This is a genomic window from Sphingomonas insulae (assembly GCF_010450875.1).
Taxonomy (GTDB): domain Bacteria; phylum Pseudomonadota; class Alphaproteobacteria; order Sphingomonadales; family Sphingomonadaceae; genus Sphingomonas; species Sphingomonas insulae.
In genome coordinates this window covers 1,452,672-1,566,711 of the sequence record NZ_CP048422.1, presented here as the reverse complement: position 1 = coordinate 1,566,711, position 114,040 = coordinate 1,452,672, and the positions used below count along the sequence as shown (strand labels likewise).

The 114,040-nt window shown below is 67.2% G+C and carries 104 protein-coding genes, 2 tRNA genes and 1 pseudogene (2 of these 107 only partly in view); 57 read left to right on the top strand and 50 right to left on the bottom strand.

Going from position 1 to position 114,040, the window contains the following annotated elements; translation table 11 throughout:
* The 3 genes from sufC to GTH33_RS08925 form a co-directional block, all read right to left on the bottom strand.
* On the bottom strand, positions 1-14 hold the 5' portion of the coding sequence (gene sufC, locus GTH33_RS08935; protein WP_163958115.1) for a Fe-S cluster assembly ATPase SufC. The gene continues 745 nt to the left of window position 1, outside the view; 14 of the gene's 759 nt are visible here — the first part of the coding sequence; the start codon lies at positions 12-14; the stop codon falls past the left edge of the window.
* Positions 15-124: 110 nt separating this feature from the next.
* A complete protein-coding gene (gene sufB / locus GTH33_RS08930; RefSeq protein ID WP_163958114.1) occupies positions 125-1,609 on the bottom strand; it encodes a Fe-S cluster assembly protein SufB in 1,485 nt (494 codons plus the stop codon).
* A 2-nt stretch (positions 1,610-1,611) separates the two neighbouring features.
* Complete coding sequence (locus GTH33_RS08925; RefSeq protein WP_163958113.1) at positions 1,612-2,067, bottom strand: SUF system Fe-S cluster assembly regulator; 456 nt, start codon at positions 2,065-2,067, stop codon at positions 1,612-1,614.
* Positions 2,068-2,375: 308 nt separating this feature from the next.
* Here GTH33_RS08925 and GTH33_RS08920 point away from each other — a divergent pair, with 308 nt between their 5' ends.
* From GTH33_RS08920 to GTH33_RS08910, 3 genes are all read left to right on the top strand, one after another.
* Entirely contained in the window at positions 2,376-3,404 is a 1,029-nt protein-coding gene (locus tag GTH33_RS08920) for a quinone-dependent dihydroorotate dehydrogenase (RefSeq protein ID WP_163958112.1), read from the top strand.
* A 46-nt stretch (positions 3,405-3,450) separates the two neighbouring features.
* Positions 3,451-5,223, top strand: a complete 1,773-nt coding sequence (gene ggt / locus GTH33_RS08915) for a gamma-glutamyltransferase (protein WP_208404190.1) — start codon at positions 3,451-3,453, stop codon at positions 5,221-5,223.
* A 98-nt stretch (positions 5,224-5,321) separates the two neighbouring features.
* Complete coding sequence (locus tag GTH33_RS08910) at positions 5,322-7,073, top strand: AMP-dependent synthetase/ligase (protein WP_163959797.1); 1,752 nt, start codon at positions 5,322-5,324, stop codon at positions 7,071-7,073.
* A gap of 435 nt (positions 7,074-7,508) precedes the next feature.
* Here the strand turns inward: GTH33_RS08910 and GTH33_RS08905 are convergent, their stop codons facing one another.
* Together GTH33_RS08905 and GTH33_RS08900 are read right to left on the bottom strand one after the other, a co-directional pair.
* The gene (locus tag GTH33_RS08905) at positions 7,509-7,874 is read right to left on the bottom strand and encodes an ArsC family reductase (RefSeq protein WP_163958111.1); all 366 of its coding nucleotides are present in this window, start codon (positions 7,872-7,874) and stop codon (positions 7,509-7,511) included.
* A gap of 133 nt (positions 7,875-8,007) precedes the next feature.
* Entirely contained in the window at positions 8,008-8,238 is a 231-nt protein-coding gene (locus tag GTH33_RS08900; protein WP_163958110.1) for a hypothetical protein, read from the bottom strand.
* 110 nt (positions 8,239-8,348) lie between these two features.
* On the opposite strand from GTH33_RS08900, the gene GTH33_RS08895 reads away from it, so the two are divergent.
* Genes GTH33_RS08895 through GTH33_RS08875 form a run of 5 tightly spaced genes read left to right on the top strand, consistent with a single transcriptional unit; the run spans position 8,349 to position 13,649 of the window.
* The gene (locus GTH33_RS08895) at positions 8,349-10,397 is read left to right on the top strand and encodes an NAD(+) synthase (RefSeq protein WP_163959795.1); all 2,049 of its coding nucleotides are present in this window, start codon (positions 8,349-8,351) and stop codon (positions 10,395-10,397) included.
* A 54-nt stretch (positions 10,398-10,451) separates the two neighbouring features.
* Positions 10,452-11,312 (top strand): CDP-alcohol phosphatidyltransferase family protein, encoded by an 861-nt coding sequence (locus GTH33_RS08890; protein ID WP_163958109.1) that lies wholly within the window; start codon positions 10,452-10,454, stop codon positions 11,310-11,312.
* Positions 11,309-12,400, top strand: a complete 1,092-nt coding sequence (locus GTH33_RS08885) for an inositol-3-phosphate synthase (protein ID WP_163958108.1) — start codon at positions 11,309-11,311, stop codon at positions 12,398-12,400. The genes GTH33_RS08890 and GTH33_RS08885 overlap by 4 nt, the downstream gene beginning before the upstream one ends.
* On the top strand, positions 12,400-13,104 hold the full coding sequence (locus GTH33_RS08880; RefSeq protein ID WP_163958107.1) for an NTP transferase domain-containing protein: 705 nt from the start codon (positions 12,400-12,402) through the stop codon (positions 13,102-13,104). Before GTH33_RS08885 ends, GTH33_RS08880 begins: the two co-directional genes overlap by 1 nt.
* A gap of 5 nt (positions 13,105-13,109) precedes the next feature.
* Positions 13,110-13,649 (top strand): pseudouridine synthase, encoded by a 540-nt coding sequence (locus GTH33_RS08875; protein ID WP_249055051.1) that lies wholly within the window; start codon positions 13,110-13,112, stop codon positions 13,647-13,649.
* Positions 13,650-13,726: 77 nt separating this feature from the next.
* On the opposite strand, the gene GTH33_RS08870 is transcribed toward GTH33_RS08875, so the two are convergent.
* The gene (locus GTH33_RS08870; RefSeq protein WP_163958106.1) at positions 13,727-15,202 is read right to left on the bottom strand and encodes a M61 metallopeptidase family protein; all 1,476 of its coding nucleotides are present in this window, start codon (positions 15,200-15,202) and stop codon (positions 13,727-13,729) included.
* A gap of 527 nt (positions 15,203-15,729) precedes the next feature.
* Between GTH33_RS08870 and otsB the strand changes: the two genes are divergently transcribed.
* Genes otsB through otsA form a run of 3 tightly spaced genes read left to right on the top strand, consistent with a single transcriptional unit; the run spans position 15,730 to position 19,693 of the window.
* On the top strand, positions 15,730-16,476 hold the full coding sequence (gene otsB, locus GTH33_RS08865; protein WP_163958105.1) for a trehalose-phosphatase: 747 nt from the start codon (positions 15,730-15,732) through the stop codon (positions 16,474-16,476).
* On the top strand, positions 16,473-18,281 hold the full coding sequence (locus tag GTH33_RS08860; RefSeq protein ID WP_163958104.1) for a glycoside hydrolase family 15 protein: 1,809 nt from the start codon (positions 16,473-16,475) through the stop codon (positions 18,279-18,281). The genes otsB and GTH33_RS08860 overlap by 4 nt, the downstream gene beginning before the upstream one ends.
* Positions 18,278-19,693, top strand: a complete 1,416-nt coding sequence (otsA, locus tag GTH33_RS08855) for an alpha,alpha-trehalose-phosphate synthase (UDP-forming) (protein WP_163959791.1) — start codon at positions 18,278-18,280, stop codon at positions 19,691-19,693. Before GTH33_RS08860 ends, otsA begins: the two co-directional genes overlap by 4 nt.
* Here otsA and GTH33_RS08850 read toward each other — a convergent pair.
* Positions 19,623-20,735 carry a mechanosensitive ion channel family protein gene (locus tag GTH33_RS08850; protein WP_163958103.1) on the bottom strand — a complete coding sequence of 371 codons (1,113 nt, stop codon included), beginning with the start codon at positions 20,733-20,735 and terminating at the stop codon, positions 19,623-19,625. The two genes, otsA and GTH33_RS08850, sit on opposite strands and share 71 nt — an antisense overlap.
* 274 nt (positions 20,736-21,009) lie before the next feature.
* Here GTH33_RS08850 and GTH33_RS08845 point away from each other — a divergent pair, with 274 nt between their 5' ends.
* Entirely contained in the window at positions 21,010-21,384 is a 375-nt protein-coding gene (locus GTH33_RS08845; protein WP_163958102.1) for a hypothetical protein, read from the top strand.
* Between the two features lie 76 nt (positions 21,385-21,460).
* Here the strand turns inward: GTH33_RS08845 and GTH33_RS08840 are convergent, their stop codons facing one another.
* From GTH33_RS08840 to GTH33_RS08830, 3 genes are all read right to left on the bottom strand, one after another.
* Positions 21,461-22,549, bottom strand: a complete 1,089-nt coding sequence (locus tag GTH33_RS08840; protein WP_163958101.1) for a PepSY-associated TM helix domain-containing protein — start codon at positions 22,547-22,549, stop codon at positions 21,461-21,463.
* A 26-nt stretch (positions 22,550-22,575) separates the two neighbouring features.
* Positions 22,576-24,609: a TonB-dependent receptor gene (locus GTH33_RS08835; RefSeq protein WP_243848433.1), complete on the bottom strand. Its 2,034-nt coding sequence runs from the start codon at positions 24,607-24,609 to the stop codon at positions 22,576-22,578.
* 69 nt (positions 24,610-24,678) lie between these two features.
* Positions 24,679-25,113, bottom strand: a complete 435-nt coding sequence (locus tag GTH33_RS08830; protein WP_163958100.1) for a DUF2946 family protein — start codon at positions 25,111-25,113, stop codon at positions 24,679-24,681.
* A 113-nt stretch (positions 25,114-25,226) separates the two neighbouring features.
* Between GTH33_RS08830 and GTH33_RS08825 the strand changes: the two genes are divergently transcribed.
* The 5 genes from GTH33_RS08825 to GTH33_RS08805 all read left to right on the top strand — a co-directional run bounded on the left by GTH33_RS08825 (position 25,227) and on the right by GTH33_RS08805 (position 30,985).
* On the top strand, positions 25,227-26,129 hold the full coding sequence (locus GTH33_RS08825; RefSeq protein ID WP_163958099.1) for an ATP-grasp domain-containing protein: 903 nt from the start codon (positions 25,227-25,229) through the stop codon (positions 26,127-26,129).
* On the top strand, positions 26,129-27,145 hold the full coding sequence (locus GTH33_RS08820) for an LLM class flavin-dependent oxidoreductase (RefSeq protein ID WP_163958098.1): 1,017 nt from the start codon (positions 26,129-26,131) through the stop codon (positions 27,143-27,145). Before GTH33_RS08825 ends, GTH33_RS08820 begins: the two co-directional genes overlap by 1 nt.
* 171 nt (positions 27,146-27,316) lie before the next feature.
* Complete coding sequence (locus GTH33_RS08815; RefSeq protein WP_163958097.1) at positions 27,317-28,954, top strand: inorganic phosphate transporter; 1,638 nt, start codon at positions 27,317-27,319, stop codon at positions 28,952-28,954.
* 151 nt (positions 28,955-29,105) lie between these two features.
* A complete protein-coding gene (locus GTH33_RS08810) occupies positions 29,106-29,960 on the top strand; it encodes a UDP-2,3-diacylglucosamine diphosphatase (RefSeq protein ID WP_163959787.1) in 855 nt (284 codons plus the stop codon).
* Complete coding sequence (locus tag GTH33_RS08805; protein ID WP_163958096.1) at positions 29,960-30,985, top strand: glycosyltransferase family 4 protein; 1,026 nt, start codon at positions 29,960-29,962, stop codon at positions 30,983-30,985. The genes GTH33_RS08810 and GTH33_RS08805 overlap by 1 nt, the downstream gene beginning before the upstream one ends.
* A gap of 39 nt (positions 30,986-31,024) precedes the next feature.
* Here GTH33_RS08805 and GTH33_RS08800 read toward each other — a convergent pair whose 3' ends face one another.
* Genes GTH33_RS08800 through GTH33_RS08790 form a run of 3 tightly spaced genes read right to left on the bottom strand, consistent with a single transcriptional unit; the run spans position 31,025 to position 36,955 of the window.
* Complete coding sequence (locus GTH33_RS08800; protein ID WP_208404192.1) at positions 31,025-32,527, bottom strand: efflux transporter outer membrane subunit; 1,503 nt, start codon at positions 32,525-32,527, stop codon at positions 31,025-31,027.
* Between the two features lie 6 nt (positions 32,528-32,533).
* Positions 32,534-35,758 carry an efflux RND transporter permease subunit gene (locus GTH33_RS08795; protein ID WP_163958094.1) on the bottom strand — a complete coding sequence of 1,075 codons (3,225 nt, stop codon included), beginning with the start codon at positions 35,756-35,758 and terminating at the stop codon, positions 32,534-32,536.
* 6 nt (positions 35,759-35,764) lie between these two features.
* The gene (locus GTH33_RS08790) at positions 35,765-36,955 is read right to left on the bottom strand and encodes an efflux RND transporter periplasmic adaptor subunit (protein WP_163958093.1); all 1,191 of its coding nucleotides are present in this window, start codon (positions 36,953-36,955) and stop codon (positions 35,765-35,767) included.
* Between the two features lie 97 nt (positions 36,956-37,052).
* Here GTH33_RS08790 and GTH33_RS08785 point away from each other — a divergent pair, with 97 nt between their 5' ends.
* Complete coding sequence (locus GTH33_RS08785; RefSeq protein ID WP_208404193.1) at positions 37,053-37,700, top strand: TetR/AcrR family transcriptional regulator; 648 nt, start codon at positions 37,053-37,055, stop codon at positions 37,698-37,700.
* Positions 37,701-37,794: 94 nt separating this feature from the next.
* Here GTH33_RS08785 and GTH33_RS08780 read toward each other — a convergent pair whose 3' ends face one another.
* From GTH33_RS08780 to GTH33_RS08760, 5 genes are all read right to left on the bottom strand, one after another.
* Positions 37,795-38,016 (bottom strand): hypothetical protein, encoded by a 222-nt coding sequence (locus GTH33_RS08780; RefSeq protein ID WP_163958091.1) that lies wholly within the window; start codon positions 38,014-38,016, stop codon positions 37,795-37,797.
* Between the two features lie 223 nt (positions 38,017-38,239).
* Positions 38,240-38,851, bottom strand: coding sequence for a TetR/AcrR family transcriptional regulator (locus GTH33_RS08775; protein ID WP_163958090.1), 612 nt, complete (start codon positions 38,849-38,851; stop codon positions 38,240-38,242).
* Between the two features lie 60 nt (positions 38,852-38,911).
* Positions 38,912-40,567 carry an NAD(P)/FAD-dependent oxidoreductase gene (locus GTH33_RS08770; protein ID WP_163958089.1) on the bottom strand — a complete coding sequence of 552 codons (1,656 nt, stop codon included), beginning with the start codon at positions 40,565-40,567 and terminating at the stop codon, positions 38,912-38,914.
* Positions 40,568-40,608: 41 nt separating this feature from the next.
* Positions 40,609-40,908, bottom strand: coding sequence for a putative quinol monooxygenase (locus GTH33_RS08765; protein ID WP_163958088.1), 300 nt, complete (start codon positions 40,906-40,908; stop codon positions 40,609-40,611).
* A 55-nt stretch (positions 40,909-40,963) separates the two neighbouring features.
* Entirely contained in the window at positions 40,964-41,425 is a 462-nt protein-coding gene (locus GTH33_RS08760; RefSeq protein ID WP_163958087.1) for an NUDIX domain-containing protein, read from the bottom strand.
* A gap of 89 nt (positions 41,426-41,514) precedes the next feature.
* Here GTH33_RS08760 and dcd point away from each other — a divergent pair, with 89 nt between their 5' ends.
* Positions 41,515-42,069, top strand: coding sequence for a dCTP deaminase (gene dcd, locus GTH33_RS08755; protein ID WP_163958086.1), 555 nt, complete (start codon positions 41,515-41,517; stop codon positions 42,067-42,069).
* Between the two features lie 50 nt (positions 42,070-42,119).
* Here dcd and GTH33_RS08750 read toward each other — a convergent pair whose 3' ends face one another.
* The gene (locus GTH33_RS08750; protein WP_163958085.1) at positions 42,120-42,464 is read right to left on the bottom strand and encodes a tetratricopeptide repeat protein; all 345 of its coding nucleotides are present in this window, start codon (positions 42,462-42,464) and stop codon (positions 42,120-42,122) included.
* A gap of 179 nt (positions 42,465-42,643) precedes the next feature.
* Between GTH33_RS08750 and GTH33_RS08745 the strand changes: the two genes are divergently transcribed.
* Both GTH33_RS08745 and GTH33_RS08740 read left to right on the top strand, forming a co-directional pair.
* Positions 42,644-43,633 (top strand): acyltransferase family protein, encoded by a 990-nt coding sequence (locus GTH33_RS08745; protein ID WP_163958084.1) that lies wholly within the window; start codon positions 42,644-42,646, stop codon positions 43,631-43,633.
* Positions 43,630-44,862, top strand: coding sequence for an alpha/beta hydrolase (locus GTH33_RS08740; protein ID WP_163958083.1), 1,233 nt, complete (start codon positions 43,630-43,632; stop codon positions 44,860-44,862). Before GTH33_RS08745 ends, GTH33_RS08740 begins: the two co-directional genes overlap by 4 nt.
* A gap of 696 nt (positions 44,863-45,558) precedes the next feature.
* Here the strand turns inward: GTH33_RS08740 and GTH33_RS08735 are convergent.
* The 4 genes from GTH33_RS08735 to GTH33_RS08720 form a co-directional block, all read right to left on the bottom strand.
* A complete protein-coding gene (locus GTH33_RS08735; protein WP_208404194.1) occupies positions 45,559-45,987 on the bottom strand; it encodes an ExbD/TolR family protein in 429 nt (142 codons plus the stop codon).
* A 30-nt stretch (positions 45,988-46,017) separates the two neighbouring features.
* On the bottom strand, positions 46,018-46,503 hold the full coding sequence (locus tag GTH33_RS08730) for an ExbD/TolR family protein (protein WP_163958082.1): 486 nt from the start codon (positions 46,501-46,503) through the stop codon (positions 46,018-46,020).
* 94 nt (positions 46,504-46,597) lie between these two features.
* Positions 46,598-47,392: a MotA/TolQ/ExbB proton channel family protein gene (locus GTH33_RS08725; RefSeq protein ID WP_163958081.1), complete on the bottom strand. Its 795-nt coding sequence runs from the start codon at positions 47,390-47,392 to the stop codon at positions 46,598-46,600.
* Between the two features lie 91 nt (positions 47,393-47,483).
* The gene (locus GTH33_RS08720; RefSeq protein ID WP_163958080.1) at positions 47,484-48,155 is read right to left on the bottom strand and encodes an energy transducer TonB; all 672 of its coding nucleotides are present in this window, start codon (positions 48,153-48,155) and stop codon (positions 47,484-47,486) included.
* Between the two features lie 217 nt (positions 48,156-48,372).
* On the opposite strand from GTH33_RS08720, the gene GTH33_RS08715 reads away from it, so the two are divergent.
* The gene (locus tag GTH33_RS08715; RefSeq protein WP_243848434.1) at positions 48,373-49,245 is read left to right on the top strand and encodes a hypothetical protein; all 873 of its coding nucleotides are present in this window, start codon (positions 48,373-48,375) and stop codon (positions 49,243-49,245) included.
* 22 nt (positions 49,246-49,267) lie between these two features.
* Here the strand turns inward: GTH33_RS08715 and GTH33_RS08710 are convergent, their stop codons facing one another.
* On the bottom strand, positions 49,268-49,639 hold the full coding sequence (locus tag GTH33_RS08710) for a dihydroneopterin aldolase (RefSeq protein ID WP_163958079.1): 372 nt from the start codon (positions 49,637-49,639) through the stop codon (positions 49,268-49,270).
* A gap of 117 nt (positions 49,640-49,756) precedes the next feature.
* Here GTH33_RS08710 and GTH33_RS08705 point away from each other — a divergent pair, with 117 nt between their 5' ends.
* Genes GTH33_RS08705 through GTH33_RS08690 form a run of 4 tightly spaced genes read left to right on the top strand, consistent with a single transcriptional unit; the run spans position 49,757 to position 52,706 of the window.
* Complete coding sequence (locus GTH33_RS08705; protein WP_163958078.1) at positions 49,757-50,269, top strand: GNAT family N-acetyltransferase; 513 nt, start codon at positions 49,757-49,759, stop codon at positions 50,267-50,269.
* Positions 50,270-50,317: 48 nt separating this feature from the next.
* Positions 50,318-50,884: a DUF1285 domain-containing protein gene (locus tag GTH33_RS08700; RefSeq protein WP_208404196.1), complete on the top strand. Its 567-nt coding sequence runs from the start codon at positions 50,318-50,320 to the stop codon at positions 50,882-50,884.
* The gene (locus tag GTH33_RS08695) at positions 50,881-51,477 is read left to right on the top strand and encodes a CoA pyrophosphatase (RefSeq protein ID WP_163958077.1); all 597 of its coding nucleotides are present in this window, start codon (positions 50,881-50,883) and stop codon (positions 51,475-51,477) included. Before GTH33_RS08700 ends, GTH33_RS08695 begins: the two co-directional genes overlap by 4 nt.
* Complete coding sequence (locus GTH33_RS08690; RefSeq protein WP_163958076.1) at positions 51,468-52,706, top strand: CCA tRNA nucleotidyltransferase; 1,239 nt, start codon at positions 51,468-51,470, stop codon at positions 52,704-52,706. The genes GTH33_RS08695 and GTH33_RS08690 overlap by 10 nt, the downstream gene beginning before the upstream one ends.
* Here GTH33_RS08690 and GTH33_RS08685 read toward each other — a convergent pair.
* The gene (locus tag GTH33_RS08685) at positions 52,622-54,316 is read right to left on the bottom strand and encodes a putative bifunctional diguanylate cyclase/phosphodiesterase (protein WP_163958075.1); all 1,695 of its coding nucleotides are present in this window, start codon (positions 54,314-54,316) and stop codon (positions 52,622-52,624) included. The two genes, GTH33_RS08690 and GTH33_RS08685, sit on opposite strands and share 85 nt — an antisense overlap.
* 83 nt (positions 54,317-54,399) lie before the next feature.
* A complete protein-coding gene (gene parC / locus GTH33_RS08680) occupies positions 54,400-56,652 on the bottom strand; it encodes a DNA topoisomerase IV subunit A (RefSeq protein WP_163958074.1) in 2,253 nt (750 codons plus the stop codon).
* A 147-nt stretch (positions 56,653-56,799) separates the two neighbouring features.
* Between parC and GTH33_RS08675 the strand changes: the two genes are divergently transcribed.
* Together GTH33_RS08675 and kynU are read left to right on the top strand one after the other, a co-directional pair.
* Complete coding sequence (locus GTH33_RS08675; RefSeq protein ID WP_163958073.1) at positions 56,800-57,630, top strand: alpha/beta hydrolase; 831 nt, start codon at positions 56,800-56,802, stop codon at positions 57,628-57,630.
* A complete protein-coding gene (kynU, locus tag GTH33_RS08670; protein WP_163958072.1) occupies positions 57,627-58,841 on the top strand; it encodes a kynureninase in 1,215 nt (404 codons plus the stop codon). Before GTH33_RS08675 ends, kynU begins: the two co-directional genes overlap by 4 nt.
* A gap of 49 nt (positions 58,842-58,890) precedes the next feature.
* On the opposite strand, the gene GTH33_RS08665 is transcribed toward kynU, so the two are convergent.
* The 5 genes from GTH33_RS08665 to GTH33_RS08645 all read right to left on the bottom strand — a co-directional run bounded on the left by GTH33_RS08665 (position 58,891) and on the right by GTH33_RS08645 (position 65,048).
* Complete coding sequence (locus GTH33_RS08665; protein WP_163958071.1) at positions 58,891-59,823, bottom strand: hypothetical protein; 933 nt, start codon at positions 59,821-59,823, stop codon at positions 58,891-58,893.
* A complete protein-coding gene (locus GTH33_RS08660) occupies positions 59,820-62,510 on the bottom strand; it encodes a fimbria/pilus outer membrane usher protein (RefSeq protein ID WP_243848435.1) in 2,691 nt (896 codons plus the stop codon). Before GTH33_RS08660 ends, GTH33_RS08665 begins: the two co-directional genes overlap by 4 nt.
* A gap of 47 nt (positions 62,511-62,557) precedes the next feature.
* The gene (locus tag GTH33_RS08655; protein WP_163958070.1) at positions 62,558-63,400 is read right to left on the bottom strand and encodes a fimbrial biogenesis chaperone; all 843 of its coding nucleotides are present in this window, start codon (positions 63,398-63,400) and stop codon (positions 62,558-62,560) included.
* A 100-nt stretch (positions 63,401-63,500) separates the two neighbouring features.
* Positions 63,501-64,301, bottom strand: coding sequence for a hypothetical protein (locus GTH33_RS08650; RefSeq protein WP_163958069.1), 801 nt, complete (start codon positions 64,299-64,301; stop codon positions 63,501-63,503).
* Positions 64,302-64,481: 180 nt separating this feature from the next.
* A complete protein-coding gene (locus GTH33_RS08645) occupies positions 64,482-65,048 on the bottom strand; it encodes a hypothetical protein (RefSeq protein WP_163958068.1) in 567 nt (188 codons plus the stop codon).
* Between the two features lie 341 nt (positions 65,049-65,389).
* Here GTH33_RS08645 and GTH33_RS08640 point away from each other — a divergent pair, with 341 nt between their 5' ends.
* Complete coding sequence (locus GTH33_RS08640) at positions 65,390-65,803, top strand: hypothetical protein (RefSeq protein WP_243848436.1); 414 nt, start codon at positions 65,390-65,392, stop codon at positions 65,801-65,803.
* 28 nt (positions 65,804-65,831) lie between these two features.
* Here the strand turns inward: GTH33_RS08640 and GTH33_RS08635 are convergent, their stop codons facing one another.
* Positions 65,832-66,773, bottom strand: a complete 942-nt coding sequence (locus GTH33_RS08635; protein ID WP_163958067.1) for a helix-turn-helix domain-containing protein — start codon at positions 66,771-66,773, stop codon at positions 65,832-65,834.
* Positions 66,774-67,140: 367 nt separating this feature from the next.
* Positions 67,141-67,216, bottom strand: a tRNA-Thr gene (locus GTH33_RS08630).
* Positions 67,217-67,383: 167 nt separating this feature from the next.
* On the opposite strand from GTH33_RS08630, the gene GTH33_RS08625 reads away from it, so the two are divergent.
* Together GTH33_RS08625 and GTH33_RS08620 are read left to right on the top strand one after the other, a co-directional pair.
* Positions 67,384-68,661, top strand: coding sequence for a PAS domain-containing protein (locus GTH33_RS08625; RefSeq protein WP_163958066.1), 1,278 nt, complete (start codon positions 67,384-67,386; stop codon positions 68,659-68,661).
* A 100-nt stretch (positions 68,662-68,761) separates the two neighbouring features.
* Positions 68,762-73,366 (top strand): NAD-glutamate dehydrogenase, encoded by a 4,605-nt coding sequence (locus GTH33_RS08620; protein ID WP_163958065.1) that lies wholly within the window; start codon positions 68,762-68,764, stop codon positions 73,364-73,366.
* 456 nt (positions 73,367-73,822) lie between these two features.
* On the opposite strand, the gene GTH33_RS08615 is transcribed toward GTH33_RS08620, so the two are convergent.
* The 11 genes from GTH33_RS08615 to GTH33_RS18360 all read right to left on the bottom strand — a co-directional run bounded on the left by GTH33_RS08615 (position 73,823) and on the right by GTH33_RS18360 (position 83,862).
* Positions 73,823-74,926 carry a PepSY-associated TM helix domain-containing protein gene (locus tag GTH33_RS08615; RefSeq protein ID WP_163958064.1) on the bottom strand — a complete coding sequence of 368 codons (1,104 nt, stop codon included), beginning with the start codon at positions 74,924-74,926 and terminating at the stop codon, positions 73,823-73,825.
* The gene (locus tag GTH33_RS08610) at positions 74,923-75,228 is read right to left on the bottom strand and encodes a ribbon-helix-helix domain-containing protein (RefSeq protein ID WP_163958063.1); all 306 of its coding nucleotides are present in this window, start codon (positions 75,226-75,228) and stop codon (positions 74,923-74,925) included. The genes GTH33_RS08615 and GTH33_RS08610 overlap by 4 nt, the downstream gene beginning before the upstream one ends.
* Positions 75,221-75,904: a Fe2+-dependent dioxygenase gene (locus tag GTH33_RS08605; protein ID WP_163958062.1), complete on the bottom strand. Its 684-nt coding sequence runs from the start codon at positions 75,902-75,904 to the stop codon at positions 75,221-75,223. The genes GTH33_RS08610 and GTH33_RS08605 overlap by 8 nt, the downstream gene beginning before the upstream one ends.
* A 55-nt stretch (positions 75,905-75,959) precedes the next feature.
* A complete protein-coding gene (locus GTH33_RS08600; protein ID WP_163958061.1) occupies positions 75,960-78,425 on the bottom strand; it encodes a TonB-dependent receptor in 2,466 nt (821 codons plus the stop codon).
* Between the two features lie 64 nt (positions 78,426-78,489).
* Positions 78,490-79,455 (bottom strand): phosphatase PAP2 family protein, encoded by a 966-nt coding sequence (locus GTH33_RS08595; protein WP_163958060.1) that lies wholly within the window; start codon positions 79,453-79,455, stop codon positions 78,490-78,492.
* Positions 79,456-79,579: 124 nt separating this feature from the next.
* Complete coding sequence (cobT, locus tag GTH33_RS08590; protein WP_163958059.1) at positions 79,580-81,406, bottom strand: cobaltochelatase subunit CobT; 1,827 nt, start codon at positions 81,404-81,406, stop codon at positions 79,580-79,582.
* The gene (locus GTH33_RS08585; protein ID WP_163958058.1) at positions 81,406-81,747 is read right to left on the bottom strand and encodes a HepT-like ribonuclease domain-containing protein; all 342 of its coding nucleotides are present in this window, start codon (positions 81,745-81,747) and stop codon (positions 81,406-81,408) included. The genes cobT and GTH33_RS08585 overlap by 1 nt, the downstream gene beginning before the upstream one ends.
* The gene (locus GTH33_RS08580) at positions 81,737-82,042 is read right to left on the bottom strand and encodes a nucleotidyltransferase family protein (protein ID WP_163958057.1); all 306 of its coding nucleotides are present in this window, start codon (positions 82,040-82,042) and stop codon (positions 81,737-81,739) included. The genes GTH33_RS08585 and GTH33_RS08580 overlap by 11 nt, the downstream gene beginning before the upstream one ends.
* 7 nt (positions 82,043-82,049) lie before the next feature.
* Positions 82,050-83,069, bottom strand: coding sequence for a cobaltochelatase subunit CobS (gene cobS, locus GTH33_RS08575; protein WP_163958056.1), 1,020 nt, complete (start codon positions 83,067-83,069; stop codon positions 82,050-82,052).
* Between the two features lie 110 nt (positions 83,070-83,179).
* Positions 83,180-83,656: a transcriptional regulator gene (locus tag GTH33_RS08570; RefSeq protein ID WP_338054410.1), complete on the bottom strand. Its 477-nt coding sequence runs from the start codon at positions 83,654-83,656 to the stop codon at positions 83,180-83,182.
* Complete coding sequence (locus GTH33_RS18360; RefSeq protein WP_338054409.1) at positions 83,602-83,862, bottom strand: winged helix-turn-helix transcriptional regulator; 261 nt, start codon at positions 83,860-83,862, stop codon at positions 83,602-83,604. Before GTH33_RS18360 ends, GTH33_RS08570 begins: the two co-directional genes overlap by 55 nt.
* Before the next feature lie 67 nt (positions 83,863-83,929).
* Here GTH33_RS18360 and GTH33_RS08565 point away from each other — a divergent pair, with 67 nt between their 5' ends.
* From GTH33_RS08565 to GTH33_RS08540, 6 genes are read left to right on the top strand one after another with little or no spacing between them, the layout of a single operon-like run.
* Positions 83,930-84,361: a VOC family protein gene (locus tag GTH33_RS08565; protein WP_163958055.1), complete on the top strand. Its 432-nt coding sequence runs from the start codon at positions 83,930-83,932 to the stop codon at positions 84,359-84,361.
* Positions 84,362-84,367: 6 nt separating this feature from the next.
* Positions 84,368-85,075: a glutathione S-transferase family protein gene (locus GTH33_RS08560; RefSeq protein ID WP_163958054.1), complete on the top strand. Its 708-nt coding sequence runs from the start codon at positions 84,368-84,370 to the stop codon at positions 85,073-85,075.
* Positions 85,072-85,788, top strand: coding sequence for a DUF1428 domain-containing protein (locus GTH33_RS18415; RefSeq protein WP_163958053.1), 717 nt, complete (start codon positions 85,072-85,074; stop codon positions 85,786-85,788). Before GTH33_RS08560 ends, GTH33_RS18415 begins: the two co-directional genes overlap by 4 nt.
* 23 nt (positions 85,789-85,811) lie before the next feature.
* On the top strand, positions 85,812-86,603 hold the full coding sequence (locus tag GTH33_RS08550) for a VOC family protein (protein ID WP_208404197.1): 792 nt from the start codon (positions 85,812-85,814) through the stop codon (positions 86,601-86,603).
* Positions 86,600-87,091: a VOC family protein gene (locus tag GTH33_RS08545; protein ID WP_163958052.1), complete on the top strand. Its 492-nt coding sequence runs from the start codon at positions 86,600-86,602 to the stop codon at positions 87,089-87,091. Before GTH33_RS08550 ends, GTH33_RS08545 begins: the two co-directional genes overlap by 4 nt.
* On the top strand, positions 87,088-87,540 hold the full coding sequence (locus GTH33_RS08540; protein WP_163958051.1) for an SRPBCC family protein: 453 nt from the start codon (positions 87,088-87,090) through the stop codon (positions 87,538-87,540). Before GTH33_RS08545 ends, GTH33_RS08540 begins: the two co-directional genes overlap by 4 nt.
* Positions 87,541-87,700: 160 nt before the next feature.
* Here GTH33_RS08540 and GTH33_RS08535 read toward each other — a convergent pair whose 3' ends face one another.
* On the bottom strand, positions 87,701-88,255 hold the full coding sequence (locus tag GTH33_RS08535; protein ID WP_208404207.1) for a J domain-containing protein: 555 nt from the start codon (positions 88,253-88,255) through the stop codon (positions 87,701-87,703).
* A 94-nt stretch (positions 88,256-88,349) separates the two neighbouring features.
* On the opposite strand from GTH33_RS08535, the gene GTH33_RS08530 reads away from it, so the two are divergent.
* The 6 genes from GTH33_RS08530 to GTH33_RS08505 all read left to right on the top strand — a co-directional run bounded on the left by GTH33_RS08530 (position 88,350) and on the right by GTH33_RS08505 (position 92,407).
* Positions 88,350-88,646: a BolA family protein gene (locus GTH33_RS08530; RefSeq protein WP_163958049.1), complete on the top strand. Its 297-nt coding sequence runs from the start codon at positions 88,350-88,352 to the stop codon at positions 88,644-88,646.
* A 3-nt stretch (positions 88,647-88,649) separates the two neighbouring features.
* Positions 88,650-89,363, top strand: coding sequence for a glutathione S-transferase (locus GTH33_RS08525; protein ID WP_163958048.1), 714 nt, complete (start codon positions 88,650-88,652; stop codon positions 89,361-89,363).
* Between the two features lie 78 nt (positions 89,364-89,441).
* Complete coding sequence (locus GTH33_RS08520) at positions 89,442-89,888, top strand: NUDIX hydrolase (RefSeq protein WP_163958047.1); 447 nt, start codon at positions 89,442-89,444, stop codon at positions 89,886-89,888.
* The gene (locus GTH33_RS08515; protein WP_163958046.1) at positions 89,881-90,780 is read left to right on the top strand and encodes a pirin family protein; all 900 of its coding nucleotides are present in this window, start codon (positions 89,881-89,883) and stop codon (positions 90,778-90,780) included. The genes GTH33_RS08520 and GTH33_RS08515 overlap by 8 nt, the downstream gene beginning before the upstream one ends.
* Positions 90,781-90,920: 140 nt before the next feature.
* Positions 90,921-91,805 (top strand): alpha/beta fold hydrolase, encoded by an 885-nt coding sequence (locus GTH33_RS08510; RefSeq protein ID WP_163958045.1) that lies wholly within the window; start codon positions 90,921-90,923, stop codon positions 91,803-91,805.
* 119 nt (positions 91,806-91,924) lie between these two features.
* Positions 91,925-92,407, top strand: a complete 483-nt coding sequence (locus GTH33_RS08505) for an RcnB family protein (protein ID WP_163958044.1) — start codon at positions 91,925-91,927, stop codon at positions 92,405-92,407.
* A gap of 31 nt (positions 92,408-92,438) precedes the next feature.
* Here GTH33_RS08505 and GTH33_RS08500 read toward each other — a convergent pair whose 3' ends face one another.
* Both GTH33_RS08500 and GTH33_RS08495 read right to left on the bottom strand, forming a co-directional pair.
* Positions 92,439-93,707: a DUF2254 domain-containing protein gene (locus GTH33_RS08500; RefSeq protein ID WP_208404198.1), complete on the bottom strand. Its 1,269-nt coding sequence runs from the start codon at positions 93,705-93,707 to the stop codon at positions 92,439-92,441.
* 170 nt (positions 93,708-93,877) lie between these two features.
* Positions 93,878-94,969, bottom strand: a complete 1,092-nt coding sequence (locus GTH33_RS08495; protein WP_163958043.1) for a DUF2332 domain-containing protein — start codon at positions 94,967-94,969, stop codon at positions 93,878-93,880.
* A gap of 82 nt (positions 94,970-95,051) precedes the next feature.
* Here GTH33_RS08495 and hisG point away from each other — a divergent pair.
* The 6 genes and pseudogenes from hisG (at position 95,052) to GTH33_RS08465 (ending at position 102,239) form a co-directional block, all read left to right on the top strand.
* Positions 95,052-95,686, top strand: a pseudogene (hisG, locus tag GTH33_RS08490) (ATP phosphoribosyltransferase).
* Positions 95,683-96,978 (top strand): histidinol dehydrogenase, encoded by a 1,296-nt coding sequence (gene hisD / locus GTH33_RS08485; RefSeq protein WP_163958042.1) that lies wholly within the window; start codon positions 95,683-95,685, stop codon positions 96,976-96,978. The pseudogene hisG and the gene hisD overlap by 4 nt, the downstream one beginning before the upstream one ends.
* 730 nt (positions 96,979-97,708) lie before the next feature.
* Positions 97,709-98,263: a fasciclin domain-containing protein gene (locus GTH33_RS08480; RefSeq protein ID WP_163958041.1), complete on the top strand. Its 555-nt coding sequence runs from the start codon at positions 97,709-97,711 to the stop codon at positions 98,261-98,263.
* A 179-nt stretch (positions 98,264-98,442) separates the two neighbouring features.
* Positions 98,443-98,901: a transcription antitermination factor NusB gene (gene nusB / locus GTH33_RS08475; RefSeq protein WP_163958040.1), complete on the top strand. Its 459-nt coding sequence runs from the start codon at positions 98,443-98,445 to the stop codon at positions 98,899-98,901.
* A 42-nt stretch (positions 98,902-98,943) separates the two neighbouring features.
* A complete protein-coding gene (thiL, locus tag GTH33_RS08470; protein WP_163958039.1) occupies positions 98,944-99,849 on the top strand; it encodes a thiamine-phosphate kinase in 906 nt (301 codons plus the stop codon).
* Between the two features lie 221 nt (positions 99,850-100,070).
* Positions 100,071-102,239, top strand: coding sequence for a sodium-translocating pyrophosphatase (locus GTH33_RS08465; protein ID WP_163958038.1), 2,169 nt, complete (start codon positions 100,071-100,073; stop codon positions 102,237-102,239).
* Between the two features lie 197 nt (positions 102,240-102,436).
* On the opposite strand, the gene GTH33_RS08460 is transcribed toward GTH33_RS08465, so the two are convergent.
* Entirely contained in the window at positions 102,437-103,069 is a 633-nt protein-coding gene (locus tag GTH33_RS08460; protein ID WP_163958037.1) for a hypothetical protein, read from the bottom strand.
* A 1,041-nt stretch (positions 103,070-104,110) separates the two neighbouring features.
* On the opposite strand from GTH33_RS08460, the gene infA reads away from it, so the two are divergent.
* From infA to GTH33_RS08430, 6 genes are all read left to right on the top strand, one after another.
* Positions 104,111-104,356 (top strand): translation initiation factor IF-1, encoded by a 246-nt coding sequence (infA, locus tag GTH33_RS08455; protein WP_017977808.1) that lies wholly within the window; start codon positions 104,111-104,113, stop codon positions 104,354-104,356.
* A 32-nt stretch (positions 104,357-104,388) separates the two neighbouring features.
* On the top strand, positions 104,389-104,958 hold the full coding sequence (locus GTH33_RS08450) for a Maf family protein (protein WP_163959771.1): 570 nt from the start codon (positions 104,389-104,391) through the stop codon (positions 104,956-104,958).
* Positions 104,951-105,892 (top strand): ribonuclease, encoded by a 942-nt coding sequence (locus tag GTH33_RS08445; RefSeq protein WP_163958036.1) that lies wholly within the window; start codon positions 104,951-104,953, stop codon positions 105,890-105,892. The genes GTH33_RS08450 and GTH33_RS08445 overlap by 8 nt, the downstream gene beginning before the upstream one ends.
* Positions 105,889-106,062 (top strand): DNA gyrase inhibitor YacG, encoded by a 174-nt coding sequence (locus tag GTH33_RS08440; RefSeq protein ID WP_163958035.1) that lies wholly within the window; start codon positions 105,889-105,891, stop codon positions 106,060-106,062. The genes GTH33_RS08445 and GTH33_RS08440 overlap by 4 nt, the downstream gene beginning before the upstream one ends.
* Positions 106,063-106,102: 40 nt before the next feature.
* A tRNA-Phe gene (locus GTH33_RS08435) sits at positions 106,103-106,178 on the top strand.
* An 86-nt stretch (positions 106,179-106,264) separates the two neighbouring features.
* Positions 106,265-107,509: an NAD(P)/FAD-dependent oxidoreductase gene (locus tag GTH33_RS08430; protein ID WP_163959768.1), complete on the top strand. Its 1,245-nt coding sequence runs from the start codon at positions 106,265-106,267 to the stop codon at positions 107,507-107,509.
* Here the strand turns inward: GTH33_RS08430 and GTH33_RS08425 are convergent.
* Positions 107,506-109,344, bottom strand: coding sequence for a YhjD/YihY/BrkB family envelope integrity protein (locus tag GTH33_RS08425; protein WP_163958034.1), 1,839 nt, complete (start codon positions 109,342-109,344; stop codon positions 107,506-107,508). The genes GTH33_RS08430 and GTH33_RS08425 overlap by 4 nt on opposite strands.
* Positions 109,345-109,550: 206 nt before the next feature.
* Here GTH33_RS08425 and GTH33_RS08420 point away from each other — a divergent pair, with 206 nt between their 5' ends.
* Positions 109,551-110,900, top strand: coding sequence for a DUF418 domain-containing protein (locus GTH33_RS08420; protein ID WP_163958033.1), 1,350 nt, complete (start codon positions 109,551-109,553; stop codon positions 110,898-110,900).
* Between the two features lie 7 nt (positions 110,901-110,907).
* Here GTH33_RS08420 and GTH33_RS08415 read toward each other — a convergent pair whose 3' ends face one another.
* Positions 110,908-112,842, bottom strand: coding sequence for a rhamnogalacturonan lyase (locus tag GTH33_RS08415; protein ID WP_478050869.1), 1,935 nt, complete (start codon positions 112,840-112,842; stop codon positions 110,908-110,910).
* A 341-nt stretch (positions 112,843-113,183) separates the two neighbouring features.
* Here GTH33_RS08415 and GTH33_RS08410 point away from each other — a divergent pair, with 341 nt between their 5' ends.
* A protein-coding gene (locus GTH33_RS08410; RefSeq protein WP_163958032.1) for a TonB-dependent receptor crosses the window boundary here: on the top strand, positions 113,184-114,040 show its start. 2,371 nt of this gene lie beyond the right edge of the window; only the first 857 of its 3,228 coding nucleotides appear in the window; the start codon lies at positions 113,184-113,186; its stop codon lies off the right edge, out of view.

The following is a 114,040-nucleotide window of genomic DNA, read 5'->3' as shown; positions in this document are numbered from 1 at the left end:
TCAATCTTGAGCATCTTTGATCCGTCTTAAATCGATAAACTGTCGCGGCCTTCGGACGCCTGCCCTCTTGACCTCGTCATTCCCGCGAAGGCGGGAATGACGGAGGACAGCGGGGCGGCGGCGGTCACCCCACGCTGCCTTCAAGTGAAATCCCCAGCAGCTTTTGTGCCTCGACGGCGAATTCCATCGGCAGCTGTTGCAGCACTTCGCGGGCGAAGCCGTTGACGATCAACGCCACCGCGGCTTCCTGATCGAGGCCGCGGCTCATGGCGTAGAAAAGCTGGTCTTCGCTGATCTTCGACGTCGTCGCCTCGTGCTCGATCTGCGCGCTCGGGTTCTTGACCTCGATGTACGGCACGGTGTGGGCGCCGCACTGGTCGCCCAGCAGCAGGCTGTCGCACTGGGTGAAGTTGCGGACGTTCTCCGCGGTCGGGCCGACGCGGACGAGGCCGCGATAGGTGTTGTCGGAGCGGCCGGCGCTGATCCCCTTCGACACGATGGTCGACCGGGTGTTCTTGCCCAGATGGATCATCTTGGTGCCGGTGTCCGCCTGCTGGCGGTTGTTGGTGACGGCGACCGAGTAGAATTCGCCGACCGAGCCGTCGCCCGCCAGCACGCAGCTGGGGTATTTCCAGGTGATCGCGCTGCCGGTTTCGACCTGCGTCCACGACACCTTGCTGTTCTTGCCCTGGCAGAGCGCCCGCTTGGTGACGAAATTGTAGATGCCGCCGACGCCGTTTTCATCGCCCGGATACCAGTTCTGGACGGTCGAGTACTTGATCTCGGCATCGTCCATCGCGACCAGCTCGACCACGGCGGCGTGGAGCTGGTTCTCATCGCGCATCGGGGCGGTGCAGCCTTCGAGGTAGCTGACATAGCTCCCCTTGTCGGCGACGATCAGCGTGCGTTCGAACTGGCCGGTGTTTTCGGCATTGATGCGGAAATAGGTCGACAGCTCCATCGGGCAGCGAACGCCCTCGGGAATGTAGACGAAGGTGCCGTCGGAAAAGACCGCGCTGTTGAGCGTGGCGAAGTAATTGTCGCGCTGCGGCACGACCTTGCCCAGCCACTTGCGGACCAGATCGGGGTATTCGCGGATCGCCTCGCTGATCGAGCGGAAGATGACGCCGGCAGCCTCCAGCTCCTTGCGGAAGGTGGTGGCGACGCTGACGCTGTCGAACACCGCGTCGACCGCGACGCGGCGCTTGGGGTTGCCGTCCGCATCGAGGTCCTCGACGCCGGCGAGCATCTTCTGCTCGGCGATCGGGATGCCGAGCTTTTCGTAGACGCGCAGGATCTCGGGGTCGACCTCGTCCAGCGACCCCAGCTTGGGCTTCGCCTTGGGTTCGGCGTAGTAATAAGCGTCCTGATAGTTGATCGGGGGCACGTTGAGCTTGGCCCAGTCCGGCGCCTCCATCGTCTGCCACAGGCGGAACGCCTTAAGCCGCCAGTCGAGCATCCATTCGGGCTCGTCCTTCTTGGCGCTGATGTAGCGGACGGTGTCCTCGCTCAGCCCCTTGGGCGCGAAGTCCTGTTCGATGTCGGACGAAAAGCCCCATTCGTAGGTCTTGGAGACGGCCGCATAGGCCTCTGCGTTCTTGGTCGCCATGGTTACACCTGTTCGCCGATAGGGGCGGGAATGGGATCGTGAGTGGGGGTAGGCGCCCGGGACAGGCGGGCGAGCGATACGCCGGCAAGCGCGCCGCGAACCGCTTCGTTGACGACGCCCCAGTGCGGGCGGACCTGGCAACTGCCCTCGATAGCGCAATCGTGACGGCTGCCCTCGACGCACGAGGTCATCTGGATCGGCCCTTCGACCGCCTCGATGATGTCGGCGAGGCTGATCGCCGCGGCGGGGCGCGCGAGGCGGAAACCGCCGCCGGTGCCGCGCGCGCTTTCGATCAGGCCGGCGCTCGACAGGCGACTGACCAGCTTCTGCGCGGTCGGCAGCGGCACACCGGTTTCCTCGGCGAGCAGGGTCGCATTCAGTCGTGCCGCGCCACCGCAATGGCGCGCGGCGGCGGACATCATGACGACCGCATAATCGGCTAGGCTGCTGAGGCGCATCGGCTCCGAACTGGGTTGTCGCGGCCGGCCTGTTGAGAACGGCTCGCAAATCGGATCAATTCGATCCGATTGCCAGATAGGCTTTTGTGCGCTGCGGTCAATGGGGAGCGTAACGCTACACCTGTTCCGTCATCCCGGCGAACGCCGGGACCCATGGATACGATCGGCAAATGACAGCGCCACTCAGCAGCCGTGTGCGTCCATGGGTCCCGGCGTTCGCCGGGATGACGGTTGTAGGTATGAGCGTATGTGCGCATGCGGGACGCGCGCTTTGACCTTCGCCGGCCGCGATGCGATGGGCGATCGCCATGTCCTATGCCCTTCGCCCGCTACTCTTCGCCCTCGATGCCGAGCGTGCGCACGCCCTGACGCTGAAGGCGCTGGGCGTGCGGGCGACGCTGCCCTACCCCGCCGCGAAGGCGAATGCCCGCCTCGCCACCCGGATCGGCGCGCTGACGTTCGCCAATCCGCTCGGCGTCGCCGCCGGCCTCGACAAGGACGGGGTGGCGATCGCGGGGTTGTTCGGGCTGGGCTTCGGCGCGGTGGAGATCGGGACGCTGACGCCCCTGCCCCAAGCCGGCAACCCCAAGCCGCGGCTGTTCCGGCTGGTTGCGGATCGTGCGGTCATCAACCGGATGGGGTTCAACAACGGCGGGCTCGAGGCGGGACTGGCGCGCGCGCGGCGCGCGACGCGCGGCACCGGCCGGCTGGGCATCAACGTCGGCGCCAACAAGGATGCGGCCGACCGCGTCGCCGATTACGTCGCGGGCGTCACCGCCGCCGCGCCGATCGCCGACTATGTCACGATCAACATCTCATCGCCCAATACGCCGGGGCTGCGCGACCTGCAACACGGCGCGGCGCTGGACGACCTGCTGGCCGCGTGCACAGCGGCGCGGGGAGACACGCCCCTGTTCCTGAAGGTCGCGCCCGATCTGGATACGGCGGCGATCGACGGGATCGCACGCGCGGCGATCGCGCATCGGCTGGATGCGATCATCATGGGCAACACCACCGTCTCGCGCCCGCCGCTGCGATCGCCGCACGCCGACCAGACCGGCGGGCTGTCGGGAGCGCCGCTGGCGGTGCTGGCGCGGCAGCGGCTGGCCGACGTGCGCAGCGCGACTGGCGGCGGCATCGCGCTGATCGCGGCGGGCGGGATCGACAGCGGGGCGGAGGCCTATGCCCGCATCCGGGCGGGCGCGAGCCTGGTGCAGCTGTATTCGGCGCTGGTGTTCGAGGGGCCGGGCCTCGCGCGGCGCATCCTCGCCGCCCTCGACGCCTGCCTCGTCCGCGATGGCCATGCGAGCATCGCCGATGCCGTAGCGGCGGGGTAGCACAAGCGGGTTGCCCTCGCCGGACCAGCCGTTAGGCTTTGCGGCGATGAAGACACTGTTGATCGCGATCGCCCCCCTGCTGGCGAGCGTCCCGCCCGCCGCCCATGCGGCCGGCAGCCCGCCCGTCGCGCGCCAACATGCCAAGGCGGCCGCCGGGGCGCCGGGCATGGTCAGCGCCGCCGATCCGCGGGCGGCCGCGGCGGGGGTCGAAATCCTGAAGGCGGGCGGCAGCGCCACCGATGCCGCGATCGCGACGATGCTGGCGCTGAACGTCGTCGAGCCGCAGAGTTCGGGCATCGGCGGCGGCAGCTTCTGGGTCAGCCATGCGGCGAAGACGGGCAAGGTCACGACGATCGACGCGCGCGAAACCGCCCCCGCCGCCGCCGACGGCAAATGGTTCTACGACGCGAGCGGCCAGCCGCTGAGCCATCCGAACGCGGTGCCGGGCGGGCGCAGCGTCGGCGTGCCGGGCGCGCTGCGCGGCATGGCGCTGGCGCATCGACAGGCGGGCAAGCTGCCCTGGGCCAGATTGTTCGAACCGGCGATCCGGCTGGCCCGCGACGGCTTTCGCGTCAGTCCGCGTTTCCGGCATTCGGGCGAATCGTTCGGCGACCATTTGACGCCGGAGGCGATTGCGACCTTCACCGTTCCCGCCGACGGCATCCTGCGCAATCCGGCGCAGGCGGCGCTGCTCCAGCGGATCGCCCGCCAGGGGCCGGACAGCTTTTATGTCGGGCCGCAGGCGGCGAAGATTGTCGCGGCGGTGAACGGCGCGGCGCGCAACCCGTCGAAGATGACGACCGACGACCTTGCCAGCTACGACGCCCGCCCCCGCGACACGATCTGCGTGCCGTACCGCAGCTACAGGATCTGCGGCATGGGGCCGCCGTCGTCGGGCGGGATCACGGTGATGATGATCCTGAAGCAGCTCGAACGGTTCGACATGGGCAAGCTCGGCAAGGAATCGCCCGTCGCCTGGCACCTGTTCGCCGAATCCTCGCGCCTCGCCTATGCCGATCGCAACCTGTACGTCGGCGACCCCGACTATGTCCGCGTGCCGGTGAAGGGCATGCTCGATCCCGCCTATCTCGCGTCGCGATCCGCGCTAATCTCGCCTGATGCGACGATGGCGAACGTCACCGCCGGCACGCCGCCGGGCGCGCCGGCCCGCACCCCCGCCCCGGTCAGCGAGGTGGCGGGCACCACCGACCTTGCCGTCGCCGATCGCGACGGCAACGTGGTCGAGGTGACGACCACCGTCGAAGGGCCGTTCGGATCAGGCCTGGTGGTCGACGGCACGGTGCTGAACAACCAGCTGACCGATTTCGACATCGTGCCCGTCGCCACGGGACCCGCCGGCGCGCCGTATCTGGTCGCCAACCGGGTGGAGGGCGGCAAGCGGCCGCGCAGTTCGATGGCGCCGACGATCGTCTACAATGCCGACGGCAGCGTGCGGCTGGCGGTGGGCGCGGCGGGCGGATCGACGATCATCGCACAGATCGCCAAGGCGCTGGTCGGCGTGCTCGACTGGAATTTGTCGGCCGAGGACGCCATCCGGCTGGGCCTCGTCTACGCCCCCGGCGCGGTCGCGACGCTGGAGGCGGGGACGCCCGCGGCGACGTTGCAGCCGGCCCTCGTCGCGCTTGGCGAACGGGTGCAGGTCGCGCCGATGGGGCTGAAGGCCAATGCGATCGAATGGCGGCAGGGCCGCTGGATCGGCGCCGCCGACCCGCGCAGCGAGGGCGTCGCGATCGGCGAGGATGGCGTCATCGCCCGCCCGACGCCGATGGCGCCGGTCGCCAACCGCCCGTCCGAATGACATGACGACGGCGGCCCGATGAGCGCCGCCGCATCAGGAGAGCCCCGTTGACCCAGTCCCCCGCGCGCAGCCTCGAACCCTTTCCCAACCTCGTCACGATGTTCTTCACGCGCGCGCGGGAAAAGGGCGATGCGCCGTTCCTGTGGGCGAAGATCGGCGGAACGTGGACGGCGACCAGCTGGGCGGAGGCGGCGCGACAGGTCGCCGCCCTCGCCGCCGGGCTGAAGGCGGCCGGCATCAAGCCCGGCGACCGCGTGATGCTGGTGAGCGAGAATCGCCCGGAATGGTGCATCAGCGACCTTGCCATCATGGCGGCGGGCTGCATCACCGTGCCGACCTACATCACCAACACCGAACGCGACCACGCGCATATCATCGCCGATTCGGGCGCGTGCGCGATCATCGTGTCGACCGAAAAGCTCGCCAAGACGCTGTTGCAGGCGGTGCTGCGCTCCAACCGCGGACAGACGGTCATCGGCATCGATGCGATGCGGGCGCCGCAGGGCAGCATCGACTTCCACGACTGGCGCACGCTGATCGCCGACCATCCGACCGACCCGGCGGTGGCCGAGGCGCAGGCGACCTTCCAGCGCGACGACCTCGCCTGCATCATCTACACCAGCGGCACCGGCGGCGCGCCGCGCGGGGTGATGCAGCACCATGGCGCGATCCTGCACAACGCCAAGGGCTGCGCGGCGGTGATATCCGAGGATTTCGGTTGGGACGACGAGGTGTTCCTGTCGTTCCTCCCCCTCTCCCACGCCTATGAACATACCGGCGGGCAGCATTTCCCGATCGGACTGGGCGGCCAGATCTATTATGCCGAGAGCCTCGACAAGCTGGCGGCGAATATCGAAGAGGTGCGCCCGACGATCATGTTCGTCGTGCCGCGCTTGTTCGAGGTGCTGCGCACGCGGATCAGCAAGGCGATCGAGAAGCAGGGCGGCATGTCGTCCTATCTGCTGGCGAGGGCGCTCGATATCGGCGCAAAGGAAAACGACGGCCGTGTGCGGCTGGTCGACCGGCCCGCGCAGCTGCTGGTGCGCACGCTGTTCCGCCCTAAGATCGCGAAGAAATTCGGCGGGCGGATGAAGGCGATGGTGTCGGGCGGTGCGCCGCTGACGCCGGAGGTCGGGCTGTTCTTCCAGTCGCTGGGCGTCACCTTCCTGCAGGGCTATGGCCAGACCGAGGCGGCACCGGTGATATCCTGCAACCGGCCGCGGGCAGGCATCCGCATGGATTCGGTCGGCCCCCCGCTGGACGATACCGAGGTGGTGATCGCGCCCGACGGCGAAATCCTGGTGCGCGGCGAGCTGGTGATGCACGGTTACTGGCGCAACGAGGCGGAGACGGCGCGCGTCCTGAAGGACGGCTGGCTGCACACCGGCGACATCGGCGAGATCGACGCCAAGGGGCGGATCAGGATCACCGATCGCAAGAAGGACCTCATCATCAACGACAAGGGCGAGAACGTCGCGCCGCAGAAGGTCGAGGGCATGCTGACGTTGCAGCCCGAGATCGTGCAGGCGATGATCGCCGGCGACCGCCGCCCCTATATGGTCGCACTGGTGGTGCCCGACCCGGACTGGACGCAGGAATGGTGCGCGGCGAACGGCACGTCGTGCAAGTTCGAGAAGCTGGCCGAAAACAGCGCCTATCGCACCGCGATCGGCCAGGCGATCGAGCGGGTCAACAAGGACCTGTCGGTCACCGAGCGCATCCGCCGCTTCGTGCTGGCCGATGCGCCGTTCGCGATCGAAAACGAGCAATTGACGCCGAGCTTGAAGATCCGCCGCCATGTGATCCGCGGCGTGTACGGCGAGCGGCTGGAGGCCTTGTACAAGGCGTAGTGCGGCGCGGGATGACGGGATTGGTGCGCGTGAAGGTCGCGAGGAAGGTTCGGTTCACGCGGAGGCGCGGAGGCGCGGAGAAGAAGTAAGAGGGCTGGCGATGGGGCGCCGGGCGCCGGGCGCCGGGGCGTGGCCGCGGGAGTAAGCCGGGCGCCGATCACGCACGCCATTTTTCGTCATCCCGACGTACGTCGGGACCCATGGTCGCGGTGCGGTCGGAGGGTCGGGACCGACGCTGCCGTCAGCGTGCCCGTGGGTCCCGACGTACGTCGGGATGACGGATCAGGAGTGAGCGCACCGAGGCCACGGGTCCGACATGCGTCGGATGACGGATCAAGGGTGGGCGCACCACACCCCCCGAACGCGACACCTCCGCGCCTCCGCGCCTCCGCGTGAACCAAACTGTAATCGACGAGCGCGCGAGAAGGCCCGGTCCTATTCCACCGATCCGGACGGCGCCTGGAACCGCTCCGCCCATGCGTCGGGCTTGAAGCCGACCAGCAGGACGTCGCCCCTTTCGATTACCGGGCGTTTTACCATCGACGGCTGCGCCAGCATCAGTGCGATCGCCCGATCTGCGTCGAGTCCCGTTTTGTCGGCATCGGGCAGCTTGCGGAACGTCGTGCCGGCGCGGTTGAGCAAGGCTTCCCAGCCGAGGCGGTCGACCCAGCGCCGCAGCCGCTCCGCATCGATCCCGGCGGTCTTGTAATCGTTAAAATCATAAGTGACGCCCGCCGCATCCAGCCAGGCCCGCGCCTTCTTCACCGTGTCGCAATTCCTGATCCCGTACACCGTCGTCATCGCCACGCTCTCCCTCGCCCCGGACTTGTGCCGGCGTCCGCTGCGCCGCGGGCGTGCGGCCGGCGGTGCGCGCGATGCCCTTGCCGGCCGGTGGCCCCCGGCACAAGTCCGGGGCGGCGCCCCCCCCCCTGCCTCAGCCCATGCCTTGCGTTCGCGCCCCGGCGATCATGCGGCGGGCGATCGCACGGACCGCATCGTCGTCCTTGGTCCCGTCGCGTGCAGGATCGCCGAGGTGGTCGAGGCTGCCCTCCAGATGATCGAGCAGGCCGGGGTGCTGTGCCTCGACATATTCGATCGTCTTAAACAGCAGATGCTCGACCGCGATTTCGCGGCGGCGGGCCTGGATGGCGGTGTCGTCGGTCATGCTATGCTCCCGTGATGAGCATGGTGGAACGCGCGACGACGCGGATCGCACCGCGGCGCCTGCACGTTGCCCGTGGCACCGGCCGGCCAACCCGGCTAGCAAGATACGCGATGACGCACGCCTTCCACTCGATCCACCGCCACCAGATGGTCCGCGTCGCCGCCGCGACCCCGCTCGCCAGCGTCGGCGACATCGCCGCCAATGTCGCCGCGACGGTGGCGATGGCGCGCGATGCGGATGCGCGCGGGATCGACCTGGTCGTGTTTCCCGAACTCAACCTGACGTCCTACGCGATCGACGACCTGCACCTGCAATCGGCGCAGCAGCGGGCGAGCGAGGCGGCGCTGCTGGCGGTGGCGGAACAGACCGCCGCGCTGGCGCCGGTGCTGCTGGTCGGCGTGGCGCTGGTCCGCAACGGACGGCTGTACAATTGCGCCGCCGCGCTCGCCCGCGGTCGCATCCTTGGCGTGGTGCCCAAGAGCTTCCTGCCCAATTACCGCGAATATTACGAGAAGCGCTGGTTCGCCCCCGGGCTGGGCCTGCGCGACCTGACGATCGGCATCGGCGATGCGCAGGTGCCGTTCGGCCCCGACCTGATCTTCGCCGCCGACGACGTGCCGGGGTTCGTCGTCCATGCCGAGATCTGCGAGGATTATTGGGCACCGACGCCGCCCTCCACCGCCGGCGCGCTGGCGGGGGCGACGGTCTGCTGCAATCTCAGCGCGTCCAACATCGTCATCGGCAAGGGTCGCGAGCGCATGCTGCTGGCGCAGGCGCAGTCCGCACGCACCGCCTGCGCCTATGTCTATTCCGCCGCGGGGCCGGGGGAGAGCACCACCGATCTCGCCTGGGACGGACAGGGCCTGATCTACGAATTGGGCGATCTGCTGGTCGAATCGCGGCGCTTCGAGCAGGCGCCCGAACTGGTCGCCGCCGACATCGACCTGGAACGCATCGTGCAGGAACGGCTGCGCAACGGCACGTTCAACGATGCGGCGGCGGCGGCGGGGCATCCGGAAACGCGGTTCCGCCGCATCGGCTTCGCGCATCGCCCCGCCCTGGCCGACGTCGGGCTGGAACGGCCGGCGCAGCGCTTTCCCTTCGTTCCCGACGATCCCGGCCGCCGCGACGAGGATTGCTACGAAGCCTTCAACATCCAGGTCGAAGCGCTCGCCAAGCGCCTGTCCGCGACGCAGTCGAAGACGCTGGTCATCGGCGTGTCCGGCGGCCTCGATTCGACGCATGCGCTGATCGTCGCGGCAAAGGCGATGGACCGGCTCGACCGGCCGCGCAGCGACATCCTCGCCTTCACCATGCCCGGCTTCGCCACCGGCGAGGCGACCAAAGGCAATGCCTGGGCGCTGATGCGCGTGCTCGGCTGTACCGCGGCGGAGATCGACATCCGCCCCGCCGCGCGCCAGATGCTCGCCGACATGGACCACCCCTTCGCCAGCGGCGAACCGGTGTACGACGTGACGTTCGAGAACGTGCAGGCGGGCCTGCGCACCGATTACCTGTTCCGCCTCGCCAACCAGCGCGGTGGCATCGTGCTCGGCACCGGCGACCTCAGCGAGCTGGCGCTCGGCTGGTGCACCTATGGCGTCGGCGACCAGATGAGCCATTATGCGGTCAACGCGGGCGTGCCCAAGACGTTGATCCAGTTCCTGATCCGCTGGTGCATCCGCGAACGGCAATATGACGCGGCGACCAATCAGGTGCTGTCGACCATCCTGTCGCAGGTGATTTCGCCCGAACTGGTCCCGGCCGATGCAGAGACCGGCGCGATGCAGAGCACCGAATCGATGATCGGGCCGTATGCGCTGAACGACTTCTTCGCGCATCACGTCGTGCGCCACGGGCTGGCGCCGTCCAAGATCGCGTTCCTCGCCTGGCATGCGTGGCGCGATGCGGCGGCGGGCGCATGGCCAGAGGATTGTCCGGCCGAGGCGCGCGTCGCCTACGACCTGCCGACGATCAAGCATTGGCTGGAGCGCTTCCTCGTCCGCTTCTTCCAACTCAGCCAGTTCAAGCGGTCCGCCATTCCCAATGGTCCGAAGGTGTCGGGCGGCGGCGCGCTCAGCCCGCGGGGCGACTGGCGGGCGCCATCGGACGGCACCGCCGCCATATGGCTCGACGAGTTGCGGCGAAACGTTCCCTAGACCGTCCGGTACAATATTGCGTTTGCGTTCTTAAAGGCGCAATATGAACGCCTGATGACACCGCCTCCCCGGGATGGCTCGCGCGATCGCCGGATCGAGGACCCATCGAATCTCTATCTGATTCATCCCGCGTCGCACGCCTTGCTGCCGTATGCCCTGCGGCACGGTGTGTCGGCGAATGCGGTGTCGGTGATCGGGCTGGGTTGCGGCACGATCGCCGCGGCGGCCTATTCCCACTGGCACGCCCCGGCGATGGCGCTGGTCGGCCTCGTCTTTTCGGTCGCGTGGCTGATCGCCGACGGCCTCGACGGCATGATCGCGCGCGCCACCAAGACCGCAAGCGCCCTCGGCCGCACGCTCGACGGGCTGTGCGACCATGGCGTCTTCGCGCTGATCTACCTCTCGCTCGCCTGGACGGTCGGCACGCTGGACGGGTGGGTGCTGGCGCTCACCGCCGCGGCCGCGCATGCCGTACAGTCGAGCCTGTACGAGGGCGAGCGCGCCCGTTTCCATCGCCGCACCCGCGGGCTGCCGCTCGCCGCGGTGCCGACGCCGACCGGCATGATCCTGGTGCGCCTGTACGACAGCGTCGCCGGCAGCGTCGACCGCCTGTCGATGCCGTTCGAACGCCGTTTCGGCGCCGCCGAGGACCGCCCCGCGTTCGCCGCGGCCTATGCCGCTGCCGCGGTGCCGGTGATGCGGCTCCAGTCGCTGCTGACCGCCAACGTCCGCGTCTGGGCGATCTGCTTTGCCTGCCTGATCGGCAATCCGCGCATCTTCTGGTGGTTCGAGATCGTACCACTGACGCTGGTCACCGCGATCGGCCTCTATCGTCACCGGCGCATCGAGCGCCGTTTCGTTCACGGCATTATGCCGCAGTCCATTCTTTATCAAAGCGAACAGGGTCATTCATGAAGAGCATCAACATCGCCATCGTCGGCATCGGCAACTGTGCGAGTTCGCTCGTCCAGGGGCTGGAGCATTATCGCGAAGGCGCCAACGATCTCGTCGGCCTGATGCACTGGGACCTTGGCGGCTATAAGCCGTCGGATATCAAGGTCGTCGCCGCCTGGGACGTCGATGCGCGCAAGGTCGGCAAGGATGTCGCCGAGGCGGTGTTCGCCAAGCCGAACTGCACCGCCGTGTTCGCCGCGAACCTGCCCGCGACCGGCACCATCGTGAAGATGGGCGCGGTGCTGGACGGCGTCGCCGACCACATGGCCGACTATAAGGACGACCGCACCTTCATCGTCGCCAACGACACGCAGGCCTCGAAGGCGGAGATCGTTGCCGAGCTGAAAGCGTCGGGCACCGACGTGCTGATGAACTATCTGCCGGTCGGCAGCCAGGAAGCGACCGAATTCTACGCCGAATGCGCGCTGGAAGCGGGCGTCGCCTTCGTCAACAACATCCCCGTCTTCATCGCATCCAACCCCGTCTGGGCGAAGAAGTTCGAGGATGCCGGCGTCGCGATCATCGGCGACGACATCAAGGCGCAGCTGGGCGCGACGATCGTCCACCGCGTGCTGACCGACCTGTTCGCCAAGCGCGGCGTCAAGCTGGACCGCACCTACCAGCTCAACACCGGCGGCAACACCGACTTCCTCAACATGTCCAACCACCGCCGCCTCGAATCCAAGAAGATCTCGAAGACCGAAGCGGTGCAGTCGGTGGCGGCGGAACGGCTCGACGACGACAACGTCCACATTGGCCCGTCGGACTATGTGCCGTGGCAGAACGACAACAAGGTCTGCTTCCTGCGCATGGAAGGCCAGATGTTCGGCGGCGTGCCGATGAACCTCGAACTGCGCCTGTCGGTCGAGGATTCGCCAAACAGCGCCGGCGTCGCGATCGACATGATCCGCTGCGCCGCGATCGCCAAGGACCGTGGCATCGCCGGCGTGATCGACCCCGCATCGGCGTATTTCTGCAAGCACCCGCGCCACCAGATGACCGACGACCTCGCCCAGATCGCGGTCGAGGACTTCATCAAGGCCGCCTGATGATCGCCACGGGCCTGCTGCTCGCCGCCGGACAGGGCAGCCGGCTTCGTTCGGTGACGCCGTTCAAGCCGCTCTGCCCGGTCGCTGGGCGCGCGCTGATCGACCATGCGCTCGACAGCATGGCGGCGGCGGGGCTGACCCGCGTCGTCGTGACGCTGGGCTATGGTGCCGACGCGATCGCCGCGCACCTCGCCGCCCGCAGCTGGCCGGTCGAGGTGCTGACGGTGATGGCCGACTGGCACCAGCCCAACGGCGTCAGCGCGCTGGCGGCACGGGCGCTGATCGGGCCGGAGGGCGCGGTGATGGCGATGTGCGACCACCTCGTCCTGCCGCGCCATTATCGCCGGCTGGCGAAGGCCGGCGCCGGCGACGGGCTGCGCCTCGGCATCGACCGTCGCCTCGGCCATGCCTGGGTCGACCCGCTCGACGTCACCTGCGTCGCGACGCACGGCGATGCGATCGTCGGCATCGGCAAGGAGCTGGAGCCGCACGATTGCTATGACACCGGCGTCTTCGCGATCTCGCATCGCTTTTTCGATGCGCTGGAAACGCTCGACAGCCCGTCGCTGACCGAGGGCGTCCGCATCCTCGCCGCGGAAGGGTCGGCGAAGATCGTCGATTGCAGCGATCTCGACTGGCTCGACGTCGACGATGCACCCGCGTTCGCGCATGCCGAGGGCTGGATGACGAAGCTCGCGGCCTAGCCGCCGTGCTGATCCTGTTCAACAAGCCGTACGACGTCCTCAGCCAGTTCACCGATCGCGGCAGCCCGACGACCCGCGCGACGCTGTCCGACCATATCGCCGTACCCGATGTCTATCCGGCCGGGCGCCTCGATCGCGACAGCGAGGGGCTGCTGCTGCTGACCGACGACGGCCGGCTGCAGGCGCGTATCGCCGATCCGCGGTTCAAGCTGCCCAAGACCTATTGGGTGCAGGTCGAAGGGACGCCGGACGACGACGCCCTCGACCGCCTGCGCCGCGGCGTCACGCTGAAGGACGGCCCGACCCGCCCCGCCACAGCCGCGCGCATTGCGCCGCCGACGATGCTCTGGCCCAGGACGCCCCCCATCCGCGTCCGCCAGTCCATCGCCGACACCTGGCTATCGCTCACCATCACCGAAGGCCGTAACCGCCAGGTCCGCCGCATGACCGCAGCCGTGGGCCACCCGACCCTGCGCCTGATCCGCTGGAGCATCGGCGACTGGACGCTGGACGATCTTGCACCGGGCGCGTGGCGTCGGGCCTAGGCCGGTTGAGCTGACGGGGGGCGAACTCCCTGCGTTGAACCGTTGCCAAGGGTTTTGGCGGAAGGGCGGCTTCCGGGTCAAATCGCTTGCCACTCGTAACCGTCGTAGGTCCGGCCGCCGCTCGTCGAGCGAGTCGGACGAGCCCGCAGCCGATCGCCAAAGGCGTTCGGCGCTGGCACAATCATGCTGCCTTCCAGCACTGTGTCGCGGAACGAGGCGACCGCGTCTGGTCCTCGTTCGCGTTTCAGCCAAGCCTCCCAGCCTTGCATCGTCAGCGGCTGGCCAGCGCGGCGGTCTTCGAACAACGGGCGCAGCGCCGTCAGCAGTGTCCGACGTCCGTCGGAGGCCGCCCGGATCTGCGCGTCGAGGTTGGCGAAGTACATCATGCCGCGTCCATAAGGCACCCGTCGTACGTCCTCGCAAGCGAAGGGTGTCGCCTCGATTCTGTCCATGGTCCAGTTCCGTGCCTCGCTGCCGTAATAGTCCTTGGCCCATTTGCCGATTTCACCAGCGCAATCGCTCCATTGTCGAAGGCCGACCTCACATGGCAGCGTAGCCGAGACGTAGACGGTGAGCCCCTCGTTGAACCAGGGAGCTGGTCGATCGCCAAACTGCCCCACCCAGTTGTGCGTCATCTCGTGAGCGATGGTTCCTTTTACCCGCTCCACGTCTTGTCCCGGCAGATAAGTCGGTGATCCCACCGTGATGAGGCTCGCGCCATTGGCGACCGACGCCGTGCCAGTGGCGAACGACGGCGCATCGAGCGCGCGGATCGCGAGAAGGTAACGAGGTTTGCCGAGATAGCCGAAGGTGTCCGCGAGCGACGTGTAGACCCGGCGTGACCAGGCCATCATTGCCGTCGCATCGAAGGGCGGGGCGCCGAGCGTAAAGGCGTTGAAGCTTTCGCCGGGTCGCTTCTGCCCTGCCTTCAGCGGTCCTGCCATTATCCATCGATCGATCAGGGCCTCGGGCGACCCATGCACGATCAGCATATCCGTGCCGCCGGCGATGACGCCGCTGGATCCGGAGGCCATGCGCGACAAATCCCAATGCAGGGTCGATCGGCGCAGACCCTGAATCTCGGGCAGTACAAGCAAGCTGCCGCTATTCCCCGCGACGCCCAGACCGGCCGCCTTCATGCCATAGGGCGGCCCGCCTTGCGCGAACGGCGTCAACGGCAGTCGATAGCGGACGATCACGTCACCGTTCAGATCGCGGTCACTCGTCCAGCGTCGAGCTGGACCGGCAGGGGTCGCCACCTCGCTGGTGCTGGTGCTGGCTCGTCCGCCGGCATCCGCGACCGTGAAGTCAGAGACGACCGAGCCGACTGGCACCATGCCGGCAAACCGCACGGGTGCCGACAACCTCAATCGCTGAGGTGCCCCGGCCATGGTGATCCGTTCCTCGATGCTAATGCCGATAACCCGGTGAGATGCGTCCGTCTCCGGACGTAGCACGATCGCCAGCGCCGGCTCGGTGGTCCCAACATCAGGCCGACGCGAAGACGCCCAGGTGGGAAGCGTGGCCGTCACAATCAGCGATGCGCCCGCCAACCATGCAGCGAATATCGATCGTACACTCATGTGACAGCGCTCCTCGAACACCCAGGTGACATCAGCAGCTTATTTTCTCAACGGCCGACAAAAGCCGTCCCGCATCAGCAGCTGCTAGCAATGACGACGAGCAAGTTGAGCAAGACCGCTGCCGCGGGCGTGATCGCCGTGCGCGATGAGAATATTGTGCATGCTTGCGCTTCACCGAATGTGCCGTCGAGCGCTGGCGATTAGAGGAACGAGCGGCCGCAACTGGGCGTAAGCGGAAGTAACCCTCGATCTGGCATCAGCCCCACCCCTCAATCCACCAACGGCAGGACAAACCGCTGTCCTACACGCCGCCGCCACGATATCTTCCGCCGATGCCCATTCCCGCCGCCCCGTCGCCCCGCTTCGTCGGCGGGACGGTGCGGGGGCGCGTTCCGGACGACACGTGCCGTCAACTTCGGCAACTTCCGCGCCGGCCGACTCGGCGCGGCCCATGCACCGCCTTGACCCTCCCCGCCCGATCCCCGACACGCCGCTGCGTGACGCACCTCCCCCCGCCCCCCGCCGACCTGCTGCGCGACGCCGCGCTGTTCCTCGATTTCGACGGCACGCTCGTCGAATTGCAGGACCATCCCGATGCCGTCGCGGTGGATGCCCGGCTGGGCGGGCTGATCGATCGGCTCAGTGCGGCGCTCGATGGCCGGGTCGCGATCATCTCCGGGCGTCCGGTGGCGGGCATCCGCGCGCTGTTCGGCGATCCGCATTTCGCCATCTCCGGCAGCCACGGGCTGGAGGTCGCATGGCCCGACGGTCGCCACGACCGCGCGGAACGACCCGCCGCCCTCGACCGTATAGTCGTGCAGATGAAAGCGTTCGCAACTGCAACAAACGGCGTCCTGGTCGAGGAGAAGCCGCTCGGTGCCGCGCTCCACTATCGCGCCGTCCCCGCCGCCGAGGGCGCCGCGCGCGACCTTGCGACCGGGCTCGCCGCCGACGCGGGGCTGCACTTGCAGACCGGCAAGATGATGATCGAGGTGCGCGTCGCCGGCGCCGACAAGGGGACCGCGCTCAACGCCCTGATGCAGGCGCCGTTGTTCGCCGGACGCACGCCGGTGTTCCTGGGCGACGACGACACCGACGAACCCGCGATGATCGCTGCGCGCGACCTCGGCGGCGCGGGCGTGCTGATCGGCGCGCCCCGCGCCACCGCGGCGACATGGCGGCTCGACGGCGTCGCGCAGACCCTCTCCTGGCTCGAAGCCGCAACCGAAAGCCTTGGCCAATGACCGTCGGTCCAGTCCCTGAATCCGCCGTTTCCGTGGATCTCTGGCCGATCGGCAATTGCCAGGTCAGCGCCCTGGTCGATCGCGCCGGCCGCTTCGTCTGGGCCTGCGTCCCGCGCGTCGATGGCGATCCGCTGTTCTCGGCGCTGGTCGGCGGTGCGGAGCCCGATGGCGGCTATTGGTCGATCGCGATCGAAAATTCGGTCAGCGTCGAACAGCATTACATCCGCAACACTCCGATCCTGGTCAGCACGCACACCGACAACGCCGGCAACGTGCTGGAGGTGGTCGATTTCTGCCCGCGCTTCGCCCGTTCGGGGCGGACGTATCGCCCGGTCGCCTTCGCGCGCATCGTCCGCCCGGTGCACGGTTCGCCGCGGGTAACGGTCCAGCTGCGCACCACGTGCGGCTGGGGCGGCACCTGCCGCGAACAGATCGGCGGATCGAACCACCTGCGCATCCTGCTCGATTCGATGCAGCTGCGCCTCACCACCACCGCACCGATCGGCATGGTGCAGGAGGAGCGCACGTTCCGACTGGAACGGCCGCTGCATTTCTTCCTCGGTCCGGACGAAAGCTTCAGCGGCGACCTTGCCGAAACGCTCGATGCGATGCTGGCGCAGACCACTGCCGAATGGCAGGAATGGGTCCGCGGTCTCGCCATCCCGCTGGAATGGCAGGATGTCGTCATCCGCTCGGCGATCACGCTGAAGCTGTGCCAGCATGAGGAGACCGGCGCGATCGTCGCGGCGCTCACCACATCGATCCCCGAACATGCGGGGTCGGAACGCAACTGGGACTATCGTTACTGCTGGATCCGCGATGCCTATTATACGGTGCAGGCGCTCAACCGGCTGGGTGCGCTCGACGTGCTGGAGGGCTATCTCGGCTACCTCCGCAACATCGTCGACAGCGCCGCGGGCGGGCACATCCAGCCGTTGTACGGCGTGCTCGGCGAAGCGACGCTGGAGGAACGCTTCGCGCCCGCGCTCGCCGGCTATCGCGGCATGGGACCGGTGCGCGTCGGCAACCAGGCCTATGAACAGATCCAGCACGACGCTTATGGCCAGATCGTGCTGTGCAGCGTTCACGCCTTCTTCGACCAGCGGTTGTTCCGCCAGTCGGGGCGCGAGGATTTCGAACGGCTCGAACATGTCGGCGAGCGTGCCTGGCAGTTCCACGACCAGCCCGATGCCGGGCTATGGGAGCTGCGCACACGGCAGAGCGTCCACACCTATTCCTCGGCGATGTGCTGGGCGGCGTGCGACCGGCTCGCCAACGCCGCGCACGCCCTCGACCTGCCGGAACGTCGCGACTTCTGGCAGGATCGCGCCGATCGCATCCGCAACCAGATCGAAGCGAGCGCCTGGCGGCCGGACACCAACCGCATGTCCGCGACGTTCGCGGGCGACGACCTCGACGCCAGCCTGATCCAGCTGCTCGACCTGCGCTTCTTCGAACCGGGCGATCCGCGTTTCATCGGTACGCTCGATGCGGTCGAAAAGGGCCTGCGCCGCGGCAGTCACATGCTGCGCTACGACACCGAGGACGATTTCGGCCTGCCCGAGACCGCGTTCAACGTCTGCACCTTCTGGCTGATCGAGGCGCTGCACTTCACCGGGCGCGAGGCGGATGCGCGCGCGCTGTTCGACGAGATGCTGGCACGTCGCACCGCAGCGGGCCTTCTTTCCGAAGACATCGACCCGACATCGGGGGAATTGTGGGGAAATTACCCGCAGACCTATTCGTTGGTGGGCATGATCAATTGTGCCGCCCTGTTGTCCAAACCCTGGAGTTCGATCCGCTGAGCCGTCTCATCATCATATCCAATCGTGTGTCCGCGCCGACCGGCTCCAACTCCGGCGCGCAGGGCGGGCTGGCCGTCGCCCTCGCCTCCGCGTTGCGCGAATATAAGGGGATGTGGTTCGGCTGGTCGGGCGAACAGACGGACGAATATACCGGCCAGATCACCTTCCAGCGCAACCAGGGCGTCACCACCGCGACCGTCGACCTCGAAGAACAGGATATCGAGGAATATTACAACGGCTATGCCAACCGCACGCTGTGGCCGCTGTTCCACTATCGCGTCGACCTGGCGGAATACGAACGCGAATTCGCCGGCGGATATCAGCGGGTCAACGAACGCTTCGCCGACACCGTCCAGCCACTGATCGAAGAAGACGATGCGGTCTGGATCCAGGATTATCACCTGTTCCCGCTCGGCGAGGAGTTGCGCAAGCGCGGGTCGAAGAACCGTCTCGGCTTCTTCCTCCACATCCCGTGGCCGCCGCGCCGATTGCTGTCGATCCTGCCCGAGGCGCAGGCGCTGGTGCGCAGCCTGTTCGCCTATGACGTCATCGGCTTCCATACCGAGGAATGGCTCCAGTCGTTCTGCGACTATGCCGAACACGAACTGGGTGCCGCGATGATCGACGGCAACCTTCACCTCGGCGATCGCCAGGTGAAGGTGATGGCCTGTCCGATCGGCATCGATGCGCAGGAATTCGCCGGCCTCGCCACCAGCACGCGCGGCCGGCTGTCGTTCCGGCAGATGCGCGATGCCGCCGTGGGCCGCGACATGATCGTCGGCGTCGACCGGCTCGATTATTCCAAGGGGCTGGAAGAGCGTTTCCTCGGCTATGAACGCTTCCTCGTCGAGCATCCCGAAGAGCGGAAGGAGGTCACCCTCCTCCAGATCGCGCCGCCCAGCCGCGCGACGGTGGGCAGCTACCAGAAGATCCGCAGCAACCTGGAAGGGCTCGCGGGCCGGATCAACGGTGCCTATGCTGATATCGACTGGGTTCCGATCCGCTACGTCAACCAGGGCTATCCGCGCGATGTACTCGCCGGCATCTATCGCGCCGCCAAGATCGGGCTGGTGACGCCGTTGCGCGACGGCATGAACCTCGTCGCCAAGGAATATGTCGCGGCGCAGAACCCGGAGGACCCCGGCGTCCTCATCCTGTCGCGCTTCGCCGGCGCGGCCAGCCAGCTTGCCGATGCGGTGCTCATCAACCCCTATTCCGCCGAGGAGATGTCCGACGCGATCATGATGGCGCTGCGCATGCCGCGCGAGGAACGGATCGAGCGCTGGCGCAAGATGATGGACGTCATCAGCCGCGAGGATATCGGCTGGTGGCGCAAGACCTTCACGGATGCGCTGATGGCAAATCCGCTGGAGCCGGAGCAGCAGGACGAGGATCAGCCGGCGCACGCATGAAGCGGTCGCGCGGCAGCGCCTCCGGCATGTCCGCGCGGATGAACGCATAGATCGCCTCGCGCACCTCGCAGCGCAGGTCGAAGGCGGTCGAGGCGTCCTTGGCCGTCATCAGCCCGCGCACCTCCATCGTCCCGTCGGGCTTGGAATCGGTGACCTGGAGATTGAAGAACCTCTGGTCCCAACGCGGGCTGGCGCGCACCACCTCCGCCAGCTTGTCGCGAATGCGCGGCACGTCGGCGGCGGGGTCGAGATACCAGAACACCGACCCCAGCAGCGCGCTCGTCTCCCGCGTCCAGTTCTGGAAGCTGTTCTCGAGAAATTTGGACACCGGCACCACCAACCGGCGATCGTCCCAGATGCGCACGACGACATAGGTCAGCCGGATATCCTCGATCCGTCCCCATTCGTTGTCGATGATGACGACGTCGTCGATCCTGATCGGCTCGGTGAAGGCCATCTGGATACCGGCGATCAGGTTCTTCAGCGCCGGCTGGGCCGCGGCACCGATCGCCAGACCGGCGACGCCCGCCGACGCCGCCAGCGTGACGCCGATCGTGCGCACCGATGGAATGCTCATCAGCATCATCATGACGGTCAGCATCACCAGCAGGAATACGCCGATCCGGTGCAGGATGCCGATTCGCGTCCGCCGGCGCCGCGCCCGCAGATTGTCCGCCGCGCTGATGTCGAACCGCACCTCACTGAGGTCGCGATAGGCGGTCAGCGCCGCCAGCAGCATCCAGCCGAATATCGCCGGCATCGCAAGGCCGAGCACCCGCTGCCAGATCGTTTCCCAATAGCGCGGCAGATCCAGCCCCGGCCCAGACGCCGCCAGCGCGATGCCGATCACCAGCCAGAACGTCGGCCGGCCCAGCCGGGCGATCAGGATGTCGTCGGTCCGGGTCGCGGTACGCGCGGCAAGGCGCCGCAACACCACGAGCATAACGCGGTGCAGCAGCGCGAGCGCGAGCACGAACGCCGCGACCCCGCTGAGCCGCTGCGCCCAGCCGGGCAGGTCGAGATCGATGTCGAAAATGGTCATGCGCCTAACACGCGCCACGCTTCGGAAGGGTCCGTGTGGCCGACGGAATGCTGCACCGGCGAGACAAATGTCGATTGGTGGAAAGCCAGCATCGTACGGTGATGGGCCAGCGGGCGTGCCACTTTGTCCATCCCCCCATCATGCGAGCGACGGCATTCCTGCGGCAGACCTGTGCGCACCGTTTGGCAAAAGTCATTACGTTCTCGGGCGGAATGAGGAATATCCAATTCGTCTTGGAACGGCATGCTGTCAAATTCGAGCGCTACCGCGGGGGTTGTCGCGACGAGGACCTGTTCAAGTCCTGTCGGGCTTCGCACCCGGCGGCCGTATCTACACAGGCGATCAGACGTTCAGCGACAACACCGGCTCGCTGGTCAATTGCACTGGCGTGAGCTGCGGCGGCTTCGACCGTTGCGACTTCCGCTATCTCGCCGTGCCGGTCGAGCGCTACGTCGCGGCCGGTCGTGCGAACGTCGAAGTGTCCGATGCCGCCAACCTCTGGCTGGACGGCAATTACGTCAAGACCAAGGTTCAGACGGTCATCGAGTCGTTCCCGCTCAACTCCGACCTGGTGGCGATCGCTTCGGGCGGGCAAGTGCCCATCCAGACGGATGCAGGCACGTATGACGCGCTTGGCCGCCGTTATTAAGCGGGTGTCCGCATCGGACTGTAACACGCCGGATCGCACTAAACGGGCCGCCCGATTTCTGCCGGGCGGCCTTTTTTTATGATTGGCGGGTTCGCCGCCGCCCCCACCATCGCCACAGGCCGGTGGCGAACAGTAGCGCGGGCAGCAGTCCCGACACGAACACCAGCCACCGCCCGGCCAAGCCGAACGCCTCGCCATCGTGCAGGGGGTGCAGCCAGGTCAGCAGGGTATCGCCGCCGCTGTCCCGCCGCGCGTCGCGCACCGCCAGCACGCGGCCGTCATAGGGGTCGAGCCAGACGTTGCTGCGGGGAAAGCGCCGGCTCGGCTCGCCGGGCGCCGCCAGGTTGATCCGTACCACCCCGTGTGCGTCGGCGGGCGTTTCGATCCAGGCGAGCGATGATCCCGGCAAAACCGCCTGCGCCCGCGCTACCAGACCATCCAGGGCCAGCATACCGCCCGGCCGGGGCGCGCTTGTCAGGACCGGCGTGGCGAACAGCGGCGACGCGCGCGGGACGATCGGCCGGACCTGATCGGGCAGGTCCAGCAGCACGCCGGTCACCGTTAACACGATCAGCACGATCGCCCCGCCGATGCCGGTCCATTTGTGAAGGTCGTACAGCCGGCGCGATCGCGATGCCGCCCGTTTCCAGGCGAGCGATCGCCGCCAGCCGCCGGTACGTGGCCACCATGCCCACAGCCCGCTGACCAGCATGGCGGCCATCACGATGCCGGCGATCCCCATCGCGATGGCGCCGGGCTTCTGCATCAGCAGCCGGTAATGCAGGTCATAGATCCACGTCGTCCAGTAATCGCCCCAATAACCGCGACGGACGGCTTGGAGGCTGACCGGATCGAGCCACAGCATCAGCGGCGCGAAGTCCCGCGCCCGCGTTTCGGCCGGGTGGTAATACCGGATCGGGATCGGTCCGCCGCCTGGCGTCACCTCGATCCGCCACGCGCCCCCGCGGGTCGGATTGTCGCGGCGCAGGGCATCATAGACCGCCTGCCATGACGGCGGTCGTCCGCCGGTCGCGACGCGGGCAAGGCCGGGGTGCAAGGCCTCATCGATCGTCGGGTAGAAGACGAGGATGCTGCCGGTCAGCCCGGTGACGGCGAACAGCAGGCCGACGCCCAGCCCCAGCCACAGGTGCATGCGCCGCACCATGACGCGTATCCGCTGCGCCGGCGTCGTCACAGCGTCAGCCGCACGCTGCCGTACAAAGCACGTCCGTCGGCTGGCGAATGCAGCACCTGGCTGCCGTCGAACCAGACATATTCGTAGCGGCGGTTGCCGATGTTCTTCAGTTGCGCCGCCACTTCCAGCGTCGGCAACACCCGCCACGCCACCTCGCCCGTCGCGACCACATAAGCGCCGTAGCGCGGCAGTGTGTTCGCCGGCGTCAGTTCGTAGCGCGACTGGCCGTTGCCCCATAGCGACACCCGCCACCGTTCGGCCGGCACCACGTCGAGCCCGCCTGAAAACAGGTTGCGGGGCACATGGTCGACCCAGTTGCCGGCCTGCGACGGGGTCGCCGGATCGGGCGTGACGATCCGTGCGCGCTGATACGCGTAGGCGCCCCACAGGTTGACCGCCCGCGCCGGTCGCAGGCTGACCTGCACGTCCAGTCCCGACCGCCGCGTCGCGCCCAGATTGTCGCTGTCACCGGAGGGATCGTTGAGACGCCGCTTGATCTCGCCACTGGCGGTCTGCGTCCAGAAAGCGACGCGCGATTCCAGCCAGCGACCGCGCGCGAACTTGACGCCAGCCTCCCATCCTTCGTTGATCGACGGATCGAGGTCGGTAGTCCGCGGCGGCACTTTGTAGGCGCCAGCGCCAACGCCGATCTGGAAGGTCCGCCCATAATTCCCATAGACGGTGAGGCCCGGCACCGGCGTGATCGCCACGCTAACCTTGGGCTGGTTGATCGTACCGTAAGCGTTGATCGGATAGCGCTGGCCGTTCAGCCGGTTGCGCAGCGTTCCCGAGACGGTGTCGATACGCCAGGCCGGCGTGATGCTCAGCCATCCGGTCGGCTCGACGACCGCCTGCGCATACCCCCCCGCCACGGTCAGGCCGAATGCCTGATCGCGGGTCTGGCTGGTGATCCGGCGATCGGCAGTCAGCCAGCGCAGACTGGCGTTGTCCTGCACCTGCACGTCACCGCCCGCCTCCAGCATCAGGCGATGCAGGAACGCGACCCTGGGGTGGTAATGCAGCGTGGCCATCACGCCATATTGGTCCTCGCGCGTCAGCCGCCGTTGCTGGGCGACGGTGGCGGAAAACCGGACGTAACGGTCATCGTTCATGCCATTGGCATAGCCCTTCGCACTCAAGGCCAGATCCTCGGTAAGGTCGGCATCGAGGTGCAGACTATATTGGCCGAGCCTACGTCGACCGCCGTCGCTCGCGGAAATGGCATAGGATCGCCGACGGTCGCGATAGGCGTCGACGTCCGTCAGATAACCCGGCTCCTCCGCCTCCGCCTGTGCATAGCGAGCGATCCCTCCAAGCCGCACCGATCCCCAATCATAGAACCACTTGCCCGCCAGGCTGATGCGATCGAGATCGGCATGGTCGCGAAAACCGTCGCTGCGGCGGTAACCGACGAAGTAATTCTGGCTGAACCGGCCCGTCTCCACCCCGGCGGATACCTGTCCCTCGGCGGTGCCGAATGCACCCGCCAACAGCCGCGCGTCGAGGTAATCGCCGCCGATCCGCGTGGCGATGTTGGCGCTGCCGGCGATCGCATGCAGACCATAACGCGGATCGGAGGTGCCCCGCACCAGCTCGACCTGCGCGATGTCGAGCGGCATTACCGCATCGATGAACGCCATGCCGCCGTCGTTTGCGTTGCTGGGAATGCCATCGATCAACAGCTTGACCGCATTGATCTCACCCTCCCCATTGAAGCCGCGGATCGAGAAGCGTCCCGATGTCGTCCCCTGATTGAAGTCGGTCAGCGACACGCCGGGCAGGCGCGCGAACAATTCCCAGGAATTGTCGACGCTTTGCCGCTGGGCGATGTCGCCGCCGAGCCGGTCGACAGAGGTCAGCACGTTGCTGGTCGATTGTGCCATGTCGCGTGCGGTGACGACGATGTCGCCGACCGAAAAGCTGGTGTCGCGTTGATCGTGGTCGCGATCGTGGGTGGCGGTCTGCGCCGCCGCCGTCGTGCAGACGGCAAGCATCATGCCTGCCGCTGCCACGGTCTTGAAATAGGTCATGCAAATGTCCCGATCCAGGCGCACGTCTGCGAGGTCGCAAACGGCGCCGTCAATGTCGTGTTGGGCGGATCAGGCGGAGAACGGTGGTCCACGCAAAAATGGCCGCAGGAACGGCCGGGTTCGCGGCATAACCCGCCGTACGGCAGCGAAGCCGAGCGCGAGGACGAACGCCAGCGCGACCGCGAGCAGCACCGCATCGACCGGCATGGCAACGCCATGCGCCAGCGCGGTGAACGGACAGGGCATGTCGGCGGCGGGATGCCCGTCCGCCTTGCCATGGGCGCCGCTCATATGGTCCGGCATGGCAGCGGGCGCCATCGCGTGATGCGGCATCGGCGCCGCAGTGACCGGACCGAAACCGCTGCATATCTGCAGGCTGACGCGGCCGTCGACCACGCCCACCATGAAGCCGGCCGGCACCAGCAGCTTCACCGCCAGCACCACCAGCGCCAGCCACAGGGCCAGCGTGCGATGCTGCAGCGACAGGCGGCGAATGGCGGTCACGCGGCCGTGTTAGCCGCGCTCAGTCGCCATGTCATCGACCTGTGTCGCACCCGACGGCGACAAAGCACGTCCCCCTCCCGCATGCCGTCACGATCGGCTAAGTCCCTGCGGACATGATCGATCTCGCCATCCTTTACGAACACCCCGCGTGGTTCGTCCCGCTGTTCGCCGCGCTGGACCGCCGCGGCATCGCCTATTCGGCGCTCACGCCCGATGGCGACTGGAACCCCGCAGATCGCCACCCGCCGGCACCGCTGGTCTTCAACCGCATCGCCATGTCGAGCTTCCTGCGATCCGGCGAACACCCGATTTTTCACGCCGCCGCGCTGCTCGACCATTGGCGCCGGTCCGGTGCCTCGATCGTCAATGGCCCGGAGGTGCTGGCGATCGATTCGTCGAAGGCGCGGCAATTGTCGCTGATCGCCAGCCTGGGCCTCGACATCCCGGCGACCCGCGTCGTCCACCGCGCCGCCGACGTCGCCGCAGCGGCAGGCCAGATCGGATTCCCGCTGGTGGTCAAGGCGAACATCGGCGGTTCGGGCGCGGGCATCGTCCGCTTCGATTCGATGGATGCATTGCGCGCCGCCGTGGCCGATGGCGACCTGCCGGCCAGTATCGACGGAGTGCTGCTGGTGCAGGACTATGTTCCCGCCCGCGACGGCATCATCACCCGCATCGAGACGCTCGACCGCCGGTTCCTCTATGCCATCGACGTGGCGGGTGGTGGCGCGTTCAATCTGTGCCCGGCCGATGCCTGCATCGTGCCGGGCAGTGGTATCGCGATGACCGCGGTGACGCCCGCCGCCCATCTGATCGACGGGGCGGAGCGCATCGCCCGCGCGATCGACCTCGACGTCGGCGGGGTCGAGGTGATGATCGACGATCGTGACGGCACTGCCCGCTTCTACGATATCAACGCCTTGTCGAACTTCGTTGCCAGGCCACACGAGGTGCTGGGCTACGACCCGCACGACGCGCTGGTCGACTATCTGCTCACCCGGACGAAAGGCACCTGATGCGTTACGGTTACTGGATGCCGGTGTTCGGCGGCTGGCTGCGCAACGTGCCCGACGAAGGGATGGAGGCAAGCTGGGATTATGCCAGGCGGCTGACACAGAATGCCGAGCGGTGGGGCTATGACCTGAGCCTGATCGCCGAATTGAACCTCAACGATATCAAGGGAATCGAACAACCCGCGCTCGATGCATGGTCGACCGCCGCAGCGCTCGCCGCGGTCACCGAGCGGATCGAACTGATGGTCGCGGTACGTCCGAATTTTCACCACCCCGCCCTGTTTGCCAAGGCGGCGGCGAACATCGACCGCATTTCCGGCGGCCGGCTGGCGCTCAACGTCGTCTCGTCGTGGTGGGCGGACGAGGCGAGGCAATATGGCCTGCAATTCGACCGGCATGACGACCGCTATGCACGAACCGAGGAATGGCTGACGGTGATCGATGGCCTGTGGACGCAGGATCGCTTCAGCTTCACGGGGCAATTCTATCGCACCGAGGACGCGATCTGCTCGCCCAAGCCGGCCAAACGCCCCACCGTCTACGCCGGCGGTGAGAGCGAGAAGGCCAAAGCGATGATCGCGGCGCAATGCGACGCCTATGTCATGCACGGCGATCCGGTCGAGGCGATCGCGCCCAAGATCGCCGACATGGCCGCCCGGCGCGAGGCGACGGGCGGCGCGCCGATGCGCTATGGCATGGCCGCCTATGCCATCGTCCGCGACACCGAGGCAGAGGCGAAGCGCGAACTGGCGCGCATCACCACGATCAGCGACCTGCCCGCGGGCTATGCCAATTTCGACCAATGGCTATCCGGCACCCAGCTGGAACGCGAGCTGAAGATCCAGGAATATTCCGTATCCAACCGCGGTTTGCGGCCAAATCTGGTCGGCACGCCCGAACAGCTGAAGGAGCGCATTGCAGAATACGAAGCCGCCGGCCTCGACCTGTTGCTGCTTCAGATGAGCCCGCAAGAGGAAGAGATGGAGCGGTTCGCCGTACAGGTGATGGGCACGGCATAAGCGACCACCGCTCTGGCGAGCCCCCCTCGCCGTCTTCCCGGGACGACCGGCCGCGCAAACATACGGATCGCGGTACGGGCGATCGGTTCCAGACGATGCCCGATGGCTCTTGATCCACGATAAGCCTCTGCTGTCACGAACTCGTCACATTGCGGGTCCACCGGCGATGATATGGCTACCATGGTCTCCGCAGCATCTCCCGCCCCGGCTGCCCACGGCCCGCGGCTCGATGGACACCTGCATCCTGCGGGACGCTGGATCTTCCTCGCCGTGCTGGTCGGTGCGCTCGGCTATGCCGGCGTCAGCATTATCGCCGATACCGCAGAGGTGGGCGAAACGCTCGCGACCGGCGTATTCCTGTTCCTCGGCCTCGCACTGCTGATCGCGCTGGGGTTCGAATTCGTCAACGGCTTCCACGACACTGCGAACGCGGTCGCCACGGTGATCTATACGCATGCCATGCCCGCGCCGCTGGCCGTGGTGTGGTCCGGCTTCTTCAACTTCCTCGGCGTGCTGCTGTCCTCAGGCGCGGTCGCCTATTCTATCATCACGCTGCTGCCGGTCGAACTGATCCTGCACATCGGATCGGCAGGCGGATTCGCGATGATCTTCGCCCTGCTGCTGGCCGCCGTGCTGTGGAACCTGGCGACCTGGTATGTCGGCCTACCCAATTCCTCCAGCCACGCGCTGATCGGGTCGATCCTCGGCGTCGGCGTCGCCAACCAGATGCTGTCGAACACCGGCGGCACATCGGGCGTCGACTGGCATCAGGCGGAAAAGGTGCTGTCGGCGCTGATGGTCAGCCCGCTGATCGGCTTCGGCGGTGCGCTGCTGCTGCTGCTCGTCATGAAGCGCTTCCTGCGCGATCCCAAGCTATACCGGGCACCCGACACCAACGCGCCGCCGCCCAAGGGCATCCGCGCGACGCTGATCCTCACCTGCACCGCGGTCAGCTTCGCGCACGGCGGCAACGACGGACAGAAGGGCATGGGCCTCATCATGCTCATCCTGATCGGCTGCGCCCCCACCGCCTATGCGCTCAACCGTACAGTGCCGGAAAGCGCCACGCCGGCGTTCGTCCAGCAGGCGCGCGCGGCGGAGGTCATCTTCGCCCGCCAGCCGGGGCCGGAGCCGACCTCGATCGACGTTGCCCGCGCGACGGTGACGCAGGGTCTCGCCGCCCGCCGCGTCGATACGCAGGCGATGTACGGCGCGCTGTCGTCGCTGTCGCGCGACGTCGGCGACCGGCTTGCCAGCTACGGCTCGCTCGGCAAGGTCCCCGCCGCCGCCACGCCCAATCTGCGCGGCGACATGTACCTCGTCCTCGATGCCAGCAAGATGGTCGTCGCCGACGAAGGCGCGCAGGCCCGTTTCACCGCACAGGAAATCCAGGGCATCAAAGGCTATGGCCGCGCATTGGAACAGGGCACGCGCTACATCCCGTTGTGGGTGAAGGTCACGGTGGCGATCGCGCTCGGCCTCGGCACGATGGTCGGCTGGCGGCGCATCGTCGTCACCGTCGGCGAACGGATCGGCAAGACGCATCTCACCTATGGCATGGGCATGTCGGCCGAGTTGATGACCGCCGCGACGATCCTGCTCGCCGAACGCTTCGGCATGCCGGTGTCGACGACGCACATCCTGTCGTCCGGCGTCGCCGGGGCGTCCGTAGCGAACGGCGCAGGCCTGCAGTGGCGCACCATCCGCAACATGGCGCTCGCGTGGGTAATGACCCTGCCCGCGGCGATGCTGCTGGCCGGCACGCTGTACTGGATCCTGCTGACGGTGTTGCGAACCACGATGGGGTGATCCCGACCACGATCCTGCCGATGCGGGATCGCGGGATCGTCGACCGCAACACATCCGTCACGCGTTCGTGACCGCGCCGTAACATGCCGCGGGCATAGGCTTTCCCAGGAACAGCGCGTTCCGGGGGGCCGATATGACCACCACCGATTGCATGGGCGACCTGACCGCTGACATCCTCGCCTTCGTTCCCCAGCGGCCGATGGCGCCGGAACGGACCGACAGCGCCCGCCGCCGCTTCCGGACGATCTGGATTTCCGACGTCCATCTCGGCACCCGCGGCTGCAATGCCGAAATGCTCATCGACTTCCTCGACCATGTCGACAGCGAACAGCTCTATCTGGTCGGCGACATGATCGACGGCTGGCGGCTCAAAAAGCGCTTCTACTGGCCGGCGGCGCACAACGACGTCGTCTGGCGGATCATGAAGCGCGCGAAGCGTGGTACCCGCGTCACCTATATCCCCGGCAACCATGACGAGATGTTCCGTCAGTTCGCCGGCATGGACTTCGGCGGGGTGAAGGTCCGGCGCAAGGCGATCCATATCACCGCCGACGGCCGTCGCCTGCTGGTCCTGCACGGCGACGAATTCGACGCGATCACGCTCGCCCACCGCTGGGTCGCGTTCATCGGCGACAACGCCTACACCGCGCTGATGGTGGTCAACCAGTGGCTGAACGTCGCGCGCCGCCGGCTGGGCATGCCTTATTGGTCGCTGTCGAAGCACGCCAAGGCCAAGGTCAAGAACGCGGTCGCTTTCATCTCGCACTTCGAAGAGGTAGTCGCCCATGCCGCCGGGTCGCGCGGCGTCGACGGCGTGGTGTGCGGACATATCCACACCGCCGAGATCCGCCAGATCGGCGACGTCGCCTATTACAACGATGGCGATTGGGTGGAGGGCTGCACCGCGCTGGTCGAGCATTTCGACGGTCGCATGGAATTGCTCCACTGGGCGGACGAGATCGCCAAGCGCGAAACGACCGAGCGCGCCGCCGCGATCGCCGCCTGATGCGGATCGCGCTCGTCACCGACGCCTGGGCACCGCAGGTCAATGGCGTCGTCCGCACGCTCACCTCGATCAAGCGCGAGCTGGAAGCGCAGGGGCATGAATTGCTGGTCGTCTCGCCCGATCGCTTCGCCAGCCTGCCCTGTCCCAGCTATCCGGAAATTCGCCTGGCGCTGGCAAGGCGCAGCACCATCGGCCGGCTGATCGCCGCCTTTGGCGCCGAAGCGATCCACATCGCCACCGAAGGGCCGCTGGGACTTGCCGCGCGCCGTTGGTGCCTGGCGGAACGGATGCGCTTCACCACCGCGTATCATACGCAATTTCCCGATTACGTCGCCGCGCGCACGGGCGTGAATGCGGAATGGATCTGGCGCTACATCCGCTGGTTTCACACGCCCGCGGAGGCGATCCTCACCTCGACGCCCTCGGTCGACACCGTGCTGCGCGGGCATGGTCTCGCCCGGCTGCGCCGTTGGGGACGCGGCGTCGATCTTGCCACCTTCTCCACCGACGGCCCTGCCGACCAGACGATCAAGGCGCTTGCTGGCCCCATCCTGCTCTACGTCGGTCGCGTCGCGGTGGAGAAGAACATCGAAGCCTTTCTGGCGGCCGGTACCGCCGGCACCAAGGTCGTCGTCGGCGATGGCCCGGCGCGCGCATGGCTTGCCGCGCGCTATCCGGAGGCGCATTTCCTCGGGCCCAAGTTCGGCGACGCGCTCGCGGCCGCCTATCGCAGCGCCGACGTGCTGGTCTTTCCCAGCCTCACCGATACGTTCGGGCTCGTGATGATCGAGGCGCTTGCCTGTGGCACCCCGGTAGCGGCGCTGCCCGCGCCGGGACCGGTCGATGTCCTCGACGCGACGGTCGGCGCGATCGACCGCGATCTGGATGGCGCGATCCGCCGGGCGTTGACCCTCGATCGCGCCACCTGTGCCGCTTACGCCGCGCGCTTCACCTGGGCGAACAGCGCGGCGCAGTTTCTCGACAGCCTCGCGCCGATCCGCACCTGGAGTGCGCAGGCCGCCTGACGCGATGCCCGCCCCGGCCAAGGCCGGGGCGGTACAGGCTCAGTCCAGCCCGCCACCCAGCGACCGGTACAATTCGACGAGATTGCTGCCGCGCGACAGCCGGGTCGTCACCAATTGCTGCTGCGCCGTGTACAGATTGCGTTGCGAATCCAGCGTGGTCAGGAAGGAATCGACGCCGGCACGATAGCGCGCGTCCGAAATCCGGAACGCGACATTGGCGGCATTCGCCCGTGCCGTCTGCGCGGCGATCTGTTCATCGATGGTGCCGCGCTGCGCCAGCGCATCGGCGACCTCGCGAAAGGCGGTCTGCACCGTCTTTTCATAGGTCGCGACCGCCCCCTGCTGCTGCGCGCGTGCCGAATCGAGGTTGCCGCGCAGGCGGCCGCCGTCGAACAGGGGTAGCGAAACCGATGGCGATCCGGTGTAGGTGAAGCTGCCACCCGCGAACAGACCGCTGAGCGCGGTGCTGATCGTGCCCAGCGTCGCGGTCAGCGAAATGCGCGGGAACATCGCCGCCCGCGCCGCGCCGATGTTGGCGTTCTGCGCGATGAGCTGATGCTCGGCCTGCAACACGTCCGGCCGGCGTAACAGCACATCGGAAGCAACCCCGGCGGGCAGCACCTGCAACGCCGCATCGCCATTGCCCAGCCCCTGCGGTAGCAGATCGGACGTGACCGATGCACCGACGAGCAGGTCGAGCGCATTCTTGTCCTGTGCCACCCGCGTCTTCAGGACGGCGATGTCGTTGCGTGCGGATTGATAGGTGGTTTCCGCCTGCCGCGCCTCCAGTTCTGAGGCGACTCCGATGCGGAATTGCGCACGGGTCAATTCCAGCGTCTGCTCGAACGACTTCAGCGAATCCTGCGAAATGCGCAACTGGTCCTGATCGGACGCCAGCGTCAGCCACGCCGTCGCAATCTCCGCGATCAGGCTGATCCGCGTCGAGCGCTGCGCCTCCTCGGTCGCGAAATATTGTTCGAGCGCGGCGCGGTTGAGGTTGCGTACGCGGCCGAACAAGTCGAGTTCGAACGCCGAAAAGCCGGCATTGACCGAATAGAATTCGAGGTTGGACGACGCACCGCCGACGCCGGCACCGGTGCCGGTACCGCCGCCCGTTCCTGCGCCCGTGCCCGTGCCCGTACCGCCGCTGGTGCCGCCGCCGGCCGCCCCGCCCAGTGCACCTGCGGCGCCCTGGATATTGTTGGTATAGGTTCCCGATCCCGAGACGGTCGTTGACGGCACCAGGTCCGCACGCTGCACCCGATATTGGGCGCGGGCCTGCAACACGTTCGCCGCGGCAAGGCGCAGGTCGCGGTTGTTCTCAAGCCCCAGCACGATCGTCTTGCTCAGCCGATCGTCGGTGAAGAACGTCCGCCAGCCGATCTTGGTGACGTCCGGCGCATCGGTGGCCGCCGCCGGATAGACGCCGCCCTGCGGCAGCGCCGCGGGTACCGCGCCGACCGGTCGCACATATTTGGGCGCCAGGTTACACCCGGCGAGCGCGGTCGCCGCGAGCAGACCCAGGACACACTTGCTGTTCATCACCACTCAGGCTCCCTGCGGCGCGGGACGTGACCCGTGCTCGCCGTCATCATGTCGCCGCCGATCGTCGCCGCCGTCGTCATCGTCGTGCGGACGATCCTCGCCCGCCGGCTTCGCCTCGCCGCCGTGGCCGAACAGCCGCAGCACGACGACGAAGAACATCGGCACGAAGAAGATCGCGAGCACCGTTGCCGACAGCATGCCGCCGACCACCGCACGACCGATCGCATTCTGGCCACCCGCGCCCGCTCCGGTCGAGATCGCCAGCGGCATCACGCCGAAGATGAACGCGAGACTGGTCATCAGGATCGGACGCAGGCGCAGCTTGGCCGCCTGCACCGCGGCATCGAAAGGCTTCATGCCTTCGTTGATCCGCTCCTCGGCAAATTCCACGATCAGGATCGCGTTCTTCGCCGACACGCCGATCGTCGTGATCAGGCCGACCTGCAGGTAGATGTCGTTGTTGAGGCCCGTCATCCACGCCGCGAGTACCGCGCCGAGCACGCCGAGCGGCACGACCAGCAGCACCGAGATCGGCACCGACCAGCTCTCGTACAACGCGGCGAGGCAGAGGAATACGATCAGCAGCGACAGGCCGTACAACGCCGGCGCCTGACCGCCCGACAGCCGCTCTTCGAACGACAGGCCGGTCCATTCCAGCGCGGTGCCCGGCGGCAGCTTGTCATGGATCTCCTCCATCGCCGTCATCGCCGCGCCGGTGCTCTGCCCAGGCCCCGGAGACCCCTGGATCTGCATCGCGGGCTGGCCATTGTAGCGGGTCAGCTGCACCGGCGCATTCGCCCATTCCAAGGTCGAGAATGCGGTGAACGGCGCCATCTGGCCGCTGCTGCTGCGCACGTACAGGTCGCCGACGTCATCGGGCGCCAGGCGGTACGGGGCGTCCGCCTGCATATAGACGCGCTTGACGCGGCCACGGTCGATGAAGTCGTTGATGTAGCTGCCGCCCCAGGCGGTCGAGATGGTCGAATTGACATCCGACAGGTCGAGGCCGAGTGCGCGCGCCTTGTCCTCGTCGACCTTCACCTTCAGCTGCGGCGCGTCGTCCAGGCTAAGCGGGCGGACCTGCGCCAGATTGGGGTTCTGCGCCGCCATGCCGAGCATCATGTTGCGTGCCTGGAGCAGCTTTTCGTGACCGATGCTGCCGGTGTCGACCAGCTGCGCATCGAAGCCGGTCGCGTTGCCCAGTTCCTGCACGGCGGGCGGCACCAGCGCGAAGATCATGCCGTCCTTATACTGGCTGAACGCCCCCATCGCACGCCCGACGATCGCCTGCGCCTTGTTCTCGGCACCGCCACGATCCTCCCAGGGCTTGAGGTTGACGAAGACCAGGCCGGCATTCTGGCCCTGGCCTGCGAAGCTGAAGCCGTTGATCGTGAACACGCCCGCGACGTTGGCGCTTTCCTGCTTCAGGAAATGGTCGCGGACGAGGGTCAGGCCCTTGTCGGTGCGCGCGCTGGTCGCGCCGGCCGGACCCTGGACGAGCGCCAGCACGGTGCCCTGGTCCTCGTCGGGCAGGAAGCCCGACGGCAGGCGCGTGAACACGAACACCATGCCCGCAACGATCAGCACGTAGACGAGCAGCGAGCGCTTCCAGCTGCGCGCCGTCCGCTTCACCCCGCCCTCATATTTGTTCTGCGCGGTGTCGAACTTGTCGTTGAACCAGCGGAAGAAGCGCGCGAACAGGCCGTTGCCCTCCCGCTTGGCAGGATCGTGCCGCTTCAGGATCGTCGCGCACAGCGCCGGAGTCAGGATCAACGCGACCATGACCGACAGTACCATCGCCGAAACGATCGTGATGGAGAACTGGCGATAGATGACGCCGGTCGATCCGCCGAAGAACGCCATCGGCAGGAACACCGCAGACAGCACCAGACCGATGCCGACCAGCGCGCCGCTGATCTCGTCCATCGACTTGCGCGCCGCTTCCTTGGGGCTGAGATGCTCGGTGACGATCAGGCGCTCGACGTTCTCGACCACCACGATCGCATCGTCGACCAACAGGCCGATCGCCAGCACCATGCCGAACAGCGTCAGCGTGTTGATGGTGAAGCCGGCCATCGCCATCACGCCGAACGTGCCGAGCAGCACGACCGGGACCGCGATGGTCGGGATGATCGTCGCCCGCCAGTTCTGCAGGAAAAGGAACATGACGAGGAAGACGAGCACCACCGCCTCGATCAGCGTGTGGATCACCTGCTCGACCGACAGGCGGACGAACGGCGTCGTGTCATACGGATAGATGACCTTGACGTCGGACGGCAGCGTCTTGCCGATCTCCTGCGCACGCTGCTTGACCAATTCGACCGTGTCGAGCGCATTGGCACCGGCGGCCAGGCGGACGCCGAAGCCGGAAGCGGGCTTGCCGTTGTACTGGACGTCGAAGCCGTAGTTCTCGGCGCCGAGCTCGACGCGCGCGACATCGTTCAATCGCACGACCGCGCCGCTGGTGGTCGTCTTCAGGCGGATGTTGCCGAACTGCTCGGGCGTCTGCAACCGCGACTGTACCGAGACGGTCGCGTTGAGCATCTGCTCCTTGGGCGCCGGCTGCGCGCCGATCTGACCGGCGGACACCTGGGCGTTCTGCGCCTGCACTGCCGCCGAAACATCGCCGATGGTCAGCTGATAGCTGTTGAGCTTTACCGGATCGAGCCAGATGCGCATCGCATATTGCGCGCCGAACACCTGCAATTCGCCGACGCCCGAGACGCGGCTGACCGGATCCTGGAACTTCGACACGACCATGTCCGACAGGTCGGTGTTGGTGTGCGAGCCATCAGTCGAAACGAGGCCGACGACCAGCAGAAAGCTGGCGGCGGACTTGGTCACCTGGATACCCTGGCGCTGCACTTCCTGCGGCAGCAGCGGGGTGGCGGCCTGCAGCTTGTTCTGCACCTGGACCTGGGCGATGTCCGGATCGGTGCCCTGTTCGAAGGTGAGCGTGATCGTCACCGTCCCCGCCGAGGAGGACGAGGACGAGAAATAGCGCAGGTTGTCGATGCCCTTGAGCTGCTGCTCGATGATCTGCGTCGTCGTGCGCTCAAGCGTTTCCGCATCGGCACCGGGATAGGTGGCGGTGATCGCCACCGCGGGGGGCGCGATTTCGGGGAATTGCGCGACGGGCAGGCTGCGGATCGCGATGACGCCCGCCAGCATGAGCACCATGGCGATGACCCACGCAAAGATGGGTCGATCGATGAAATAGCGAGACATCAGCGGTTACTTCGCCTGTGCTGCGGGTGCGCCCGCACCATTGCCCTGCTGGGCTGCTGCGGCGGGCGCATTCGGGTTCCAAGGTTTGCCCTGCACGGCCATGCCGGGACGCAGCATCATGCCGCCCTCGACGATCACCTTGTCGCCCGGCTTCAGCCCGTCGGTGACAAGCCAATTGTCGCCGATCGTCCGGCTGGTCTGCAGCATGCGCGGCTGGACCTTGTTGTCCGCACCGATCACCATCGCGGTCGCATTGCCCTTTTCATCGCGGGTGACGGCACGCTGCGGCACCAGCATCGCATTCTGGTCGACCCCCTGGGCCAGCGAAGCGCGAACGAACATGCCGGGCAGCAGCAGGCCATTGTGATTGGGGAACAGCGCGCGGATGACCTGCGACCCCGTCGTCGGATCGACGGTCACGTCGGCGAAACGCAGCGTGCCCTCCGGACCGTAATCGCTGCCATCCTCCAGCTTCAGCTTGACGCGCGCATTGCCGTCGCGGGTCAGCTTGCCGCTCATGATCTGCTGGCGCAGCTTGAGCAGGTCGGAACTCGACTGCTGGATATCGACATAGATCGGGTCGATCCGCTGGATCGTCGCCAGCGCGTCGGTCTGTGCTGCGGACACCAAGGCGCCGGTGGTGAACACCGATCGGCCGATCCGGCCGGTGATCGGCGCGCGAATGGTTGTGCGCGCCAGATCGATCTGGGCGGTGCGCAACGCGGCCTGCTGCGCCGCAACATCGGCCTGCGCCTGCTGCGCCGTCGTCTGCGCATTTTCGAGGTCCTGGCGCGAGATCGCGTTGATCTTCACCAACTCGCCGTAGCGCCGGGCAAGCGCGCCGCTGGATGCGATGCTGGCCCGCGCCCGCGTCAGCGCGGCACGCGCGCTGGCGACCTGCGCCTGATACGGCGATGGATCGATGCGATACAGCGGCTGACCCTTGCGGACCACGTCGCCCTCGACGAACAATCGCTCGAGCACTAGGCCGTTGACCTGCGGGCGCACCTCCGACGTTTCGAAGGCGGTGGTGCGACCGGGCAGCTCGCTGGTCAGCGTCACCGGCTGCTGGCGCACGACGACATAGCCGACGCTGGGCGGACCCTGCGGCGCCTGCTGCTGCTCCTTGCCGCCCCCGCACGCCGCCAGAGCCAGTGCCAACGCGAGCACCGCCACCCCGTGTCGCTTATTCGCCATGCAATTATGTCCGCTTAAAAATTGTGAGTGATCGATCACTCACGCCCTGCTACAACCGTTCCGGCTGGAGCGTCAAGGCTCCGGGCACGAGGATGGAATGATCGAAAGCGAAATTTGTTGCGGCGCACCAAAAAACAGGACGGCTGTTCGACGCGAGCGGGTGATTGACGCTGCACGCAAGTTGTTCATCGAAAACGGATTTCACGCTACCGGCATTGCTCAGATCGCCAAGGAATCCGGCGTCGCGGTCGGCCAATTGTACCGCGACTTCTCCGCCAAGGAGGACATCGTCGCTGCCATCGTCAACACCGATTGCCGTACGTTCATGGCGGCCGACTCGCTGCGACTCGCGATCGACGAAGGCAACGAGGTGCAGGTCCGCGACTGGATCCGCCAATTCGTCCAGCCCGAGGACGAGCCCGACGACGGACGCCTGTTTGCCGAGATCATCGCGGAATCCGGGCGCAACGAACGCATTGCGGCGATCTTCGACAGCACGCACCACGATGTCCGCACGCTGATGCTCGCCGCACTCGATATGCTCGCGCCCGGTGCGGCGCTGTCCGAGCGCCGCTCTGCGCTGGCCGACGTGATCCTGACCATGTCGCTGGGCCTGCTGCACCACCAGCTGGTACGCCCACGGGCGCCGTTGACCGCGCTGGTCCATGCCATGACCGCGATCGTCGACCGCGATATCGACGCGATCAGCCGCGAGGCACAGGCGCTGACGCTAGCCGACGCCTGACGTCAATCGACCGTCGGCGGCGGGCGAAACGCATCGGGATCGATGCCGTAGCGACGCAGCTTGTAAACAGCGTCTTGCGCAGCATGCCGAGCCGCTAGACCACCTTGCCGCCGCTGGCTCGCAGCGCATCGATGATGACGGCCGTCTCGAATTCGGCGACCCGTGCCGGCAGGTCCTGGATGTCGGACGCCGTCGCATCGCCATCCGACCCCGATACGCATTCCAGGGCATAGTCGCGCGACTCCCGCACGTTGGCCGGCCAGCCATGATCGAGCGCATGACGCCGCTGCCCTCCCCAATGATATGATCGGGTCAATCCAGCGCAATGCGCGCCTGCTCGACGAAGGCGACGACCAACAGCATCCGGTCCTGTTCACACGCGGTCGCGGCAAGCCGATGATACAGGTCGGCACGGAACCGGCCTGCCGGCGATCAGCGCGACGACAAGCAGCCATCCGATCCGGGGCGAGCTCCTCATCGCAACGGATGCTGGCAAGCTTCCTGGCGACAGGGTCGCGAAATCCGCCCTCCGTGGGCGATCAGCGGCTTGGCCAGACCGCCATGCTCGTCTCCACCAGCCGCTCCAGGTCGGCGCGGCTCGCGCCAGATCCAGCCTGCACCGCCATGCCCTGCAACAGCGCATACAGATAGCTGGTGAGCCCCAGCACATCGACGTGCGCGGGAAGGTCACCGTCGCGCTTGGCCTGTTCGAACCGCTCGACCAATGCGGCCTGCGACGATGCGCGGCGGGCGATCACGTCGGCCTTGATCGAATCGGCCTCGGCCCCGCAGGCCACCGCGCTGATGACGCCCAGGCAACCCTTCGGATCGCACTGGCTGGTCTGCATGGCCAGCGCGCCGCGCATGAAATATTCGGCAACGCCGCGCGCCGTCGGCTGCTCCAACGCCACCCGCGTGTAGTCCAGTTTTTCCGATTCGTAGAGGTCCAGCGCCTTGTGGAACAGCGCTTCCTTGTTCCCGAATGCGGCGTACAAGCTGGGTCGTGTGATCCCCATCGCCTCTGTCAGGTCGGCAAGCGAGGTACCTTCATAGCCCTTGCTCCAGAACACGCGCAGCGCCGCCGCCAGCGCCGCTTCGGTGCAGAATTCCCGCGGACGCCCTTTCGAGGGATGTGTAGCGATCATTTCCATATCGCTCAGTATAGAATTTTTGCCGGAATAAACAAGATCGTTGCTGACTGAAACCCATCGTCATGCCGCCAGCGCCTTGCGCCCCGCCCCCTGCGCGCCCGCCAGCAGGTCACGGGCAACCGCCTCCGCGATCTTGATGCCATCGACCGCCGCCGACAGGATGCCACCCGCATAACCCGCGCCCTCGCCGGCCGGATACAGGCCGGCGGTGTTGACGCTCTGAAAGTCATCGCCGCGAGTAATCCGGACCGGCGACGACGTCCGCGTCTCGACCCCGGTCATCACCGCGTCGGGATGGTCATAGCCGGGAATCTCGCGCCCGAACGCCACCAGCGCCTCACGCATCGCCGTCACCGCAAAGTCCGGCAGGCACTCGGCCAGGTCGGTCAATTGTACGCCGGGGCGATAGGAGGGGATGACGCTGCCCAGCCTGGTCGATGGCCGCCCCGCCAGGAAATCGCCGAGCCGCTGCGCCGGCGCCTTGTAATCACCGCCGCCCACCTCGAACGCCCGTGTTTCCCAATATCGTTGCAGCGCGATGCCGGCGAGCGGATCACCGGGGTAATCGCGGGCGGGATCGATGCCGACGACGATGCCCGAATTGGCATTGCGCTCGTTACGCGAATATTGACTCATGCCGTTGGTCGCGACCCGGCCCGGCTCGCTGGTCGCGGCGACCACCGTGCCGCCCGGACACATGCAGAAGCTGTAGACGGTGCGACCATTCTTGCAGTGATGCGACAGGCTGTAGGCGGCGGCGCCGAGATCGGGATGGCCGGCACAGGGCCCGAAGCGCGCATCGTCGATCCAGCTTTGCGGATGTTCGATCCGCACCCCGATCGAAAACGGTTTGGCTTCGAGATGGACGCCGCGCTCGTGCAGCATGTGGAACGTATCGCGGGCGCTGTGGCCGAGGGCCAGCACGACCGGCCCCGTGTCGATCCGCTCGCCGGTCTGCAAGGTAAGGCCTGTCAGCCGGCGACGGCCATCCGCCGCGATATCGACATGCACGTCGTCGACCCGCTGCTGGAAGCGATATTCGCCGCCGAGCGATTCGACCGTCGCCCGCATCGCCTCCACCATCGTCACCAGGCGGAACGTCCCGATATGGGGATGCGCCTCGGTCAGGATTTCCGGCGGCGCGCCCGCCTTGACGAATTCGGTCAGCACCTTGCGACCGAGATAGCGTGGGTCCTTGATCTGGCTCCACAGCTTGCCGTCGGAAAAGGTGCCTGCCCCGCCCTCGCCGAACTGGACGTTCGATTCCGGGTTCAACTCGCTGCGCCGCCACAGCCCCCAGGTATCCTTGGTCCGCTCGCGCACCAGCTTGCCGCGATCGAGGATGATCGGCCGGAACCCCATCTGCGCGAGGATCAGTCCCGCGAACAGCCCGCACGGTCCCGCCCCCACGACGATCGGCCGCGGTCCACTGTAATCGGCCGGCGCCCTGGCCACGAACCGGTATCCCGTGTCCGGCGTCGGATTGACGTGCCGATCGCGTTTGAACCGCGCCAGCACCGGCGCCTCGTTCTTGACGACCACATCGACCGAATAGACGAAGTGGATATCCATCTTGTCGCGCGCGTCATGCGCCCGCCGCGCGACCGTATACCGCACGAGGTCCCGCGGCGTGATCCGAAGCCGGTCGCGGATCGCCGCCGCCAGGGCCTCCTCGGGATGGTTGAGGGGCAGCTTCAACTCGGTGATACGCAGCATGACCGTGCCTTAGCCGCTACGATGGTCAGCCACCAGCCGGGTCAGGGCGCGACGTCCACCGCCTGTGTCGCGATGATCTGCGGCCGGGCAGCGGCAAGGTCGCGGGCGGCGAGGCCGAACGCCTTGAAATGATCGGACCCCATGTGCGCCTGGACCGCGGCGTCGTCGGCATAGAGTTCGTTGAACACGAAGCGCCGCTCGCCCTCGGTCTCGCGCCACAGGTCATAGTGCAATACGCCCGGCTCCGCCCGCGATGCCGCGACGCAAATCCGTGCCGCGGCGACGAAGGCATCCTCGTGGCCAGGCTTCACCGTCACGAACGCAATCACCTTCACCGTCATGCCGCTCTCCATCGATTTTGCGTCAGTCTGGCCGGGAACCGATCGCACGACAAGCCTACCAGCTGGAGTCGATCGGCCGCGGCCCGCGCCATTCCTCGATCCGCCGCCGCGTCGCGGCCGACGCCGCATCGGGCAAGATATCGACCGGCCAGAAGCGCGCTTCGGCCAGTTCCACGCCGTCCACATGCGGCTCGTCGCCGGTCGTGCCGCTGAACAGGTGCACGGTATCGCGTCGCCCTTCCGACCGCGCCTCGAAGGTCGCGATCGGCACGACGTCGCGCAACACGCAGCCGGTTTCCTCGCGCAACTCGCGCACCGCAGCATGATCGGGTGCTTCGCCGCGCGCGATCCCGCCGCCGGGCAGCATCCACAGGTCCGATCGGACGTAGCGATGCCGCACCAGCAACACGCGGCCGGCGGCATCGAACGCCATCACCTTGACGCCGCGCGTCCGCCAGCCGACCATCGCCATCAAACGCCGTCGCAGGTGGTAGGCAAGGTCGATCAGCCGCCGCATCGGCGATACGCTAACGGCCGGGCGCCCGCGACGCCAGCCTTGCCCTCCCCCGCCGAACCGGCGAAGAGGCGATCCGAAGGGGAGCCGCCATGTCCATCCTGTCCGATCGCTGGATTCGCGAAGCCGCGCTGAGCCAGAACATGATCGAACCGTTCGTCGAGAGCCAGCGCAACGCCGGCTGCATCAGCTATGGATTGTCTTCCTATGGCTATGACGCGCGCGTCGCCGATGAATTCAAGATCTTCACCAACGTCGACAATGCCCTTGTCGACCCAAAGGACTTTGCGTCGAACAGCTTCGTCGACCGCAAGACCGACGTCTGCATCATCCCGCCGAACAGTTTCGCCCTGGCGCGGACGGTCGAATATTTCCGGGTGCCGCGCGACGTGCTGGTCATCTGCCTCGGCAAATCGACCTATGCGCGCTGCGGAATCATCGTCAACGTGACGCCGCTGGAACCGGGTTGGGAGGGGCATGTCACCCTCGAATTTTCCAACACGACGCCATTGCCGGCCAAGATCTACGCCAACGAAGGCGCCTGCCAGTTCCTGTTCCTCCAGGGGAACGAACCGTGCGAAACCAGTTATGCCGACCGCGCGGGCAAATATATGGGACAACGCGGGGTCACGCTTCCCCGTCTCTGACATGCCAACGGCCCGCTCGTCGAGCGGGCCGCAGCAACCATATCACAATATCAGCGGGTCGCGAGCGTGGTCGTCAGACGCGACAAGCCCCGCGTCGCGACATCGTGCGACGATATGACCGCACCATCGGGCATGTCCATCGCCACCACGGGGCGCTGCAACACATCGCTGTAGAGCGCGCGCGCTTCGCCCGTGCGTCCGGTCCGCGCATAGGCAGCCGCCAGGTTCAGCATCAATTCGGGGCGATCGGGGAAAATACGCCGCTCCGCCTCGATCCGTTTCGCCGCCTGGACGTAATCGCCTGCGGCAATTGCCTGATAACCGGTCCGGTCCTGAGCCAGCGCTGGCGTCGTCAGGCATGCACCCGCCAGCATCGTCGCTACAATCAATCGCATCGCATCGTCTCCTTTCCCGGCCTTCACGGCAGGTTTCACTTTTGTGACATTGTTGTGTCACTTCGAAGACAGTCATGCAAGCGGAATGCACGATCGCGAGCGAGAGAGCGAAGGGGTGTCGTTAACCCGCTGATGAGGAACGTCGGGCTAACGCCTGGACGATCTGGGTAGGGCGGACGATGCAATCGACGACGGAGGCAAACGGCAGCCGCAGCACCGGCATCGACACGGTGCGGGGGCTGCTCGTCCTCGGCGTGATTCTCGGCCACTATTTCGAGATCACGCAGGGCGAAGGCTTTCCGGCGTGGATCGGTGCCGGCGTGCGGATGCCGTTGTTCATCGGACTGACCGGCTATCTGTTCAACCTGGAACGCGCGCGCGCCGCATCGCTGATGACGTTGCTGCGCCGCCAATATCCGCGCCTCATCCTGCCATGGGCCGTCGCTTGCGTGGTTCACACGACGGTGACGAACGAACTCCACGTCGGCACGCCCTTGTCGCTGCTGCTATGGCCGCCGTTCCACCTTTGGTTCGTGCCGGTGATGATGGCCTTCATCGTCATGGCGACCGCCAGCCGCCTTTCTCCTGCGACGATGCTGGCGATCGCGATCCCGGTCAGCATTGCGGCGATGTATCTGCTGGGCGTTGGTCACGTGCCCACGTCGCTGTACGGCTGGCTGCCCGATCGACGCTTCTTCATCTATCCCATCTATTTCTTCTACGGATTGTACGTGGCGGTGCGACGACCCGACGCGATCCGCCGCGCCGCCGCCATGGTCCTCGCCCCGCTCGGGTTCCTGTGGTGGTGTTCGCTGTACGACACGCCGGGCATCGCAGCTGAGGCTGCGGCGGAGATCATCGGCTGCCTGCCGATGATCTACCTGCTTCCCGTCGTCCGCACGATCCGCATCCCGTTGCCCGGCATCGCAACGATCGGACGCAACAGCCTGTTCTTCTATCTCTGGCACCCGATGGCCTTCGCATTGTGGCGGCTGTGCAGCGTAGAGGGTGCGGTGTTGCTCGCACTGACGATCGCGACGCTGGTGATACTGTTGCCGCTGCTCGCCCGGCACGTTAGCATCGCGCGCATCCTCGGCATCGCGCAACGCCTTCCGCCCGCCGTTCCGCTGCCACCGGCCTTCGATACACCGGTACGAAAGCCGGCATGATGTCCGTCGTCCGTCAGCTGCTGCGCACCGGCCTGCTCACCGTCACCTGGCTCGTCCTGCTGCCATGCCTCCTGCTTCTCTGCTCGGTGATTGTCCCGATTGTTCCCTGGCTGCGCATCCAGGCCGTCGAACTCGTCCCGAACCGGGCAACCTGGTTCCTGCTGCTCGGTGGCGCTGGCCTGGCCATCGGCTGGGTCGCCCATCGCCGGCATAGGTCATGGGTGACGCGCATGCTGATCGGAATTGCACTGGCCACCGTATCGTGCGCCGGCTTGATCGTCGGGCGCTTCGTCGCGCTCGCCCATGCGAACGGCGTCGCGATCGACTGGGTCGCAAGCCTGTCGAACCGACATTTTAGCGCGGATGCCGCGCCGGACGAAACTCATGTCTATGCTGCGCCCGATGGTGAGCCACTCTTGCTCGATATCTATCGGGCGGGACCGACGGCGCAAATTCCACGGGGGACGGCGCTCAGCCCGGTACTGGTTGTCGTCCATGGCGGCGGATTTACCGGGGGCGACCGCCGGATCAGCGCCGCGAACATGCGCCGCTATGCGCGTTCCGGCTGGGCCGTCATCAGCATCGACTACCGGCTGGCAAGACCCGGACGACCGACTTGGAACCTCGCCATCGCCGACGTGCATTGTGCGCTGGCCTGGACGGTGGCGCATGCGCCCGCGTTGCGGCTAGACCTGAACCGTGTCGCGATGAACGGCGCTTCGGCAGGTGGCAGCCTCGCGATCGCCGCTGCCTACACGGCCGACACAGCCCACGCCGACCGCCGTTGTGGCCCGCGCTTGCCCCGTATCGCCGCCGTCACGGCGCGGGTGCCCCTTATCGATCCGGCGGGATCGTGGAACAATCCCGGCGAGATGCAGGCGGTCCAGCGGGCGTATATGGCCGCGTATATCGGCGGGTCGCCGCGTCAGTTCCCGGAGCGCTATGCCGCACTCGACCTGCGGCGGCTGCTACGCCCGTCCAACCCGCCGACGCTCATCCTGGCAGGGATCGAAGACCCCCTGCTGCCGATCGCTGCGGTGCGCGATTTCACGCGTTTGGCCCAAGCCAAAAGCGCACCGGTCAGGCTGGTCGCCTTCCCTTACTCGGGTCACGATTTCAATACGACCTATCACAGTCTGACCAACCAGATCATCACCGGCATCGTACCGCGCTTTCTCACCCGGGCCACGCAGGAAGCCAGCAACTCCCGCAAGCCGTTGCCGCGCTGATCGTCGGAGGGCGCCGCATTTCGGGCGGTCGCAATGCGGCGGCCGGCCGGCGAACGGCATATGCGCCCATCACTGCCCGCTCGACGGGCTAAACCGACTGGCTCGGCGCTATCGGCGAGCATGCCATGGCGTGGTGGCTGACGCAGCCACCACCCCCGTCCGGGCGTGTCGACGATCGTTCACGCCCGCAGCGAAGATAGCATCGCCCCTCAACGGCCAGCTGGCGAAGGCATAGCCGGCGTCGGGCCCTTCGTCGGACCGAGCGAAGAAGATGGCTCGGGCGGAGAGGTGGAGAGGCAGAGGCGTAACTGGGTGCAGCGGACGCGGAGGACGCAGAGGCGATGCGTGAGCGTCGGCGATCGAGAGAACCCACCAAGCGCGAGGCCTGTGGCAGCGTTTTCGTGTCCGCCACGAGTTCGTGCGAACCGTTCGATTAGCTCGAATGCCGCCCTCCAGTGCTATGCTCGACCAGATGCTGAGCCGCGAATCTCCCAAAAGGCCAGAAAATGCCTCACGCGGATCGCCGCCCGAGAAGCGGCGATAACTCGACATGCCGCGAACGTCGGTCACGAGCAGTCGCCACGAGCGGCGAGCGGCGAGTGGCGCAACGCTCCGTTAACCTCGGAAACGGCGGACGTACGAAAAGAGCGGCTCCTCGCGGAACCGCCCCTGTCGTTCACATATCGATCGATCGACTTAAAAGTCGTTGCGATATTGCTCGTTGCCGATGAAGCCGAGCTTGGTCACTGCCGAACGCTTGATCACTGCCAGCGTCTGGTCGACCTTGTCATACTTTGCCGCCGGGTCGGGCTGGAAGTGCAGCTCCGGCTCGGGGTTGATCGCCGCCGCGGTGTCCAGATACTGGCGCAGCGTCACTTCGTCGACCGGCGCCCCGTTCCAGGACACCGTTCCTGCCGCGTCGATGATGATCTTGTTCTTCTGCGGGTCGACCGGCGGTGTCTGATTCCGCGGGTCGTTGACCGGCAGATCGACCTTCACCGCGTGGGTCGGGATGGGAAGCGTAATGATGAACATGATGAGGAGCACGAGCATGACGTCGATCAACGGCGTCGTGTTCATTTCCATCATCGGCTCACCGTCTTCCGAGCCACCACTCATTGCCATGTCAGATACTCCTGGGTCGGCCGGTACGGATTAGGACGCGCCGCCCGCGGGCGGCGGCTGCGAGATGAAGCCGACCTTGGCGAACCCGGCCTGCTGCATCGTGTACACCGTACCGCCAATGCACTTGTACGGCGTGTTGACGTCGCCGCGAATGTGGACTTCCGGCAGTTCGAGGTCGGGGTTGCCTGCGCCGCCCTGACGTTCGATCTCCAGCTTCAGCTTGTCGACCGCGCGGGTCAGCAGGTCCTTGCTGGTGATCGGGGACGTGCCCCAATATACCGCGCAATTGCCGTCCGGGCCGGTCGTGACCGAGAGCAATACGTTCTCGGGCTTGGTCGTCGTCGGATCGAAACGCACCTTGGGCAGAACGATGCCCTTGACCGTCTGAATTGCGACCGGAACGGCGATCAGGAAGATGATCAGAAGCACCAGCATCACGTCCACGAGGGGCGTGGTGTTGATGTCCGATAGTGGTTTTTCGGAGGAACCTCCTCCTCCGCCAGCGCTCATCGCCATGTGCGAGCTATCCTATCCATTCCTCTTGCCGGTGACTTGACGCCACCGACCGGTAGCGGGGCCGCCGCCATGGCGACCCCGCAGCCTTTGGTATTTACGGGCGGGTCTGCACGCCACCGGCCTGACCGGCAGTCGTTGTGGCCGCTGCCGGCTTCACCGGTGCCTTCGTCGGCGCAGCGCCGGCGAGGGTCGGCTTCACGGCGCCGTTCGAAGCGAGGAAGCCCAGCACGTCGTTCGAGAAGGCCGACAGGTCTTCCGCGATCGACTTGTTGCGGCGCTGCAGCCAGTTGTACGCGAGCACGGCCGGCACGGCGACGACGAGGCCGAGTGCGGTCATGATGAGCGCCTCACCGACCGGGCCTGCGACCTTGTCGATCGAGGGATCGCCCGACGCGCCGATCTTGATCAGCGCGCGGTAGATGCCGACCACGGTACCGAACAGGCCGATGAACGGCGCGGTCGCACCGACCGTCGCGAGGAACGCGAGACCGCCACCCAGCTTCGAGTTGATCGCCGCTTCCGAACGCGCGAGCGAACCGTGCAGCCAGTCATGCGCCTCGACCGGATCGGTCAGCTTGGCGTGCTGGTCCTGCGCCTGCAGGCCGTCGTCGACGAGCTGCTTGTAGGCCGAGTTCTTTTCGAGCTTGGCGGCGCCTTCGCGCAGGTTGCTCGACTGCCAGAAGCCCTGACGGACGCGCTTCGCCTGGTTCATGATCTTCTGCTGCTCGAACAGCTTCGAGAACAGGATGTAGAACGACACGATCGACATGAGCACGAGGATCGTGAACACCGACTGCGAGATCAGGCCGCCTTCCTTCAGCGCGGCCTGAAGGCCGAACTGGTTTTCGGCTGCCGCGGTGCCGCCGGCCGCGAGAATGGTGGTGAGCATGATGAATTGAGTCCTTATCAAACGGTGTAGAAGTTCGGGGAGGATCCGCCTGCCCGCCCGGCCAATTCCGGGCAGACAGGCGGAGACCGCATCATTCCTTCGGGATCTTCCAGACCACGCGACGCGACGACGACGTGGCGATCGGGTTGCCCGAGGCGTCCTGCGCCGGGGTGTAACGACCCCGCCGCGTGATCGCCGCGCATGCCGCACGGTCCAGAGCGGACGAACCGCTCGACGCCGTGACGCGGCAATTCTCGACCCTGCCCTGCGTGTTGATCGTCCACGCGATCGCGCTGGTGCCTTCCTCGTTACCGCGCAGCGAACTGGGCGGGTAATCGTCCTGCGAGATCCATTCCGCGGGATTGCCCTTCGCGCCTGCCGCCTTGCTGACGACGGGAGCGGCGGGTGCCGGAGGCGCAGGCGGAGCCGGCGGCGCGGCGATCGGCGTCAGATTGACGGCGGGCGGCGGCGTCGAAACCGTCTGAATCACCACGGGCGGGGGATTCGGATTCTGCACGATCGGCGGCGGCGATACCACCGGCGGCGGCGTCATCGGCGTGTCGGGCGGAGGGGGCGGCGGCTCGTCCGGCGGCGGGGGAGGCGGCTCCTCCACGTCGAACGTGTTAAGTTTTTCTTGGGCCTTCTTCACGTATTGGTACGCGAGCCCGGTGACGAAGGCATAGCCCAGCGCCGCATGGATGAGCACGACGATGACGATCGCGACCACCCTGCCACCGGACATCTTCTGGTCAGCATAGGCCATTCAGCAACGACACTCCCTAATCTCGTGGTCCTCGCAGCGCCCGGGGGAAGAACGCGCGTAGGCCCCTGCCCCGGCTGAAGCCGTGTGTGGCAGTGGGGATACACTATCGCCCCGTTCACCTGCACGCAAACGCTTTGTCGGACGCAACAAACGTACAATCGCTTGAAGACAGAATTATTTCTGTATCGTTCAGGCGCACTCGGCTAGCGAAAGCGGCATGACACCGGGTTCCCGTTTCACCCCGCCTGCCGGCCTCACGCTGGCCCTTGCAGTCGCGTTGCAGCTTGCCGCAGCTCCCCTTGCGGCGCAATCCTCTCCACCGCCCGCCAGCGGCGCCGTGGCCACCGGCTATGCGGACCTGGCCGATCTTGTGATTGCTGCGCCGATCATTGCGGATGCGACGATCCGGTCGGCAGTGAAGCTCAAAGGGGCGGATGCCGCGGGGGTTTCCCCCGGGATGACCCGCTTTTATGTCGAGGCGGACCTCGTCGCGCTGGTTCGCGGTGCCGGCGGACTGCCACCGCGAATCGGCTATCTGCTTGACGTAGCGCCCGATTCGGCCGGTCGACTGCCCAAACTCAAGAAGCTGCGCGTGCTGCTGTTTGGACGCCCGGTCGCGAGCATGCCGGGCCAGATCCAGCTGGTTGCTCCCGATGCGCAGATCGCCTGGACGTCTGCCGACGACCAGCGCATCCGCGCCATCGCGCAAGGGATCGTCGCCACCGACGCGCCGCCGGTCATCACCGGCATCGGCAACGCCTTCCACGTCCCCGGCGCGTTGCCCGGCGAGGGAGAAACGCAGGTGTTCCTGACTACCGCCAACGGGGCGCCGGTATCGCTGACCGTCCTCCGCCGCCCCGGCGAACAGCCGCGCTGGGCGGTGGCCCTGTCCGAGATCGTCGACGAAGCCGCCGCGCCGCCCGCCCGCGACACGTTGCTGTGGTACCGCCTCGCCTGCGCCTTGCCCGACACGCTGCCGGAGCGCAGCACCGCCTCGCTGGATCCGGCAAACGCCGCGATCGCGCGCGAGGATTACGCCTTCGTCGTGCAGCAACTGGGCGCATGCGGCCGGACCCGACAGCTGCGCTGACGCTCCTGCGGCCAAAGCGACGTCAGCGGCGATGGCGGACCAGCGTGATCCCGATCGCCTCGCCGGCTTCCGCGATCGCCAGCTTCACGATCTTCACCTTGACCCGCAGCACGCGTGGATCACCCAGGAACAGCGTTTCGCAGATGTGATCCGCCACCGCCTCGATCAGGGTGAAGTGCACGCCCTCCGGCAGAGCGGTGGTCGCCGCATGCTTGAGGTCGAGATAGTTCTTCGACGCGCCAAGCGGCGTGTCTGGCGCGAAATGATCGGGACAGCGCAGATCGACGGTCAGGTCGATCCGCAACGGCTGCGGCAGGTGCGTTTCCTCGGAATAGATACCGGTGAGCACCTGCACCTCGAGGTCGTGGACTTCCAATTGTAGACTGTCTTGCATGGCCGGCGCCCTAGCAAGCCGAGCGAGCGCGCGCGAATCGCATTCCGCTTGCGTTCGCCGCCCCCCGCCCCATGCGCGCGGGCCCACATCGGCCATCGGGCCGCAGAGGAACCTGCCGTGATCGCATTCGTGCCGCTCAGCACCGTCGATGGAGCCGCCGTGGAGGCGCTGCTCGACCGCGCGTTCGGGCCCGATCGGCATACCCGTACTGCTTACAAGGTGCGCGGGGCCACCAAGCCGATCGCCGCACTCAGCCTAGCGGCGCTGAGCGACGGCGCCCTGATCGGCACCATCCAATGCTGGCCCGTCCAACTGGACGGCGACGACGGCGCCGCATGGCCACTGGTGATGATCGGCCCGGTCGCCGTCGCGCCCGAACGCCAGCGCGATGGTATCGGCCGTGCGTTGATGACCCGTGCGCTGCACGCCGCCCATAGCGAGGGCTTGGACCAATCGCTGATGCTGATCGGCGATCCCGAATATTACGGCCGCTTCTTCGGCTTCGATGCAAGCCGCACCGCGGGTTGGCGTCTGCCCGGCCCGGTCGAACGGCACCGCCTGCTCGCCCGCGGCGGCGCCGTCCCCGCCGCTGCCGGCCTGCTCGGCCAAGCGGTCGCACCCAACGCCTGAACCGTCACGCGCCTTTACCCGCCCTGCCATAGCCCCTACCTCGCCCCCATGCCGATGGAGGACCTTCCCGATCTCGCCAGTCTCAGCCTGCCTGAGATCGCCACCCTTATCGAACAGCGGCGCCTGCCGCCGGTCAAGCAATGGAACCCGACCCATTGCGGTGACAGCGAGATGCGGATCGCCCGCGACGGCACGTGGTATCATCAGGGATCGCCGATCGGCCGTCCCGCGATGGTACGGCTGTTCTCGACGATCCTGCGCCGCGAGGCCGATGGCCGGCACGTCCTCGTCACGCCGGTCGAAAAGCTCGACATCGCAGTTGAGGACGCACCCTTCGTCGCGGTCGAGATGAAGGCTGAGGGCGAAGGCGCCGCAGCCCGGCTCGCCTTTCGCCTGAACACCGGCGACCTCGTAACCGCGGGGTCCGACCACCCGCTGCGCTTCGTCGCGGGCGAAGACGGTCCGCGCCCCTATCTGCACGTACGTGATGGGCTGGAAGCGCTGGTCGCTCGCGCCGTCTATTATGACCTGGCCGAGCGCGCCCTTGCCGGCGATGCCGATCGTCCGGGCCTGTGGAGCGACGGTGCATTTTTTCCGCTGGAACCTGCGGCATGACCCTGGTCGAGCGGCTTGGAGCCGCGCTCGAACGTGGTCGTGCCACGCAACCGGTGCTGCTGACCGGCGACCATCGCGATCTCGACGAGCGTGACAATGCCGACCTCACCCCGGCCGCGGTGCTGGTCGCGGTCACCGACCGCGCGCGGCCGGGCGTACTGCTGACCCAGCGGACCGATACGCTGCGCAACCATGCCGGGCAGGTCGCCTTTCCCGGTGGCCGCATCGATCCCGGCGAGAGCGCGATCGCCGCCGCCCTGCGCGAGGCGGACGAGGAGATCGCGCTCGCGCCCGCATCGGTCGTACTGGTCGGCGAGGTTGACCGCTATCGGACTGTTACCGGTTTCAGCGTGACGCCGGTGCTGGCCGTCGTCCCCCCCGACCTGCCACTCGTCCCCAGCGAGGCAGAGGTGGCGAGCGTGTTCGAGGTGCCGCTCGACTTCCTGCTCGATCCCGCCAATCAGGTCGAGGCGAGTGCGCAGTGGCAGGGCCGCACCCGTCATTATTACGAAATCCGCTGGGCCGACCGCCGCATCTGGGGTGCCACCGCCGCGATGATCGTCAACCTGTCACGACAACTCGCATGGCATTGAGCCCGGCGCCCGTCCTGCCGCTGGACCAGATCGCGGGGCGCGAGGGGTTCGCCGCGTTGATCGCCGCGTTGGGTGGGGCGGAACAGACGCGTCTGGTCGGCGGGGTGGTTCGAGATACGCTGCTCGGCCTCGACCCCGCCGACATCGATCTCGCGACGCAACTGCTGCCCGACATCGTGCTGGACCGGTTGCGCGACGCCGGCATCCGCGCGGTGCCGACCGGCCTTGCCCATGGCACAATCACCGCGATCCTGCCCGACGGCCCGATCGAGGTGACGACGTTGCGCCGCGACGTGACGACCGATGGACGCCATGCCGTCGTCGCCTTCACCGATGCGTGGGAAGAGGATGGCGCCCGCCGCGACTTCACGATGAACGCGCTCTACGCCGATCCGGAGACGGGCGCGGTGATCGACGCATTCGGCGGGCTTGCCGATCTGGCCGCAGGCCGGGTCCGCTTCATCGGCGATCCCTATCGGCGCATCGCCGAGGACCACCTGCGTATCCTCCGCTTCTTTCGCTTCCACGCACGTTTCGGCACGGCGGACCAGTCGAGGATCGATGCCGATGGGCTGGCCGCCTGCGCCGCCCGCGCCAACGACCTGATGGCGCTCTCGCGCGAGCGGATCGCCGCCGAACTGCTCAAGCTGCTTGTCGCCCGCCATGCCGTCCCGGTTATCGCATTGATGATCGATGCCGGCATCTTCCGCGCCGTCCTGCCGGAAATCACCGATGCGACCGTGCTTGCGACGCTGGCCATGCGGGAGGCCGCGGCCGGCGTCGCACCCGATGCGATCCGGCGACTGGCGGCATTGCTGCCGGCCGCCGCGGCCGAGCCGGTGGGCGCGCGGCTGAAGCTGTCGAATGCCGATCGCAAACGGCTGGTCGCCGCCACGCAGGGACCGGGGGACGCGGATGCGCGAGCGCTCGCCTATCGCGTCGGCACGGCCAGTGCGATCGACCGGCTGCTACTTGCCGGTTGTGCCATCGCCGACATCACGGACTGGACGCCGCCGGTGCTCCCGATCGGTGGTGGCGCGCTGGTGCAGCGGGGCCTGCGCAAGGGGCCGGAGGTGGCGCGCGTGTTGCGCGCGATCGAGGATCGTTGGATCGCCGGGGGATTCCCCGACGCCGCGCGAGTCGATCAGTTCGCCGACGACGCCGTCGCCGCCGCCCTGGCTGCGACGATCATCGACAGCGCATCCTCCGCCTCCAGCGGCCGCGCATAAAGATAGCCCTGGCCGTAGGTGCAGCCAAGCGCCGCCAGCGTTTGCGCCAGTTCGTTGCTCTCGACCCCTTCTGCCGTGGTCCGCATGCCCAATGCCTGCGCCAGACTCAGGATCGCACGCACGATCGCGATCTTGTCGCGGTCGGCGAGCATGCCCGACACGAAGCTGCGGTCGATCTTGAGGATGTCGATCGGCAACTTTTGCAGATAGGCGAGGTTGGAATAGCCGGTGCCGAAATCGTCCATCGCCAGGCTGGTGCCCAGTGCCTTCAGCGCGTGCATGATGCCGGCGATACGGTCGGGATCGCTGACGATCGCGCTTTCGGTCAATTCCAGGTTGAATCGGTCGCCCGCAAGATCGTGGCGGATCAGCGCCGCCTCGACCACCGGCGCGATGTCGTCGCGCTGCATCTGGATCGCGGACAGGTTGACCGCGACGCGCATGCCGCAATGGCCGCCGCACGCATCGTCCCACCAGCGCAGCGTCCGCGCCGCCTCGTCCATCGCCCATCGGCCCAGCGGGACGATCAGTCCCGATTCCTCCGCGACCGGAATGAAGTCGCTGGGCTGATGCTCGACCCCGCTCGAATCGCGCCAGCGTGCCAGCGCCTCGAACGACACGATCGCGCCGCTCGCCAAGTCGCAGATTGGCTGAAACGCCAGCCGCAACTGCCGCTCCTCGATAGCGCGGCGCAACGCCGTCTCCATCGCGAATTGTTGGCGGGCGAGGGTGAAGGCTTGGGTCTGGTAGTTTTCGACGTGGCGGCCGGTTTTCGCGCGCTTCACCGCAAATTGCGCGTTGCGGATCAATTCCTCGACGTCCTCGACCGCATCGTCGCCATGCGCGATGCCGATCGAGCATTCGACGCCGATCTCGTAATCGCTTAACCGGAACGGCGCCGACAGCGCGCGCTGGATCCGTTCGGCGAGGCGGCTCGCCTCGTCCGCATCGTCGTCCACCGCCATGAGGATGCCGAATTCGTCGCCGCCGATCCGCGCCAGCGCGTCGCGCGCGCGCAGCACGCCCTTGATCCGGCGCGCGACGGTGATGAGCAGTTCATCGCCCGCCAGTCCGCCGAGGCAGGCGTTCAGCCGACCGAATCGATCGATGTCGATGACCAGTACCGCGTGCCGGCCGCGATCGGCCTGCACCGCCTCGATCATGTCGCTGAAGCCCTCGCGATTCGGCAGGCCGGTCAGACTGTCGGTGGTCATCTCGCGGCGGAGCGAGCGTTCGGTATGGACCTGCGCGGTGAGGTCGATGAAGGCGATCTGGCACCGGTCGCGCAGCGTCGGCGACGGGCGCGCGAGCGTCACGCGGTAATAGCGCGAATCGATCACCTGTCCGATCGACCAGTCGAAATCGCTGCGCACGTCGGTCGATCGCAGAAAGGCATCGATCCGGCTGCCGAGCAGCGCCAGCATCGGCGACCGGTCGGCGATCACGCCCAGCCCGGCCAGGCGATAGGCCCGGTTTACCGCCAGAAAATCGAATCCGCTGCCATCGCGCACCACCTGCACCGTCGGGATCGGGATCAGTTCCAGATCCCGCGCGAACAGCTCCAGTTCGGCAAGCGGCAGCGAAACCAGGTCGGACGAGGCGGTGGCCATGCCGTCCTGCCTAGGGTCCGAACGTTAAGAGCCGCTGAAAGACGCAACCGAATAACGCGGGCACCGACGCGGTCGTCGCCGCCCTAGCTGCCGAACCGGTTGTCGCGCGGGAAGCCCGTCGGCGGCGTCCGCCCCGCTGCGCCGCGCGCGGTGCGCCACAACGACAGGTCGCTTTCCGTACGCGTCCGCCCCGATTCGCCACCCATCGTCCAGCTCATCCCCTCGGCAAAGACGAAGGTCGTCGCATCGGACAGGCTGCCTTCGCGGAACCGCTGGATCTGCACCCCCTGCCCCCGCGTCATCACCGGCAGTTCGGCGATGGGGAAGACGAGGAACTTGCGATTGTCGCCGATCGCCGCGACGTAATCTGCAGCCGGCACGACGGGACGCACGATCAGCAGCTTCGCGCCGATCCGCGGCGTCATCACCGTCTTGCCCTTGCGCGTTTCGGCGATGACGTCGGCCACCGGCACGCGGAAGCCCCGTCCGTCGGTGGCAGCGATCAGCAATTGTTCGACGCCACGCGCGTTGAGAAAGGCGGTGACGCCGATCGCGCCGTCGAGGTCGATCATCGCCCGCACCGGCTCGCCAAAGCCGCGCCCGCCGGGCAGCTTGTCCGCAGCCAGCGTATAGAACCGCCCGTTTTCCGCCGCCAGCAGCAGCTTGTCCGTCGTCTGCGCGTGAAAGGCGAAGGCGGGGCCGTCGCCCTCCTTGAACTTCATCGTTTCGGGAGAGGACAGGTCGACATGCCCCTTCATCGCGCGGATCCAGCCGCGCTGCGACAGGATGACGGTGATCGGCTCGCGCTCGATCATCGCCTCCAGCGGGATGTCGCGGGTCGGGGCGGCTTCCTCGACGGTCGTGCGCCGCGCGCCCAGCGCCGTCTCCGGTCCGTAGCGGTCGCGTATCTTCTTGAGGTCGCGCTTCATCCGCCGCTTCTGCCGGGCCGGATCGGCGAGCAGCGCCTCCAGCTCGCCGCGTTCCTTGTCGAGCTTGTCGCGCTCGCCGCGAATCTCGAATTCCTCGAGGCGGCGCAGGGATCGCAGCCGCATGTTGAGGATCGCCTCCGCCTGCCGGTCGGTCAGGCTGAATTCGGCGATCATCACCTGCTTGGGTTCGTCCTCGGTCCGGATGATCTCGATCACCCGGTCGAGGTTGAGGTAGGCGACCAGATAGCCTTCGAGCAGTTCGATCCGGTCGGCGATCTTGCCCAGCCGGTGGCGTGTCCGCCGGTCGAGCACGACGAACTGATGCTCCACCCACGCCTTCAGCGCGCCGCCGAGCGACATCACCCGTGGTGTGCGATCCTTGTCGAGCACGTTGAGATTCAGGCTGACCCGCGTTTCCAGATCGGAAAAACGGAACAGCCCGTCCATCAGCACCTGCGGATCGACCGTGCGGCTGCGCGGTTCGAGCACGATCCGCACCTCCGCGTCCGATTCGTCGCGCACGTCGGCGAGGATCGGGAACTTGCGGTCGTTGATGAGGCCGGCGATCTGCTCGATCAGCTTGCCCTTCTGCACGCCATACGGGATCTGGCTGACCACGACCTGCCAGCCGCCGCCCTTCTCGCGCTCGATCGCCCAGCGCGCCCGCACGCGAAAGCTGCCGCGGCCGGTCGCATAGCTTTCCGCGATCACCGCCGGGGGATCGACGACGAGGCCGCCAGTGGGGAAGTCCGGCCCCTTCACATAGTCCAGCACCGCGGTGTCGGGCGCATCGGGCTTGTCGACCAGCATGATCGCCGCATCGAGCAGTTCGGCGGCATTGTGCGGCGGAATGCTGGTCGCCATGCCGACGGCGATGCCCGCCGCGCCGTTCGCCAGCAGGTTGGGGAACAGGCCGGGGAACAGTTCCGGCTCCTGCTCCTCGCCGTTATAGGTCGGGCGATAGGCGACGGCATCCTCGTCCAGCCCATCCATCAGGTCGATCGCGACCTGCGTCAGCCGCGCCTCGGTATAGCGATAGGCGGCGGCGTTATCGCCGTCGATGTTGCCGAAATTGCCCTGCCCGTCGACCAGCGGATAGCGCAGCGCGAAATCCTGCGCGAGCCGGACCATCGCGTCGTACACCGACTGGTCGCCATGCGGGTGGTATTTGCCGATGACGTCGCCGACGACGCGCGCGCACTTCTTGTAGCCCTGGCTGGGATCCAGCTTCAGCAGCCGCATCGCCCACAGCAGCCGCCGATGCACCGGCTTCAGGCCATCGCGCACGTCCGGCAGCGACCGCGCGGTGATCGTCGACAGCGCATAGACCAGATAGCGGTCGGACAGAGCGGTATCGAACGGCGCATCGAGTATGCCGATCGGCGGTTCCTGAAAGTCGGTGGCCATATCGGGAACACACTAGGCGGCAGGGCCGGAAACGGCAACGCCCCCTCCGGCAGCGCCCCCGGCGGCCGCTTCCCGCGCCCGACGGAATGCGCGATGACGGCGGGACAGTGGATGCCCGCCGCCACATCGGCTAGCGCCGGCACACGCATGACCGACTATCTGACCTGGCCCGACCTCACCGCCCGTCCGCGCGAAACGCCGGACGCCACCATCGCCTATGGCCCCGACCCGCTCCAGCGCATCGACCTGTGGCGGCCGGCCGGCGCCGGACCGCACCCGGTCGTGCTGATGGTCCATGGCGGCTGCTGGCAGACGGGCATCGCCGATCGCCGCCTGATGGACTGGGCCGCCGCCGACCTGCGCAGGCAGGGCGTCGCGGTGTGGAACATCGACTATCGCGGCGTCGATCGCGACGGCGGCGGCTATCCCGGCACCTTCCGCGACGCCGCCGCCGCCGCCGATCGGCTGCGCATGGACGCTGCCGGCCACGACCTAGACCTCACCCGCATGATCGCGGTCGGCCATTCCGCCGGCGGTCACCTCGCGCTGTGGCTGGCGGCCCGGCACCGCCTGCCCGTGGCCAGCACGCTGCACGATCCCGATCCGTTGCCGATCCGCCACGTCGTCGTGCTCGGCGGCCTGCCCGATCTCGCCGCGGTCGCCGCCAGCCCGGACAATGGCTGCGGCACCGCGGTGATCGCGCAACTCGTCGGCGACCGGCCGCAGCCGTTTGCCGACACCTCGATCCCGCCGCTGCTGCCGCTCGGCGTGGCGCAGACGCTGGTCGCCGGCCGCGAGGATCGCATCGTCCCCTATCGCATGGCCATCGACCATCGGACGCAGGCCCGCGCCGCCGGCGACCTCGTCGACCTCCACACCGTCGCCGACACCGGCCATGTCGAACTGATCGCCCCCGGCTCCGCCGCCTGGACCCGGACATGCACCCTCATCCTCGCCGCACTCGGAGTAGCCGCATGACCCGCGAAGACGCCCGCGCCCTCGACGCCGCCGATCCGATCGCGCCGTTCCGCGACCGTTTCGCATTGCCCGACGGCGTCATCTACCTCGACGGCAATTCGCTCGGCGCGCTGCCCCGCAGCGTTCCCGTTGCCCTTGCCGACGCGGCGCAGCGGCAATGGGGCACCCGCCTGATCCGCAGCTGGAACGAGGGGTGGATCGACGTTCCCCAGCGGCTCGGCGCCAAAATCGCGCCGCTGATCGGTGCGGCCGCGGACGAGGTGATCGTCGGCGACACCACCTCCACCCATTTGTTCAAGGCGATCGTCGCCGCCCTTCGCCACCATTCCGGCCGCCGCACGGTGGTGAGCGAGGCCGGCAACTTCCCCACCGACCTCCACATCGCAGAAGGCGCGGTCGCCTGCGTCCCCGGTGCCCGGCTGAAGGTGGTGGAGCGCGCCGCGCTTGCCGACGCGCTCGACGACGATACGGCGCTGCTGCTACTCACCCATGTCCACTACAAGACGTCGGAACGCTTCGACCTCGCCGGCTGGACCGCCCGCGCGCATGCTGCCGGGGCGCTGATGCTCTGGGATTTCAGCCACAGCGTCGGTGCGGTCCGCCTCGACGTCACCGCCGCCGAGGCAGACATGGCGGTCGGCTGCACCTATAAATTCCTGAACGGCGGTCCCGGTGCCCCCGCCTTCCTCTATGTCGCGCGGCGGCACCAGGCGGCCCTTGCCAATCCGATCAGCGGCTGGATGGGGCATGCCGAACCCTTCGCCTTCCAGGACGGCTACCGCCCCGCCGACGGGATGAAGCGCTGGCTGGTCGGCACCCCCTCGATCCTCGCCATGGCCAGCCTCGAGGTCGCACTCGACCTCTGGACCGGCATCGACGAGGACGCGCTCGCCACCAAGAGCGCCGCGCTGTTCGCCATCCTTGCGCAGGCCGGCGCTGCCGCCGGCCTCTCCTGCGTCAGCCCCGCCGACCCCGCCGCCCGCGGCAGCCACATCAGCTTTCGCGCACCTTATGCCTATGCCCTGACCCAGGCGTTGATCGCCCGCGGCGTCATCGGCGATTTCCGCGATCCCGACATCCTGCGTCTTGGCCTCACCCCGCTCTACCTCAGCCACGAGGACGTGTGGCAGGCCGGCGAACACCTCCGCGCCATCGTCGCGACCGAGGAGTGGCGCGATCCCGCCTTCTCGACGCGCAACGCGGTGACGTGATCGCGGCGGCCGGCAGGCAGCGAGGCTCGCGTGCCCGGCCGCACTGATGTCACAGCGTCGCCACGGTGATCGTCAGGATATCCGAATAGCTTCCCGCCCGCAGGTCCGACACCGGGGCAACGGTGAACGAGAGCGGCAGCGAATCACGGTGGATACCGGGGGTGTTGCCGGACACGTAGCCGCCGTTTTCGCCGAAGCGGATCGGTTGCCCCTGGATCGACAGCGCATAGGGGACGCTCCAGTCAGTGCCGGCGAGACGCAGCCTGCCGCCGTTGAGCGAATCGATGCCGAGGCGATAGCCACGCGTGCTCATCACCTGCAGCGCGAGCGGCAGGGCGCCCACCCCGGCGCTGAGATCGCCCAGGTCGATGTCCGCCTGCGACCCGTTGCGCGTGAAGGCACCGGCCAGCGACAGCGTCGCCGAGGGCAGGACGTTGATACCGACCACCACCTGACGTTGGGTCAGCGGGTTGCCCGCGAGATCCTCCGCCGTGAGCAGCAGCCGCTGGGTGAACAGGCCGTCGCCCTGCAACGCATCCACGCCCACCGTGAACAGATACCGCACCAGTTGCTGCCCGCCCGGCACCAGCACCACCGGGCGATTGACGGGACGGCGCACGGTGCGCCCGGCGACGGGGGTCGCATCATATTGCCCGAACGTATCTAGCAGCGTGTAGGCCACCGCCGCCCCGCCCTCCGCACGCAGGCCGAGCGTCGCCTGATCGGTATCGAAGCGGGGATAGAAGCGGCATTCCCGCTCGCCCTGGTTGACGAACAGCACGTCATAGGCGCCCGCGGCCGCCCCGCCGCCGAACAGGTCGTAGCCGTCGATGACCCAGTTGGTGGCGGCGGTGTCGATCCGCAGCCTGCAATCGGGCGACGCTTGCGCCGGCAGCGTCTGCGCATTGCCGTCGGCCGGCGAGGCCAGGGTGAGCAGGCCTGCAAGGGCGGCCAGGATCCATCGCGCCGTGGTCATCGTCATTGTCCCGTTCCCGTTGCCATACCCACCGCCACCGTCTTCAGGTCGACCAGCCCGTCGCTGTCGGCCGGCACGGCGAAGTCGAACCCGTTGTCCGATCCGAAGAGTTCGACGTGATACCCGGTTCCCGGCCGCAGGTTCTGCAATGCGAACCGGCCGATGGAGTTCGTGAAGAACGGTTGCGGGACGATCTTGCCGTCCTTGCCCTTGGGCGGGGTCCTGGCGATCGCACGTCCCCCGACGAGGACCATCGGCTTGCCGTCCGGTCCGATCAGCGTACCCGTCGCGCTGACGAACGCATCGGTGCCGATGCGCAAGGCATAGCCGCTGCGATACGGCGGCTTCACCCGGATCACGCCCGGACCGACGTCATAGCCGGTCGGCACGTCGGCGACGTCATATTGCACCGACTGGGTCACATAGGAGGTCAGGTAACCGTTGACCGCTGCGCCCAGCGGGCCGCTCTGGCTGAGGTAGTTGTTGCCGGCCAGCGACTGACCGGCGACGACGCTGCGCCCGTGCAGCGTGGCGTGCGGATAGAGCAGGGCGAAGCTGTCGTTGATCCGCCGCCCGATCCCGACATGGCCGCCGGCAAAGGCGATGCCCGTGCCGACCCGTACCGACGAGACCTGCTGGTTGGTGATCGAGCCGAAACCGGTGCCGTAGGCGGCGTGGCTGACCGATGCGTCGAAGCGGTTGCCCGTGTAATCGCCGAACGCCTGGACGTTGACCGATCCGAGGTCGCGGCCGGCCAGCGCGCCATAGCCGACGCTGCCGATCTGGCCGGTCGAGGAATGGGCGTAGGACACCGATGCGGTGTCGGTCGCGCCATCGTAGCGCGCCTCCGCCCGGTCGCGATAGCCCGGCTGATACACGAGGCCGAGGTTGAAGCCGAACCCCTTGCGATCGCTGGAACTGATCCCGAACCGCGTATAGTTGACGCCGCCGCGCACGCTCCAGCGCGGCGTCAGGCGATAGGCGGTGCTGGCATCAAGGCGATAGGTGTCGCCGGACACCGCGCGGCTCTTGAGGTAGCTTGCCCCCATCAGCAGCGTGAGGTCGAACGTCAGTGCGCGGGCATATTGCGCATTGAGGCTCCAGCTGCTGGTGTTGTCGGGTTCGGCATAGCCCAGCCCGCCATAGCGCCTGGACAGGAAATCGCCGCTCAACGTGAAGGAATCGACCAGGCCGCCGCGGTCGAATATCTGATCGTAGGCGAGGCCGATCGACTGGCCCATGCCGCGTGTGCGGGTGTGGCTGGCGCCCAGGTTGAACTGGATGCGGCCACCGTTGGGCAGCACGAACTGCGTCTGGCCCGTCACCACCTGGACATCGCGACTGGCTTGCAGGCCGACCCCGATCGCCGGCTTGTCGAGGAACGCCTTGCGATAGAAACCGGTGAAGGACAGCGGACCGCCATAGGTCGGCGTCCGCCCGAACCGGCGGCTGGTCCGCCCGATATAGCCGGCATATTCGTAGTCGCCCGGCTGCAGGTCGATCGGATCCAGATACGAACGATACGCCACGGTCTGCACCCCGCCCGCATCGTCGCGGACCCGCACCTCGACATCGTTCGACCCCGTCACCAGCGGCAGCGACGACAGGTCGTACGAGCCCGCATCCAGCCGGACCTGCTTCAGCAGCGACCCGTTGCGATAGACGTCCAGCGTCGAGTTGCGTTGCAGGACGATCTGGCGATTGCCCTGCAAAATCGCCGAGCGATACTGGTCGAACCGGCGCCGCTGGCGCGATACGCCGACGCCGCCGAGCTGGACGTAGCTCTGTTGCCCGCGAATGTCCGGTGTCAGGTCGCCGGCGAGCCAGCGCCGATAGCTGTCGGGTTCGTCATAGACCAGGCGGACGTAGTTGCGGTCGAAGCGATAGGTGCTGCCGAAAATGCCGAAATCCTCGGCATATTGGACGTCGCCTTCCAGTACGACCGGCCCCACCCGCGCGGCGCCGTTGACGTAGAAAGACGGCTTGGTCCAGCGCCCGCCAGCGCCCCAGACGCGGCTTTCGGCGACGTTGAGGTTGAGATAGGCGGAGAAGAAGGATGGCGTGAGGTCGATCTTGTCGTCCTCGTTCGTCGGCGCCTTGAACAGCGATTCCATCGCCCGTTCGCTCGGCGCGATCTGCAACACCACCACCGACAGCGAGCCGGGGTCATAGTCCAGCGAAATGCCGCTCTGCACGAGATCGTCGGACGAAAACGTCGGCTTGTCCTTCAGGATCGTGCCCATTTTCAGGCGCGCCTCGGTGCTGAGCAGCGGCGCCAGCAATTGCAGGAACGGCGCGGTGTCGACCACGAACCGGTCGTCATGGGTCAGCAATACCGGCACCTCGCCCAGCGAACGGGTCCGGTAGAGCAGCGGCACCGTCAGGTTGATGTCGCGATCATAGGGATTGATGTCGGGCCGCCCGTATTTGCCGATCGGCACCGTCGGAACGGACGGCGTCGCAGGGGCGCCCGGCAATGGCACGCTGACCGGCGGCTGCTGTTGCGGCGGCGGCGGCGTCGGTGCGGCGCCCGGCAGCGGCACGCTGACCGACGGCTGCTGTTGCACCGGCTGTTGCACCGGCGCGCCGCCGGGCGCAGTCTGGCCGGGAGATGCCGGCGACGGAACCGTCGGCACCGTGCCGCGGCCGGGCAGTTGCACGCTGACCTGCGCCGCCACGGGCGCGTGGGCCATGATGGCCATCAAGGATGCGGCACCCAGATGCCGCGCCCGCAGCCGGATCATTTTCCGAAGCGGACTTTGACCGGGCCCCGGAACGTGACGTCCGTCGCGACCTGAAACGTGCGCAGGCCGCCCAGCGGCGCCAGATACCCCACGCCGATCGCGCGACCCAGCGTATCGCCCGACAGGACGAACCTGGCCGGCTTGCCATCGGCGCCCGTGCCCTCGATGGTCCAGGGCTCGCCCGCCATCATCGCGTATCGGGTGCCGACGTTGCGGACCACCAGTTCGATGCCCGGAACGGCGGCAGCGGGCACCGCGGGTGCCGCGGCGGCACCCGGCAGAGCCGGCGGCGCCTTGGGCACGATCGATATCGGCTTGGCGCTGACAACCTCGACCTTGGGGCTGGCGTTGGGCGGCGCGACGGTAATCAGCGCCTTCATATGATAGACGACCTGCACCTGCGCACCGCCCGACGCCTGACCGGGCGCGAGCGACACCGGCAGCTGGTTGACCGACAGATAATAGCCGCGACTGGCCGGCAGGTTGGCATCGCCGACCCATTGCAGGCGCACCACCTGGCGGGCGCCGGCCGGCAAGACACCTTGCGGCGGAAAGACGAGGAAATCGCCGTCGGCCGGCGTTTCGGTCATCACGCCCTTGTCGTCGTAATCGATGCGGGTGATCCGCGTTTCGAACGGCAGCGCGCCGGGATTGAGGTTCTGCACCTCGACCCGCGCGGTTGCGCCGCTGCCCCGCGTGGTCATTTCGACGACCATCGGCGACACGCGCATCGCACAGGCGCCACTGATCGCGACGATCGCGGCCGTCGCCAGCGTCGGCGCCAGGATCGCGGGCCGCAGAACCCGGGCTGCAAAGGATTGGCAGCGCAAAGCCATCATCAGAGAATATCCCCCCGGGAAACATCGGCATGCACGGCCCGGCCCGTCATCCCGTGATAAATGGATGGGAAGGCACCGCCTTCCCATCCAGGTCGACAGATCAGATCGTGGCGAGCGTCACGGTGATCTTGTCGGTGTACGTGCCGGCCACCAGCGCCTTGTTGGTCTGTGCGGGCAGGGTCACGTCCATGTTGAACGACGAGCGCCATGCGCCGCCCTGCTGGTTGTTGCTGCCCTGGGTCTGCGCAACGTCCAGCTTCTGGGCCTTGGTCACCTTGGTGCCGAGATCCGCACCCGTCCACGACGCGCTGATGCTGTAAGGAATGCGATCGGTGAACTGGGCGGGATCGTAGCTGCCGGCATCCTTGTTGAGCAGGCCGACCGCGCCGTTGTCCTTGGCGATCGACACGGTGTTGTTGTAGTTGCAGCCCGCGGTGGCGCTGTTGACGTTGACCGTCATGCCATCACGCTGGTTGAACGCCTGCGACACGTTGTCGTTGTTGCCGGTGCGCACGCCGATGGTGCCCAGATTGATGTCATGCGCCGTATCGGTGCCGCCGTAGAACGAGCAGTCCTTGGTGACGTTGCCGGTCATCGTGAAGCTGTTCGAGACGGTCGTCTGGTTGCCGTCGGTGTTGCCCGTCGAGGTGGCGCTGTCCGAATACTTGCTGCCGACGCCGGCTGCGAACTGCTCGGCCGAGGTCTTGGCCGGCGAAATCACCTCGGTCCTGGTGCCGACCGGGAAAACCCCGAAGATCGGATCATAGACGATCACGGTGCGCGTGACGGCCGCGACCGGCTGCGCCGAGTAGACGGTGTTGGTGGTCGTCGTCTGCGCGTTGGCGGCAACCGAGGTGAGAACGACCGCGACTGCGGCGCCTGCCTTGAGAATCGACTTCATGCTTTTTTCCCCATTATTGTGCCGCCCGACACGATTGTCCGGCGACAACATCACACTGCGAACGCCTACTGACCGGCGACTGCCGGCTGATCTTGCGGGTTTGACGTCGGTGCGGGGGTGGTTGCCCCGTCACCTGGTGCTACCGCCCGCAATCGTCGGCAGCACGATCCTGAAAACCTGTCAGATGGGCGCCACCGTGATGGTCACCGTTTCGGAATAGCGGCCGCCCAGCAGCCCCGCCTCCGACGACGGCGGCGCGAGCACGACGGTCAGTTGCATGCCGTCGAGCGCGATTCCGCCGCCGCTGCTCATCGTCGCGCCCCCCAGCAGCGCCGTGCTGGTGAAGCTTTGGGTCAGCATGTCGCTGCCCGGCCGACGCACCGGGATCGACACCGCCACCGAATACGGGACCAGGCCGGCATAGGGTCCCTGCCCCTGTGGAAAGGCTTCGTTGGCAAGTCCGCCGCGCGCCGAACGGATGCTGAGCTGGAACGGCACGTTGCAGCTGAACCCGATCTGCGCGGCGCGCTCGATCCCGGTCTTGGTCAGATCGCCGAAATTCATGTCGCCGATACCGCCCAGCGCACAATGTTCGGGCACGCGGCCATGGACGTTCAGGACCAGCTTGTCCTGATGCACCGCTTCCGCCTGCGCCGGCGTCGCCGAAACGGCGGCGGCGAGCGCGGCAGCGGCCAATACCCGGATCGCGCCCCCCCGCATCGCTGAAACGCCCCTCGCCATCGACATGCCCGTCGCCCCCTCCGACGGAACTAATTAGTTACCTTGCTGTTTACCCGTCGAGTGAATTGAAGGTTAACTCGTTGTGATAGCGTTTCTTTCTTGAAACGCGCATACAACAGAAGACAATCGAAATGGCCGAATTCTGTCCCATTTCGTGATCTAATTTCAATATGGTTCGGCATGGAGCCGGCCCAGACCCGGCGCTTCGGAAGCCCTGGAACGGATGGCCGGTGCGCTCGTTCACGCGGGCAAGACGCCATTCCGCGCTGCGACTCGGACCGGGCGTCGATACGGAATGTTAACCCGGGGGGCGCATTGCTGCGGCAGTACGAATCGGGAAGTTCGCCATGACAAGACGTGTCACTGCCCTGTCTGCCATTGCGCTGCTGATTTCTTCGTCGGCGGCCTATGGCGTCAGCCTGTCGAGCAGTGGCTATGGATTGCGGGTTTCCGTGCCGGTTCTGTGCACACTACGCCATCAGGCGGCGGTGACGCCGGTGGCCAATGGCTATCAACTCGGCGAGCTGCTCGAATATTGCAACGCGCCCGGCGGTTACAGCGTGCAGGTCACCTATGCGCCCGGATCGATGCGCGGTGCGGTGGTGATGGTCGGCGATGAACAGGTGACGCTGGATGGATCCGGCGGGACGATCGTCAGCCGGGCGCCGGGCCCCCGCATCCGCGACCGTGCCATCATCGCACGGCCCGGCCCCGCCGGATTCGATACCGATCGACTGAATTTCGATATCGTCGCCAATTGACGGCTGACGGCGCGGCCATGCCGGCCGCTCAGCGGCGGCGGTGCATGTCGGTGTACTCACCCAGCGTGACGCCGAACCGTTCGCGAAAGCAGCGTGCGAGATAGGCGGCGTCGCAGAAGCCCCAACGATCCGCCAGGTCGGACAGGGACGATCGCCGGTGGGTGGACGCCCGCAGCGCCTCGGCGACCTTGGCCAGCCGGCGATCCCGGATATAGGCCTGCACCCCGCCCTCTTCCTCCATCAGCCGGTACAGCGTCGATCGCGATACCCCGAGCGTGCGGACCAGTTTGGCGATATTGAGCGACGGCGATCCGATGTCCTGTTCGATCGCGGCGTGCAGGCGCACCCGCAGCGCACGTTCCCGCACGTCCGGATCGTCGACGGTCTGGCCAAGGCTGGCCTTCAATCCGACCGACAGCAGGTCCATGACCGTCCGGCCGAGCGTGTCTGCCGCATGCTGCGGCAACACCGTCGCCTGTGTCTGGAGCATCCGGAGATGCGCGATCAGCACGCTGGCATAACGCGGCTCCACGACATGGCCATGCAACGCCCGCACCGGGCCGAACATCGCTTCGGCTTCCTTGCGCGGTATCATCAACCCGGCGCACACGGCGGCTTCCGAATAATGTTCCTGAGGCGCCGCCAGATCGGTGAAGATGATCGATCCGTCCGCTGCGTGGACGTCGCGGCCGTTCATAATGCCGTCGGCGGCACCGGTGAAGCGGAAGTTGACGAACATATGGTCGTAATCGTCGCCGCGGATGATGTCGGGCGTCCGGAACCACTTCTGCGAGGTGAATTGCGAATAGGCGAGCGTGACGGAGCCGAGCGACAGCCATTCGGTCGAACACCCGAACGGGGCATCCGGCACGGTTTCGTACAATTTGGCGACGGGACTGCCGCTGTCGCGCCAGGCAGCGTACGAATCGCGATGGATTCCACCCGTCGAAAACCCTGGCATGAATGCCATGGCAGCGTGACCCAAAATATGCCCCTCCCCTTATGTTGCTGAATGTTGCCTGAATTCAGATACAAAGGAAAGTGGCCGGATCGAGCGTGTTCAGGATTGGCACGATTGCGGCGACGACGGCGGTATCGCCCATCGTGCCCGATCCGGCAGCGATGCGAATCAGCGACTTGGGTCGGTCCGGGCGGTGTGCGACGGTACGGGTGCAGCGGACCACGCGCGGGGATGAGTAACGCGCGCATCGAAGCGAATGAAACTGTGTGGTCGAATATCGTCCGGGCCAGACACGTATACCCAACGCCAACAGCGCTCTCGCGGCGTGCCAGCCTCGGACCGGCGACGTTCGCATGGGGAAATGCCGTGAAGACTATGGTGCCGCTTACAGGACTCGAACCTGTGACCCCCGCATTACGAATGCGATGCTCTACCAGCTGAGCTAAAGCGGCACGGGCGAAGCGACCTGACGGCCGTTCGGGGGGTGCGCCTAACAGGTCATATCGGGACTGACAAGCACCCTGTGTCGCTTTCGCGGCTTTACGCCTCGTTTACCACGGAGCGTGCACAAGCGATGCCGAACCAGGAGCGCAGGGCCTGGCGAACGAAGGGTTTTGGCATGGATACGGTGCGCGGTTTCGAGGACGAGCGGCTGGAACTCGACGACGCGATCGACACGGCGGGCGACCGCGGCGTCGACCAGGAGGGCGTGGACGATGCGATGTTCGATCTCGGCGGCGACGAGCGGCGCATGCACGTGCGCGCCTACAATCACTGGGTGTCGCTGCTGAAGGGGCGCGCCTATCCCGGGATCGAGGATCTCAACCCCGCCAGCATCGCCGATTTCGGTCCGCATAGCGTGCTGCTCGATTTCAGCGCGGGCGTCGAAAATCCGACGATCGCGTTTCTCGGCCGGTCGCTGCGCGAGGAATGCGGGCTGGAGACGACGATCACCCGCATCGCCGATGTTCCCGGACGATCGCTGCTGTCGCGGCTGACCGACCATTACCTGCAGATCATCGCCAATCGCGCTCCGATCGGGTTCGAGGCGGAGTTCGTCGCGACGCGCGGCCACACCACGCTGTACCGCGGCATCCTGATGCCCTTTTCCTCCGACGGGGAAACCATCGACTTCATCTACGGCGTCATCAACTGGAAGGAGATGGTCGACGAGGAAACGCAGGCCACGCTGGATGCCGAGCTGGTCGCCGCCGTGCGCGCCGCGCCGGCGATGCCGACGGTCGCCCCGGTGTGGGCGGATGGCCCCAGCGGCGGGTTCGAGGCATCGGACACGCCGGTCGAGGCCGTGCCCGGTGGCTCGCTGGGCGACCGGCTGATGATGGCACGGGAAAGCGCCGCGGCGGTCCGTGCCGCCGACACGCGCGGCCGTTCCGCCTTGTACCGCGCGCTGGGCCGCGCGCATGACTTCGGGCTCGCCTGCGATACCGATGCGGCGGGCTATGCCGACCTGCTCGCCGCCGCCGCGGTGAAGGTCCTGCCCCGTGCGCCGATGACGGCCGTGGTCAAGCTGGTCTTCGGCGTGGACTATGACAAGACACGCCTTGCCGAATATGCCGCGGTGCTGGCGCATGCGCGTCGCCAGTCGATCGCCGCCGGCATGCTGGCACCGTTCCTCGAACAGGCCGAGGGCGGGATCAAGGCGGTCGTCGCTGCCGAGCGTGCGGCGAAGCGACCGGCGAAACGGCGCGATGTGTTCGACCGGGTCGCCGCCGAATTGCGCGCCCTGCCGACGCTGGGCAATGTCGCGATCGGGGCGGGAGAGGATGAATTCGTGATCCTGCTCGCCCGCGCCGGTCGGAACAACACCGTCGACGTTATCAAGCGCGTCGAGGGCAAGGGCCTGATCGAGAGCATCGCCCGCAAGGCCGCCGCCTGAACGAGGCCTGATAAACCCAATAGATTATTGCGCCTTGGCGTAATTTTCGCACTGCAGCAAAGCTTGAAGCGGGGCGGCGGCAGGCGCATAGGCTCGCGTCATGGCCGACGAGAACCAGAGCATGGCCGAGGCGCTTGCCGCCCGGTTGACCAAGGGCGCGCTACCGGGAGAGCTGACCGGCTTCGGTGAGGCGGAGCGGTCCGCCGCTGCCGCATTCGTCGCGCAGACCGCCGCGCAGCGGATCGCGGGTGGCCCCGCGATCGCGCTGGAGCCAATCGCGTCGGACGATGTTCGGCGCCGGATGCGGCTGGCGATCGTCAACGACGACATGCCGTTCCTGGTCGATTCGATCGCCGCCGCGATCGGCGAACAGGACCTCGACATCGACCGCGTCATCCATCCCGTCGTGCGCGTGACGCGCGATGCGGCGGGGGTCATGACCGATATCGGCGGTGCGGGCAGCCCCGAATCGATGATCTATATCGAGCTGGAACGGGCCGACGCGCGCGACCGGCGCGGACTGGTCGAGGAACTGACCGCGGTACTCGCCGACGTGCGTGCCGCCGTTTCCGACTGGCCGGCGCTGCAACGCGCGATGGCCCGCGACGAGGCGATGCTGCCGCAGGGCGAAGGCGCCGCGCTGCTGCAATGGTTCCTCGACGGGCAGTTCACGCTGCTCGGCCACCAGATCTGGCGGCGCGACGGGAGCGCGGGCGACGCGCTGGGCCTCGCGCGCAATCCGCACGAGACACCGGTGCTGGCAGAGGCCAGCCGTGCCCTCGCGATCCAGTGGTTCGAGGATGGCGGCGAGGCGCCGCTGCTGCTCAAGTCCAGCCTGATTTCCACCGTCCACCGCGCCGTGCCGCTCGACCTGGCGATCGTGCCGATCATGGAGGCGGGCGAGGTCACGGGCCTGTCGATCCACGCCGGCCTGTGGACCAGCGCCGCGTTGAGCGCCCGCCCGCGCGACATTCCCGTGCTACGCGCGCGCCTGTCGGCGCTGGAGGCGAAGTTTGGTTTCGATCCCAGGGGCCATGCCGGCAAGGCGCTGACCCATGCGCTGACCGCGCTGCCGCACGACCTCGTCGTCGCCTTCCCGGCGCCGGCGCTGGAAGAGGTGGTGCTGACCGCGATGAGCCTCGCCGACCGGCCGCGCCCGGCGCTGGTGCTGGTGCGATCGGCGCTCGGCCGTCATCTGTTCGCCTTCGCCTGGTTGCCGCGCGACGACCTCACCACCGCCCGCCGCGTCGCCATCGCGCAGATGCTGACCGAGGCGTCCAACGGCAGCGTGCTGAACTGGTCGATCAGCCTGGACGACGGTGTCGTCGCGCTGCTCCGCTACACGATCGACCTGCGCGGATCGGGCCATATGCCCGAGACCGAACCGCTCGCCGAACGGCTGCGCCGCATGGTGCGGGGCTGGGTGTCGGACGTCGAGGCGGCGCTGGCCGAACAGGTGCCGCCGCAGCGGGCGGCGCGGCTGGCGCTGCGCTGGGCGCAGGCGTTTCCGCCCAACTACCGCAACGTCAGCAGCGCCGCGGAAGCGGCGGCGGACATCCTGCGCATCGCCGGTCTCGACGATGGCGATGCACGCTCCGTGCGCATCTTCCCGGTCGTGGCGGGCGAGGATCGCCAGCTCAAGATCTACAAGTCGCATGGCGCGCTCGCCTTGTCCGATGCGGTGCCGGTGCTGGAAAATTTCGGCTTCCGCGTCATCGGCGAACTGCCGACGCGACTGCGCGAGGACAATGACAGCTTCGTCCACGATTTCGTCGTCGAAAGCGATGCGAGCGGCGAAGGGCATGACGCCACCGTGCTGGAAGGCGCGATCGCCGCGGCGCTGGAAGGCAAGGCGGAGAATGACGCGTTCAACCGCCTGATCGTCGATGTCGGCCTGTCGCCGCAATCGGTGGTGCTGCTGCGCGCCTGGTTCCGTTATCTGCGCCAGGCGGGCCTGCCCTATGGCCTGACCACTGTCGTCGATGCGCTGCGCCGCGCACCCAAGCTGACCAAGGCGTTGCTGGCGCGGTTCGCGGCGGCGCACGATCCGGCCAACCCCGTCGACGTGCATGCCACCGACGAAGCGATCGAGCGTGGCCTCGATGCCGTGTCGGCGATCGACGACGATCGCATCCTGCGCGCCTATCGCAACCTGATCGCCGCATGCCTGCGCACCAACGCCTTCGCGCCGGCCGCCGCCGAGGCGCTGGCGTTCAAGCTCGACAGCCACCTGATCCCCGGCCTGCCCGCGCCCGTGCCATGGCGCGAGATCTGGGTGTACAGCCCGCGGGTCGAGGGCATCCACCTGCGTGCCGGTCCGGTCGCACGCGGCGGCCTGCGCTGGTCCGACCGCCGCGACGACTTCCGCACCGAAATCCTCGGCCTGATGAAGGCGCAGCGCGTCAAGAATGCGGTCATCGTGCCGACCGGGGCAAAGGGCGGTTTCTATCCGAAGCAGCTCCCTTCCCCCGCGCTGGATCGCGACGCATGGCTGGCGGAGGGGACCGAAAGCTATCGCATCTTCATCCGCTCGCTGCTGTCGATCACCGACAACATCGTCGACGGCGCGGTGGTGCATCCGGCCGGCGTCGCCATCCTCGATGGCGAAGACCCCTATTTCGTCGTCGCGGCCGACAAGGGCACCGCGACGTTCAGCGACGTCGCCAACGCTTTGGCGCTGGAGCGCGATTTCTGGCTGGGCGACGCCTTCGCCAGCGGCGGTTCACAGGGCTATGACCACAAGGCGATGGGCATCACCGCCAAGGGTGCCTGGGTTTCGGTACAGCGTCACTTCGCCGAACGCGGTGTCGACGTGCAGACGCAGCCGATCACCGTCGTCGGGTGCGGCGACATGTCGGGCGACGTCTTCGGCAACGGCATGCTGCTGTCGAAGACGCTGAAGATCGTCGCCGCATTCGACCATCGCCACATCTTCATCGATCCCGATCCCGATCCCGCCACCAGCTGGGACGAGCGCGCGCGCATGTTCGCCCTGCCCCGGTCCAGCTGGGCCGATTACGACGCGACGCTCATCAGCAAGGGCGGCGGTGTCTTCGCGCGCAGTGAAAAGGTCATCAGGCTGTCTGCCGAGGCGCAGGCCGCACTCGGCCTGACCACGCGCGAACTCGATCCCGCATCGCTGATCTCGGCGATTCTGAAGGCGCCGGCGGACCTGTTGTGGTTCGGCGGCATCGGCACGTACGTGAAGGCGGCGGCGGAGAACAACGCCGCGGTCGGCGATCCCGCCAACGACCGGCTGCGCGTCGACGCCGAGGAACTGCGCGTCATCGCGATCGGCGAGGGCGCGAACCTGGGCGTCACCCAGGCGGCGCGCATCGCCTTTTCGGCCGCCGGCGGTCGCATCAACACCGACTTCATCGACAATTCGGCCGGCGTCGATTGTTCGGACAACGAGGTCAACATCAAGATCGCGCTGAACCGCGAGATGAACGAAGGCCGGCTGGGCTTCGACGATCGCAACGCCCTGCTCGCCAGCATGACCGACGACGTCGCGCATCTGGTGCTGGAGGACAACCGCCTCCAGACGCTGGCGCTGTCGATCGCCGAGGCGGACGGCCCGGCGGCGATCCCGAGCTACGTCCGCGTCATCGAGATCTTCGAGGCGGCAGGTCGGCTGGATCGTGCCGTCGAAGGGCTGGCAGGCAACGAGGACCTGCTGCGTCGTGGCCAGGAAGGGATCGGCCTCAGCCGTCCCGAGCTTGCGGTGCTGCTGGCAACCGCCAAGCTGGCATTGCAGGACGGTATCGAGCGCGCGCCGCTCGCCATGGCGCCGGAACTGGCGCCCGACCTCCACGCCGGCTTCCCGGCGGCGATGCGGCGCGATTTCGCGCAGGCGATCGACCAGCACCGGCTGCGGCCGGAGATCGTCGCGACCAAGCTTGCCAACCGGATCGTCAACCGGCTGGGCATCCTGTTTCCCTTCGAACTGGCCGAGGAAGAAGGCGCGGCGGTCGCCGACATCGCGGCGATGTTCGTCGTCGCCGAACGATTGTTCGGGCTGGACGCGCTGTGGGTCGAGATCGAGCGTGCCGACATCACCGAGGGCGCGCGCATCGCCCTGTTCAACGAGGTGGCGGTGGCGACGCGGTCGCATATCGCCGACCTGTTGCGCGCGACGGCACCGGGGACGTTGCCGGGCGCCGTGCTCGATCGTCTGGGCAAGGGCATCGTCCAGCTGGAGGGGCAGACCGATTCGCTGCTGCTCGAGGAAGCGAGCGCGCAGAGCGCCCGCATCGCCGCCGAGCTGGAGGCGGCCGGTGCACCGGCCGATCTCGCCCGTCGTGTCGTCCGCCTGTTCGATCTGGACGGCGCGGTCGGCCTGGCATCGCTCGGCGAACGGCTGAAGCTCGACGAGATCGAACTGACGCGGGCGTTCACGCACCTGGGCCAGGCGCTCGGCCTCGACTGGGCGCAGGCGGCGGCCGCGCGAATCCAGTCGAGCGATCCGTGGGAACGACTGCTGCTGGCGGGCCTTGCCCGCGACTTCCAGCAGCAGCGGCTCGAATTCCTGGCGCGCAGCGGCGGTACCGATCCCCGCGGTGCGGTCGGCGACTGGCTGACGGCCAATGCCGCGCGTGTCGGCCAGTTCAAGGCAGTGGTCGACCGTGCCCGCCACGCGGCGCAGCCGAATGCCGCGATGCTGGCGCAGATCGCCGGTCAGGCACGGGTGCTGCTGGGACGGTAACACGGCGGCGGGATATGCCCCGCCGCCACCGACGGACGCCGGGGCACATGGTCGCGATGACGGTCCGGCGGCGATCCGCCGGCCGTTATCCGCCATGGGCCCCGGCGGTTCGCCGGTGACGGATGCGGGAGATGGCCGCTACGTGCCGGGACCGCGACCTGGGGCGGGATGACATCACGTTGATCCGTCATGGCGAGCGCAGCGGAGCAATTCGGGGCGTTCTGGTCCGTCGCTGGATTGCTTCGCTGCGCTCGCATGGCGAGCATTCGGATCAATCTGGTGTCATCCGGTTCCAGGACGGATCGACTTTCAGCCTTCTGCTTCCCCGGCGGAGGCCGGGGCCCAGCTGGGGCAGTCTGGTAATCAGGCGCATCCCAGCGTCACAGCGGCTATCCCAACTGGGCCCCGGCCTCCGCCGGGGAAGAATGCTGTCGCGCTGTTGAATGTCGATCGGCCCTAGTTCACGCCGCGTGCCTGCTTCGCCGCCACCTGTGCGCGCCAGCCGCGTGCGCGCCACCACATGACGATGCCCGTCACCGCCAGCGCGGCGGGCAGGATGCCGCCGATGAAGATCACCGTCTGCCACAGCCACCCCATGCCCTCGCCATCGTGGATACGGCGCATCAGCCGCGCGATCCCGCCCGGCTGGCGCGATGGCGCGGCAACCGCGATACCGCCGTCGTCCGCGACCTTGACGATCGCGCCGCCGGCGTAGGTCACCGTCCAGTCCGGCGTCCGCGTCGTCGGCCAGGCGATGCTGCGGATCGTATCCTTGCGAACGGTGGCGGCCCGTTCCACGACGATGCCGAGCGGTTGCGCCGGGTCGGCCAGTGCCGGCGCGCGCATCATCGCGCCGCGATCCGGGCCCCGCGCTCCGCCGCCGCCGCCGCTCAGGGCCGCGAAGAATGCCGGAAAGCTGATCCACGCCCCGGTCAGCGACAGCACGAACAGCGGCAGCGCGATCCAGAACCCCATCAGATAATGCAGGTTGGTGTCGGTGTTGCGATGCCGCCGCCAGCGCAGGCCCTTCGCCCATCGGCCCACGGTCGGCCACCACAGCCACAGCCCGGTGAAGCACGACACCATCATCGCCACGCCGATCCAGCCGACGATCTGCCGCCCGATACCCGGCACCTGCAGACTGCCGTGCAACCCATGCAGAAAGCGGACGAAGCCGGCGTTGCCCGGTGCCACCTGCAACACGCGCGCGGTCGGCGGATCAAGATAGACCATGGTCCGCGGCGGCGGTCCGCGACGCACCGCCGCGGCCTTTGCGGGCTGTGCCGCGACGATGACCGGACCGCCATGGTCCGGCATCGTCAGTTGCGCCACCCGGTCGCCCCGCTGCAACGCGCCCCGCGCCGCAGCGACATAGGCGTCCACGGTCAGCACCGACGTGCCCGTCACCGCATAGCGCGACGGATTGACCATCCGGTCGAGCCCGTCGTGCCAGACCAGCGCGGCACCCGACAGCGACAGCGGCACGATCAGGATCGCCAGCGTCAGCCCGATCCATTTGTGGACCTGGAACCACGTCCGTCGCCATGCCAGCTTGCTCATCCGTCGCTCCCGTCCTCCGCCACGGGCGTCGCATGCAGGTCCTGTTCGGTCAATCGCGCCGCGAACAGCCAGCTGCGCAGCGCGCTGGCGAGATTGGGGGGATCGTCGGCGGCGATGCGCAGCACGTCGATCTGCGCCACCAGCGCCGACAACGGCAGCGCATAAGCGACCGCCGCCAGTTCCAGCGCGCGCCAATAGGCGGGTTCGAGGCTGATCGAGGTCTGGTGGCCGGCGATGGTGATCGATCGCTTGACCGGCCCCTCGAACCCGAACGAGGGCGCGGCGATCCGCGGATCAGGCATCGGCCCAGCGTCGCAGCAGGTTGTGATAGACGCCGGTCAGCCGCACCACCGCCGCATCGCCCTGACCCTGCGTGGCGGCGACCGACTGGATCGCGCCGTCCAGTTCGAACAGCGTGCGCCGCTCGCCATCGTCGCGCACCATGGATTGCAGCCAGAAGAAGGATGCCGTGCGCACGCCGCGGGTCACCGGCGTCACCCGGTGCAGGCTGGATGCGGGATAGAGGACCAGATGGCCGGCGGGCAGCTTGACCGTCTGCGGCCCGAACTGGTCCTCGATCACCAGCTCGCCGCCATCATAGGCTTGCGGATCTTCGAGGAACAACGTCGCCGACAGGTCGGATCGGATGCGGAATTCGGTGCCGCGCTGGATACGGATCGCATTGTCGACATGCAGTCCAAAATCCTGTCCGCCGGCATAGCGGTTGAACAGGGGCGGAAACACCTTGAGCGGCAACGCCGCCGCGAAGAACAGCGGCGACCGCCCGAGCGCGTCGAGCACCATCGCCGCCGCCTCCCGCGTCGCCGGCGCATCCTCCGGCAATTGCTGGTTGCGCTTGGCCAGTGCCGCCTGCGGACCGGAGGTGACGTTGCCGTCTACCCAGTCGGCCGCATCGATGATCGCGCGCAGCCGCGCCACGCCCTCGGCATCGAGTACTTCGGGAATAGCGATCAGCATGGCATGGCTCGTCCGGACTCCTCCCCGCCAACGCGGCAGGGAGGATTAGCAGACTTTAGAAGCTGTAGAACAGGCTCAGCACCGCCGAGCGCGCTTCACCCGGCGCGGCCCAGCCGTTGTTGCGGATCGCCGTGTAATATTTCTCGTTGGTGAAATTCTGCACGTTGACCTGCGCGGTCAGGCCGCCGGCGAAGCTGTAGGCCAGATAGGCGCGGTGGATCAGGTAATCGTCCGACCGGTATTGCGTCGGTGCGGCAAGGCTGGCCGCGTTCAGCGCGAAGCTGCCCTGATAGGTCAGGCCATAGCCGACCTCCAGCCCGAACGGCAGCTTGTAGGTCGTGAACAGGCTGCCCGAATGCTTGGGGGTCTGCACGAACAGCGTGCCACGCTGCGGGTCCGGGTTCGCCACGCTGTTGCCGCACGCAGCGCTCGGGTTCGCAATGCACTGGTTCGAGATCGCCTGCAGGATCTCGCCATCCAGATAGGTGTAGTTGGCGAAGATCGTCCAGTTGCGCGTCACGTTGCCCGATGCGCCAAGCGCGATGCCGTCGACGCGGGAGCGCCCGTCGAGCACCTGCGTCGCGGTCGGCAGCGCCGGATCGTTGGAGGCGACGCGGAAGTTGGTCCGCTCGTTGCGGAACACCGCGGCGGTCAGTTCCAGGCGGCGGCCGAACAGGCCGGCCTTGATCCCCGCCTCGTAGTTCCTGGCGGTTTCCGGCGCGACCTGGCACGGGTCGAACACCTGCGTCTGGCCGTTGATGACCTGCGTCGTCTGCGCACCGCAGCCGAGGCGCACCGTCGCCGACGACGGCGTCTTGGCGTTGCCGTAACCGCCATAGATGCTGACGTCCTTCACCGGATGGAACACCGCGCCGATGCGGTACGAGAACAACCGCTCGTCACTGCGTTGCGGCAACTGCTGGAGCGCGGTGAGCGCGGTCGTGCCCGGCGGTACGAACGCTAGCGGTAGCGAGCGGAAGTGGGCGCGCTGCGTTTCCCAGCGCACACCGCCGTTCAGCTCAAAATAACGGCCCAGTTCCAGCGTATCGAACAGATAGACCGCGACGTTGGTCGTCTCCGACTTCGATTGTGCGGTGACCGTCCGGTTGAGCGGGCCGGTATAGGTCGTGTCCGGATTGGCGATGCTGATCGGCGGCAGGATCAGCGCCTGTCCCGACGTGTTGCGGATCAGCGATGCGGTGGTGATCGCATAATCCTCCACCGATGCCGACATGCCGACATTGGCGACGTTGCGGATGCCGCCCTTCTCCCCCGTTTCCAGCCGGATGTCGGTCTGGTTGACGAGCAGCTGGTTCTCCTGATCGCGGATCAGGCCGCGCGGGCCGTTGGGCTGGAAGAAACCGGCCGCCACCGGGATCGTCACCGAATTGGTGCCGGGACGATACACGCCGCCCGCATCGACGACGTTGGAGAACGTGGCGGTACACGCGCCGCCGGTCGGCGTGCGGTTGGTACCCGCCAGGCAATAGGTCCCCTGCGGCGCGCTGGTGACGCTATTCTGGCCGACGCGCTGCCAGCGGGTCAGGTTGCGCACCGACAGCGCATCGTTGACCTGATGGCGGAAGGTCGCGGTGAAACGGTCGACCGTCGTATCCTGCCGATCGAGGTTGGCGATGCCGAAATAGTCGCTGCGGTCGACGCCCGGAATCGCGCCACCGTACAGCGCATTCCTGTAATAAGGCACGCCATAGATCGGCGTGTTCCGATCCTCCTGATGGACGTAGGCGAGCGTCAGGCTGGTCGGTCCGTCGATGCCGATCGTCACCGACGGGGCGATCCCCCAGCGCTTGTAGCGTTCGACATCGCGGCCCGGCACGTCGTTGCGGTGATAGGCACCGTTCAGGCGGACGGCGACATTGTCACCGACGCGGTGGTTGGCATCGATCGCGCCACGATAATAATCGTCGGTGCCGATCGATCCCTGCACGATCGTCAGGTCCTCCGCGCGCGGTTCCTTGGTGACGAGGTTGATCGTCCCGCCGACGCTGCCCGATCCGTTGAAGACCGAATTGGCGCCGTTATAGACCTCGATCTGCTGGATGTTGAACGGATCGGTGCGGCTGTACTGCGCACTGTCGCGAATGCCGTCGACGGTGATGTCGTTGTTGGCCGAATAGCCGCGCAGGTTGATGCTGTCGCCATAGCCGCCACCGCCCTCGCCCGCACCGAAGGTGATGCCGGGAATGGTCTGGAGCGCGTCGCGCAGCGTCTGAAGGTTCTGCTTGCGGATGACCTGGTCGGAGATGACGGTGATCGTCTGCGGCGTATCGATGATCGCACTGGTCGCCTTGGGGCTTTCCACCACCGCGACACCGGCCTCGCCCTTGCCGTTGACGACGATCTCGTCGCGCTCAACCGCGCGCTTGGCATCCTGCGCCTGCGCATCTGCGATCGCCTTCGCCCGCTCGGCGGCGCTGACCGGCGCGGTATCCGCTGCCATCGCGGGCGCCGATGCGATGAATCCGACGCACGACAGTGCGAGGAATGACGGTGTCTTCATGATGGTCCCCTTTGTTGGAGGGGTCACTAATGAGAATGATTATCAGCGTCAACGCTATTGAGAGTCATACGCAGATATAGTGTCGATCGGTATCGACGACGTGGGTCCGCCCGGCGACGACGGATGCCAGCCGCGCATGAAGCCGCTGCGCGCCGGTGATGCAGACGAAGCCGATGCACCCGCCGGCGAGCAGGTCGACGGCGTAATGCCCGCCGACGATCAATGCCGAAAAGAACATCGCGATGTTCAGCACGACGAGCGGCACGGCCCAGCGGCCGAGCCACGAAAAGGCGACGGCGAGGATGACCGCATCCGCGGCGTGCATGCTCGGGAACGTGACGATCCCCGTGATGACCGACGTGTCCAGCGTGCGCAGCTCGCCACTCCGCACGCCGGCCAGCACCGCCTCGAAGGCATAGGGAAACGGAGGCGTGCCGAACGCCGGAGTCATCAGCAGGAAGACGATCATGATCGCCGCGCAGGTCATCAGTGCGCTCAGCACGGCCCATGCGCGCCAGCGCTCCCCGCGCCAGAGCAGCAACAGCATCGCCAAGAGCGGGGTTACCGCGAAACTGTCATACGCCAGCGTCCACAGCCGCATCGCACCCGCCGACAGGCCGAGGTCGGCGATCAGGCTGGTACGGTCGATGCCGAACAGCAGCATATCCGCCTGCCGCAGGACGGGATCGGCCAGCGGCGCCGCGGTCGATGCGCAGATCACGGCACAAAACGCGCAGACGATGCCGGACGCGAACAGCAACAGCACCTGCTCCACCAGATCGGCGACCCTGGCAAAGCCGATCCACCGTGCCGCCCAGGCAAAGGCGGCGACGGCCAGGGTCGACTGCAACACATTGCCGATGAAGACGGGATCGCAATGGAATGGCCCCAGCGTCACCGACGCCGCGATCACCGTTACGCCGAGCAAGCAAAGGCAATAGGTCGGCAGCGCATGCGGTTCGATCGCGCGCCGGTGAGCGGCGAACTGCGCGAGCGAGGGCCGGTGCTTCGAAACCAGGTCGGGGCTCATCGCCCTCGCCTATCCGGGCGATGGTTAAATGTGCCTTATCGTCAGCGCCTGGACAATGTGCGTATACGCGGTGGGCGACCGCAGTCTGCGGCCCCATGGCGCCGGACGACCCGACGCGTCGTGCTCACGGCGTGTCGAACAGCGCCGCCAATTGTTCGATGATCGTTCCGCCCAGTTGCTCGGCGTCCATGATCGTCACCGCGCGCGCATAATAACGGGTGACGTCGTGGCCGATGCCGATCGCGACCAGCTCGACCGGCGACTTGCCCTCGATCCAGCCGATCACCTGACGCAGATGGCGTTCCAGATAGCTGCCGGAATTGACCGACAGAGTCGAATCGTCGACCGGCGCGCCGTCGCTGATGACCATCAGGATGCGGCGTTCCTCGGGCCGCGCCATCAACCGCGCATGCGCCCACAACAGCGCCTCGCCGTCGATATTCTCCTTCAGCAACCCCTCGCGCATCATCAGGCCGAGGTTGGTGCGCGCCCGCCGCCACGGCTCGTCCGCCTTTTTATAGACGATGTGGCGGATGTCGTTGAGCCGCCCCGGCTGCGGCGGCCGGCCCGCGGCCAGCCACGTCTCACGCGCCTGCCCGCCCTTCCACGCGCGGGTGGTGAAGCCCAGGATCTCGGTCTTCACCCCGCACCGCTCCAGCGTGCGGGCGAGGATGTCGGCGCTGATCGCGGCGATGCCGATCGGGCGCCCGCGCATCGACCCCGAATTGTCGATCAGCAGCGTCACCACCGTATCGCGGAAGTCCGTCTCGCGCTCGATCTTGTAGCTGAGCGACTGGCCGGGCGTGACGACGACGCGTGCCAGCCGCGCGGCATCCAGCATTCCTTCGTCCTGGTCGAAATCCCAGCTGCGCGATTGCTGCGCCATCAGCCGCCGCTGCAACCGGTTGGCGAGCTTCGACACCGCCGATTGCAGGTGCGCGAGCTGCTGGTCGAGATAGCCGCGCAGCCGCGCCAGTTCGTCGGCGTCGCACAGGTCGGTCGCGGCGACCACCTCATCGAACTGGGTCGTCCACGGCTTGTATTCGAACTGCGGCATGAAATCGCTGTTCGGGCGGTTGGGGCGCACCGGCTGCATCCCCTCGTCGCCGTCGTCGCCGGGCTCGCCGTCGAGGTCGTCCATCGACTCGTCGCCGAATTCCTCGCCCTCGCCGTCGTCGCTGTCCGATTCCTGCGCCTCGCCGCGGGCGTCGACCTCCCCTTCGCCCTGGCCGGCGGAATCGTCGTCGCCCTCCTCGCTTTCGTCCTGTTCCTGTTCGTCGGTGCCCTCGTCTTCCGATCCGCCGTCCTCGGCATCCTCGGGTTTCAGCTCACCCTCGACCAGTTCCAGATCCTCGAGCATCTTCATCGCCAGGCTCTGGAACGCGCGCTGGTCGTCGAGCGCCAGATTGAGGGCCGACAGGTCGGTCCGCGCGTCGATCCATTCGCGCACCAGCGCCAGGCCGGGCGCCGCGGCGGCGGGCGCGTCGACGCCGGTCAGCTTCTCGCGGACCAGCAGCGACAATGCGGTCGACAACGGCACCTCTTCGCGCGTCCGGGCGCGCGTGATCGGATCGGCACGCAGGCGCACGTCCAGCGCATGCGCCAGATTGTCGGCGATCCCGGCATAACCCCGGCTGCCCAGCGCTTCCACCCGCGCCGTCTCGACTGCGTCGAACACCGCGCGGGCCACCGCCTCGGGTGGTGCGGCCTTGAGGTGCATCGCGCTGTCGTGATGCTTCAGCCGCAGGGCGAACCCGTCCGCGAAGCCGCGTGCTTCCGCAACCTGCTCCGCCGGCAGCGCGCGCGCTGGCATCGGCACCTTGATATGCTTGCCGCTCTGCGTCGGCGCATCCGCGGTGAACGCAAGCTCGACCTCCGGCTCCTCGGCGATCGCGCGCGCCGTGCCGGAGAGGACCGCCTTTAACCGGTCGAGGGGAGTGTCGTTCGCCATTATTCGCCCATTGCCCTTTCGGCGGCAGCGCGGAGCGCAGGCAGCTCGTTCTGTGCGATCCGCAGCAACAGTTCGGGATCGATATTACGGTAGTCGTGCCGTAACCGGTTGCCCAGACCACGTATGTTCCGCACCGGCAGATCGGGACCGATCCGTCCCATGTCCTCGGACCCGATCTGAATCACCGCCTCGGTTATCCGCTGGAACAGTCGCTCCACCGCGAGCAGAGTCCGCTCGTCCGCGCCGAGTGCCTTCGCATCCATGCCATCGACGAACGCGACCAGGCGATCGACATCCTCGACGATGTCCGCGAGGAACAGACGCGTGCGTTCAGAATACATCGACGCGATCGCGATCGATCTGGGCCTGAAGACGCGACCGCCGCGCCGGCTCGGTGACGAGGTCGACCTTCACCCCGCCAAGCATCTCGCCGATGCGATCTTCGATACCGAAGAAACCGAACGGCCCGAGTGTCTCCACCCGATCGTAATTCATGACGGCGGCGAGATCGACGTCCGAGTCCGATCGGTCCTCCCCGCGCGCGGTCGAGCCGAAGAGGGACAGGCGATCGATCCCGAGCGCACGCAAGTCCGCCTCGCGCGCGCGCAACCGTGCCAAAGCCTCGGCCTTTGTCATGCCGCCCTCAAGCCTTCCCCACCACGCTTTCGGGCAGGTCCTTGCCGAACACGCGCTGGTAATATTCCGCCACCAGCGGCCGTTCGTTCTCGTCGCACTTGTTGAGGAATGACAGGCGGAACGCAAAGCCGACGTCGCCGAAGATCAGTGTGTTCTGCGCCCAGGTGATGACGGTGCGCGGGCTCATCACGGTCGAGATGTCGCCGTTGACGAAGCCCTTGCGCGTCATGTCGGCGACGCGGACCATGTTGTCGACGGTCTTCTTGCCCTCCGGCTTGTCATACTCGCCCGACTTGGCGAGCACGATCTGCGATTCCACCGCGGCGGGCAGGTAGTTGAGCGTGACGACGATATTCCACCGGTCCATCTGGCCCTGGTTGATCTGCTGCGTGCCATGGTACAGCCCGCTGGTATCGCCCAGGCCGACCGTGTTGGCGGTGGCGAACAGGCGGAACCACGGGTTCGGGCGGATCACGCGATTCTGGTCGAGCAGCGTCAGCTTGCCCTCCGTTTCCAGCACGCGCTGGATCACGAACATCACGTCGGGCCGGCCGGCGTCATATTCGTCGAACACCAGCGCGGTCGGGGTCTGCAACGCCCAGGGCAGCAGCCCCTCGCGGAATTCCGTCACCTGCTGCCCGTCGCGCAGCACGATGGCGTCGCGACCGATGAGGTCGATGCGGCTGATATGCGCGTCCAAGTTGATACGGATGCACGGCCAGTTCAGCCGTGCCGCGACCTGTTCGATATGGCTCGACTTGCCGGTGCCGTGATAGCCCTGCACCATCACGCGGCGGTTGTGCGCGAAGCCCGCCAGCACCGCCATCGTCGTGTCCGCATCGAAGACATAGGCCGGGTCCAGGTCCGGCACGCGTTCGTCCGCCTCGCTGAACGCCGGCACCTCCATGTCGCTGTCGATGCCGAACAGGTCGCGCACGCCGACCATCTTGTCGGGCGCGTCCATGATCGTCGTTTCGCGCCCCTCTGCAGACATGTTGGCGGGCTGGGTGTTGGAGATATCGGTCATCGTGGTCGGGACACCATTCGAGGCTGGGCAAACAGAGTGCGGCCCCTCCCAACGCGCGAAGCGAGCGAACGGCGCAACCCGACATGCAGTGGAAACGGATTGCCCCGCCGTCAACCCGCCGGGGGCATGATCTTGGGCGGCAGCGCGAACAGGTCGGCGAAGCGTTCCGCCGCGGCGCGGTCGCCGACGATCCGCAGCACGCCGTCCGCTTCCATCGCCGCGACCGGCCGCTTGACGTAGAGCCACACCACCAGCGGCGTCGGATCGGCCTCGACCACCACGTCCGCCCCGGCCGGCTCCATGCGGGTGATCCCCAGCACGCCGTCCGCCAGCCGCCCCAGGAACCGGTCGCCGCCGACCCGAAACCCGATCGTCATCCGCAGGGCGCCTGCCTTTACCGGATCGATCATCGTGCGCATCGACAGCATCGCCGAGGCGGGCGACATCGGCAAGGTCGGATCGTGCAGCGGCGATCGCGTCGCCCAGCGCCCCATCGTCTGCATCACCGGCTCGATCTCCTGGCCCCAGGGGGTCAGTTCGTAGACCTGCACCGATGCGGGCGACGGCAGCGTCCGCCGCACCAGCATCCCCCCGCCTCCAGGCTCGCCAGCCGCTGGGTGAGGATGTTGGCGCTGATCCCGGCGAGCTGCGCCCTGATCTCGCCGAAGCGCCGCGGTCCGAACATCAGCTCGCGCAGGATCAGCAACGACCAGCGTTCGCCGACGAATTCCAGCGCCAGCGCGGTCCCGCACGCATCGTCATACCAACGCTTGGTTACTTTTTCTAACTTCATCGTTGCTTTAGGTAAGCACGGGGTGCATCAAACGCCAGAGACGATTCGCGAAGAGGATGCGTTCGCCATGCCAAGGATGATCTTCGTGAACCTGCCGGTCGCCGACGTCGAACGGGCAACCGCCTTCTACACGGCGCTGGGTTTCGAAAAGAACGCCATGTTCTCCAACGAACAGGCGTCGTCGATGACCTGGTCGGACAGCATCGCGGTGATGCTGCTCAGCCACCCGTTCTACGCGACCTTCACGAACAAGCAGATCATCGACGCCCGGCAACAAAGCGGCATGCTGCTCGCGCTGTCGTTCGACGATCGCGCCGCGGTGGATGCGTTCACCCAGGCGGCGCTGGCGGCGGGCGGGCGCGAACTGCACGATCCCGAGGATCACGGCTTCATGTACAGCCGCGCGTTCGAGGACCCGGACGGCCACGGCTGGGGGCCGTTCCACATGGACATGGCCGCCGCCGAACAGGCGATGGCGCATCAGCCCGCCGCCGGCTGATCCGCCATGCGCCCGACCATCACCGCTTTCGACTGGGTGCCGGATTTCGCCAGGGGCCAGGTCCGCGACCTGCGCGTGCGCTGGGCGCTGGAGGAAGCGGGTCAGGCCTATGACGTCCGCTACCTGCCGCAGGGCGGCCAGAAACGGCCCGATCATCGCGACCGCCAGCCGTTCGGCCAGGTGCCGACCCTCGAACATGACGGGCTGACGCTGTTCGAATCGGGGGCCATCGTGCTGCACGTCGCCGATACGTTCGGCGGCGGCCTGCTGCCCGCCGATCCGGCCGCACGCGCACGGGCGATCGAATGGATGTTCGCCGCGCTCAACACCGTCGAACCGCCGATCATGGATCACGCCGCCTGCACCCTGTTCGAACGCGGCCAGCCCTGGTCGGCGCAGCGCCTGCCCTCGGTCTTGCAGCGGATCGACGAACGGCTCGGGGAATTGTCGCGGCGGCTGGGCGCGGGTCCGTGGCTGGACGGGGATGCGTTCAGCGCCGGCGACCTGCTGATGGTCGCGGTGTTGCGCATTGTCACCGGCGACGGGCTGCTCGACGGCTATCCGAACCTCGCCGATTATGTCGCGCGCGGCGAATCGCGTGCCGCGTTCGGGCGGGCGCTCGCGGCGCAGATGGCGGGCTTCACCGGCACGCCGCCGCCCGGGTTCGCCGAATGGCTGAAGGCGCAGGGGATCGAGGAGGGATCGGGACGATGACCTATATCGATGGCTTCGTCGTCGCGGTGCCGACGGATCGGCGCGACGCCTATCGCGATCATGCCGTCCGCGGCTGGACGTTGCTGCACGCCGCCGGGGCCGCCCGCCAGGGCGAAGGCTGGGGCGACGACGTGCCCCATGGCACGCTGACCGACTTCCATCGCGCGGTACAGGCTGGCGAGGACGAGACGGTGGTGTTCAGCTGGATCGAATATACCGACAAGGCGGCCCGCAATGCCGCCGCGACGCAGATCATGGCGGCGCCCGGGATGGACGAACTCGCCGCGACGATGCCGTTCGACGGCAAGCGCATGATCTATGGCGGGTTCGAGGTCGTCGTCGACACCGGCGCGACCTCTCCCGACACCGGCTATATCGACGGCTTCCTGATCCCCGCCCGCGACAAGCAGGCCTATCTGGCGATGGCGATGCGGGCGGAGGCGGTGTTCCGCGACCACGGCGCGACCCGCGTGGTCGAGGCATGGGGCGACGACGTGGCGGCCGGAAAGGTCACGGGCTTTCCGCAGGCGCTCCACCTGCAGGACGGCGAGACCGTCGTCTTTTCGTGGATCGAATGGCCGTCGAAAGCGGTGCGCGACGCCGGCATGGCGAAGGTCATGGCCGACGCGCGCATGCAGATGCCGCCAGACGCCATGCCGTTCGACGGCAAGCGCATGGTCTATGGCGGTTTCGCGCTGCTGTTCCAGTCCTGACCCCCCTTCCTTGCGGAGCGACGATGATGACCCTTTCCGATGGCGATCCGATCTGGTTCGAACTTGTCGCATCCGATCCGGCCGCGGCGGCGACCTTCTACGCAAGCGTCTACGGCTGGACGACGCACACGTCGCCGGTGGCCGAACATGGCGGCTATATTGTCGCCTCCGCGCCGGACGGCGATGGCGTGGCCGGCCTGATGGCGCCACCGCCGGGCGCACCGCCAGCAGGCGGCTGGTCGCTCTACCTGCTGGCGCACGACATCGCCACAACGCTGGCCAGGGCCGGCGACCTTGGTGGCCGCGTCGTGTTCGGGCCGATGGATATTCCCCATGTCGGCCGCTTCGCCGTGGTCCTCGATCCTCAGGGCATTCCGTTCTCGATCATGCAGCCCTTCGCGCAGGATGCGGCGCGTCCGTTCAAGCAGATGCCGGGCGCGCACGGCCATGCGGTGTGGATCGAACTCGCCACCCCCGATCCCGATGGCGCCTTGGCCTTCTATGGCGGCCTGTTCGGCTGGACGAAGGCCGGCGCGATGGCGATGGGCGACATGGGCGAATATGCCTTCATCGGCACGGGCGACGGGCGGCCCGGTGCGATCATGTCCAGCACGCTCACCCGCGCGCCGCAGCACTGGAACAGCTATTTCCTCGTGCCCGACATCCACGCCGCCATCGCCGCGGCGGAGGCTGGCGGCGGCAAGCTTATCCAGGGTCCCGATCCGATCCCCGGCGGCGATTTCTCCGCCAACATCATCGACGATCAGGGCCATCAGGTCGGCATCGTCGGCCCGGGCGGAAATGCCGCAGCATGACCGACAAGGCGATGGCGATCTGCCTGTGGTTCGACGGCGCGGCGGAAGAGGCCGCGCGCTTCTATGCCGCCACCTTCCCCGATTCATCGGTGGACGACGTCGTCCGCGCACCGGGCGACTATCCGGCGGGCAGGCAGGGCGATGCCCTGACCGTCGCCTTCACCGTCTGCGGCACGCCCTTCCTCGGCCTGAACGGCGGCCCCGGCCATCCGCATACGCAGGCGATCTCGTTCCAGGTGTTCACCGACACGCAGGCGGAAACCGACCGATTGTGGGACGCCATCGTCGGCAATGGTGGCGCCGAAAGCCAGTGCAGCTGGTGTTCCGACCGCTGGGGCGTCAGCTGGCAGATCGTGCCGCGCGTGCTGATGGCGGCGCTGTCGCATCCCGATGGCGACGCCCGCAGCCGCGCCTTCACGGCGATGATGGGGATGCGCAAGATCGATATCGCGGCGATCGAGGCCGCGGTCAGGGGAGACGCCGCATGACCTACGACCTGTCGATATCCCGGCTGATCGATGCGCCGGTCGATGCGGTCTGGCGCGCATGGACCGAGGATACGGGCGCATGGTTCTGCCCCCGGCCATGGACCGCCGAGTTTCTGACGCAGGAATTGCGCGCCGGCGGCCGGTCGCAGATCGTGATGCGCGGCCCGAACGGCGAGGAAAACCGGCTGGAGGGCGTGTATCTTGAGGTGGTGCCGCAGACCCGCATCGTCTCGACCGACGCGTTCACTGCCGGCTGGCATCCCGCCGGGCCGTTCATGGTCCGCATCGACGACTTCGCCGCGGAAGACGGCCAGACGCGCTACACCGCCACCGCGCGCCACTGGACGCAGGAGGCGATGGACAATCACGCCGCCATGGGGTTCGAACCCGGCTGGAACGCCGCGACCGATCAGCTGGAGGCGATCGCACGGGCTTTGGCGGGCCGGTAGCCGCTCCATTCCGCCGGCACGGGGCCGTGGCGACCGCTGGCCGACGGGCGGGCGGCCGCGGACGCCACGGTCTAGTCTGGCCCTCCACGCCGCCGCCCCTCCACCCCGCCGCCGCGCGACGCGATGCCTCCCCGTTCCGTGCGCTAACCGATGACGCGCATCACGCGAATGCGGGCGCCTGCCGCAATTGCTGATACGCCGCGATCACCTTTTGCAGCATCGCTTCATGGCTGCGGTCGCCGCCGTTGCGATCCGGATGGTATTTCCGCACCAGTTCGGAATAGCGTTTGCGCAGCGCCGACCGGTCGGCATCCGCCGCCAGCCCCAGCACCTTCAGGCTCATCCGGTCCTGCCCGGACAGCGGCTTGCCGTCGCGGCGTTCGGGCGCGACCTCGCGGCGGTAACGGGCTCCGATCGCGTCGAGCGGATCGCTGAAATCGGCCCAGCGCGGCCCGGCATCGCCCGCACCCGCCCGGGCGAAGGCACGCGTTTCGCGTTCCCACCCCGCCAGCGGTCGCTGCGCATGGTGGATCTCGTCGGCGGTCATGCCGTCGAAATAATTGTAGCGGCTGTTGAACGCCCGCACATGCTTCAGGCACATCCAGCGGAATGCGCCGGGGCCACCGCCGTCGGCGGCACCCTCCAGCGGCGGCGCCCGGAATTCGCCCGGCTCCTCGCATCCCGGCTCCGCGCACACCCGCCCCTGCGATTCCATCCGGCCGTGAAACCTGGTGTGCGGCCGCTCCTTCTTCTCACTTCCGCGCGCCACGAACGCTCCCTAATCTGCGCAATTCCGCTATATAGGCGTGATGACCGACACCGCTACCGTTCCCGCCCCCGCTCCCCTGGCGGACATCATCGCCGCCCGTCTGACCGCGGCGCTCGACCCGACGCATCTCGAGGTGGTCAACGACAGCCATCACCATGCCGGGCACATGGGTGACGACGGCACCGGTGAATCGCACTTCACCGTCGTCGTCGAAAGCCCGGCGTTCGCCGGTGCCAGCCGGGTCGCACGGCAGCGCGCGGTGAACCATGCGCTCGCCGATCTGTTGTCGACCAGGATACACGCGCTGGCCATCAGGGCACGCGCTCCCGGAGAATGACGGATGGCCTATCGCCTGTGGTATTGGCCCTCGATCCAGGGGCGCGGCGAATTCGTCCGCCTGGCACTGGAAGCCGCCGGCATCGCCTATGAGGATTGCGCCCGCGACCAGGGCGTGGCGGCGATGATGACCGATCTCGAGGGGCGCGCCGCAAACGGTCGCGGCCCCTATGCGCCGCCCTATCTGGCGCTCGACGGCCATGCGATCGCGCAGGTCGCCAACATTCTGCAGTTCCTGGGTCAGCAGCATGATATGGTGCCCTCGAACCTTGCCGACCGCTATTGGCTCAACCAATTGCAACTGACGATCGCCGACCTGGTCGCAGAGGTGCACAACGTCCACCATCCGGTCGGCATGATGGACTATTACGACGATCAGAAGGCCGAGGCGGCCCGTGCCGCGGCGCAGTTCCGCGACGAACGGCTGCCCAAATATCTCGACCATTTCGAGGATGCGGCGCGCGCGGGCCCCAGCGACTGGCTGATCGACCATCGCTGGACCTATGGCGATACCTCGCTGTTCCAGCTGGTCGAGGGCCTGCGCTACATGTTCCCGCGCCGGATGAAGACGCTGGAACCGGACTATCCGCACCTCTTGCGCGTCCACGCCGCGGTGCATGCGCTGCCGGGTATCCGCGCGTATCTGAAGAGCGATCGGCGCCTGCCGTTCAACGAAGACGGCATCTTCCGCCACTATCCCGAACTCGACGCGGACTGACGCCACCCTTGCCCGCGGGGAAAGCACCGTTTCCCCTTTCGCCCTTCGCTTGCATCGCCACGCGCGCTACAACCGCCCATGCCCCGCGTCCCCCGCCCCGCCGCTCGCATCCTGCTCGTCGATGCGAGCCGCCGCGTGCTGCTGATGCGCTTCACCCCCACCGACCGGCCACCGCTCTGGTGCACGCCGGGCGGCGCCGTCGATCCGGGCGAAAGCTACGAACGGGCCGCCCGCCGCGAATTGTGGGAAGAGGTCGGCCTCGATGTCGACTGCGGCCCGCAGGTGGCGCAGCGCACCGCCGAATTCCTGACCTTCGAAGGGGTCGAGGTGACCGCAGACGAACGCTATTTCCGCGTCGACGTCGACACGCACGAGGTCGCCGCCGGCGCCCTCACCGCGCTCGAACAGCGGCTGCTCGCCGGTTCACGCTGGTTCGCGGTCGACGAACTGGCGGACTGGCCGGAGACCATCTACCCTGCCGACCTCGCCCTCCTGCTCGCCACGACGGAGCCGACCGATGCTTGATGATTTCGTTCTCCAGACCATCACCCCGGTGACGCACGATCTGGGCGGGTTCAAGGTCCATCGCACGCTTCCCAACAAGGACCGCACGATGGTCGGGCCGTTCCTGTTCTTCGATCAGATGGGTCCGGCGCACCTCGATGTCGGCGGCGGTATCGACGTGCGCCCGCATCCGCACATCAACCTGGCGACGGTGACCTATCTGTTCGACGGGGCGATCGACCATCGCGATTCGCTCGGCACCCGCGCCCGCATCGAACCCGGCGCGGTCAACCTGATGACCGCCGGCCATGGCATCGTCCATTCGGAACGCTCGCCCGACGACGAGCGCAGCCAGGGCCCGGCGCTGTCCGGCATCCAGACCTGGCTCGCCCTGCCGGAGGCGCAGGAAGAGATCGATCCCGCCTTCGAACACGTCACCCGCGCCCAGCTGCCGACGCTGCAGGCGCATGGTGCCCGCGCCCGCATCATCATGGGCGACCTGTGGGGGCAGCGCGCGCCGACGACGACCTATGCCGGCACGATCTACGCCGACATCGCGCTCGATCCCGGCGCCGCCATCCCGATCGACGCCGCGGCCGAGGAACGCTGCGTCTACCTCGCGATGGGCGATGCGACGCTGGAGGGCGTGCCGCTGGAACCCATGAAGCTCTACGTCCTGCGCCCCGGCATCGCCGCGACGCTGCGGTCGGCGACCGGCGGGCGGGCGATGCTGGCGGGCGGCGATGCCTTCGCCACGCCGCGCCACGTCTGGTGGAATTTCGTCAGCTCCAGCCGCGACCGGATCAACGAGGCGAAACGCGCCTGGAAAGCGGGCGAATTCCCGGTGGTGCCGGGCGACGACAAGGAATGGATTCCGATCCCGGAGGTCCCGAACACGGTAAGCTACCCGTAACCCGGAACGCGTCGGCGGAGCCGCAGCGTCGGCGCACATCCATACCCGCCCGCGCCGGGCCGACGACGAGCTGGATGAGACGACGAGCGGGAAAAGACCACAGGGCGTATCGACGCCGCCACGAAACAGGAGAGCCACCGATGACCATCCCTCCGCTCCAGCGCATCGCCCTGTCCACCGGCGTCGATCTGGACGTCGCCATCGCCGGCGATCCAACGCATTCGCCGGTCATCCTGCTGCACGGCTTTCCCGAATCGCATCGGACGTGGCGCGGCATCCTCCCCGATCTCGCCCGCGACCATTATGTCATCGCCCCCGACCAGCGCGGCTTTGCCCGCTCGTCCAAGCCGGACGGGGTCGAACATTATGCCGCGGACAGGATCCTCGCCGACCTGATCGCGCTCGCCGACCATCTCGGCATCGACCGCTTCACCCTCGTCGGCCATGACTGGGGCGGTGCGATCGCCTGGATGGCGGCGCTCGGCCGGCCCGATCGCGTGGCGCGGCTGGTGATCGTCAACGCGCCGCACCCGTTCCTCTTCCAGCGGGCGCTGTTCGACGAACCGGAACAGCGCAAGGCAAGCCAGTACATCACCCGGTTCCGCGATACGCGGATCGACCAGGGGTTGGTCGGCGCAGGGCTGGAGAAATTTCTGGGCTCCACCTTCGCCCATCACATCACCGGCGCGATCGGCGGAGAGGACAAGGCCGCCTATCTGGACGAATGGTCGCAACCCGGCGCGATGACCGCGATGCTCAACTGGTATCGCGCATCGGGCGTCATCGTGCCGGCGATGGACGAGGATGCGGCCCGCCCCGCCTTCCTCGACCGGCCATTCCCGCCGGTGACGCAGGACACTTTGGTCATCTGGGGCATGCGCGATGCGGCGCTGCTGCCGGTGCTGGTCGACGATCTCGGCCCCTATGTGCCGACGCTGACCGTCGAAAAGATCGACGCGGGGCATTTCGTGCCGTGGGAAAAGCCGGCGGCGGTGGTCGCGGCGATGCGCCGCTGGAATATCTGAACGCTTAGCCTTTCGGTTTGCTGACCAAAACATTCCTCATGCGTTCAGCCGGGCGGGCCGAAAAGGCCGCCATGCCGGTCCCCCGCGGATCGGCGGATCGTTACGAGGAGAGACGTATCATGCGTAAGATCATCATCGCCGCGCTGGCCGCCGCGACCATCCTGCCCGCCGGTGCCGCCACCGCGCAGAGCGCCCGTGAAGTGCGCCAGAGCCAGCGCGAGGTCCGCCAGAGCCAGCGCGAACTCGCCGAAGCTCGCCGCTACGGCGATCGCGGCGACATCCGCGAGGCGCGGCGCGAGGTCCGTGAGGATCGCCGCGAACTGCGCGAGGACTGGCGCGACTATCGCCGCAGCCACCGCAACGTCTACACCCGCGGCGCCTATGCCGGCCCGCGCGGCTATCGCTACCGCCCGGTCGCGGTCGGCTATCGCTTTGCCCCGCAATATTACGGCCGCAACTATTGGATCAACGACTACCAGACCTATCGCCTGCCGCGTCCGGGCTACGGCTATCAGCGCTGGGTCCGCTACGGCAACGACGTCGTGCTGGTCGACACCCGCTCGGGCCGCGTGACGCAGGTCTACAACCGCTTCTTCTATTAAGGGCATGGGTGGGGCGGTCCATGCCGCCCCCCTAACCCGACCGGCGCTGTGCCCGCTCGCCATCGCCGCTGCGCAAGGCGGCCATGTCCGCCGCGTCCAGCGCCGCCTCGGCCCGCACCATCGCCGATCGCGACGCCGCCCGCGCCGCCGCGCCGAACCGGTCCGGCGCCTGCCCGGCCAGCGCCGTCAGCGTCGCCTGCAGGCGCAATTGCACCTCCACCACCCCCGACCCGTCGCGCGCGATCGGGCGGAACACGTCGATGAACAGGTCGTCGATGTCGAGGTCCGGCACATGCACCCGCGCGAACCGCCGCTCGCCGTTGGCGGGCGTATCGGCCAGCGCCGCCAGCACGCGATGGGCGGCGCCGATGACGCGGATGGCGGTGCCGGGATCGTTGACCGCGGGCGACAGCGCGCGCGCCGCGATTTCCGACAGCACGATCAGGCCGAAGCGCGGGTCCTGGTCGAAATCGCGGTCCGGCATGATCGCGAACGCCGCCGCCACCGCCGCCAAGGCCCGATCGTCGCACGCTCCCTCGACCATGGCCACCGCGCGGCCGGGATGGACGAATGTCCCCGGCAACGTCGCGACATGCACGATCAGGCCGTCGCGCGTCGCGACCCGGCACAGCGCGCCCATGTCGATATGCGCGATATAGCCCGTCCGGTCCGTGAACACCGGCCGCGCATCGGCCGGCACGTCGACCGCCGTCGCGCCGCCCAGGCACGGCGCCTCCGCCCAGGCGATCATCGACGCCATCGCCGCCCGTTCGACCCGCTCGATCGTGTCCTGCACCCGGCCGAAGGTCGACAGGTGCTGGATCCAGCGCAGCAGCGTGATCGCGATGACCCCGACGATCGCGATCGTCGCGAAGAACAGCACCACCCGCCCCTTCGCACCGTAAAATCCGGTGGTCAGCGCGATGATGCCGACGATGCTGAACAGGAACGTGCCGACGAACGTCGACAGCGCGTTCTGCGTGAACCGGTCCTCGATCAGCAATTGCGTCGCGCGCGGCGTCACCGTGCTGGTCGCCGCACCATAAGCGGTCACCGCCGCCGACAGGGCGAACGTCGTCACCGCCAGCATGCTCGACGCCAGGATGGTCAGGATATTGTCGACCGCCTTGCCGCCCACGGTCAGGCTCAGCTCGTCGGGAATGAACGGCGCCAGCCGGGCCGCCAGCAACGCGGTCAGCACGCCAGCGATGCTGAACAGCGAGGCGCGCAACCAGATGCGACGGGTCAGCTGCTGCAACAGATAGGCGCCACGTCCCGCCAGATACCCGCCCGTCATCATGCCCCCTTTGCCCCCCAGGGCCGCGAGGAAGCGGCCCCCTTTGCCCCAGCCCGCGAGGACGCGGCCCCCTTTGCCCGAGCCCGCGAGGACACGGCCCCCTTTGCCCGAGCCCGCGACGACGCGGCCCCCTTTGCCCAGGCCCGCGACAACGCGTCATGCGCGCGATCGGCTCAATCGCGTTCGTACGCCCCGCGACGCATCACGTAGTCGCGCGTCTCATAGGGTGCCGGCAGGCCCTCGACCCACGCACCATGGGCATGGGTCAGCGCCACCAGCTCCATCGGCGTATCGCCCGGCCAGCCGCGCACCCGCACCTCGTGCCGGTGCAGGTCGCGGTTCGGCTCCATCATCACCCAGCCGAGCGGCCGCTCCGCGCTCGCGCGCGCGCCCGCCGCCGCCATCGCCGCGACGATCCGCGCCCGGCCCCCGGCGGGCAGATATTGCCACACCACCGAATGCATCAATACGCGGGTAACGCCCGGCGCCTGCGGTTCCGCCAGCCGCGCCTCGATCCAGTCCGCCGCATCCCCCTGCACCAGGTCGACGCCATGCCTGCGCACCTCGCCAATCGCCGCCGTCAGCCGCGCGAGCCGTTCCTGCGCGTCGACCCAGACATAGGCCGCCAGCCGTGCCGCCTGCGCGGGGTCGGCGACGTCGACGGGCGCGATATCGACACCGCGCGCGCCCACCACCTCCACCGCGGCGACCGGCGGCGGCGGCCCCCGCCATTCGGGTACGATCCGCACCGCGGCATCCGCCGGCCCCACCCCGACACCGCCCAGATCGAACCGGTAGCGCCCGATCATCAGGTTCAGCCCCGCACTCGATCCGATCTCCAGCACCTCGATCCGCGGACCATAACGAAGCGCGAGGTGCAACAGCCCGGTCATCAGCCCCGCCGAACGCGCCGCCTCGTTGTTCTGCGGCGGCCCGTCCAGCCACGGCAGCAACGCCGCATCGTGCCGCACCAGCACATCGCGCAGCGCGCCCGCGACATCGCGGGCATCGCCCCCGAACACGCGCGACAGCGCCGCATCCGCGCCCGCACGGTGCAGCGCGTGCAGCCCGCCGACCAGCCGCAGCACGACCGCATCCGCCACCGGTTCGCCCGGCCAGTCCAGCACCCGCCGCCCGGTCGCGCTGTCGCGGTCGAGCGTCTGTCCCAGCGTGGTGCAGATCCGCGCGGTGATCGGCGCCGCCATCGCCGCGCAATAGCCCGCCTGTACCTCGAACGCCGCCCGGTTCTCCGCTTCGCTGCCCATGTGCATCTCCTCGGTGCGTGTGTTGCGCCCACCCTGCCCCGTCAGTAAAGCCCGGCGCGTGCCAGCTCCTTTAGTCATCGCCGTGCCGAAAGGCCGCATCCTCGCCGAGGCCCTCCCCTGCTCGCCCGCGCCGGCGTGCATCCGGAGGCGGCGTTCGGCGATCCCGACAGCCGCGCGCTGCGCTTCGCCACCGACGTGCCGCATATCGAGCTGATCCGGGTCCGCGCCTTCGACGTCGCGACCTTCGTCGCGCACGGTGCGGCGCAGCTCGGCATCGTCGGGTCCGACGTGCTGGCGGAATTCGATTATTCGGAACTCTACGCGCCCGTCGACCTCGGCATCGGCCATTGCCGCATCTCGGTCGCCGAGCCGGTCGAGATGGCGGCCAGCGACGATCCGCGCGGCTGGAGCCATGTACGCGTCGCCACCAAATACCCGCATATCACCGCCGCCCATTTTGCCGCGCGCGGCGTCCAGGCGGAATGCGTCAAGCTGAACGGCGCGATGGAACTGGCGCCGACGCTGGGTCTCGCCCCGCGCATCGTCGACCTCGTCTCCTCGGGCCGCACGCTGAAGGAAAACGGACTGGTCGAGGTGGAGGTGATCGCCGAGGTCACCAGCCGCCTGATCGTCAACCGCGCCGCGATGAAGACACGGGCTGAGGTCGTGCCGCTGGTCGAGGCATTCCGCCGCGCCGTGGCGGAGGCTGCGGCATGATCCGCCTCGACACCCGCGACGCCGGCTTCGTCGATGCCTTTACCGCTTTGGTCGATGGCCGCCGCGAAGCCTCCGCCGACGTCGCCCGCGACGTCGCCACTATCATCCGCGCGGTGCGTGACGATGGCGAGGCGGCGGTCGCCGCCTTTACCCGCAAGCTCGACCGCCACGACCCGAACGAGACCGGCTGGCGCATCGAACCGGCGACCTGCGCCGCCGCCTATGATGCGCTGGAACCGGGGCTGCGCCACGCGCTCGACCTCGCCGCGACCCGCATCCGCGCCTATCACGAACGCCAGCGCCCCGCCGACAGCGACTATACCGACGGCGTCGGCGTCCGCCTCGGCGCGCGGTGGAGCGCGGTCGATGCCGCCGGCATCTACGTCCCCGGCGGGCGCGCGGCCTATCCGTCGTCGCTGCTGATGAACGCCATCCCCGCCAAGGTCGCGGGCGTCGGCCGGCTCGTCATGGTCACCCCTACCCCCGATGGCCAGATCAACCCGCTCGTCCTCGCCGCCGCGCACCTCGCCGGGGTGGACGAGGTGTGGCGGATCGGCGGAGCGCAGGGAATCGCCGCGCTCGCCTATGGCGCCGGCCGCATCCTGCCCGTCGACGTCGTCACCGGGCCCGGCAACGCCTGGGTCGCGGAGGCGAAGCGCCAGGTCTATGGCGTCGTCGGCATCGACATGGTTGCCGGCCCCAGCGAGATCGTCGTCGTCGCCGACGCCCTGAACGATCCCCGGACCACCGCCGCCGACCTCCTCAGCCAGGCCGAACACGACACGACGACGCAATCGATCCTGTTCACCGACGATGCCGCCTATGCCGACCGCGTCGCGGCGGCGGTCGACGACGAACTGGCGATCCTCCCCACCGCCGCCACCGCGCGCGCCGCATGGGACGCCAACGGGGCGATCATCGTGGTGGACGCCCTCGATGCCGCCTGCCCGCTCATCGATCGCCTCGCCCCCGAACACCTCCAGCTCGCAGTCGACGATCCGCAGGCGCTGTTCGACCGCGTCCGCCACGCCGGCAGCGTCTTCCTCGGCCGCCACACGCCCGAGGCGATCGGCGATTACGTCGCCGGCCCCAACCACGTCCTCCCCACCGGCCGCCGCGCCCGCTTCGCCAGCGGCCTGTCGGTCCTCGATTTCATGAAGCGCACCAGCTTCCTCGGCCTGGACGAAGCCGCGCTCGCCGAACTCGGCCCCGCGACCGTCGCCCTGGCGGAAGCGGAGGGCCTGCCGGCGCATGCGCGATCCGTGGCGCTCAGGCTACGGCTGAACCGATAGGCTTAGGCGGCAGGACGCCATCAGGCCTAGATCAATGCTCTTGGCGTCCGTCCTTGGCAAAATACGCAATCAAGGCGAGACAGCCAATCGCTGCTACCACGCCAATTATTTGAAGGGTCGAAGTGAACGCGATCTTTGCCTCCATAGGCGCGCTGAGGCCAAGCCAATTGACTGTGAACGTCAACGCGACTGCTATGGAAACGCCAGTTAGGTAGCGCCATGCCTTGGGCCATCCTTGAGGCGTCAGTAAAAATCCGAGGCAGTAGCTTGCCGCCACACAGACGGCGACCCAACCGAACAGTTCGGCGAAACCTCGCCACCCGGTTGGGCCAATGCCATCCGTCAGTCCTGCCAATCCGATGAAAGCCGCCGGCAGGACGGCGAGGCACCCAAGCCCTCTACCGATCGATGATCGTACCATCTCAACCCCTGCTGTGACCTTGTTTCAAGGTTAGCTATGGAAACGTCAGCTTCCCATTGGTTCTCTCGATCATGATGCAAAACTCACAGGTTTTGCATCACATCAGGAGCGATGGAAATCCGAGCGCTTACATGATGCGGAAATCCAATGCGTCTCATCCGTCCAACCACAGGGCCGTGCGTAAAAAGATTCCACCTCATAACAACGACCTGACCGATCGCATCGATCGCGCGTCATCCAACCGCACTCCGCCGACGTACCTTCGCCCAGCAACCCTGTCATGGGTGCGACACGAGAAGGATGCACGAGATGACCAAGCTCCAGTTCCGCGGCGCGATCGCTGCCGTCGCCCTGCTTGCCGCCGGCCCCGCGATGTCGGCCGCCAAGAACCCGATGGTCGGCGGCGCCGCCATGTACCCGACCAAGACCATCGTCGAAAATGCGGTGAATTCGAAGGATCACACCACCCTCGTCGCCGCCGTGAAGGCCGCCGGGCTGGTCGATACGCTGTCGGGTCCGGGTCCGTTCACCGTCTTTGCGCCGACCAACGCCGCCTTCGCCAAGCTGCCCGCCGGCACCGTCGACACGCTGGTCAAGCCCGAGAACAAGGCGACGCTGACCAACATCCTCACCTATCACGTCGTCGCCGGCACGATGACCTCGAAGCAGATCGCCGCGGCGATCAAGGCCGGCGGCGGCAAGGCGACGCTGACCACCGTGCAGGGCGAGCCGCTGACCGCATCGATGATGGGCAAGACGCTGATGCTGACGGACGCCAAGGGCGGCACCAGCCACGTCACCATCAAGGACGTCATGCAGTCGAACGGCGTCATCCACGTCGTCGACACCGTGCTGATGCCCTGATCCCTTGCCGGCGCCCGCCGCCGCGCGGGCGCCGGCCCTGTTCACGCGATTCCGCCCGGCGCGACTGCGGTCACGCCGGGCCTCGTCCGCCCCGCCACCGCGCGGACCGCTGTGATCCGGGCGCCCGCTCGCAGCCTTGGGGGTGACGGATCGCCCGCACGCGACTACATGCCCCGCCGATGTCCCGAACCCCGAACCGCACCCAGGCGCGCGCCGCCGCCCGCCTCGCCGCCGTCCAGGCATTGTATCAGCACGAGATGGAGGGCACTGCCGTGCCGGTCCTGCTCCACGAATTCCACAACCACCGGTTGGGCGCGACGATCGAGGACGCCGAATATGCCGAGGCCGACGTCGATTTCTTCGACGACATCGTCCGCGGCGCCACCGCCCGCGCCGGCGAGATCGATCTTGCCATCGAAAAGAAGCTCGCCACCGGCTGGACGCTCGCCCGGCTCGACAAGCCGATGAAGGCGATCCTGCGCGCGGGCACCTACGAACTGATGGCGCGCGCCGACGTGCCGGTCGGCGCGACGATCAGCGAATATGTCGACGTCGCCCACGCCTTCTACGAACGCCGCGAGACCGGCTTCGTCAACGGCCTGCTCGACGGCATCGCCAAGGACGTGCGCGCCGCCTGACGGCCTGCTCCTCCGGCGGGGGAAGAAGGAGCGGAAACGACGATGACCGAAGGCGACTTCCTCGCCGCCCTGCGCCGCCTGCCGCTGCATCCGGCCGCACGCGGCCTGCGCGACGATGCGGCGCGGCTGTTCCACGCGCCGCTGGTCGTCACCACCGACACGCTGGTCGAGGGCGTCCATTTCCTCGCCACCGATACCCCCGGCGACGTCGCGTGGAAGGTCGTCGCCACCAACCTGTCCGACATCGCGGGCAAGGGCGCAAAGCCCGACGGCATCCTGCTGAACTACCCGCTCCGCGACGACGACTGGGACCGCGCGTTCCTCGTCGGGCTGGGCGAGGTGCTGGCCGCCTGCGGCACCGCGCTGCTCGGCGGCGACACCGTCACCCTGCCCGCCGGCGCGCCGCGCATCATCACCGTCACCGCCTTCGGCTGTGACACCCCTGCCCCGCCCCGCGGCGGTGCGGGCGAGAACGACGCGCTCTGGGTCACCGGCACGATCGGCGATGCCGGTGCGGGTCTCGCCATCGCCCGCGGCGCCGATGGTCCCGCCGCGCTCGCGCAACGCTATCGCCGCCCGATTCCGCGCCTGGCGGAGGGGCGCGTGCTTTCGCGGATCGCGCATGCGATGATGGACGTCAGCGACGGCCTGCTCATCGATGCGGCGCGGATGGGCGCGGCGAGCGGCCTTGCGGTGATCGTCGATCTCGCCGCCGTGCCGCTCTCCGCAGACTATCGTGCCCACGCGGGCGACGATCGCGCCGCGCGGCTGGACGCGGCGAGCGCCGGCGACGATTACGAACTGCTGTTCGCGATGCCCGCCAACACCGTTCCCCCCGTCGCCTCCACCCACCTCGGCCGTTTCGCCCGCGGCACCGGCCTCAGGCTGTTCGACGGCGACGCATCGCTGCCGCTCCCCGAACGACTGGGATTCGAACACCTGGCCTAGGCCCGCGTCCCGCACGGCAGCCGGTATGCCCGCACAGGCGCCCGGCACGTCCCGCCGTACGCCCTCTTCCGCATGGCCCCTGCCCACCTCCCGCCGACGCCCCGCCGATCCGGCCATGTCCACAATCGCTTGCGCTCCCCGCGCGCGCGCCATAGCCTCCCCCAAGCGCGTGGCACCGGGGCACATCGGTCCGCGACGTCAACAGGAGAAGGAAGCGCTGAATGACCACGGTCACCATCGCCATCCTCTGCGGCGTCCTCGCCGTGGTCTATGGCTTCGTCACCAGCCAACAGGTGCTCCGGGCCTCGCCCGGGGACGCAAGAATGCAGGATATCGCCGCCGCCATTCAGGAAGGCGCCAAGGCCTATCTCGGCCGTCAATACACCACCATCGGAATCGTCGGCGTCATCGTCGCGGTCATCCTGTTCTTCGCGCTCGGCGCCATCTCGACGATCGGCTTCGTCATCGGCGCGGTCCTGTCGGGCGTCGCCGGCTATGTCGGGATGAACATCTCGGTACGCGCCAACGTCCGCACCGCCGAAGCCGCGCGCACCTCGTTGCAGGGCGGGCTGACGATGGCGTTCCGGTCCGGCGCGGTCACCGGCATGCTCGTCGCCGGCCTCGGCCTGCTCGCGATCAGCACCTTCTTCTGGTATCTGACCGGCCCCGCCGGCCATGCGCCGAACGACCGCATCATCGTCGAGGCGCTGACCGCGCTCGCCTTCGGCGCCTCGCTCATCTCGATCTTCGCGCGTCTCGGCGGCGGCATCTTCACCAAGGCGGCCGACGTCGGCGCCGACCTCGTCGGCAAGGTCGAGGCGGGCATTCCCGAGGACGATCCCCGCAACCCCGCGGTCATCGCCGACAACGTCGGCGACAACGTCGGCGATTGCGCCGGCATGGCCGCCGACCTGTTCGAAACCTATGTCGTGACGCTCGGCGTCACGATGATCTCGATCGCGCTGCTGATCCGCGCCGACGCCGCCGAACTGATGCGGCTGATGACGCTGCCGCTGCTCGTCGGGGGCGTGTGCATCATCACCTCGATCATCGGCACCTATATGGTCCGCCTCGGCAAGGGGACGATCATGGGCGCGCTGTACAAGGGGTTCTGGACCTCCGCCCTCCTGTCGATCCCGGCGATCTACTTCGCCACGCAATATGTGCTCGGCGACCTCCATCGCACGATCGGCAGCGCCGGCTTCCTCGATGCGGTGTCGGACGACCTGACCACCGGCTTCGATCGCCCCGCCGCCGCCGCGGGGGCGATCCCCAGCTTCACGGGGCTGGACCTGTTCTGGTGCATGGTCATCGGCCTCGCGGTCACCGGCCTGATCGTCTGGATCACCGAATATTACACCGGCACCAACTATCGCCCGGTCAAGTCGATCGCCGCCGCCAGCCAGACCGGCCACGGCACCAACGTCATCCAGGGCCTTGCGATCAGCCTCGAATCCACCGCGCTGCCGACGCTCGTCATCGTCGTCGCGGTCATCGCGACCTATCAGCTCGCCGGCATCATCGGCATCGCCTTCGCCGCCACCGCGATGCTCGCGCTCGCCGGCATGGTGGTGGCGTTGGACGCCTATGGTCCCGTCACCGACAATGCGGGCGGCATCGCCGAAATGGCCGGCCTGCCCGACGACGTGCGCCAGCGTACCGACGCGCTCGACGCGGTCGGCAATACGACGAAGGCGGTGACCAAGGGCTATGCGATCGGCTCCGCCGGCCTCGCCGCCCTCGTGCTGTTCGGCGCCTACACCACCGACCTGCAAACCTACTTCCCCGACGTCACCGTCGATTTCAGCCTCAGCAACCCGTACGTCATCGTCGGCCTCCTGCTCGGCGCGCTGCTCCCCTACCTTTTCGGTGCGTTCGGCATGACCGCGGTCGGTCGCGCGGCGGGCGCGGTGGTCGAAGAGGTGCGTGGCCAGTTCCGCGACAATCCGGGCATCATGGCAGGCACCAGCCGCCCCAATTACGGCCGCACCGTCGACCTCGTCACCCGCGCCGCGATCAAGGAGATGATCGTCCCCAGCCTCCTCCCGGTGGCGAGCCCGATCGCACTCTACTTCATCATTACCGCGGTCGCCGGCCAGGCGCAGGGCTTCGCATCGCTCGGCGCGATGCTGCTCGGCGTCATCGTCTCCGGCCTGTTCGTCGCCATCTCGATGACCAGCGGCGGCGGCGCCTGGGACAATGCCAAGAAATATATCGAGGACGGCAATTACGGCGGCAAGGGATCGGAGGCGCACAAGGCCGCGGTGACCGGCGACACCGTCGGCGATCCGTACAAGGACACCGCCGGGCCCGCGGTCAACCCGATGATCAAGATCACGAATATCGTCGCGCTGCTGCTGCTGGCGGCGCTGGCCGGCGGCGCAGGCTGAACGCCGCCCGGCCGACGCAACCGGCCGGTCAGCGCGACCGGCCGGCGGACGTCAGGTCGATCGTCTTCCCGCGCGCGGCCCGGACATACAGGGGGCCGCAGACATGATTGCTGCCAGCGGTGGAGCGTATCCTCGATCGCTACGACCGCGGCAATGTCAGACGTCCGGTGCGCCGTGCATATACCGGCGCACCGGCATCACTTCCGTGTAAAGACATCGATAAAATGATCCCCGGCAACTTCCATTGCAACTGGATCGGTCGTCCGGGATCTCAACGAAAGCGTATGAGCGATCGTCTTGCCGATCCAGATATACGTTACGTCTCGGATGCCGTCATTCGACACGCCAAATCGCTTCGTCAGCGCACCACCATTTACGATCGCCACTTTTTCCGATTCCGAAAACCCCGCCGATGTTTCGACCTTGAGCGCCCGACTGAAATCATCCGACTGAACACTCAGTACGAAACCGCGACACCTGAACGTGGTCATCAACCCGTTCAATCTTTTGTCGTTCCTCAGCTCGAACCCCATCGGATGCTGGGAATCCTTGCGGCATCCATATCCGGGATCGACCGTCACCGGTTGGACCGTCGATTGTATACCAAGCCTGAGCGTTTCCGCTTCCCCTTCCTTGTGGAGCCGCAGGATCGCCTCAGGATCGCGCATGTCTCCCGCGGCAAAGGCAACGGGAGCCTTGGCCGTCGAACGAACGGGAGAAAGTGACTTCAATACGATCCCGTCGCGCCTGGCCAAGGTATTGCTACCCTGCAATGGCGGCGAACTAATCGTCGCGGCCTGAACCAGAACGAATGCTATAAGGTTATACATGAAATATCCCCGTTCCACATGCAAGAGTTAGACACCACCTTAAAACGAGGTACACTTTCTCTGTTGAGCGGACGTAACCCCGCATGCACCAAAAGGACCGCTGCATGGCGTCATGTAACCCGCTGGAAATCCATAAGAACTTGTGGGGTTATTTAAATAATGCCGCGCAGTCGCAGCGATTGGGTAGCAAAAAGAGCAGCCAACGCCGATCGCTGAAGTCTGCTGGTGGGATGACACCGAAACCGGCGTGGCGCTGTATTGACTCGTGGATATCAGCCCTTCGATCCGCATCGTCCAGGTCCTGCCGTCACCAGCTTGGGACATGAAAGTCGCGGAAGTACAGCTAAGCGCCACCGAAAAATAGACTCCATCATGACTAGATTGGGCCACAGCGGGGGATATCCACAAAACGGCGCCGAGTGCGACTCCCAAAAATGCTCTCACCATCATGCAATCTCCGTGCCCTGCACCATAGCCACCTTCAGCGACCAATCTTACGATATCATTTTGCCGGACATTATCTAAATGGATAGTTCATCGTTGTTTCAACATCATACCACAATTCTATTATACGAATGCCTATCCCAAATTTGGTAATATCAGCTGGTTGTCCTGTAGATTCATGTCGATGGCGCTTTAGTCGATCGCCCGAATCGTCATCGCTGCTGGTAATAACTGTCGTTTTCCTATCCCCAAGTCCCGACACATAGAAGAATAGGGGATCACGAACCCCTGTCCTACACGGCGCCGATCTGCCATGCTTCCCACGCATCGCTCTTTGACACGTCCGCCTCATCGCCCCGCGCCAACGCGCCGGGCCTCCCCGCGCCGGGGTTCGGCGCTTCTGCCAAAACCGGTTCCGGGCCGCACGTAGTGTCAACTTCGGCAACTTCCGCGGGCCACCCCGCCGGATTGCGCACCCGCCACGTCGCACCCATATACGCTACGACTCGGGACGGGCCGTGCCCTGCTCCGGTTGCTTCCCTTTTTCGGGCCCTTGCGCTAAGGGCGCCACCGATACACGCGAACAGAGGTTGATTTTTGGCCAAGGAAGAACTGCTCGAGATGCGCGGCCGCGTGGTGGAATTGCTCCCCAACGCGATGTTCCGTGTACAGCTCGAAAACGATCATGAGATTTTGGGGCATACCGCCGGCAAGATGCGCAAGAACCGCATCCGCGTGCTGGTGGGTGACGAAGTGCTGGTCGAACTCACCCCGTACGATCTCACCAAGGGGCGGATCACCTACCGCTTCATGCCCGGCCGCGGCGGCCCCGGCCCGCAATAAACGGCAGGGCGGCCTTGTCGCCGCCAGCATCGTTGCAGCTCGTCCTCGCCTCTTCCTCGCCGCGCCGGCGTGATCTGCTGGCGCGCCTCGGCTGCGTGCCGGATCGGATCGCCGCGCCTGCGATCGATGAAACGCCGCTGCGCGGTGAACTGCCGCGCGTCTATGCGCTGCGTCTGGCGATCGAAAAGGCGCGCGCGGTCGACCGCGCGGCTGGCGACGTCGTCATCGCCGGCGACACCACGATCGCACTCGGCCGCGCCATCCTGCCCCCTGCCGAAACGACGGCGATCCAGCGCGACCTGCTCACCCGCCTCTCCGGTCGGCGCCATCACGCGCTGTCGGCCATCTGCGTGATCGGTGCCGATGGCGTGGAGCGCAGCCGCATCGCCGACACCATCGTCGCCTTTCGTCCGCTGTCGACCGCCGAGGTCGATGCCTATGTCGACTGTGGCGAGGGGCTGGGGAAGGCCGGCGGCTACGCCATCCAGGGCCGCGCCGAGGCGTTCGTCCGCTTCATCCACGGCAGTCATTCGGGTGTCATCGGCCTGCCGCTGATGGAAACGCGCGCGCTGCTGCGCGCCGCCGGCCTGCCGCTTGCCTGAGTGGCTTTACGAAGCGGGCATCGGTGAGGCCCGCGCCGCGCTGGTCGTCGACGACATCATCATCGAAGCCGCGATCGAACTTCCCACCCCGCTGCGACTCGGCATGGTCGCCCCCGCACGGCTGGTCGAACACACCGCAGGCGGCATGGGCCGGCTCGATATCGGCGGTGCCGAGGCGGTGATCGCCCGTATCCCGCAAGGGGTCACCAAGGGCGCGACGCTGACCGTCGAGGTGGTGCGCGAAGCGATCCCAGAGGCGGGCCGTCCCAAGCCCGCGCGCGCGGCGGCGACGGACGCCGCACCCCATGCTGGCCCGGACCTGCTCGACCGGCTGCATGCCAGCGGCCATCCGGTCCGCATCGTCCGCGCGCATGAAGGCGACGCGCTCGAAGCGGCGGGCTGGTCCGAACTGCTCGAAGAGGCGACGGGCGGCGCGATCGGTTTTCCGCTCGGCGCGTTGCGGCTCTCGCCGACACCGGCGATGACCTTGTTCGACGTCGACGGTCCGCCCCCGCTGGAACCGCTCGCCATCGCCGCCGCCCGCGCCGTCGTCGCGGCGATCCGCCGCCACGGTATCGGCGGGTCGATCGGCATCGACTTCCCGACGCTCGCCAACAAGGCCGCGCGGCAGGCGGTGGCCGATGCGCTGGACGCGGCCTTGCCGCCGCCGTTCGAACGGACCGCAGTCAACGGCTTCGGCTTCCTCCAGATCGTCCGCCCCCGGCCCCGCGCATCGCTGCCCGAACTGCTGCGCGCCGATCCTGCCGCGGCCGCCGCCCGTGCGCTGCTGCGCCGGCTGGAACGCGATCCGCCGGGCGCCCCGCTTCGCCACCGCCTGCCGCCCGCGGTGCATGCGGCGCTCGCACAGCACCCCGACTGGCTCGCCGAACTCGCCCGTCGCACCGGCGTCACCCACCAATTGGAACGCGCATGAACACCAGCAATTGCCCCGTCTGCCGCAAGCCTGCGACGCCGGACGACGCCCCGTTCTGCTCACGCGGCTGCCGCGATCGTGACCTTCTGCAATGGCTGAACGAAGGATATCGCATCCCGGTGAAAGATGATGAGCAAGTCGGGCTGGACAGCATCGATCGGGCTGATTAAAGGCGCCCTTCCGAACGCGGTTCTCTTCCGCGATCGCCCTGCCCGGGTAGCTCAGTTGGTAGAGCATGCGACTGAAAATCGCAGTGTCGGCGGTTCGAATCCGTCCCCGGGCACCACTTCCCATATCTGCCATGGATGACGGCTCTGGCGATTGCCCAGGACGCGTACCACATGGGCTCGTTCAGGCGGAGGAGGCGGGATGATGTCGCGACGTTACGATGTGCTGATCGCTGGCGGCGGCCATGCGGGGGCGCAGGCGGCGCTGCTGCTGCGGCAACGCGGCTTTGCCGGCACGATCGCGATCGTCGGCGACGAAATCGATCCCCCTTACGAACGCCCGCCGCTGAGCAAGGACTATCTTGCCGGCGACAAGTCGTTCGACCGCATCCTGATCCGCCCCGTCCCCTTCTGGTCCGATCGCGACATCGACCTGCGGCTCGGTTGCCGGATCACCGCCGTCGATGCCGACCAGCGGACGGTGACGCTGCAGGACGGTAACGTCATCGGCTATGGCACGCTCATCTGGGCCACGGGCGGCGCGGCGCGGCGATTGACCTGTGCGGGTCATGACCTCAAGGGTGTGCATGCGGTCCGCAACCGCGCCGACGTCGACCGGATGGTGGCCGAATTGCCCGGCGTCACCCGCGTTGCCGTCATCGGCGGCGGCTATATCGGGCTTGAGGCGGCTGCGGTTCTCACCAAATTCGGCAAGCAGGTCGTACTCCTCGAAACGCAGGACCGCGTGCTGGCCCGCGTCGCGGGCGAGGCATTGTCGCGTTTCTACGAGGCCGAACACCGCGCACGGGGCGTCGGCATCCGGTTGTCGACCACCGTCGCCTGCATCGACGGGCGCGATGGCGCGGCGAGCGCCGTACGACTGGCATCGGGAGAAACCCTGCCATGCGACATGGTCATCGCCGGCATCGGCATCGTTCCCGCGATCGATCCATTGGTCGCGGCCGGTGCGGCGGCGGACAATGGCGTGATCGTTGATGCCCATTGCCGCACCAGCCTGCCCGGCGTCTACGCGATCGGCGATTGCGCCGCCCATCCCAACCCCTATGCGGACGGCGCGACGATCCGGCTGGAATCGGTACAGAACGCCAACGATCAGGCGACGGTGGTCGCCAGGGATATCACCGGCGCTCCGGCCCCCTATGACGCGGTGCCGTGGTTCTGGTCGAACCAGTACGACCTGAAGTTGCAGACGGTCGGCCTGTCCGCCGGCTTCGATCGGGCCATCCTGCGCGGCGATCCCGCCACCCGCTCGTTCAGCGTCGCCTATCTGCGCGACGGCCGCATCGTGGCGTTCGATTGCGTGAACGCGGTCAAGGATTACGTTCAGGGCCGTGCGCTGGTGCAAGGCAGGGCGACGGTCGACCTCGATCGACTCGCCGATCCCGCAGTGCCGCTGAAGATGCTGGCGGCCGACCCGACCGACGGCTAGCGCGCCAGCGGCGACCGGTCGAACCCGGCCAACACTGCCTCGACATCATCGTAGAGTGCCACGGCATCCCGCAGATCGTCGTCGTCGAACCCGCCCGAACGAACCGCGACCGCAGGAAAACCGCATTTGGCCGCCGCGGCGATGTCATACGGCGTGTCTCCGATAACGACCGCATGCCGCGACGACACACCCGCCTTGGCAAGGGCGGCGGCGAAGATGTCGCCGGCGGGCTTGGTGGTCGACACGTCCTCCTTCGACGTCTTGGCCGTGACGAGGCCCTCGACGCCGAGAAGCCTGACGTAATGGTCCAGCTCCTCGCCGCTCGCCGACGAGGCGAGCACCACCTGGCGACCACTGGCGTTGACGCGGCGCAGCAGCGACGTCGCTCCGGGAAATGGCCGGACGAGGTCGAGGTAGCGTGCCTTGAACACCTCGCCATGTCGCGTCGCGAGCCGGTTCCGTTCCGCCTGCGGAACATCGGGAAGCAGCGCCGGCACGAGCAGGTCGCCACCCTTGCCGATCTGACCGGCGATCCGCTCACGCGATACGACATGGCCGCCCTCCCGGAACACCCTCTCCCAGGCGTCGATATGAAAGCCGTTGCTGTCGACGAGCGTACCGTCGAGATCGAACAGGACGGCGCGAATCTGCATCCGCTCCCGCGTCAGCCACGCCGCCAGCGCACTGGCCCCCAGCAGCGCCATGCCCACCCGTGCCTGACCCGGCTTGCGCAGCAGCCGTAGTGCGATCGTCGCGGTGGCGCTGGTCGCCAGCCCGGCCTTGCCCAGTCCGGCGACCTGCGCCGCGCGCGCCGTGACGCGGCTCACGGCGAATTCGGATACCATGCCATGCTGGCGACGGTGGCTTTCGGCCGGTGCGACGCGGTCCACCTTATCTCCTGCGACATGATCCGCGACCCACGAGCCCCGGCTGCCCAGCGGCCGCGCCATCCCCGTGGTGGTGTCGTGCGCCGTCTGATGTTCCAATTCGGCGTTGAGTTCGGCCCCGAACACCAGAATGTAGCTCGACAGGTACATCCACGTCAGCATCACGACGACCGCGCCGAGCGAACCGTAGGTCGCGTTGTAATTGCCGAAGCTGGCGACATACAGGCCGAAGCCCAGGCTGAGGATCAACCAGCCCAGCGCCGCGAACAGCGACCCCGGGGTCAGCCACATCCAGCGTGCCTGTGCCCGTGACGGTCCATACCGATACAGGGTCGCCGCCGCGCCAGCGCCCGCAACCAGCAGCAGGGCGTAAGAGCCGAGCTTGCCGGCCGCAACCACGAAGCCGGGGGCACCGGGCAGCAGGTCCTGCAACTTGCCCAGCGCCGTGATCGCGACCGCCGCGACGAGCGCGACGACCACCGCCGCTGCCGTGATGCCAAGTGCCAGGAGATTGACCTTAACGAATCCGCGCTTTTCCTCCTCTTCATAGGCGACGTTGAGCGCGGTGATGACGGCGCCCGCCGCGTTGCGCGCACCGAACAACGCCAACGCGAGGGCCAGCAACAGACCCAGCCCCTTCTTGCCGTCGGACGACTGCACGACGTTCAGCAGTTGCTCGCCGACCAGCCGTGCGGCATCCGCCGGCATGACCGATGCCAACCGGTTGACGTCGGCGATCACCGTCGCGCGATCGGCGATCAAACCATAGCTCAGCACGAATGCGCCGAGCAGCGGCACCAGCGCTAGGAAGCCGTAGAAGGCGACGCCGGCCGCGATCAGCCCGACATTGTCGCTGCTCGTCTCTGCCCAGGTGCGGGTCAGCACCGCCTTCCACCCGCCGCGGGACAACGCCCACGGGCTTGCCGCCTGATGTCCGCGATCGTCCATTTTTCCCCCATAATTTTGCGCAACGCCGTTATTCTTCAAGCGAACCGGTGTCGGCGCGGGGTGTTCCGTCGCACGATCGATTTGCCGCTTCCCGCTTTGGAACGCAGCGCTGACGTATTAACCGATGGTAAGATCGCCACGGATTGCGCATCGGGATCGACGCCGGGGGGCGTGTGTATCGATCATTCCAGTGCGGCCTACCCAACATGCTCGATTATCGCCACACTGCCGAATTCGATCGTCCGATCGGCGCCGCGACGCCCGCGGAGCGTATCCACACGCTTGACGTGCTGCGCGGGATCGCCGTCTGCGGCATCCTGCTGATGAACATCCACGCCATGGGCGATGTGGCGGATTATCCGCTCACCAAATTCCCCGCGAGGTGGAATGCGGAATGGGTGGCCTGGGGCATGCAGACCATCTTCGTTCAGGGCGCGATGCGCGGCTTGTTCACCATTCTGTTCGGGGCGAGCATGCTCATCATGTTGCGTCGCGCAGAAGGCGGAACCGATGGCACCGGCGCATCGCCCCGCCCGCTCGATATCTGGGTCCGGCGTTCGATCGCCCTGATGGGCTTTGGCGTTGCGCAATGGCTATTGTTCCTGTGGCCCGGTGAAATCCTGTGGAATTACGGGATCAGCGGACTCTTTCTGCTCGCATTCCGCACCGCCCGCCCGCGCGCTCTCCTGACCGCTGCGGCCCTGCTCACTACGGCACTGGCAGCGAATACCGCCTTCCGGACTCACCAGCAGGTCGTACAGCTGGAACAGGGTCAGGTCGCGGCCGTGCGGCTGGAGCGCGGCCTCTCGCTCACCGCGGATGATCGTACCGCGATCGACGCGGAGCGCGAACACCGCGCCAGCATCCGGCCAACGCCCCAGCAGCGTGCAGAGCGGATCGCCCAGCGCACCAATCCGATCGGGCTGCTACACTGGAGCGCAGGTTATTGGATGCGTGAAAATCTGACGATCACCGGCTGGGTCGATATCGCCGAGAGCCTCAGTTTCATGCTGATCGGCATGGCCCTGTTCCGGCTGGGCATCCTCACGGGCAGCGCGCCGATCGCCACGTATCGCCGGATGCTCGTCGGCGGCTATGCAGGTGGTCTCGTGTTGCGCAGCGCGCATGTCGCGATGATGGCGTACACCGGACTCGACATGGGGTCGCCACTCGTACCCGGCTGGAGCTGGATCATGGCAGAGGCGTCGTTCGAGCCTGCGCGGCTATTAATGACGATTGGCCATGTCGGGCTCGCCGTGATGCTGTTCCGGACCGGGCTGCTCGGACGCGCGGTGACGCTGCGCGCAATGGGTCGGATGACGCTGAGCGTCTATTGTCTGCAATCGATCCTTTGCGCATTTATCTTCTATGCGGCGGGTTACGTCGGAATGTTCTCGCTGCCGCAATTGTGGCTGATCGCAGCGGCGATCTGGGCGATATCGGCAATCCTGTGCCGGCTGTGGCTGTCGCGCTACGAAATGGGCCCGGCGGAGACGCTGCTCCGCCGGATCGCCTATGGCGCGCCCAACCTGAAAGGCCATGCCGCGCCACGGTAAGACGGCACTATTCGGCGATATCACTCGCGCTAAGACTACCCGGAAAATAGGACAGGTGCGGTGGCTGGTTATAGGCCGTATTCTGCCACGCCACGCCCATGCGATAGACGGGATCCTGCATCAGCGTCACCAACCGATGCCGGGTTGGATAGGGCGTCACATAGATACGCAATTCGCGATTATCGGCCGATCGCCAGACCACCTCTTCGCGCCAGTCGCCCAATATGTCGGCCTGCAATGCCGGGTTCGCCTTGGTCCCGTTGTTCGAGGCGACGTCTTCCGGGTGGAGCAGCGGCGTCGCCGTTCCGGACCGCCAGTCCCACTTGCTGATCGTCGTGCCGTCGAGCAGTTCCTGAAGCAGATCACCATCCCAATAGAGCGCGAAGTTGGTCTGCCGCGGCGCCGGTCCGATGCTGCGACCATGCACGTCGAACAGGTCGCGGCTGTTCGATCCCCACAATTCCGCACCGACATGACGCGGATCGATGTCGGCGGCGAGTCCGCGACCGGTATCCTTGTCCGCAGGCTTGCTCCACAGCATTTGTCCGGTCCGAGCGTCGAGCAAGGCCGATCCGATGCCGCCATTGCGCTTCACCTCTTCATGGACGCCCCATTTTTCCAATCCGGGGCGTAACGGGTCGAGATCGGCGACATGCATGGCGTCGCCATGGTAAAGCGGCTGCGTCCACAGTCCCTTGCCCGTGTCATCGATCGCCATCGATCCATAGATCACCTCGTCGCGCCCATCGCCATCGACGTCGGCAATGCTCAATTGGTGATTGCCGCGCCCGCCATAATCCTGGTTGCCGGCCGCCGCGCTGTCGAACAGCCAGCGCCGGGTCAGTTTGCTGCCTCGAAAGTCCCATGCCGCCACCGTGGTGCGGGCATAATAGCCGCGGCCGAAGATCATGCTCGGCAGCCGCCCATCCAGCAACGCTACACCTGCCAGGAACCGGTCCGACCGGTTGCCGTAGCCGTCTCCCCAGGTGTCGCGCAGCTGCTCGAACGTCGGATTGCCGCCTGCATAGCGCGGAGGATCGTACGGCGCGGTGGCAAGCGCGCGCCCGCTGCGGCCATCGAATATCGTCAGATATTCCGGCCCCTTCAGGATACGCCCTTGCAGCGGCGCGACCTTGGTGCCGTCCGGCAGCAGCTTCGCGCCGGTGCGATCCGGCTGTGGTACTTCGCCGTCATGGCCACGCCAGTCCGCATTCTTGTCGCCGATCGCCTTTCCAACCCCGTCAATCGTACCGTCGGCGGTCTTCACCGCGACCTCCGCCTTGCCGTCACCGTCGAAATCGAAAACCTGGAACTGCGTATAATGCGCGCCGGCGCGAACGTTGCGACCCAGATCGATACGCCATAGCCGCTTGCCGTCGAGCGTATAGGCGTCGAGGAAGACGTTGCCGGTGTAGCCCACCTGGCTGTTGTCATGACTGTTCGTGGGATCCCACTTCAACACCATCTCATACCGCCCGTCGCCATCCAGATCGCCGACCGACACATCGTTGGCGGTATAGGTATAGCTTTGGCCGTCCGGCGTCGTACCGGCCGGCGGAGGGGTCAACGGAATCGACAGATAGCCGCGCGGAAGCATCAGTGCCGCGGCGCTCGGCATGCCGGCCTTGGGGCCGCCCACTGCCCGGACGGTGTAGCGGGCGGTGGCATCGCCATGCGGATCGACGAAAGCAGTGGCATCGGCAATCGGGAGCGGGTTGAGCTTGCGGCCATCGCGATAAACGTCGAACCGCGCCGACTTTCCGTCACTCGCAAGCAGGCGCCAGTTCACCAGCCAACCGCCGTCCTTGGCCGGCGTAGCGACCAATCCGCGATCGAGTCGCTCCATGTTGCGAACCGGCGCAGCCACCGCCATGCCGCTCGCGAGCAGGGCCGCGCCAGCTGCGCATCCCGCCAACGTATTGATCCTGTTACGCTGCATCATCCCATCCTCTCAGGCCGCATCGGTCCGTTCGACCAAATGTCTCACAAATCATGATTGCATTTCAAATTTTGGCAACATAAGATCGGAACACTGGTCCAGCATGTGGACAAACGAATGGCCAAGAGGGCCGCGACGAACGGCAACAGCCGCGTTGGAATTGGAGGGGATGCGAATGACACGGCCGATGCAGCGACAGTTCCGACCCGTGCGACGCCCCCACGCGCCTGCCGCCGGATCCACCGTCGCCGGATAACGCCCGCTCACTTCATCACGCACCGGCAACTGCGGCGACACGCAGAGCCGATCGGTCGCGAAGCGCGGCCTAAAAGGGGAGAATTACCATGATCGCCAGCCGCCGCATTCTCGCGACGACATCCGCCCTCGCCATCGCCCTCGGCGGTAGCGTCGCACCCGCTGCGGCGCAGACCCGTCCGGTTCCCGGCGACCGCGCCGTCGCGCCATCGTCCGCGGCGGTCGAACCGAAGGCACGGGCCGAAACACCGGCAGGCAACCCCGCCGCCGCTGACGCCCCGGTCCAGTCCGCCACCGGCGCCCCCGACGCCAACGATCCCGAAGCCAGCCCCGAGGACATTCTGGTCGTCGGCACCCGTGCCTCGCTGCAATCCGCGATCGCGCGCAAGCGCAACGCCGGCACCGTCGTCGATTCGATCGTCGCCGACGACATCGCCAGCTTCCCCGACAAGAACGTCGGCGATTCGCTTTCACGCATCACCGGCGTCCAGCTCAGTCGCGACTTCGGCGAAGGCACGCAGGTGTCGATCCGCGGTGTCGAACCCGATCTCAACCGCGTCGAAATCAACGGCGTCAGTCAGGCATCGGCGAACGGGACCCGCGCGGGCGACTTCCGCGAGCTCGCGACCGAGCTGGTCAAATCGATCGATGTGTTCAAGGGCTATCAGGCCAGCCTGACCGAAGGCGGCCTCGGCGGCACCGTGTCGATCGAGACGCGCAAGCCGCTGGAATTGAAAAAGGCGCTCGGTAGCGTCGTGTTCTCCGAACAGCATCTGGACCTGACGCAAGACTGGCGGCCGCGCGCGACGGTGATCCTGGGCACGCCCAAGTTCCTGATCGACGGTCTCGGCGTGCTGCTGAACGTCACATACGACGACAAGAGCACACGACAGGATTACAGCAGCAACACCAATTACAATCGCCTCGCCGACTTCGATCATTCCGA

Excerpts from the sequence above, each read along its gene's own strand:
- GTH33_RS18360 (WP_338054409.1), bottom strand. The coding sequence starts at position 83,862 with ATGAAGTTAGAAAAAGTAACCAAGCGTTGGTATGACGATGCGTGCGGG.
- thiL (WP_163958039.1), top strand. The coding sequence starts at position 98,944 with ATGACCGAAGGCGACTTCCTCGCCGCCCTGCGCCGCCTGCCGCTGCAT.
- GTH33_RS08580 (WP_163958057.1), bottom strand. The coding sequence starts at position 82,042 with ATGACAAAGGCCGAGGCTTTGGCACGGTTGCGCGCGCGCGAGGCGGAC.
- GTH33_RS08710 (WP_163958079.1), bottom strand. The coding sequence starts at position 49,639 with ATGCAAGACAGTCTACAATTGGAAGTCCACGACCTCGAGGTGCAGGTG.
- dcd (WP_163958086.1), top strand. The coding sequence starts at position 41,515 with ATGTCCATCCTGTCCGATCGCTGGATTCGCGAAGCCGCGCTGAGCCAG.
- GTH33_RS08675 (WP_163958073.1), top strand. The coding sequence starts at position 56,800 with ATGACCGACTATCTGACCTGGCCCGACCTCACCGCCCGTCCGCGCGAA.
- GTH33_RS08645 (WP_163958068.1), bottom strand. The coding sequence starts at position 65,048 with ATGTCGATGGCGAGGGGCGTTTCAGCGATGCGGGGGGGCGCGATCCGG.
- GTH33_RS08610 (WP_163958063.1), bottom strand. The coding sequence starts at position 75,228 with ATGCCTGATCCGCGGATCGCCGCGCCCTCGTTCGGGTTCGAGGGGCCG.
- GTH33_RS08545 (WP_163958052.1), top strand. The coding sequence starts at position 86,600 with ATGACCGACAAGGCGATGGCGATCTGCCTGTGGTTCGACGGCGCGGCG.
- GTH33_RS08495 (WP_163958043.1), bottom strand. The coding sequence starts at position 94,969 with ATGGGCAGCGAAGCGGAGAACCGGGCGGCGTTCGAGGTACAGGCGGGC.
- sufB (WP_163958114.1), bottom strand. The coding sequence starts at position 1,609 with ATGGCGACCAAGAACGCAGAGGCCTATGCGGCCGTCTCCAAGACCTAC.
- GTH33_RS08420 (WP_163958033.1), top strand. The coding sequence starts at position 109,551 with ATGCTCGATTATCGCCACACTGCCGAATTCGATCGTCCGATCGGCGCC.
- GTH33_RS08885 (WP_163958108.1), top strand. The coding sequence starts at position 11,309 with ATGAAGAGCATCAACATCGCCATCGTCGGCATCGGCAACTGTGCGAGT.
- GTH33_RS08840 (WP_163958101.1), bottom strand. The coding sequence starts at position 22,549 with ATGGTGCGGCGCATGCACCTGTGGCTGGGGCTGGGCGTCGGCCTGCTG.
- GTH33_RS08815 (WP_163958097.1), top strand. The coding sequence starts at position 27,317 with ATGGCTACCATGGTCTCCGCAGCATCTCCCGCCCCGGCTGCCCACGGC.
- GTH33_RS08500 (WP_208404198.1), bottom strand. The coding sequence starts at position 93,707 with ATGATGACGGGCGGGTATCTGGCGGGACGTGGCGCCTATCTGTTGCAG.
- GTH33_RS08790 (WP_163958093.1), bottom strand. The coding sequence starts at position 36,955 with ATGGCGAATAAGCGACACGGGGTGGCGGTGCTCGCGTTGGCACTGGCT.
- GTH33_RS08460 (WP_163958037.1), bottom strand. The coding sequence starts at position 103,069 with ATGTATAACCTTATAGCATTCGTTCTGGTTCAGGCCGCGACGATTAGT.
- GTH33_RS08835 (WP_243848433.1), bottom strand. The coding sequence starts at position 24,609 with ATGACCTATTTCAAGACCGTGGCAGCGGCAGGCATGATGCTTGCCGTC.
- GTH33_RS08690 (WP_163958076.1), top strand. The coding sequence starts at position 51,468 with ATGGCATTGAGCCCGGCGCCCGTCCTGCCGCTGGACCAGATCGCGGGG.
- GTH33_RS08740 (WP_163958083.1), top strand. The coding sequence starts at position 43,630 with ATGATGTCCGTCGTCCGTCAGCTGCTGCGCACCGGCCTGCTCACCGTC.
- parC (WP_163958074.1), bottom strand. The coding sequence starts at position 56,652 with ATGGCCACCGACTTTCAGGAACCGCCGATCGGCATACTCGATGCGCCG.
- GTH33_RS08425 (WP_163958034.1), bottom strand. The coding sequence starts at position 109,344 with ATGGACGATCGCGGACATCAGGCGGCAAGCCCGTGGGCGTTGTCCCGC.
- GTH33_RS08650 (WP_163958069.1), bottom strand. The coding sequence starts at position 64,301 with ATGAAGTCGATTCTCAAGGCAGGCGCCGCAGTCGCGGTCGTTCTCACC.
- GTH33_RS08550 (WP_208404197.1), top strand. The coding sequence starts at position 85,812 with ATGATGACCCTTTCCGATGGCGATCCGATCTGGTTCGAACTTGTCGCA.
- GTH33_RS08850 (WP_163958103.1), bottom strand. The coding sequence starts at position 20,735 with ATGACCATTTTCGACATCGATCTCGACCTGCCCGGCTGGGCGCAGCGG.
- GTH33_RS08820 (WP_163958098.1), top strand. The coding sequence starts at position 26,129 with ATGCGTTACGGTTACTGGATGCCGGTGTTCGGCGGCTGGCTGCGCAAC.
- GTH33_RS08525 (WP_163958048.1), top strand. The coding sequence starts at position 88,650 with ATGGCCTATCGCCTGTGGTATTGGCCCTCGATCCAGGGGCGCGGCGAA.
- GTH33_RS08665 (WP_163958071.1), bottom strand. The coding sequence starts at position 59,823 with ATGACGATGACCACGGCGCGATGGATCCTGGCCGCCCTTGCAGGCCTG.
- GTH33_RS18415 (WP_163958053.1), top strand. The coding sequence starts at position 85,072 with ATGACCTATATCGATGGCTTCGTCGTCGCGGTGCCGACGGATCGGCGC.
- GTH33_RS08910 (WP_163959797.1), top strand. The coding sequence starts at position 5,322 with ATGTTCTTCACGCGCGCGCGGGAAAAGGGCGATGCGCCGTTCCTGTGG.
- GTH33_RS08560 (WP_163958054.1), top strand. The coding sequence starts at position 84,368 with ATGCGCCCGACCATCACCGCTTTCGACTGGGTGCCGGATTTCGCCAGG.
- GTH33_RS08730 (WP_163958082.1), bottom strand. The coding sequence starts at position 46,503 with ATGGCGATGAGCGCTGGCGGAGGAGGAGGTTCCTCCGAAAAACCACTA.
- GTH33_RS08775 (WP_163958090.1), bottom strand. The coding sequence starts at position 38,851 with ATGGAAATGATCGCTACACATCCCTCGAAAGGGCGTCCGCGGGAATTC.
- GTH33_RS08480 (WP_163958041.1), top strand. The coding sequence starts at position 97,709 with ATGACCAAGCTCCAGTTCCGCGGCGCGATCGCTGCCGTCGCCCTGCTT.
- GTH33_RS08895 (WP_163959795.1), top strand. The coding sequence starts at position 8,349 with ATGACGCACGCCTTCCACTCGATCCACCGCCACCAGATGGTCCGCGTC.
- GTH33_RS08570 (WP_338054410.1), bottom strand. The coding sequence starts at position 83,656 with ATGCTGGTGCGGCGGACGCTGCCGTCGCCCGCATCGGTGCAGGTCTAC.
- GTH33_RS08800 (WP_208404192.1), bottom strand. The coding sequence starts at position 32,527 with ATGAACAGCAAGTGTGTCCTGGGTCTGCTCGCGGCGACCGCGCTCGCC.
- GTH33_RS08695 (WP_163958077.1), top strand. The coding sequence starts at position 50,881 with ATGACCCTGGTCGAGCGGCTTGGAGCCGCGCTCGAACGTGGTCGTGCC.
- GTH33_RS08510 (WP_163958045.1), top strand. The coding sequence starts at position 90,921 with ATGACCATCCCTCCGCTCCAGCGCATCGCCCTGTCCACCGGCGTCGAT.
- GTH33_RS08925 (WP_163958113.1), bottom strand. The coding sequence starts at position 2,067 with ATGCGCCTCAGCAGCCTAGCCGATTATGCGGTCGTCATGATGTCCGCC.
- GTH33_RS08430 (WP_163959768.1), top strand. The coding sequence starts at position 106,265 with ATGTCGCGACGTTACGATGTGCTGATCGCTGGCGGCGGCCATGCGGGG.
- GTH33_RS08760 (WP_163958087.1), bottom strand. The coding sequence starts at position 41,425 with ATGCGGCGGCTGATCGACCTTGCCTACCACCTGCGACGGCGTTTGATG.
- GTH33_RS08795 (WP_163958094.1), bottom strand. The coding sequence starts at position 35,758 with ATGTCTCGCTATTTCATCGATCGACCCATCTTTGCGTGGGTCATCGCC.
- GTH33_RS08515 (WP_163958046.1), top strand. The coding sequence starts at position 89,881 with ATGCTTGATGATTTCGTTCTCCAGACCATCACCCCGGTGACGCACGAT.
- GTH33_RS08565 (WP_163958055.1), top strand. The coding sequence starts at position 83,930 with ATGCCAAGGATGATCTTCGTGAACCTGCCGGTCGCCGACGTCGAACGG.
- GTH33_RS08805 (WP_163958096.1), top strand. The coding sequence starts at position 29,960 with ATGCGGATCGCGCTCGTCACCGACGCCTGGGCACCGCAGGTCAATGGC.
- cobT (WP_163958059.1), bottom strand. The coding sequence starts at position 81,406 with ATGGCGAACGACACTCCCCTCGACCGGTTAAAGGCGGTCCTCTCCGGC.
- GTH33_RS08640 (WP_243848436.1), top strand. The coding sequence starts at position 65,390 with ATGACAAGACGTGTCACTGCCCTGTCTGCCATTGCGCTGCTGATTTCT.
- GTH33_RS08615 (WP_163958064.1), bottom strand. The coding sequence starts at position 74,926 with ATGAGCAAGCTGGCATGGCGACGGACGTGGTTCCAGGTCCACAAATGG.
- GTH33_RS08860 (WP_163958104.1), top strand. The coding sequence starts at position 16,473 with ATGACCGTCGGTCCAGTCCCTGAATCCGCCGTTTCCGTGGATCTCTGG.
- GTH33_RS08415 (WP_478050869.1), bottom strand. The coding sequence starts at position 112,842 with ATGATGCAGCGTAACAGGATCAATACGTTGGCGGGATGCGCAGCTGGC.
- cobS (WP_163958056.1), bottom strand. The coding sequence starts at position 83,069 with ATGACCGATATCTCCAACACCCAGCCCGCCAACATGTCTGCAGAGGGG.
- GTH33_RS08900 (WP_163958110.1), bottom strand. The coding sequence starts at position 8,238 with ATGACCGACGACACCGCCATCCAGGCCCGCCGCCGCGAAATCGCGGTC.
- GTH33_RS08745 (WP_163958084.1), top strand. The coding sequence starts at position 42,644 with ATGCAATCGACGACGGAGGCAAACGGCAGCCGCAGCACCGGCATCGAC.
- GTH33_RS08725 (WP_163958081.1), bottom strand. The coding sequence starts at position 47,392 with ATGCTCACCACCATTCTCGCGGCCGGCGGCACCGCGGCAGCCGAAAAC.
- ggt (WP_208404190.1), top strand. The coding sequence starts at position 3,451 with ATGAAGACACTGTTGATCGCGATCGCCCCCCTGCTGGCGAGCGTCCCG.
- GTH33_RS08635 (WP_163958067.1), bottom strand. The coding sequence starts at position 66,773 with ATGGCATTCATGCCAGGGTTTTCGACGGGTGGAATCCATCGCGATTCG.
- GTH33_RS08655 (WP_163958070.1), bottom strand. The coding sequence starts at position 63,400 with ATGATGGCTTTGCGCTGCCAATCCTTTGCAGCCCGGGTTCTGCGGCCC.
- GTH33_RS08735 (WP_208404194.1), bottom strand. The coding sequence starts at position 45,987 with ATGGCAATGAGTGGTGGCTCGGAAGACGGTGAGCCGATGATGGAAATG.
- GTH33_RS08765 (WP_163958088.1), bottom strand. The coding sequence starts at position 40,908 with ATGACGGTGAAGGTGATTGCGTTCGTGACGGTGAAGCCTGGCCACGAG.
- GTH33_RS08920 (WP_163958112.1), top strand. The coding sequence starts at position 2,376 with ATGTCCTATGCCCTTCGCCCGCTACTCTTCGCCCTCGATGCCGAGCGT.
- GTH33_RS08600 (WP_163958061.1), bottom strand. The coding sequence starts at position 78,425 with ATGAAGACACCGTCATTCCTCGCACTGTCGTGCGTCGGATTCATCGCA.
- nusB (WP_163958040.1), top strand. The coding sequence starts at position 98,443 with ATGTCCCGAACCCCGAACCGCACCCAGGCGCGCGCCGCCGCCCGCCTC.
- GTH33_RS08540 (WP_163958051.1), top strand. The coding sequence starts at position 87,088 with ATGACCTACGACCTGTCGATATCCCGGCTGATCGATGCGCCGGTCGAT.
- GTH33_RS08750 (WP_163958085.1), bottom strand. The coding sequence starts at position 42,464 with ATGCGATTGATTGTAGCGACGATGCTGGCGGGTGCATGCCTGACGACG.
- GTH33_RS08585 (WP_163958058.1), bottom strand. The coding sequence starts at position 81,747 with ATGTATTCTGAACGCACGCGTCTGTTCCTCGCGGACATCGTCGAGGAT.
- GTH33_RS08605 (WP_163958062.1), bottom strand. The coding sequence starts at position 75,904 with ATGCTGATCGCTATTCCCGAAGTACTCGATGCCGAGGGCGTGGCGCGG.
- GTH33_RS08720 (WP_163958080.1), bottom strand. The coding sequence starts at position 48,155 with ATGGCCTATGCTGACCAGAAGATGTCCGGTGGCAGGGTGGTCGCGATC.
- GTH33_RS08700 (WP_208404196.1), top strand. The coding sequence starts at position 50,318 with ATGCCGATGGAGGACCTTCCCGATCTCGCCAGTCTCAGCCTGCCTGAG.
- GTH33_RS08505 (WP_163958044.1), top strand. The coding sequence starts at position 91,925 with ATGCGTAAGATCATCATCGCCGCGCTGGCCGCCGCGACCATCCTGCCC.
- GTH33_RS08810 (WP_163959787.1), top strand. The coding sequence starts at position 29,106 with ATGGGCGACCTGACCGCTGACATCCTCGCCTTCGTTCCCCAGCGGCCG.
- GTH33_RS08905 (WP_163958111.1), bottom strand. The coding sequence starts at position 7,874 with ATGACGACGGTGTACGGGATCAGGAATTGCGACACGGTGAAGAAGGCG.
- GTH33_RS08715 (WP_243848434.1), top strand. The coding sequence starts at position 48,373 with ATGACACCGGGTTCCCGTTTCACCCCGCCTGCCGGCCTCACGCTGGCC.
- GTH33_RS08595 (WP_163958060.1), bottom strand. The coding sequence starts at position 79,455 with ATGAGCCCCGACCTGGTTTCGAAGCACCGGCCCTCGCTCGCGCAGTTC.
- GTH33_RS08535 (WP_208404207.1), bottom strand. The coding sequence starts at position 88,255 with ATGGAATCGCAGGGGCGGGTGTGCGCGGAGCCGGGATGCGAGGAGCCG.
- kynU (WP_163958072.1), top strand. The coding sequence starts at position 57,627 with ATGACCCGCGAAGACGCCCGCGCCCTCGACGCCGCCGATCCGATCGCG.
- hisD (WP_163958042.1), top strand. The coding sequence starts at position 95,683 with ATGATCCGCCTCGACACCCGCGACGCCGGCTTCGTCGATGCCTTTACC.
- GTH33_RS08890 (WP_163958109.1), top strand. The coding sequence starts at position 10,452 with ATGACACCGCCTCCCCGGGATGGCTCGCGCGATCGCCGGATCGAGGAC.
- GTH33_RS08660 (WP_243848435.1), bottom strand. The coding sequence starts at position 62,510 with ATGGCCCACGCGCCCGTGGCGGCGCAGGTCAGCGTGCAACTGCCCGGC.
- GTH33_RS08880 (WP_163958107.1), top strand. The coding sequence starts at position 12,400 with ATGATCGCCACGGGCCTGCTGCTCGCCGCCGGACAGGGCAGCCGGCTT.
- GTH33_RS08620 (WP_163958065.1), top strand. The coding sequence starts at position 68,762 with ATGGCCGACGAGAACCAGAGCATGGCCGAGGCGCTTGCCGCCCGGTTG.
- GTH33_RS08520 (WP_163958047.1), top strand. The coding sequence starts at position 89,442 with ATGCCCCGCGTCCCCCGCCCCGCCGCTCGCATCCTGCTCGTCGATGCG.
- GTH33_RS08770 (WP_163958089.1), bottom strand. The coding sequence starts at position 40,567 with ATGCTGCGTATCACCGAGTTGAAGCTGCCCCTCAACCATCCCGAGGAG.
- GTH33_RS08530 (WP_163958049.1), top strand. The coding sequence starts at position 88,350 with ATGACCGACACCGCTACCGTTCCCGCCCCCGCTCCCCTGGCGGACATC.
- GTH33_RS08440 (WP_163958035.1), top strand. The coding sequence starts at position 105,889 with ATGAACACCAGCAATTGCCCCGTCTGCCGCAAGCCTGCGACGCCGGAC.
- GTH33_RS08785 (WP_208404193.1), top strand. The coding sequence starts at position 37,053 with ATGATCGAAAGCGAAATTTGTTGCGGCGCACCAAAAAACAGGACGGCT.
- GTH33_RS08685 (WP_163958075.1), bottom strand. The coding sequence starts at position 54,316 with ATGGCCACCGCCTCGTCCGACCTGGTTTCGCTGCCGCTTGCCGAACTG.
- GTH33_RS08465 (WP_163958038.1), top strand. The coding sequence starts at position 100,071 with ATGACCACGGTCACCATCGCCATCCTCTGCGGCGTCCTCGCCGTGGTC.
- GTH33_RS08825 (WP_163958099.1), top strand. The coding sequence starts at position 25,227 with ATGATCGATCTCGCCATCCTTTACGAACACCCCGCGTGGTTCGTCCCG.
- GTH33_RS08625 (WP_163958066.1), top strand. The coding sequence starts at position 67,384 with ATGGATACGGTGCGCGGTTTCGAGGACGAGCGGCTGGAACTCGACGAC.